This window comes from Streptomyces soli (assembly GCF_003999195.1).
Lineage (GTDB): Bacteria > Actinomycetota > Actinomycetes > Streptomycetales > Streptomycetaceae > Actinacidiphila > Actinacidiphila soli.
The window spans coordinates 1-86,374 of record NZ_RJVR01000338.1; the positions used below are offsets into that span (position 1 = coordinate 1).

Sequence of the window (86,374 nt, forward strand, 5' to 3'; positions counted from 1 at the left end):
GACGCCTGCGGGATCACCGTGGACGGCCAACTCGCCGAGCTGCGACGGCTGTTGTACTGCGGGGAGTGGATCGAGAGCCAGACCCTGCACATCTATCTCCTGCACGCCCCGGACTTCCTCGGCCGCGACAGCGCCATCGACCTCGCCCGCACCCATCGCGCCGAGGTCGAGCGAGGACTGCGGCTGAAGCAGACCGGCAACGCGCTGATGGAACTGCTCGGCGGCCGGGCCATCCACCCGGTCAACGTCCGGCTCGGCGGCTTCCACCGCACCCCCACCCGTGATGAACTCCGGCCGCTGTACGAGCGATTGAAGCAGGCCATGGACGACGCGTGGGCCACCGTGCGCTGGGTCAGCAGCTTCGACTTCCCCGATGCTCACTGCGACGAGGACTTCCTCGCCCTGGCCGAGCCCGGCCGTTACGCGATCGCCTCGGGCACGCCGACCGTGCTGCCCGGCGACAGCGGGCCACAGCGGACCTTCCCGGTGGGCGATTTCGGCGAGCATGTCGTCGAACGGCAGGTACCCCACTCCACCGCGCTGCAGGCGGAGCTCGACGGCCGCCGCCACCTGACCGGCTCGCTGGCCCGCTACGCCGTCAACAGCCCGCTGCTGTCCCGGCCGGCCCGCCAGGCCGCCCGCGAGGCCGGGCTCGGGCCGGTGTGCCGCAATCCGAACCGCAGCATCGTCGTCCGGGCGGTGGAGGTGGTGTACGCGGTCGACGAGGCCATGCGCATCATCGACGCCTACGAGCCGCCGCCCCGCCCCTCCGTCGACGTACCGCCCCGCGCAGGCACCGGCCACGGCGCCACCGAGGCACCGCGCGGCCTGCTCTACCACCGCTACACGCTCGACGCCGACGGCACAGTGACCGACGCCCGCCTCGTCCCGCCCACCGCTCAAAACCAGGGGGCGATCGAGGAGGACCTGCGCCGCCTCGTACAGGCGGCGATGGACGACGGCGACCCCGGCGACGCCGAACTGACCGCCCTGTGCGAACGGGCCATCCGCAACCACGACCCGTGCATCTCCTGCTCCACCCACTTCCTCGAACTAACCGTCGAGCGCACCTGAAGGGACCCCGCCCACGATGAAGTACCTGGAGGAGTACCGCGAACCCGCGCTGGCCCGGCGGTTGCTCGGCGAGCTGGGCCGGACGGCCACCCGAATGCTGTGCCGACGCAGTCCCCGGACCTTGGGCACGAACGACGCGGTCCTCATCCTGATGGCCGTCGGCGCCGCCGGGGCGATGGCCGGGACCCCGGAACAGGCGAACCGGCTGGCCGTCTCCTCATAAAGCCAAGGGCCGCGAATGGGCGAATGTGAAGATCGCAGACGACTTTACCCCGCCCAAAGACAGCGATCAGAAGGATGACAACGGCCACCCCGTTCCCGGCCCGATCGACGACGCCGAATCCCGCCTCGCGTATGTCGCCGTCACCCGGACCTGCACCCGCCTCGACCTTGGTGGTCTGTCCTGGATCCACCACCACCCCGACGGAAACCCGTCCATGAGATCCCCTGGTGGGAATCGCCAAACTCGGCGGCCCCTGAAGCAGACTTACCGCCCCGTGGGTCTCGCTGAAGGGTTCGGTTTCCCTGAACTCATGGGACAAAGCCCCGAACTCCTGTACCGGACCCAGTCACAGGCCACCCCTGACGCCTCCGCCACGCTGACATCCCCTTCGGCGACCACGACCGGCCGGAAGGTACAACGTGTCTTGTCGCCGCACGGGATCATGGTTCGCCGCTGTATGAGGCACCCGACCGCCCCTCGCCGTCTGCACCGTCCAGGGGCCAAGATCGTGAGACAAATGTGGCTGGCCCTTGGATGAGACAAGTCAGGAACCCGAGGTCAGGCGATTGGGATGGGCTAGGCGATATCGGAACCTACACCTGTGTCTGCCGGGGGCTGAGCCGTCCCCGAGGAGTGCTCAGTTTCTGCGCTCAGCATGGCATGCGAGGGCAGGCGCCGGAGGGTGGTTCGCCGAGCCGAGACCCGTGGCGTCGCTCACCGCCGGGCACCGCCATACTGGGAACATGGCCGTGCAGATCAACCCCAGCATCCTGTCAGCCGACTTCGCGCGCCTCGCCGAGGAAGCACGGGCGGTCGAGGGCGCCGACTGGCTCCACGTCGACGTGATGGACAACCACTTCGTCCCCAACCTCACCATCGGTGTGCCGGTCGTCGAATCGCTGAGCAGGGCGACCGAGACCCCGCTGGACTGCCACCTGATGATCGAGGACCCGGACCGCTGGGCCCCGGCCTACATCGAGGCGGGCGCCGGCTCCGTCACCTTCCACGTCGAGGCCGCCGCCGCCCCCGTACGGCTGGCGCGCGAGATCCGCGCCAAGGGCGCCAGGGCCTCGATGGCGCTGAAGCCGGCCACCCCGATCGAGCCGTACGAGGACCTGCTGCCCGAGCTGGACATGCTGCTGATCATGACCGTCGAGCCCGGTTTCGGCGGCCAGGCCTTCCTCGACATCATGCTGCCGAAGATCCGCCGGGCCCGCCGCCTCATCGACCAGCACGGCCTCCAGCTGTGGCTCCAGGTGGACGGCGGCGTCTCCGCGTCGACCATCGAGCGCTGCGCCGAGGCCGGTGCCGATGTCTTTGTCGCCGGGTCGGCCGTCTACGGCGCAGAGGACCCGGCAGAGGCCGTACGTGGCTTGCGCAAGCAGGCCGCCGCGGCCTGCGCCCACTGAGACCGGACCACACGGGCTACGTGCCCGTAACCTCTCGCGATCGTGCGAGGATGAGCGCGGAGCCGATCAGATGGGCAAACGGGAGAGCGACGTGACCACAGGCCGCACGCAGGTGCGCATGGGCCCAGGAGAGATGGTCCAGGCGGCAGCGATGGCTCGCCGCTTCTACCTGGAAGGCAAATCCAAGATCCAGATCGCCGAGGAGTTCGGCGTGAGCCGCTTCAAGGTGGCCCGGGTCCTGGAGACCGCCCTCGAGCGCGATCTCGTACGCATCGAGATCCGCGTCCCCGCCGAGCTCGACGCCGAACGCTCCGACGCGCTCCGCGCCCGCTACGGTCTGCGGCACGCCGTCGTCGTGGAGTCCCCGGCCGACGAGAGCGACGGCCCCGACCCGGAGAACCTCGGCGCCGTCGCCGCCGACCTGCTCGGCGAACTGGTCAACGAGGGCGACGTCCTCGGCCTCGCCTGGGGCCGCTCCATCATCACCATGGCCAACGCCCTCGACCGGCTGCCCCCCTGCACCGTCGTCCAGCTCACCGGTGTCTACGACGCAGGCACCGCCGACCGCGGCTCCGTCGAGGCCGTCCGCACCGCCGCCGCCGTATCCGGTGGCGAGGCACACCCCATGTACGCCCCCATGGTGCTCGGCGACGCGACGACCGCTGCCGCTCTGCGCGCGCAGAGTGGCATCGCCGCCGCCATGAGCTACTTCGACAAGGTCACCGTCGCCGTGGTCTCTGTCGGCTCCTGGGAGGCGGGCATCTCCACGGTGCATGACGCCCTGACCGACAAGGAACGCGAGCACTACGCCTCCCTCGGCGTCGCCGCCGAGATGTCCTCCCACCTCTTCGACGCCCAGGGCCGCCGCATCGGCCGCGACCTCGGCGAACGCTGCATCACCATCGAGGCGGACCGGCTGCGCCGCATCCCCGAAGTGCTCGCCATCGCGGGCGGCCGCCGAAAGGGCGGCGCCATCGACGCCGTCCTTCGGTCCGGCCTGGTCACCAGCCTCGTCACCGACACCGCGGCAGCGGATTACCTTCTGCATTCCACCGATCCGCTGTCGCGGGCCGCCCTCGACCGCGCCGACCCCGACGGGTCGTAACGGCCCTCGCCGCGGGCCCTGTGGGAGCATCGCCGCATGTCCCCACGGTCCGTGCCCGGTGCCCTGCTGGCGTGCCTGCTGCTGTTGATCGGCGGCTGCGCCGCCCAGGGCAGCGACACCGGAACCGGCCCGACGGCAGCCACGACCACCTCGGTGACCGCGACGGCGGTCGGCGAGACGCAGCTGCCCGCCGAGGCCCGCGCGACGCTGAAGCTGATCGACGCAGGCGGCCCGTTCCCGTACGCCAAGGACGGCGCGGTCTTCGGCAACTTCGAGGGGCTGTTGCCCGGCCGGAAGCGCGGCTATTACCACGAGTACACGGTGCGCACGCCGGGGGAGCGCGATCGCGGCGCCCGCCGCATGGTGACGGGCGAGGGCGGCGAGTACTACTACACCGACGACCACTACGGCTCTTTCAAGGCGGTTCTGCGATGACGAAAGCCCTGCTCGCCGTGCTCGACGGCAGCGCGCCGCCCGCCGTGCTGCCCTGGTCCGTGGCCGAGCTGTCGGCTCCGAAGGCGCAGGAGGCGGCGCGGGCGGCCGGGTGGCGTACGGACCTGCTCGACCTGACCGGGGTGCGGGACAAGCCGGGGTTCATGGACCGGTGCGCGGCGGACCTGCGGTTGCCGGACTACTTCGGGCGCAACTGGGACGCGCTGGACGAGTGCCTGGGCGACCCGAGCTGGTGGCCGGAGCAGGATGCCGCCGGGTGGCTCGTGCTCGTACGGGGGTGGCAGGAGTACGCGGCGGAGCACCCGCATGACTGGGTCATCGCCGAGCAGATCCTCGCGGACGCGGTCAGCGACGGCGCGTGCGTCGCCGTCCTCCTGGAGGAACCGGCAGGCGGCGGACAGGGATGAGCCCGGCGGCGGCCCCTCGTGACGGGGCCGCGGCCGGGCTGTTGGTCCGGGGCAGGCATGCTCCGTTCACACCGTGCCCCGGAGCTCGGATCAAGCGGGCAGGCGGGTGAAGCGCGCGGTGATGGCGAGGGTCGAGATGTCCTTCATGGTGCCGAGCTGATTCCACGTCACGCCGAAGTCCTTGCGGTTGACGAGGAGGCCGGCGGTGAGTGTGACCGCATCCGCCGTGGCCTCGGTCGCCTCTGCGGTGAAGGCGAGCGGACCGCTGGCGCCGGCCACCGTCAGTTCGCCCGCGACCTCGACGGTCCCCTTGCCGCTCGGGGCGACGCCGGTCGCGGTGAAGGTGATCGACGGGTGGTTGTCGACGTCGAAGAAGTCGGCCGAGCGCAGGTGGATGTCGCGCTTCTTGTGCTTGGTGTCCACGGAAGCGGCGTCGATCGTCAAGGTGCCGTGGGCGGAACCGCCGGGGAGCACTTCACCCTCTCCGCTGATCTTCGTGAAGGTGCCCTTGACGTTGACCAGACCCCAGATCGACTTGTGCTCGAAGGCGACTGTGGAGCCGGCCGGGTCGAGGGTCCAGCGGCCGGGAGCGACGTCGGTCAGGGGTATGGCGTGCCGGGAACCAGCGGTGGTGTCGGACATGGTCGATCGTGCCTTCCGTGACGCGGGCGAGCGGAGCAGGAGTTCGATTGAGTTTTCAATGGAAAGATATCTATTAGGTAGCTGCCGAGATAATAGCTGGCTGAGTTACCCTCGGCAAGGGCGATGACCTCGCACAAGACGACAGGACGGGAGCCAGGACATGGGGGAGCCGACGCGGCTTGAGGACGAGGCGGGGGTCTGTCCCGGGGCCGAGGAGGTCGAGGTGCTGCGCCGCTGGCGCGTCATCGACGGCGGCCTCCGGCGGATCACCGATCAGCTGCTGGCCGACGTCCACGACGAGGTCGGCCTGCCGCCGTCGGAGCTCCACGTGGTGTGCTTCCTGGCCGAGTCCCCGGAGCAGGCGGCCCCGATGCGGCAGCTCTCCGAGCTCCTCGGCTTCTCCACCGCGGGAACCACGGGAGTGGTCGACCGCCTCGCCGACGCCGGTCTGGTCGAGCGTCGCCCGTCCCGTACGGACCGCCGCGTCACCTTCGCGGCCCTGACGGAGCTGGGCCGGCGCACCGCGTCCGCCGCCGTCGGCGTGCTGGCGGAGGCAGTGCGCCGGCGGATCGCCGAACCGCTGGGCGACGACGGCTTCGCCGCTCTCGAGGCCGCCGTCGGCTCCCTCGGTGGCGGCAGCGAACCCGAGGCCGGATGCCCGCGCTCCAGCGCGTGCTGAGGGCTTACGCCTCGCGCTACGAAGCGCGGTGCCGCACCGCACGGTTGCACAACCGGCCGTCGGCGGAAGCCTGTTGCTCGACGCCGCGCGAGATGTACGCGCAGCAGAGGCCGGTGACGTCGTCCACGACGAAGGCGACGTTGGGTGCCGCGAAAGCAGAGGGTCAACGACGGGGTGCCCAAAAGACCCTGGATCAGGGGGGTTGCGGGCCGTCCGACGACGGGTTTGGCTGTCCCCATGCAGCGACCGGTTTCCGTCCCTCGGCAGCAGTTCGGCACTCTGGATCACCGCTACCGGGGCGAACATCCGGTGCGTACGCTGGGCTATCTTTTTCGGCCCGACCGGGGCCGACTGCTCCTGGCCATCGCCGCCTTCGTCGTCAAACACAGCCCCGTATGGCTGCTTCCCCTCATCACCGCCAACATCATCGACGTGGTCGTCCAGCACGGCCCGGAGTCCGGTCTCTGGTTCAACGCGATAGCGCTGCTTGTCATCCTGTTGCTCAACTACCCGCTGCATCTGCTGTACGTCCGCTGCGTGGGCAGCAGCGTCCGCCGCATGGGCACTACTCTGCGCGACGCGCTCTGCCGACGCATGCAGCAGCTCTCCATCGGCTATCACGCCCGCACCAGCGCCGGGGTGTTGCAGGCCAAGGTGATCCGGGACGTGGAGACGATCGAGCAGGGGATCCAGCAGTGCGCCGACATGGGCCTGGCCGCGGTCACCACCCTGATCGGCGGGCTCGTCGTCATCGGCATACGTGTGCCGTCCTTCCTGCCGGTCTTCCTGGTCGTCGTGCCCGTGGCCGGGGTGCTGGTGATGCGGCTGAGGGGCCGGCTGCGCAGTCACAACGAGTCCTTCCGCCAGGAGGTGGAGCGGCTCTCCTCCCGGGTCGGCGAGATGACCAGCCTGATCCCCATCACCCGGGCCCACGGCCTGGAGCGGACGGCGCTGAGCCGGGTCGACGGCTCACTGCGCCAGGTCTTCGTCGCCGGCCTGCGCCTTGATCTGGTCAACGGCCGGTTCGGCGCGCTGGCCTGGATCCTGCTCAACACGCTGGGCGTGGCCTGCCTCGCCGGATCCGCACTGGTCTCGTACCACGGCTGGCTGCCCATCACCGCGGGCGACGTCGTCATGCTCAGCGCCTTCTTCACCGTCCTCACCGGCTCGGTGACCACCCTGCTCGGCCTCACCCCCGTCATCAGCAGGGCCCTGGAATCGGTGCGTTCCGCGGGCGAGGTGCTCCAGGCGCCGGACCTGGAGAACAACGCGGGCAAGGCCCAGGTCGAGCACGTCCGGGGCCGCATCGACTTCGAGGGCGCCGGCTTCTCGTACGAGGGCACAGACGGGCCGGCCGTCGAGGACTTCAGCCTCAGCGCCCGCCCCGGCGAGACCGTCGCGCTGGTCGGCGCCTCCGGTGCGGGCAAGTCGACCGTGCTCAACCTCCTCATCGGCTTCATCCGGCCGACCTCGGGGCGCATCCGGCTCGACGGCACGGACATGGCCACCCTCGACCTGCGCAGCTACCGCCGCTTCCTGTCGGTCGTCCCGCAGGAGTCGATCCTCTTCGAGGGCTCCATCCGGGAGAACGTCACCTACGGAATGCCCGACACCGACGAGCACCGGGTGCGCGACGCGCTGCGCGACGCCAACGCCCTGGAGTTCGTCGAGCAGTTGCCTCAGGGCCTGGACACCGTCGTCGGCGAACGGGGCGCCCGCCTGTCCGGCGGCCAGAAACAGCGCCTCGCGATCGCCCGCGCCCTCATCCGCGACCCCCGGATCCTCATCCTCGACGAGGCCACCTCGGCCCTCGACACCCGCTCCGAGGCCCTGGTCCAGCAGGCCCTCGCCCGCCTTGTCCGGGGCCGCACTGTCTTCGTCGTCGCCCACCGGCTCTCCACGATCCAGGGCGCCGACCGGATCGTGGTCATGGACGCGGGACGGATCGCCGAGGTCGGCACCCACGAGGACCTGCTGCGTCGCGGGGGCGTCTACGCCGGACTGCAACCGGCCGGCAGCTCATTTGGCTGAATCGACAAGCAGCCCGCCGAGTACCTGGTGGAAGGCACACACATGGCGGCGGTGGTTCGCCAGGAGGTGGTGACATCGGCGATGATGGCGTAGGAGCCGCGGCCGGACCGGGTGCTGACTCCCCACCCGCCACCCCGTAAATTCGCAGGTGAGAGAGTTGGCATGCGTTTCCTCGATGATGTAAAGCCTCCGTACGACCTGACGTACGACGATGTCTTCATGGTCCCCAGCCGCTCCGCGGTGGGATCCCGCCAGGGCGTGGACCTCGCGTCTCCGGACGGCACAGGCACAACGATCCCGCTCGTGGTGGCGAACATGACGGCCATCGCGGGCCGCCGCATGGCGGAGACCGTCGCCCGGCGTGGCGGCCTGGTGGTGATCCCGCAGGACATCCCGATCGACGTGGTCACCGAGGTGGTCAGCTGGGTCAAGGCACGTCACCTGGTCCTCGACACCCCGATCACGCTGGCCCCGACCGCCACCGTCGCCGACGCGCTGTCGCTGCTGTTCAAGCGGGCGCATGGCGCGGGCGTCGTGGTGGAGGACGGCCGCCCGCTCGGCATCGTCACCGAGCACGACCTGACCGGCGTGGACCGCTTCACGCAGGTGTCGGAGGTCATGTCCCGGGACCTGCTCCTGCTGGACGCGGACATAGACCCGCGCGAGGCCTTCAACCGTTTCGAGGACGCCAACCGCAAGCTCGCCCCCGCCATCGGCGCGGACGGCCGGCTCGTGGGAATCCTCACCCGCAAGGCCGCGCTGCGCGCCACCCTCTACGAGCCCGCCGTCGACAAGAACGGCAAGCTGCGCATCGCCGCCGCCGTCGGTATCAACGGCGACGTGGCGGGCAAGGCAAAGCAACTCCTCGACGCGGGCGTGGACACCCTCGTCGTCGACACCGCGCACGGCCACCAGGAGTCGATGCTCTCCGCGGTGCGCGCCGTGCGTGGCCTCGACCCGCAGGTGCCGATCGTGGCCGGCAACATCGTCGCCGCCGACGGCGTACGCGACCTCATCGAGGCGGGCGCCGACATCATCAAGGTCGGCGTCGGACCTGGCGCCATGTGCACCACCCGCATGATGACCGGCGTCGGCCGCCCGCAGTTCTCCGCCGTCATGGAGTGCGCCGCCGAGGCGAAGAAGCACGGCAAGCATGTCTGGGCCGATGGCGGTGTCCGGCACCCGCGCGATGTCGCGATGGCGCTGGCCGCGGGCGCGTCCAACGTCATGATCGGCTCGTGGTTCGCGGGCACGTACGAGTCCCCGGGCGACCTGCAGCAGAGCGCCGACGGGCGGCTGTACAAGGAGAGCTTCGGCATGGCCTCGGCCCGTGCCGTGCGCAACCGCACCAGCGAGGAGTCCGCGTACGACCGGGCCCGCAAGGCGCTGTTCGAGGAGGGCATCTCCACCTCGCGGATGTTCCTGGACCCGGCCAGGCCCGGCGTCGAGGACCTGATCGACTCGATCATCGCCGGGGTGCGCAGCTCCTGCACCTACGCGGGCGCGGCCTCGCTGGCGGAGTTCGAGGAGAAGGCCGTCGTCGGCATCCAGAGCGCCGCCGGATACGCCGAGGGCAAGCCGCTGCACGCCAGCTGGTAGTGACGGTGGATCAGCAACGCGGCAGCCGTTCCATTCGGCTCGGGCCGAAGGAATGGCCGTCGCGGTCCAGTGCCTGATGCCATGGCGGGCATGACACAACGCATGCGCGAAGGCTATGCGGGCACCGGCCCCGGGGCGATCACACCGGACGGCTGCGCGGTGGAGCTGTGGGCCAGACTCACGATCGGCGACGAGCCCGAGATCATCGAGGCGGCGGTGCCCGCCGGGGCACGGATCCTCGAACTCGGCTGCGGAGTGGGCCGGATGACCCGCCCACTCTCGGAGCGGGGCTTCACCGTCACCGCCGTGGACGAGTCGCCGGAGATGCTGGAACGGGTCGTCGGGGCGGAACGCACGGTGTGCGCCGCCATCGAGGAACTGGACCTGGGCGAGCGCTTCGACGTGGTGCTGCTCGCCTCGTTCCTGGTCAACGCCGGCGACCCGGAGGTACGCCGGGGACTGCTGAGGACCTGCCGCCGCCATGTCGCGGATGGCGGGCTCGTCATCGTCCAGCGCGAGGGCGAGGACTGGCACGACCCGGGAAACATCCCCCGCGAGAGCGTGCGGGGCGACGCCGTCTTCAGGCTGGTCGCGTCGGAGCCGATCGGCCCGGACACGTACTCCAACCTCTTCGAATACGTCTTTCCGGACGTCCGCTGGGCCCACACCTTCGTCTCCGGGCGGCTGACCGAGGAGCAGTTCGCGCAGGCTCTGGCAGAGGCCGGTCTCGCCGTGGAGGCGGTGCTCACGCCGGACCGTACGTGGGTGCGTGCAGTCCCGGTGACCGAACAATGAATCGGCGCTTACCGGGGCTTTCGCGCAACGATCATCCGCAGATACGCAATAGACCCGCATTACGGGACTCGTCGGTCATCTCATAGGGTCGTGCCTCGTACGTGGAGCGGTGGCGACCCTCGGCGGTCCCCACCCTCCGGTCGCCGCCGCCTGAAGCCGACAGCGACAAAGGAGTCTCCCCCGTGGCACGAACCGGCATAGTGTCGCTGTTCTGTGGCGTGCTGGCCGCCTGCGTACCGCTGGGCGCGCTGGCCGACGCCACCAGCATCGGCACGCTCTTCGCCTTCGGGCTGGTCAACATCGCGGTGATCGTGCTGCGCAGGAAGCGGCCCGACATGCCGCGCACCTTCCGAGTGGCCTTCTCGCCGGTGACGCCGGCGATCGGCTTCGGGCTGTGCGTGTGGATGATGGGCAGCTTCGACGCCATCACCTGGGAGTACTTCCTTGGCTGGATGGCCGTCGGCCTCGTGGTCTACTTCGCTTACGGCCTCCGCCGCTCCCAACTGGCCCGCGAAGAGAAGTGATCCACCCGCTGTGCGACTGAACGATCTCGACGAACGCATCGTCCACGCCCTCGCCGAGGACGCCCGCCGCTCCTACGCCGACATCGGCGCCGAGGTCGGGCTCTCCGCCCCGGCTGTGAAACGCCGCGTCGACCGGTTGCTGGCAGCAGGCGCGATCACCGGCTTCACGGTGCGGGTGGACCCGGCGGCGCTGGGCTGGGAGACGGAAGCGGTTGTCGAGCTCTACTGCCGCCACAACACCTCGCCGGACGACATCCGGCGAGGCCTGGCGCGCTACCCCGAGGTCGCGTCCGCCTCCACCGTCACGGGGGAGGCGGACGCGATCGTCCAGGTCTTCGCGGAGGATGTGCGGCACTTCGAGCGCGTCCTGGAGCGGATCGCGGGCGAGCCCTTCGTGGAGCGTACGAAGTCCGTACTGGTGCTCTCGCCGCTGCTGCGGCGCTACACCTCGGGCTCGCCGACGTAAGCCGACGGTATCCGGCGCTATCTGGCGCAACGAATCGCCGGGTCGGGGGCGAAAGACGCAACGGATCGGTCATTGGTCCGCAATGTCCGCGTCTTGTCGGTAGGTGATCGTGAAACGTACCGTTTTGAAGGCCCCCGACCACCCGGAAGACGCGAGGTTCCATGACGCCGCTGCGCACCGCCCTGCTCCAGAGCTCCGGAGAGCTCAGCGACGTCGAGCGGAACATCGAGATCCTGGACGACGCCGCCCGCCGGGCGGCGGATGCAGGCGCCGGGCTGCTGATCGCACCGGAGATGTTCCTGACCGGGTACGCGATCGGGGACGACATCCACCGCCTCGCCGAGCCCGCCGACGGCCCGAGCGCGCTGCGGCTGGCGGAGGTCGCCCTCGCGCACGGCGTGGCGCTGGCCTACGGCTACCCCGAGCGCGGTGCCGGCGGCGAGACGTACAACGCGGTGCGGCTCATCGGCCCGGACGGACAGCGGCTGGCGAACTACCGCAAGACCCACCTCTTCGGTGGCTTCGAGCGCAAGTACTTCACCCCCGGCGACACCCCGGTGGTGCAGGCGGAGCTGCACGGCCTCAAGCTCGGCTTCCTGATCTGCTACGACGTGGAGTTCCCGGAGAACGTCCGCGCCCACGCCCTCGCCGGGACCGACCTGCTGGTGGTGCCGACGGCACAGATGCACCCGTTCGAGTTCGTCGCGGAGAGCCTCGTCCCGACGCGGGCGTGGGAGAGCCAGCTGTACGTCGCGTACGTCAACCGACACGGCGCGGAGGGCGACTTCGAGTTCGTCGGGCTGAGCTGCCTGGCCGGCCCGGACGGGATCGCGCGGGCCCGCGCCGGGCGGGGCGAGGAGCTGCTGCTCGCCGACGCCGACCCGGAGCCGCTGTGGGCGTCGCGCGCGGCGAACCCGTATCTGGCCGACCGCCGCCCCGAGCTTTACTGAGCCACTTTCTTTTCCTAGGAGCACCAGCCCGATGACGTCCGTGCCCACCGCCGTCCACGACGAGCAGCACGCCGAGGCCCAGGCCACCCCGCCCATCACCATGTTCGGACCGGACTTCCCGTACGCGTACGACGACTTCCTGGCGCACCCGGCGGGCCTCGGCTCCATACCGGCGACCGCGCACGGCACCGAGATCGCGGTCATCGGCGGCGGGCTGAGCGGAATCATCGCGGCGTACGAGCTGATGAAGATGGGCCTCAAGCCCGTCGTCTACGAGGCCGACCAGATCGGTGGCCGGCTGCGCACCGTCGGCTTCCCCGGCTGCGACGAGTCCCTGACCGCAGAGATGGGCGCGATGCGCTTCCCGCCCTCGTCCACGGCCTTCCAGCACTACATCGACCTGGCCGGGCTGGAGACCAGGCCCTTCCCGAACCCGCTGGCGCCGGAGACCCCGTCGACCGTCGTGGACCTCAAGGGCGAGACGCACTACGCGACCTCGGTCGACGACCTGCCCGAGGTCTACCACCAGGTCATGCACGCCTGGAACGCCTGCCTGGAGGACGGCGCCGACTTCTCCGACATGCAGCGGGCGATGCGGGAGCGCGACATCCCGCGCATCCGCGAGATCTGGTCCCGGCTGGTCGAGAAGCTGGACAACCAGACCTTCTACGGCTTCCTCTGCGACTCCCCGGCCTTCAAGTCCTTCCGCCACCGCGAGATCTTCGGCCAGGTCGGCTTCGGCACCGGCGGCTGGGACACCGACTTCCCCAACTCCATCCTGGAGATCCTCCGCGTCGTCTACACCGGCGCCGACGACGACCACCGCGGCATCGTCGGCGGCAGCCAGCAGCTCCCGCTGCGCCTCTGGGAGCGCGAGCCGGAGAAGATCGTCCACCACCCGTACGGCACCTCCCTGAAGTCCCTGCACGGCGGCGAGCCCCGCCCCGCCGTCACCCGGCTGCACCGCACCGCCGGCCACCGGATCACGGTCACCGACGCCTCCGGCGACATTCGTACGTACGCTGCCGCGATCTTCACGGCGCAGAGCTGGATGCTGCTGAGCAAGATCGCCTGCGACGACTCGCTCTTCCCGATCGACCACTGGACGGCGATCGAGCGCACTCACTACATGGAGTCCAGCAAGCTCTTCGTGGCCGTCGACCGGCCCTTCTGGCTGGACAAGGACGAGGAGACCGGGCGCGACGTGATGTCGATGACCCTCACCGACCGGATGACCCGGGGCACCTATCTGCTGGACGACGGCCCGGACCGGCCGGCCACCGTCTGCCTGTCGTACACCTGGTGCGACGACAGCCTGAAGTGGCTGCCGCTGAGCGCGAACGAGCGGATGGAGGTCATGCTCAAGTCGCTCGGCGAGATCTATCCCAAGGTCGACATCCGCAAGCACATCATCGGCAACCCGGTGACGGTGTCCTGGGAGAACGAGCCCTACTTCATGGGCGCCTTCAAGGCCAACCTCCCCGGCCACTACCGCTACCAGCGGCGGCTGTTCACGCACTTCATGCAGGACGCCCTGCCCGAGGACAAGCGCGGCATCTTCCTGGCTGGCGACGACATCTCCTGGACGGCGGGTTGGGCGGAGGGCGCGGTGCAGACCGCGCTCAACGTGGTGTGGGGCGTGATGCACCACTTCGGCGGCGAGACGGACGCCTCGAATCCGGGGCCGGGCGATGTGTACGACGAGATCGCCCCGGTCGCGCTCGACGAGGACTGATCACCGGTCGAGAGGCGTCAGCAGGAAGCGGCCGATCAGCCCGACGCCGGTGTCGAGCTTCTCGGTGAACTCCTCGTACACCTCCGGCATCCGCCGCAGCGACCACAGCACGCGGGACGCGGCCCAGGCGGCGTCCCGCGCGCGGTCCAGGCTCCAGGAGCCCGCGAGGTGGGTGAGGGGGTCGGCGATGTCGAGGAGGTCGGGGCCCGGCATGAGCTCCTCGCGTACGCGTTCCTCGATGGCGATCAGCAGCTCGCCGACCCGGTCGAAGTCCCGCTCCAGGGCGGGCGGTTCGACGTCCAGGGCGCGGGCGGCGTCGACCACGGCGAGCGCGAGGTCGTGGCCGACGTGGGCATTGATGCCGGCCAGGGCGAACTGAAGGGGGCGGATGCCCCGGTGGCCGCGCAGCTGGAGCAGCGGGCGCCAGCAGGCGGGTGCGTCGCGCGGCTCGGCGGTGACGGCGGCCAGATAGCGGGCGGCGAAGCGGGCGCCCAGCTCGGCGGCCGCGGTGGGGTCGGCGAAGGCCCGGGCTTCGAGCCGACGGCGCAACTCCTCGGTGACGGACAGGTAGACGCGGTTGAAGACCGCGACGCCGTCGTGCGGCGGGAGTGCCCCGTCGAGGGCGCGCATCCGGGTCAGGACCTCGTCCACGTCGGTTGCGGGGGGCTGGCGTACCGTCGTCATGCGCCCAGAGTCCCAGCCGATTTGTCGATTTGGCGGCCGCACGCCGTGGCGTCCCCGATTCGGGTGAAACGGTTACTCGGTTCTGGGGGCGTTCAGAGCGCGCCCGCGTCCCGCGCGGTCCACACCGAGGGATAGATCGGCCGGAAGCCGAGCTCGTCGCGGATCCGCAGCGTGGACACCACACCCTCCCAGGGGTCGGGCAGCTGCCGGTCCGCCATCCCCTCGGGGAGCTCAGCCTCGTTCACGGCGTGCAGCACGGCCGCGCTCGCAGGCGCGTCGTCCGCGATGTTGTACGTACGCCCGGCCACGCCCGGTGCCCGCAGCAGCCGCAGCAGGCCCTGCGCAACGTCCGCGTGGTGCACCAGCTGCATCGGTTTGTGGGCCGCCCACGAGGCCGCGAAGCGCAGCGACTGCGCGAGGTGCGGGTCGCCCTCGCCGTAGACGTAGGCCAGTCGCCCGATGCGCAGGTCGAGTCCCTGTTCGCGGTGCAGTGCCAGCAGCTCCCGTTCGGCCTCGGCCTTCGACGCCGGGTAGGCGCCCCAGGCGGGGTCCGGGTCGGGCGCGTCGTCCTCGGTGGTGGGGCGCCCGTGCCCGGGCCCGTAGACTAGATTCGTACTGACCTGTACGAACCGGTCGGCGCCGGCGTCCAGCGCGGCCCGCGCCAGATCCAGGGCCGCGTCACGGTTGACCGCCCACACCTCGTCGGCCGCCTCGCCGTGCCGGAAGGCGGCTGCGATGTTCACCACGGCGTCCGCTCCGGCGACGGCCTTGCGCACCGCCTCCAGGTCGCGCAGCTCGCCCACCGCGACCTGCGCGCCCAGCGCGGCGAAGGGCTCGCCGCGTGTCTTGTCCCGCATCAGCACCCGTACGGCGTCGCCCGGGCCGCCGCTGTGCTGCAGCAGGCGTGGCACGAAACGCCGCCCGACCTCGCCCGTCGCACCCGTCACCAGAACCAGCATGTCGTGCTCCTTCCGCCGTGGGACGTCGTCCCGTCGTGGAACGTCGTCATGGGACCAGCGTCGGTCGGCCGGGCGACGGGCGGGAGAGACCTCCCGATCAGGGGATCAGCACTCCCTGGATACCGCCGCCCGGGAGCGCGATGCTGGCTGGGTGGACCTTGACATGGACCGAGCCGAACTCGCTGACTTCCTGCGCCGCAGCCGTGCCCGCCTCGCCCCCACGGACGTGGGCCTCGCGGAGGGAGCGAGGCGCCGCACGCCGGGGCTACGCCGGGAGGAGGTCGCCCAGCTCGCCGGGATGTCGGTGGACTACTACACGCGGCTCGAGCAGGCGCGCGGCCCGCGCCCGTCGCGGCAGATCCTCACCTCGCTGGCGCGGGCGCTGCGGCTCACCGACGACGAGCGCGACCACCTCTTCCACCTCGCGGGGGAGGAGCCGCCCCGCGACCGCTACGGCACCGGCCATGTGCGGCCCGGGCTGCTGCTCGTACTGGACCGGCTCGACGACACCCCGGCCCAGGTGGTCAGCGACCACGGTGACGTGCTCGCCCAGAACCCGATGTCGGCGGCCCTCCTCGGCGACATGTCCGCCCGGCCGCCCGCCCACCGCAACATCATCCGCGGCTTCTTCCTCAACCCCGACGGCCGCGACCTCATCCCGCCCGACGACCGTCCCGGGCTCGCCCGCAGCCACGTCGCCTCCCTCCGCGCCCTCCTCGCCGCCCGCCCCGACGACCCGCGCACGGACGCCCTCGTGGCCGAACTTCGTGCCGGAAGCGAGGAGTTCAGGCAGCTGTGGGCTGCTCACGAGGTCGCGGTGCGGCGCTCGGACGTCAAGCGCTTCCGCCACCCCCTCGTCGGCGAGCTGGAGCTGGACTGCGAGGTGCTGCTCAGCTCCGACCACGACCAGCGGCTCATCCTCTTCACCGCCCGCCCCGGCAGCGAGTCGTACGAGAAGCTGCGCCTGCTGCGGGTGGTCGGGCTGCAGAACCTCACGCCGAGCCACTAGGGGGCTCCTGCGGCTTGAGGTGCGGCGGCGCGACGGCGCGCAGCAGGTGGTAGCCCGCCAGGACGACGATGGTGCCGAGGGCGATGCCGCTGAGTTTGAAGTTGTCGCTGATGTCGAGGCTGACGCCGCCGACGCCGATGACGACGCCCGCCGCGACGGGGACCAGCTTCAGCGGGTTGCGGAGGTCGACGCGGTTTTGGACCAGATCTGGGCGCCCAGCAGGCCGATCACGCCGTAGAGGATGACGGTGATGCCGCCCAGCACGGCGCCGGGCACCGCCGCGACGATCGCGCCGAACTTGGGGCAGAGGCCGAACAGCAGCGCGAAGAAGGCGGCGGCCCAGTAGGCGGCGGTGGAGTAGACGCGGGTGGCGGCCATGACGCCGATGTTCTCGGAGTAGGTCGTGGTGGCGGGGCCGCCGACGGCGGCGAGCTGGCCACCGTCCCCGCCGTTGTGGCCCTCTCCCGCAGCGCCCGCCGCGTCGTCGTCCAGAACCTCGTCATCGCCTCGGTCTTCATCACCGCCCTCGCGGTGTGCGACCTCGTCGGCCACCTTCCCCTGCCGCTCGGCGTCGCCGGGCACGAGGGCTCCACGGTCGTCGTCGGCCTCAACGGCCTACGGCTGCTCCGCGAGGCGGCCCGGCGCCGGGGCGTCTGACGGGGCGGCCGGCGCTGCGGGACGCAGGACGCCCGCACCGAGGGCCAGGCCCGCCGCCAGGGCGGTGACCAGGCCGAAGGATACCGTGAGGGACGTCGCCTGGGCGATGGAACCGATCGCCGCCGGAGCGACCAGGCCCGAGGTGTACGTGACGGTGGCGACGCCCGCGATGGCCTGACTCGGGACCGGGCCACTGTGCCCGGCCGCGGCGAAGCAGAGCGGGACCACGACGGCCACGCCGACGCCGATCAGGGCGAACCCGGCGATCGCGGCGAGCTGGGAAGCCGCCGTGACCACGAGGAGACCGCCCGCCGTGGCGAGCAGGCCGCCCGCCCGTACGGTGCGGACCGGGCCGAAGCGGCGGACCACCATGTCGCCGATGAGCCGGGCGGCGGCCATGGTGCAGGCGAAGGCGGTGTAGGAGGCGGCGGCGACGCCGTGCGAGGCGTTGGTGATGTCCCGCAGGTAGACCGCGCTCCAGTCCATGCTGGCGCCCTCCGCGAAGACCGCGCAGAAGCCGATGGCGCCGATGACCAGCGCGGACCTCGGCGGAAGCGCGAAGCGCGCCGGGGCCGCCTCCTCCGGGGCCGGCCGGATGTCGAGCACACCGCCGCAGACGTAGACGCCCAGCGCGACCAGCACCGCGGCCATCACCGACAGGTGGACCCGCGCGTCCAGGTTGGCGTGGGCGGCGACCACGCCGAACAGCGAGCCGAGCAGCGCCCCCGCGCTCCACATGCCGTGCAGCCCCGACATGACGGACCGGCCGAGCCGCTGCTCGACCTCGACGCCCTCGGCGTTCATCACCACGTCGGCCATGCCTGCGCTCGCGCCGTACAGGAACATCGCCAGGCCCAGCCACACCGCCCCGGGGGCCAGCGCGGGCAGCGCCAGCGACGCGCACCACAGGGCGAGCAGCGCGCGCAGCGCCGTACGCATGCCGAGCCGGTGGACGATCCGCGCGGCGAGCGGCATCGCCAGCGACGCGCCGAGCGCCGCGAACATCAGAGCGAGCCCGAGGCGGCCGGTGGTCAGCCCCAAGTGCTCCTGGATCCATGGGATACGGGTGGCGAAGCTGCCGGTCACAGCGCCGTGCACGGCGAACACCGTCGCGACCGCGCGATGCGCCCGCCGCACCCGGGGGTCGGCCTTCAATGTCGTCATCCTGCGGGTCCCCTCCCCGGTAACGCGTAACCTGATGCGCCCTATAAACTATCAGGCAGGTTGCCTGATAGAAACCTCTGGGAGGATCCCGCCATGACCGCCCCGCGGGCCTACTCCGGCCGTACCGCCTCACCGCGCACGGCACGTGCGATCAATGACCGGCTGGCGCTGGAATTCCTGCAGCGCGAGGGCCCGTTGACCGCGACACAGCTCAAAGGCCTCACCGGGCTGTCGCGCCCCAGCGTCGCCGACCTCGTCGAACGCCTCCAGGACGCCGGGCTGATCGCCGTCGTCGGCGAGTCCGGCGCCGACCGGCGCGGCCCCAACGCCCGCCTGTACGGCATCGTCGCCGACCTCGCCCACCTGGCGGCCGTCGACGTACGCACCCACAGCGTCGCCATAGAGGTCGCCGACCTGCTCGGCCGGACCGTCGGCAGCGCCGTGCTCCCGGTCGACCCGCAGGGCGACCCGGGACGCACCGTGAAACGGTCGGTCGCCCTGCTGGAGCGTACCGCGCACGACGCGCACGTCCCCTCCCTGCACACCATCGCCGTCGGCGCCCCCGGCCTCGTCGACCCCGCCACGGGTGAGCTCCGCGTGACCGGCCAACTGCCCGCCTGGCACTCCGCGCTCGTCGCCGAACTCCGGCGGCGGATAGGCGTACCGGTGATCCTGGAGAACGAGGTCAACCTCGCCGCCGTCGCCGAGCAGCGGCTCGGGGCGGTGCGGGACAAGGACACCTTCGTACTGCTCTGGCTCGGCCACGGCGTCGGCGCCGCCATGATGCTCGACGGCGTACTGCGGCGCGGCTCGTCGGGCGGCGCGGGCGAGATCGGCTTCCTGCCCGTCCCCGGCACCTTCCAGCTGCCCAACGCCACCGGCTGTGAGGGCGGTTTCCATACCCTGGCGGGCAGCGCCGCGGTGTGCGGGCTGGCCCGGGCCCACGGCATGACGGTCACGGGGGACGACGCGGCCGCCGCGGAGGCCGTCGTCGCGCGGGCACCGGCCGAGGGCAAGCACGGCGAGGTCTTCCTCGACGCGCTCGCCGCCCGCATCGCCATCGGCGCGGCGGCGGTCTGCGCGGTGCTCGACCCCGGCTGTGTCGTCCTGGCCGGCGAGGTCGGCCGGGCCGGCGGCGCCGCCCTCGCCATCCGCGTCGCGGACCGGCTGGCCGGCATGTCGCCGCTGCGCACCGAGGTCCGCCCGGGCGAGATCACTGGCAGCGCTGTGCTGCGCGGCGCGGTCCTGACCGCGATGGACGCCGCCCAGGACGCGCTGTTCGAGCCGGGGGCATAGGCTGCATGTGAGTCAGCCCACAGGTATCCCGATGCATACGCATCGACCTGGCGTGGCAGACTGTTGTCCGTACCAGTGACGTTCAGCGCACTCCGGGGTCGGTGAAACTCCGAACCGGCGGTTACAGTCCGCGACCCGTCCGCATCCAGCGGGCGGTTGACCAGGTGAAATTCCTGGACCGACGGTTAAAGTCCGGATGGGAGGCAGTGCGCGGCGGTCCAAGCACCGGTACGCCGCCGTCGGCGGCCGCCGTACGCACCCCGCGTATGGAGCCGTCCGCCCGACCTCGGCGTTCCCCGGTGCCCGGCGTCCGCTCATGTCTCTTTCAACGCCCCGGAGTCCGTGCCCGAAGAGGCAGGAGGACCCGGTGGCCACCGCCATGGAAGCCGACGCGATGCGCCGGGCGATCACGCTCGCCGCCCGTGGACTCGGCTCCACCAGCCCCAACCCGGTCGTCGGTTGCGTCATCCTCGACGCCGCCGGACACACCGTCGGCGAGGGCTGGCACCAGCAGGCCGGCGGCCCGCACGCCGAGATCCACGCCCTGTGCGCGGCAGGCGAAAGGGCCCGGGGCGGCACCGCCCTCGTCACCCTCGAGCCCTGCAACCACACCGGCCGGACCGGCCCCTGCTCCCGGGCGCTCGTCGAGGCCGGGATCGCCCGGGTCGTCTACGCCGTCGCCGATCCCAACCCCACGGCCACCGGCGGAGCGGTCACCTTGTCCGCCGCCGGAGTCGAGGTCGAGGGCGGCCTGCTCACCGACGAGGCCGCCCGTGGCAACGAGGCCTGGCTGACCTCCGTACGGCTCCGCCGTCCCTTCGTGCTCTGGAAGTACGCGAGCACCCTGGACGGCCGCATCGCCGCCGCCGACGGCACCAGCCGCTGGATCAGCTCCCCGCAATCCCGCGCCGACGTCCACCGGCTGCGCGCCGAGGCCGACGCGGTCGTGGTCGGCTCCGGCACCCTGCGGGCCGACGACCCGCAGCTCGCCGTCCGGGGAGTCGACGCCGACGTCACCCAGTCGCTGCGCGTCGTCGTCGACACCAACGCCACCGTCAAACCCGGCGCCCGCGTGCTGGACGACGCCGCCCCCACCCTGATCGCCGTCGCCGAGGACGCCGACACCGCGCACCTGCCCGAGGACGTCGTCGTACGGCTGCTGCGCAGCGAAGGTGGCCTGAGCGTCCACGCGCTGCTGGCCGCGCTGTACGAGCGTGACGTGCGCTCGGTCCTGCTGGAAGGCGGCCCCACGCTGGCCGGTGCCTTCGTCCGGGCCGGCGCGGTCGACAAGGTCGTCGGCTATCTCGCACCCGCTCTGCTGGGCGCCGGCCCGGCCGCGTTGCGGGACGCCGGAATCAGCACCATCGCGCAGGCGTTGCGCCTCGACGTCGCCGAAGTCGAACGAATCGGCCCCGACGTCCGTATCACCGCTTACACCCGCCGTGAGGAGACCTGAGTGTTCACCGGAATCGTCGAAGAGCTGGGCGACGTGGTCGCCATCGAGGAGCTGGGCGACGCGTCGCGCTTCCGTCTGCGCGGCCCGGTCGTCACGGACGGGGCCAAGCACGGTGACTCGATCGCCGTCAATGGCGTATGCCTGACCGTCGTCGACTTCGGCAACGGCGAGTTCACCGCCGACGTCATGGCCGAGACCCTCAACCGCTCCAGCCTCGGCGCCCTCGCCGTCGGCTCGAAGGTCAACCTGGAGCGGCCCATGGCACTCGGCGGCCGCCTCGGCGGACACCTCGTCCAGGGGCACGTCGACGGCACCGGCACCATCGTCGAGCGCAAGCCGTCCGAGCACTGGGAGATCGTGAAGATCAGCCTCCCGGCGGACCTCACCCGGTACGTGGTCGAGAAGGGCTCCATCACCGTCGACGGCATCAGCCTCACCGTCGTCGACGCCGGACTCGACTACTTCACCGTCAGCCTCATCCCGACCACCCTCGCCCTCACCACCCTCGGCGCCAAGCAGCCCGGCGACCCGGTGAACCTCGAGGTGGACGTCATCGCCAAGTACGTCGAGCGGATGCTCGGCGACGCCGACCGCACGAAGCCGGACACCCGGACGGAGGCAGCCAAGTGAGCGCCCTCGACTGGCTCAACGGCGAGGCCTTCACGGCCTTCGGCCAGCACGTCATCTGGTCCGACATGGCGGGCAACCTGCTCGGCCTCGGCGGGCTGGCGCTGGGCTGGCGGCGGTCGGTGTGGGCCTGGCCCGTGCAGCTGTTCTCCGGTGTGGTGCTGGTCGCGGCGTACTGGTCGGCGCAGCTCAGCGGCGGCGTCGGCAAGCAGCTGCTGGTGATCGGCGTCGCGGTGTGGGGCTGGTTCCAGTGGCGGCGCGGCCGCCGGGACTCCGGTTCCGGGCGGATCGAGATACGCTTCGCCACCTGGCGCGAGCGCGGCTGGCTGGTGGGCGGCACAGCCGTCGGCACGCTGGCCGTGGTCGGCCTGTTCACGCTCTATCCGTCGCTGTCCTGGAACCCGTGGCCCGACGCGTACATCTTCGTCGGCACGGTCGCAGCGATGGTCGCCATGGCCCGGGGCTGGGTCGAGTTCTGGTTCGCGTGGCTCGCCGTCGACCTGGTCGGCGTCCCGCTCGCGTTCACCAGCGGACTGCCCTTCTCCGGGCTCGTCTACGTCATCTACTTCGTCCTGGTGATCGCCGGCATGTACGCCTGGTGGCAGCAGACCCGCGTCCCCCAGCGGGGGCCCGCACTGGAAGGAGCGACGGCATGACCGCAGTGCAGAGCTGGTACGAGGACGAGGACGCGCCGGTCGTCCTCGACCCGGTCGAGCGCGCCATCGCCGACATCGCCGCCGGACGCCCCGTCGTCGTCGTGGACGACGAGAGCCGCGAGAACGAGGGCGACCTCATCGTTGCGGCCGAGCTGGCGACCCCCGAGATCGTCGCCTTCATGATGACCGAGTGCCGAGGCCTGATCTGCGTACCGCTGGAAGAGGGCGACATCCAGCGCCTCGACCTGCCGCAGATGGTCGACACGAACACCGAGGCCATGGGCACCGCCTTCACCGTCTCGGTCGACGCGAGCGCCGCCCACGGTGTCACCACCGGCATCTCCGCCGCAGACCGGGCCGCCACCATCCGGCTGCTCGCCTCCGGCGAGTCGCAGGCCGGCGACCTCGTCCGCCCCGGCCACGTCTTCCCGCTGCGCGCCCGCCCCGGCGGCGTCCTGGTCCGAGCCGGCCACACCGAGGCCGGGGCCGACCTGGCCCGGCTCGCGGGGCTGCGCCCGGCCGCCGCCATCGTGGAGATCGCCAACGAGGACGGCACCATGGCCCGCCTCCCCGAGCTGATGGTCTTCGCCCGCAAGCACGGGCTCGCCATCATCTCCATCGAGGACCTGGTCGCCTACCGCCGCTCCGCCGAGCCGACCGTCCGCCGCGAGGCCGAGACCCGGCTGCCCACCGCCTACGGCGAATTCCGCGCGTACGGCTACCGCAGCATCGTCGACGGCATCGAGCACATCGCGCTGGTCGCGGGCGAGCAGGGCGACATCGGCGACGGCGAGGACCTGCTCGTACGCGTCCACTCCGAGTGCCTGACCGGCGACATCTTCCACTCCCTGCGCTGCGACTGCGGACCGCAGTTGCAGGCGTCACTCGAAAGGGTGGCTTCCGAGGGCCGGGGCATCGTCATATACCTGCGCGGCCACGAGGGGCGCGGCATCGGGCTGCTGTCCAAGCTGCGCGCGTACGAACTCCAGGAGCGCGGCCGCGACACCCTCGACGCCAACCTCGAACTCGGCCTGCCCGCCGACGCCCGCGACTACGCCGCCGGCGCACAGATCCTCACCGACCTGGGCGTGCGGTCCGTGCGCCTGATGACCAACAACCCCGACAAGGTCGCCGCCCTCACCCGGCACGGCCTGAAGGTCACCAGCCGCGAGGCGATGCCGGTCCAGGCCGGCGAGCACAACCTGCGCTACCTGCGCACCAAGCGGGACCGCATGGGCCACGACCTGCCCTGGCTCGACGCCGGCCCCACCGGCGCCTGTGGCAATCAGTAATCACCGAAGAACCGAAGACCCGAAGAACCGAAGAACCAGAACGACCCGGAACGACCCGGAACAATCAAGGAGAGAACGCACGTGAGCGGTAAGGGCGCCCCCGAGCTGACCGTGAAGAACTGCGGCGACCTGCGCGTGGCCGTGATCGCGGCACAGTGGCACGACCAGGTGATGGACGGACTGGTCGACGGCGCACTGCGCGCCCTGCACGAGCTGGGCATCGAAGAGCCGACCCTGCTGCGCGTGCCCGGCAGCTTCGAGCTGCCGGTGGCCGCCAAGGTGCTGGCCAGCCGCGGCTACGACGCCATCGTCGCCCTCGGCGTGGTCATCCGCGGCGGCACGCCGCACTTCGAGTACGTCTGCCAGGGCGTCACCGAGGGCCTCACCAAGGTCTCCGTCGACACCGGCGTGCCGATCGGCTTCGGCGTCCTCACCTGCGACAGCGAGGAGCAGGCCCTGGACCGGGCCGGACTGCCCGGCTCCAACGAGGACAAGGGGCACGAGGCCGTGACCGCCGCGGTGGCCACCGCGACCGTCCTGCGTTCAGTATCCGAGCCGTGGCGCTGAGCCGGGGGGACTTCCGCGTAGGCTGATGACCACCATGGCCAAGAAGACATTCGAGGAGCTCTTCACCGAGCTCCAGCACAAGGCCGCCACCGGCGACCCCAGTACCTCCCGCACCGCCGAACTGGTCGGCAAGGGCGTTCATACGATCGGCAAGAAGGTGGTCGAGGAGGCCGCCGAGGTGTGGATGGCCGCCGAGTACGAAGGCGCCGACCGCACCGCCGAGGAGATCTCCCAGCTGCTGTATCACCTGCAGGTGATGATGGTCGCCCGGGGCATCTCGCTCGACGACGTATACGCTCACCTGTGACCAGAGCCGCACCAGCCGAAGCACCAGCCGAAAAGGAACCCGCTCCCATGCTGCGCATCGCCGTTCCCAACAAGGGCCAACTCTCGGGACCCGCGGCGGACATGCTCCATGAGGCCGGCTACCGGCAGCGCAAGGACAGCAAGGAACTGGTCCTCGTCGACCCCGAGAACGAGGTGGAGTTCTTCTACCTCCGCCCCCGGGACATCGCGATCTACGTCGGCTCCGGACGCCTCGACATCGGCATCACCGGCCGCGACCTGCTCCTCGACTCGGCCGCCAACGCCGAGGAGATCCTCCAGCTCGGTTTCGCCCGCTCCACCTTCCGGTACGCGACCGTGCCGGGCACGGTCACGGACGTCAAGGAGTTCGGCGGCCTGACCATCGCCACCTCCTACCCGGAGGTCGTCAAGCGGCACCTTCTCGAGAACGACGTCGACGCCTCCGTCGTCCGCCTCGACGGCGCGGTGGAGACCGCGATCCAGCTCGGCGTCGCCCAGGTCATCGCGGACGTCGTCGAGACCGGCACCTCGCTGCGCAACGCCGGCCTCGAAGTCATCGGTGAGCCGATCATGCAGTCCGAGGCACTCGTCATCCGCCGCTCCGGCGCGGACGCGAACGAACCCAAGGTGCAGCAGTTCCTGCGCCGACTGCACGGTGTCCTGGTGGCGCGCCGGTACGTGATGATGGACTACGACATCCGCGCCGAGCACGTCGACAAGGCCGTCGCTCTCACCCCCGGCCTGGAGTCCCCGACCGTCTCCCCGCTGCACCGCGAGGGCTGGGTCGCCGTGCGCGCCATGGTCCCCAGCCGCGAGGCCCAGCGGATCATGGACGAGCTCTTCGACCTCGGCGCCCGGGGCATCCTCACCACCGGCATCCACGCATGCCGGCTGTGACCGACCCCGCCGCCCCAGCGACGCCCGCGCTGCCCGTCACCTTCCGGCCCACCCGCACCCGTGCGGTGCTGCTGGTGGCGGGCACCGTGGCGCTCGGCATGTTCACGCTGGTCGCCGGCCTGCTGCCGGCCGACGGCGCCCGGCCCTGGGGGCTCGGCGACCGGCTGGCCTTCGCCTGCACCGGTGTGCTCATCGCCGCCGTACTGACCTGGCTGAGCCGCCCCAAGGTCGTCGCCGACCCGGCCGGCGTCACCGTGGTCAACCTGGTCACCCGGCGCCGCCTGGCCTGGGCCGAGATCGTACGGGTGAATCTGCGCCCCGGCGACGCCTGGGTCCAGCTCGACCTCGCCGACGGCACCAGCCTCGCCGCCATGGGCATCCAGCCGGGCATCGGCCGCGAGCAGGCGCTGCGCGACGCCCGCGCCCTGCGCGCACTGGCCGAGCAGCATGGCACGGCGGCCGGCGAACCGAGCCCGTAACACAGCAGCTCTGCCGCGCGGGCCCGGTTCTTGATTACCCTGGAACCTCCGCGACAGCGGCCCGTAACGACCCAAGGAGTGACAACCAAGTTCGATGGACGGACCGTCCGGTAGTACCTGCGCCGCCGCATTCTTCCGACATCCCGGAGCGGTGGCATGAGCACCTCGTTGCTGCTCCTCGCGGCAGCCTTTGTCCTGATCCTCGCGAACGGCTTCTTCGTCGCCGCCGAATTCGGCCTGGTGACCGTGGAGCGGCCCGCCGCGGAACGCGCCGCCGCCGAGGGCGACCGCCGGGCCCGCAGTGTGGTCGCGGCCCTGCGCAAGCTGTCCTTCCAGCTCTCCGGCACCCAGCTCGGCATCACCATCACCTCGCTGGTGGTGGGCATGCTCGCCGAGCCGGCCCTCGCCGACCTCCTCACCGGCCCCTTCACCGCGATCGGCATCCCCGAGGGCGCGGCACCCACGATCGCCGTCGTCGTCGGCATGATGCTCGCCTCGGCCGTCCAGATGGTCATCGGTGAGCTCGTCCCCAAGAACTGGGCCGTCTCCCGGCCGCTCCAGGTGGCCCGTATGGTGGCCGGCCCGCAGCGGGTCTTCTCCGCGGTCTTCCGGCCCGTCATCGAATTCCTCAACACCGCCGCCAACCGGCTGGTCCGCGCCCTCGGCGTGGAACCCGCCGACGAGCTGGGCTCGGCCCGTACACCCACCGAGCTGGTCTCGCTGGCCCGGCACTCGGCCCGGGCCGGGGTCATCGAGCAGGACACGGCCGATCTGTTCGTACGGACCCTGTCGCTCGGCGACCTCACCGCCGAGAACGTGATGACGCCGCGCGTACGGGTCAGCGCCCTGGAGGACACCGCAACGGCCGCCGACGTCCTCAACCTCACCCGGGCGACCGGGCTGTCCCGCTTCCCCGTCTACCGGGAGCGGCTCGACGACACGATAGGCATCGTCAGCCTCAAGGACGCACTGGCCGTGCCCGCGCACCTGCGGGACCGGACGCCCGCCGGGCGGATCGCGGTCGCGCCGCTGCTCGTCCCCGAGACGCTGCCGGTGCAGCAGCTCCTGGAGCGGCTGCGCAGCCAGCAGCCGATCGCCGTCGTCGTCGACGAGTACGGCGGCACGGCAGGGGTCGTCACCCTCGAGGACATCGTCGAGGAGCTCGTCGGCGAGGTCCGCGACGAGCACGACACCGCCGACATCCCCGAGCTCGCGCCCGTCCCCGACGCCCCCGGCCGCTCCGCCGCCTGGGACGCCGACGGGGCCTGCCGGGTCGACTCGCTCGCCCGGATCGGCCTGCAGGCCCCCGAGGGCCCGTACGAGACCGTCGCCGGGCTGGTCGCCGACCTGCTCGGCCGGATCCCCGCCCCCGGCGACACGGTTCGGCTGCCGGGCTGGGAGCTGCGGGTGCGGGATGTCGACCATCACCGTGCCGAAAGGGTTCGCCTGGTCCGTGCCGGGGAGGTGGCTGAGCGATGAACGTTCTTCAGTTGTTCTTCGCGGCGCTGCTGGTGCTGGCCAACGGCTTCTTCGTCGGCGCCGAGTTCGCCCTGGTCTCCGTACGCCGTAGCCAGATCGAACCGCTGGCCGTCAAGCACCGGCGGGCCCGCACGGTCCTGCACGGCCTGGAGAATCTGCCGCAGATGATGGCAGCAGCCCAGTTCGGCATCACCGTCTGCTCGCTGACGCTGGGCGCGGTCGCCGAGCCGACGGTGGCACATCTGCTGGAGCCGGTCTTCCAGACCGTCCATCTGCCGGACGAGCTGGTCCATCCGGCGGGCTATGTCATCGCCCTCGCGGTCGTGGTCTTCTTCCACCTCGTGATCGGCGAGATGGTTCCGAAGAACCTGGCGATGGCCGCGCCCGAGAAGACCGCGATGTGGCTCAGCCCGGGGCTGGTGGGCTTCGCCCGGGTCTTCCGGCCCGTCATCGCCGTGCTCGGCGCGTGCGCGAAGCTCGTGCTGCGGCTGTTCCGGGTCGAGCCCAAGGACGAGGTCGACTCGGTCTTCACCAGCGAGGAGCTGACCCTTCTGGTCGAGGACGCCCGGCAGGCCGGACTCCTCGACGACGGCGCGCAGGAACGGCTGGAGGACGCCCTTGAGCTGGGCAGTCGCCCGGTCACGGAGGTCCTGCTCCGGCCGGCCGAACTGGTCACGGTGGACGCCTCCGTCACCCCGCGCCGGGTGGAGGAGCTGACGGTGAGCACCGGTTACTCCCGCTTCCCCGTCGCCGGGGCCGACGGCGCCTACCTCGGCTACCTCCACGTCAAGGACGTCCTCGACCTCGAGGACACCGAGCGTCCCGTCCCGGCCCGGCTCTTCCGGCCCATGGCCACCCTCCGCGCCGAGCTCCCGCTCGACGACGCCCTCACCCAGATGCGGCGCGCCGCGTCCCATCTCGCGGCCGTCTCCGACGCGACCGGCCGAGTCCTCGGCCTCGTCGCCCTCGAAGACGTCCTCGAAATGCTCGTCGGCGAAGTCCGCGACCCCTCCCATCGCGTCGCGGCTGCGCCGCCGTCACCGCCCCGGGCCCTGGCGGGGTAGCCGGGTAACTTCCCCCACCCCGCCCCTTCCCGAAACCGGGGGGCTTTCCCCCAAACCTTCGTTTGGGTGGGGGTCCTCCCCCAGCCTTCGGCCGGGGGGACCCCCACCCAGCGTCCAGGCTGGGGGAGGCCGGCACAACCCGGCCACGGATCCGCACCCGACGACGCACGGCCGGGGTCCAGGGGCAGCGTCCCTGGTCAGTCCGTCGGCTCCGGCGGGGGGAGGCCGGGGCCGCGGCCTGAGAGGACTTCGCCGTAGGCCTGCATCAAATCGGGCAGGCGCAGCGTGGAGAGGTCGTCACGGCTCGGGGGACCGGCGTAGCCGGACAGCCGCAGGTCCCGGTAAGCGCAGCTCTTCTCGTACAGGGTCCGCAAAAAGCGGCCGTTCCCGAGCTCGTCGATCCAGCCCTGGTCGACGACGTGGCCGGAGATGGCCAGAAGTTCCTCGAGCGCCTCGTCGTCCCAGCGGTCGCCGTTGTCCGCGGCGAGGACGCCGCCGATGCTGGTGAGCTCCAGCGGCCGGTAGCTGGGAAAGTCGACGCGGGTGGTGAAGCGGGAGCTGAGGCCGGGGTTCGCGGCGAGGAGGCGGTCCATGCCCTCGGGGTAGCCGGCGAGGATGACGACGAGGCGGTCGCGGTTGTCCTCGGCGCGTTTCAGCAGCACCTGGAGGGCCTCGTCGCCGTACGCATCGCCCTTGCTGTAGCCGGAGTTGGAGAGCGCGTACGCCTCGTCGACGAAGAGGACGCCGCCGAGCGCGGAGTCGATCAGCTCGTTGGCCTTGACGGCGGTCTGGCCCAGGAACTCGCCGACCAGGTCGGAGCGTTGGGCCTCGACTAGGTGGTCGCCGCCGAGCAGGCCGAGGGCGTAGAAGACCCGGCCGAGGATGCGGGCCACCGTTGTCTTGCCGGTCCCGGAGGGGCCGGAGAAGACGAAGTGCCGCTTGGGCGGCTGGACGGGCAGGCCCTGGTGGGCGCGGAGCCGGGCCATCCGGAGCTGGGCGGACAGGGCGCGAACCTGGCGCTTGACAGGTTCGAGGCCGACCATGCGGTCGAGTTCGGCCAGCGCCTCGGTGAGCAGGACCGGGTCGGGGGCGGATACCGGGACGTCGGGCGCTATGGGGGTGACGGGGAGGACGGCCCGGTCGCGGACGTTGTCGTCGAAGGGGCCTGAACCGGTGAGCGGGTCGTCGAGGAACTGCCCCGGCGCCGCGGTGCCGGGCGGCGGCGGCACGGGATCAGGGTCGGCGAGGGCGTCGGGGACCAGCTGGCCGAGGCCTGCCGCGGTGACGGCGGCGAGGTCGGCACCCTCGTCGCCGAGGTCGTCGGTGTCGTTGATCGCGGCGAGCCGGGCGGCGGTGTCCATGAAGGACGCGTCGACCCGGTGGACCGCCCGGTACAGCGGCAGCGCGGCGGCCGTACGCCCGGTGCCCTCGTAGGCGCGGGCCAGCCAGTAGCGCAGCTCCTTGCGCTGCGGCTGCTCGCTGCGGCACCGCATCAGCGCGGCGGCCAGCAGCGGCTCGGCCTGCCCGCACAGCTCCATACGGACCCGGGCCATGCCGCCGAAGAGACCGGCCTCGATGCCGAGCACCGGATCGCCGAGCAGCGGCTCGGTGTGCCGGACCAACTGCTCCCAGTCCTTGACCAGATAGGCGCGGCAGGCGTGGAGGAAGCGCACCTGTGGATCGGTGTCGATGGGCGGGCACTCCGCCAACGCCCGGTCCAGCTCGGCGACATGCCGGCCGTCGAGCCAGTGCGAGGCGTGCGCGAGCAGCAGGTCCCGTTCGGTCTCCAGAACCGGCTGCACCCACCAGCCCAGCCAGAACCAGGAGTTCATGGATCGGCGGTGGCGGTTGCGCTGCTCCCCGAAACGGTCCCGGTGCCGGTACATCTGCAGCAGCGCGGTGGAGGTGTCGGCGCGCAGCGCGTGCAGGCCGAGCCAGGCATCGGCCATGCCCGGATCGTGCCGGACCGCGGTGCGGAACTCCTCCTCGGCGTGCGGATAGGCGCCGACAGTGTAGGCGTCGACCGCGCGCGACCAGGCCAGGTCGGCGGGGGAACCAGAGCGTTCCGTACCGAAGTCCATCAGGTCCCCACCAACCGTTCCCCCATGGCCGTCGCGCTGTCAGCCTGCCCCAACCAGCCCCCCGAGAGCGGGAGTTGGTGCATGGTGTGCCGTACACATATACCTGCGACCGCGCCCCGTTCGCATGGTACCCGGGCGACCGGCCGCGCCGAAGAGTGGTAGGTGCGGTGACACTGTGTAAGGAAAACAGCCCGCAAGAAGCCCATTTGTCCATCACCGGACAGAACGAAGCCCCCGGTCACGGGGGAACAACCGGGGGCTTCGCGTCAGGGGCGGCGGTCGTTTCCGACCGCGCATTCAGAACGTAAGTCCTGTACGGTCCCTGGGTCAAGCCACCTTGAAGCACCGACCTGGAGCCTCTATGGGGCCACAGCGGACCGGCTGCGGACGGTCACGCTCGGTGACGCCACAGACGTTTCAAGGCAGTCCCACCGACATCGTGTGCACCTCGTATCCGTCCGGTCGCTGCTTCACCAGCAGGTCCGCGAAAGGTCGTGACGGGTCCGTGGCGAAGTGCGCTTCCTGCGCCCGCATCCAGCCGCTCCAGAAACCGGCCAGGTCCGGGCCGTCGCGCAGTTCCCCGCGCGCCCGGGCCGTGTCCCGGGCTACGTCGAGCCAGAGCAGCCGGGCCAGCCAGGGGCGAAGTGCGCGGCGGCCCGCGCCGACGCCCTCCAACAGCACGACCGGGGCAGGGGGGATGACGGCGAGGCCGTCGAAGCGGCGGGCGGTCCAGTCGTAAACGCGGTGCCGGGCCGTGGCGCCCTCGCGCAACGGTTCCAGGACCTCGTCCCGCAGCCGGCCGGTCCAGCCGAACAGCTCGTCGTGCGTGGCGAGATCGTCCAGATGCACGACGGGCGCGCCGGCCAGGGCCCGCGACAGCGCGCCCGCGAACGTCGTCTTGCCGGCCCCCGCATGGCCGTCGACCGCCACCAGCCGCACCGGGCCGCACGAAGGCGGCAGCGCGCGCAACCGCTGCGCCAGCTCCTCCAGATCCATCGCGGCCCAGCGTACGACGCGTACGGTGAGGCTTATGACCGACTCCGACTCCGCCGCCCCGCTCTACCCCGCCGAGCGGCTCGAACTCGCCCGCAAGGCCGCCGCCGGCGCGGGCCTGGACGCCCTCCTCATCGCCCCCGGCGCCGATCTGCGCTACCTCACCGGCTACCGCGCCCACCTCACCGAGCGCCTCGTCTGCCTGGCCGTCCCGGTGCTGGGCGAGCCGTTCCTGGTGGTGCCCGAGCTGGAGAAGCCCGGGGCGGAGAGGTCGCCGCTGGGCGCGCTCGGCATCGACATCGTCGGCTGGGGCGAGACCGACGACCCGTTCGCGCTCGTCGCCGGCCGGCTTCCCGGCGGCGTGGAGCGGGTCGCCGTCGACAACCACATGTGGGCCGAGAAGGTCCTCGCCTTCCGCGCCGCCCTGCCCCGGGCCGAGCAGAGCCTGGCCGGCCAGGTGCTGCTGGAGCTGCGCATGCGCAAGACCCCCGCCGAGATCGAGGCCCTGCGCCGCGCCGGGGCCGCCATCGACCGCGTACACCGCCGCATCGGCGAGTGGGTCCGGGCCGGCCGCACTGAACGCGAGGCCGCCCGCGACATCGCCGATGCCATCATCCAGGCCGGTCACACGACCGTGGACTTCGTCATCGTCGGCTCCGGCCCCAACGGCGCCAGCCCGCACCACGAGGTCTCCGACCGGGTCATCCGCTCCGGCGACCCGGTCGTCGTCGACATCGGCGGCACGACGGACGACGGCTACTGCTCGGACTCCACGCGTACGTACGCCGTCGGCGAGCCGCCCGCCGAGTTCCGCGAGCTGTACGAGGTGCTGCAGCGCGCCCAGAGCGCCCAGATCGAGGCGATCCGCCCCGGCATCACCGCCGAGCAACTGGACGCCGTCGGCCGCGACATCATCACCGCCGCCGGATACGGCCAGCACTTCATCCACCGCACCGGGCACGGCATCGGCCTGGAGACCCACGAGGAGCCCTACATCGTCTCCGGCAGCGCCCGCCCCCTGGAGCCCGGCATGGCCTTCTCCGTCGAGCCCGGCATCTACCTCCCCAGCCGCTTCGGCGCCCGTATCGAGGACATCGCGGTCTGCACGGCGCAAGGCGGCGAGCGGCTCAACCTGACGGCGCGGGATCTGGTGGTCCTGCCGGGCTAGCCGGGCTTCGGGGCCAGGACGACCCACACCTGGCCCTGCGCGAAGCGCAGCGGTTGGCCGTTCGTCGTGGTGAAGGTCGTGCCGCCCGTGGCCGAGGGCCGCGACCAGTTGCCGTCGTACGCACGGCCGCCGCGGAGCACCACCGCGCGGCCGGAGCCCACGGTCTCGCTGTACGGCGACGAGTTGCCCCACCGGTCGTGGTACCCGGAGGCCCGTACGGTCACGTACTGGATGACGACCGTCGGCGGCCCCAACTGACCGCCTTCCGTGGCGGTCTCGGGGCGGCCGTCGAAGGACACCAGCCAGCGCGACTGCTGAGCGGACCAGTGAGAGGCGACGCGGGCCGAGGGGAAGCGCACCGTCTTGTCCGTGGTCGGCGTGCCGGAGGCCGGGGCGGGGCCGAAGCGGAAGCCGATGTCGTGGGAGGTTGAGGCGGACGGGGCGGCGGCCAGGAGCTTGGCGGGGGCGGCGTAGAGGTTGTGCGGGGCCTGGCGGGCGGAGTCGCGGGTGTACGCCTGCGGGGCGTGGGCGGGGGAGACGTCGTCGACGGCGGCGTGGGCGATGACGGGGAGCAGCTTGCTCTGGGCGCCGGAGTAGGCCAGCGCGGGGCGGCCGAACTGGCGCAGGAACTCGAGGTCGGACTCGCGGGCGCTGCGCACCGGGCCGACCCGGGGCGGGAGGTGGGAGGAGAAGACGGCGAGGATGCGGCTGAGGCCGGACTCGACCTCCTCGACGTACACCAGGTCGGCCTTGGTCAGGCCGGTGTGCGGGCGCGCGGCCGCCACATTGTCGATCTTCACCGCCAGTACCGGCGAAGGCGCCCGCTGCGGCAGCCCTGTGAAGGGCGAAGTGGCCGCCGTCGGGGAGGTGGTGCCCGAAGGGAGCGGGCTCGCGCCCCGGTCGCGGCCGCGATGGCTGACCATGAGGGCTGCCGCGATCACCACGACGGCCAGGATCGCCGCCCACCTGCTCCAGTGTCTGCCTCCGGCCATGCCAACCGTCCCAGTTGTGCATAGGTATGCGAGACTCAGAAAAAGAATTGCGCCCGGGCTCTACGCCTTCCTAGTATCCTTCACATGGAGCCGAAACCCGAGACCTCCGACCTGACCGTATATCTGGCGGCTGACAAGGTCATCGACCACGACCACCAGCTGGTCCGCGAGACCGCCGCCAAGCTACGCGCAGAGGCGCCTGAACTGCATGACTATGCCAAGGCCGCCTTCGAGTTCGTACGCGACACCATCCAGCACTCCGACGACTCCGGAGACCTGCGGGTCACCTGGCGCGCCTCCGACGTCCTGGAGCAGCGCACCGGCATCTGCTACGCCAAGGCCCACGCCCTGGCGGCCCTGCTGCGCGCGGAGGGCATCCCGACGGGCCTGTGCTACCAGTTCCTCGGGGTGGTCCACGGACTGGTGGCGATCAGGCTCCCTGGATACGACCGCTGGGCCCGGCAGGATCCGCGCGGCAACAAGCCGGGCGTGGACTCGCAGTTCTCGCTCGGCGAGGAGCGGCTGGCCTGGGTGCCGGACCCGGCCGAGGGCGAGTTCGACTTCCCGACGCTGTACGCGGCCACCCCGCCCCCCGTGCTGGAATGCCTCCAGCAGGCCACCGACCGGCCGCACTTGTGGCGGACGCTGCCCACCAAGCTCTGAGACCCGAAGGCCGTTGATGACTCCCACCCTCACCGTCGCCCGCGAAGTACGCGCCCTCGCACCTGGCTTCACCCACCTCGTGGTCGAGGCCCGCGGCCTGGTCAACGGGCCCGGCGACGCCCGCAGTTCGGCGCTCCTCGACGACGCCGCCCGTCGCCTCGCCGACCGTCTGGGCGGCCGCCGGCCGCACGAGGACCCGCACATCGCCGCCTGGCGCGAGGCGTACGCGGCCTTCGGCGCCAAGCCGTCCCGCACCCGCAACTCCGCCGAGGCGCTGGCCAGGCGGGCCCTCGCCGACGGCGGGCTGCCCCGGATCAACCTCCTGGTCGACCTCTACAACGCCATCAGCGTCGCCCACCTCGTCCCCGTCGGGGGCGAGGACACCGACTACATCCAGGGCGGCATGGAGCTCGTACGAGCCCGTGGTGTCGAGAAGTTCGAGACCGTCGCCGGCGGCGAGACGGTCATCGAGCATCCCGAGCCCGGCGAGGCCGTCTGGCAGGACGCGACCGGGGTCACCTGCCGCCGCTGGAACTGGCGGCAGGGCGTACGCACCCGGCTGACCGAGGAGTCGGCCAACGCCCTCTTCCTGCTGGAGCGGCTCAGCCCCATGCCGCTCGACACGCTGCGCGCGGCCGCCGAAGAGCTCGCGGGCGGCCTGCGCATGCTCAGCCCGGGGGCCGAGGTGACGGTGTACGAACCGGCTCAGTGAGCCGCTTCGCGGTCCCGGGCCGCCGCTACCTCCGGGGTGGGCGCGGTGCCGCCGAGGTGGGTGGGCAGCCACCAGGTGTCGTCCGGGCCGCTCGGGCGGCCGGTGTAGGCGCGCTGCGCGTCCTCCAGCAACTCCTGGACGCGCAGCCGCAGGCGGCGGGTGAGCGCGCCCGGCTTCTCGTTCTCCAGCGGGTTCATCTGCTCGCCGACCCGGATGGCGATGGGGGTGCGGCTACGGCCCAGGTTGCGCGGGTGGCCCTTCGTCCACAGCCGCTGGGTGCCCCACAGGGCCACGGGCAGCAGCGGGACACCGGCCTCCATGGCGAGGCGGGCGGCGCCGGACTTGAAGGTCTTGAGCGTGAAGGACTGGGAGATCGTGGCCTCGGGGAAGACGCCGATGATCTCACCGGAGCGCAGCGCGTCCAACGCGTGCGCGTACGCATGCATGCCCTCGGAGCGGTCGACCGGGATGTGCTTCATTCCGCGCATCAGCGGGCCCGAGATCTTGTGCCGGAAGACCGACTCCTTCGCCATGAAGCGCACCAGCCGCTTGGCGGGCAGGACGGTCAGACCGGCAAAGATGAAGTCCAGGTAACCGATGTGGTTGCTCACCAGCAGCGCGCCGCCCTTGCGCGGGACGTTCTCGGTGCCGCCGATGTCGAAGCGGAGCCCCTGCACCTTGAACATGGCGCGGGCGGCACCGATGACAGGCGGGTAAACCAGTTCGGCCATGTCGGGGTCCCTGCTCTCTCTTGGGGATGGTGCCCCGGCGGAAGAAGTTACGCGGCCGTAGATTTACAGGTCGCTGGGTGATCGTGCACCGTAAACGACTGCCGTGTCACCTGGCGTGCCCGACATTGACCGAGATTCTCATCATTTCACGTGACCCGGCTCACTCAGTTCGACGGGGTGACGCGGCGCAGCAGCAGATACATCTCGCATCCCAGGCAGTAGCCGAACGCCGCATTCAGGAAGGCGGCAGCCAGTGCCGCTCCGGTCGCCGCCATGCCCAGCCACTGCGGCCCCGCGAAGTAGCCGATCAGCCCGATCAGGGCGAAGGCCAGCCCCACGGCCTGGGCGAAGCGCGGCGGCGCCGGGTCCTCGGTTTCGGTCGGCGGGCCGAGACGGGGACGTACGACCGTGCGGTAGAGCAGGCCGTACGGTGACTTCTGGACCCCGGCGGCGGCGCCGACGGCGAAGACCAGCGCCTGCACGGCCAGCAGCCAGCCGCTGCCGGTGATCAGGACGACGGCGAGGACGACAGCGGTCAGGGTCGCGGCGAAACGCGGGCCCCGGGCATCGATGTTCATACCGGCATTCTTGCGGATGCCTGGGTAGGAAGAACCCGCGGGAATCATTGCGGTCGGATGAACGCTGCACCGGGTCGGGAGGAAGAGACGAGATGACGGGACTGTTGGTGTGCGTCGTGGTGCTCGCGGCGTCGGGGCTCTTCGGCCTGCTGCACCAGCGACGGCAGGGGAGGATCCGGGTGCGGGCCAAGGACAGCGCCGAGCGGCTGACGGCTGCGGAGATCGGTGGGCCGCTGGGGGAGCGGGCGACGCTCGTGCAGTTCTCCAGCGCCTTCTGCTCGCCGTGCCGGGCGACCCGGCGGACCCTCGGCGAGGTCGCCGAAATGGTCGACGGCGTACGGCATGTGGAGATCGACGCCGAGGCGCACCTGGACCTCGTGCGACGGCTGGCGATCCTCAAGACCCCGACCGTGCTGGTCCTCGACGGCGACGGCGCGGTCGTGCGGCGTGCGGCCGGGCAGCCGCGGAAGGCGGATGTCATCGCGGCACTGGGAGCCGCTGTATGAGGCGTATGACCGCGATCCCATATCCCGGGCCGGTCTTGACGGAGTGCGGACCGGATCGTCAGTCTGACGTTATGTCGCGAGACCCCCTTCTGTACGCACGAGCGGATGTCGACTTCGGCCGGCACGCCAGCGCGCGCTGTCCGGGCCAGTGAGCGCCCCAGACGACAGCGCGCCGCCTCCGGCACCTCCGCTCCAGAAGGACAATTCCATGACTGCCTCGACCGACATCGGCACGACCACCCTCTTCGACTCGGCCACCTTCCGGTCGGTCTTCCGGCGCCACGCCGCCGGCGTCGCCGTCATCACCGCACCGGGCGCCCGCCCGGTCGGCTTCACCGCGACCTCCCTCACCTCCGTTTCGGCGGAACCGCCGCTGCTGTCCTTCGGGATCAGCACTGGGGCCTCCGCCTGGCCCACCGTCTCCGAGGCCCCCTTCGTCGGCATCCACATCCTCGGCGAGCACCAGCAGGACGTCGCCGCGACCTTCGCCCGCAGCGGCGCCGACCGCTTCGGGCCGCAGACGGCGTGGCGTACCGGGGCGCATGGCGTGCCGCTGCTCGACGATGTCTCCGCCTGGCTGGTCGCGCGGGTCGTCGCCCGGATACCCGCCGGCGACCACCGCATCGTTGTGGCCCAGGCGATCGCGGGCGACCCGGAGGGCCCCGGCCGTCCCCTTCTGTACCACCAGGGTGGTTTCAACGCGCTGCGTCACTGAAGTGTCGCCGCGGCGCGGCGTCGGGTAGGTCACAGTTCTGCGCGCTTGCATACGGGGAAGCAACTGGGTGTACTGGCGAGTAATATATCCGTCGGGGCCCGCCACAGCGTCCCCACCGGGAGCCGCAGCCGTAGGCGCCTATGCTGCCTTTCAGAGGGCAGTCGCCGACGAAGCCGATGCAGTAGGAGTGCAGGCGTGAGCTTGAGGATCGTAGTCGCAGTGAAGTACGTGCCCGATGCCACGGGCGACCGCCACTTCGCCGAGGACCTGACCACCGACCGGGACGCGGTCGACGGCCTGCTGTCCGAGCTCGACGAGTACGCGGTCGAGCAGGCCCTGCAGATCGCCGACGCCGCGGACGACGCCGAGATCACCGTGCTGACGGTGGGTCCGGCGGACGCCAAGGACGCGCTGCGCAAGGCGCTGTCCATGGGTGCGGACAAGGCCATCCACGTCGAGGACGACGGCCTGCACGGCACCGACATCATCGGCACCTCGCTGGTGCTGGCCAAGGCGATCGAGCACGCCGGATACGACCTGGTCGTCACCGGTATGGCCTCGACCGACGGCACCGCCGGTGTCGTGCCGGCGCTGCTGGCCGAGCGCCTGGGCATCCCGCAGGTGACCCTGCTGTCCGAGGTCAAGGTCGAGGACGGCAAGGTGACCGGCCGCCGCGACGGCGACGCCGCGAGCGAGACCCTGGAGGCGTCGCTGCCGGCGCTGGTGTCGGTGACCGACCAGTCGGGCGAGGCCCGTTACCCGTCGTTCAAGGGCATCATGGCGGCCAAGAAGAAGCCGGTCGAGGCCCTGGACCTGTCCGACCTGGGCATCGACGAGGCCGAGGTCGGTCTCGAGGGCGCCTGGACCAAGGTCGAGGACGCGACGGCCCGCCCGCCGCGCACCGCCGGCACGATCGTCAAGGACGAGGGCGAGGGCGGCAAGCAGCTCGCGGAGTTCCTGGCAAGCCAGAAGTTCATCTAAGAGATGAGGGCGGGTCGGTAGCTACTCGACCCGCCCAACGGAATCGTCGTGCAGGAGATCGATTCCCGTGACTCCTCCCCAGAGGGGCTTCTCACTCGGCCGCGAGAGCGGCCTCATGACGGACAAGCCCTGCCCGTGTACCAAATGTCACGGGAAAGAGCTTAGCAGTGCAATCGCCTTTCCCGGATGGATCCGGGGAACCCAGCGCAGGAGTAGTAATGGGTGAAGTCCTCGTCTACGTCGACCACGTGGACGGTGCCGTCCGCAAGCCGACCCTTGAACTGCTGACCCTGGCCCGCCGCCTGGGCGAGCCCGTCGCCGTCCACCTCGGTCCGGGCGCCGACACCGCCGCGCCGGTGCTGGCCGAGCACGGCGCGACCCGCGTCCTGACCGCCGACGCGAGCGAGTTCGCCGACTACCTGGTCGTGCCGAAGGTCGACGCGCTCGAAGCCGCCGCCAAGGCCGTCTCGCCGATCGCGGTGCTCGTACCGTCCTCCGGTGAGGGCAAGGAGATCGCGGCCCGCCTGGCGCTGCGGCTCGGCTCCGGCATCATCACCGACGCCGTGGACGTCGAGGCCTCCGACGCGGGCCCGGTGGCCACGCAGTCGGTGTTCGCTGCCGGGTTCACCACCAAGTCCCGGATCAGCAAGGGTGTGCCGGTCATCACCGTCAAGCCCAACTCCGCCCCGGTGGAGTCCGCGCCGGCCGCCGGTGCGGTCGAGCAGCTGGCGGTCGAGTTCGGCGCGCTGGCCACCGGCACCAAGGTCACGGCCCGCACCCCGCGTGAGTCGACCGGGCGTCCGGAGCTGACCGAGGCCGCGATCGTCGTCTCCGGCGGCCGTGGCGTCAACGGCTCCGAGAACTTCCACATCATCGAGGCGCTGGCCGACTCCCTCGGCGCGGCCGTCGGCGCCTCCCGCGCCGCGGTGGACGCCGGCTGGTACCCGCACACCAACCAGGTCGGCCAGACCGGCAAGTCGGTCTCCCCGCAGCTCTACATCGCCAACGGCATCTCCGGCGCCATCCAGCACCGGGCCGGCATGCAGACCTCGAAGACCATCGTGGCGGTCAACAAGGACGCCGAGGCCCCGATCTTCGATTTGGTCGACTACGGCGTCGTCGGCGACCTCTTCCAGGTCGTCCCCCAGCTCACCGAGGAGATCAAGACCCGCAAGGGCTGATCCGGCTCCCCGTGCGACATATGAGACGTACGGCTGCGAAAGGCCTCTGCCCGCGAGGGTGGAGGCCTTTGCCCGCACAGGATCACATGTGAGGATTCGCAGGTGACGAACGAGCCTGCGGGAAGCCGCGGACGGCTGCCGCTCTACACCTGGCTGCCGCGCGCCGCCGAGGTCTGGTCGGACCCCGGCACCGGAAAATCCACCACAGCGCCGCGCTTTGTCCTTGCGATGATCCTGATCGGCGGACAGGTCCTCCTCACCGCCGCCACCCCGGTCTGGGGCGCCGCCGCCTCCCTCGTGTCCGGTGTACTCGCCCTCGCCGCCTGGCCGTTGCGGCGCCGCAGCACGCGGCCGAGCGTCGACAGCGCCTGGGTGGAGCGCGCCAAGACCGCCGTACGTCTCATACGCCCCGTCAAGGACCCGGAGGGCCCGGTCGTGGCGACCGAGGTCGCCGCTCAAGGTGGGACCGTACTCGACCCGGTGCGCTCGGCGGCCGCGCTGCGGGCGGCGGCGAACCTGCTGATGGCAGCTGGATCCGACCCCAAGGTGCTGCAACTCGTGGGCGCCGACGAGCCGGAGGACGAGGAAGACGAGGCACCGGACGAGGAGCGGGGCGAAACCTGGGTCGGGGACTGTCTGCTGGTCCACGACGACAACGCTGCCTTCGTCCTCGAACTCGACTGCTTCGACGACCCGGACGACCCCCACGACGAGGACGAGCGCGAGCGTCAGCGTGCCCTTCTCGCCCGGATCGCCGGGACCTTCGGCGTGACCCCGCCCGCTCTCCCCGGGCGGCCCGGCGCGATCCCGGACGAACTGCGCGTCACCGCCGACGACCTGCGCGCCTTCGCAGACGCCGGGCTCGCGACGGCGCAGCGCCTGGAGCAGCAGTTCGCCACGACGGCCGTGGACGGGCCCTCCGACGTCGCCCTGGACCTGGGCAGGACCCGCGCCTGGCCGTCCCGCGTCGACACGATGTCCGTCACCGCGCTGACCGGCGCCGACCCGGTCCGCATCGCCGCGGTCCTGCGCGGGGATCTGGCAGCCCAGGCTGCCCTCGACCGCGCCCGCGAGCAGCGCGACGAGGACTCCGTACCGCCCCTCACCGACGAGTGGGAGCGGCGCTGGCACCTCTACCTGGAGCGCTACGCCGCCCGGCCGGCCGCCGCTCAGGAGCCGGACGACATGCCTGCGGACCAGTCGCGCTCTCTCACCCCCACGGCCCGTGCCGCGCTGCTCCTGGCCGTCACCGCCGACGGGCCGCTGAGGACCCGTGCGGCCGGTTCGTTCGGTGTGGGAGCCGTGCCCACGACTCGGCGTATCCCCTGGCCACGGCATCGTAGGCTGGCTGTGGCAGGGGACCGGGTGCTGCTCGCGATCACGGTCTATGTCGTGCCGTTCAGCCATCTGTGGGTGGGGACGGTCCGTTGACGGCCGCCCTAGGCGGGCGCTAACTTCACTTCAACGTTTTGTTGAAGTTCTGGAGGGTGGCACATGGCGCAGGGTGACACGGTCGGCACATCGCTGGCGGACGCGATCCGGGTCGACATCGGCGCCTCGCTCGCCGGCGTGGACGCGGAACTCGCCCATCGCTACCCCGGGGACCCCGGCACCCGCCAGCCCGTGCACACCGTCTACGTACCCGCCGACGCCTTCGCCGCCGACACCGTACGCAGCTGGGGTGACCAGGCGCTGGCCGCGCTCGACGAGCACGCCCCGGACGCGGAGACCCTGGCCCGGGTCCTCGGCCTCACCGAGGAACTCGCCGGGCCGGTCCACGACCGCGTACGCGCCAAGCTGGAGCGCGAGCCGATCGAGGACCTCCGCATCGACTTCGAGGACGGCTACGGACCGCGCCCCGACGCCGAGGAGGACGCCGCGGCGCTCGCGGCCGCCCGGATCGTCTCCGCCGCCGTCGCCGACCGGAGCACGCCCCCGTTCGTCGGCATCCGTATGAAGTGCATGGAGGCGGCGGTCCGCGACCGGGGCATCCGCACGCTCGACGTCTTCCTGACCGGGCTCCTCGACGCCGGGGGCCTGCCGGACGGGCTGGTTCTGACCCTGCCGAAGGTGACCTTCCCGCAGCAGGTCAGGGCGATGGTCCGGCTCTGCGAGGAGTTCGAGAAGGCGCGCGGGCTCGCCGGCGGCCGGATCGGCTTCGAGATCCAGATCGAGACCACCCAGTCCATCCTCGGCCCCGACGGCACCGCCACCGTCGCCCGCCTCATCGACGCCGCCGACGGCCGGGCCACCGGGCTGCACTACGGCACCTTCGACTACAGCGCCTCCTGCGGCGTCAGCCCGGCCTACCAGTCCATGGACCACCCCGTCGCCGACCACGCCAAGGCCGTCATGCAGGTCGCCGCCGCCGGTACCGGCGTCCGCCTCTCGGACGGCGCCACCAACGTCCTCCCGGTCGGGCCCACTTCGCAGGTCCACGACGCCTGGCGGCTCCACTACGGACTCGTCCGGCGCTCACTCGCCCGCGCCTACTACCAGGGCTGGGACATGCACCCCGCCCACCTCCCCACCCGCTATGCCGCCGTCTACGCCTTCTACCGGGACGGCTTCGCCGTCGCCGCCGCCCGCCTCGCCGCCTACGTCACCAAGGCCGGCGGCGCCGTCATGGACGAGCCCGCCACCGCCAAGGCCCTCAGCGGCTACCTGCTGCGCGGCCTCGACTCCGGCGCCCTCGACCCCGCCGAAGTCACCGCCGCCAGCGGCCTTGCCCGCCCCGAACTGGACTCCCTGGCCGGCCGCCCGGCATCAGCCTGACGGCCCGGCGCGGTGCCGGCGCGGTGCCGGCGCAGGGGTCAGCTCAGGAGTCCTGGTCGACGCTTGACCGGCCGTGGCGGGCGGCCCTGGAGATGGCCTGGCAGTCCTACCGTGACGGAGGGATCTCCGTCGGCGCGGTGATCACCGACGGGACGGAGAACATCCTCGGTCGCGGACGCAACCAGCGCTTCGGGTCGGTGTCACCACGGGGCCTTCTCGTTCACGCCGAGGTGCAGGCGCTGGCCGTGGTTCCGCCCGTGCCGTCGCGCGGCGGCTCGGTCGCGCGGCGAGTCTTCCCGCCACCGCCGACGAGGCCGTCGAGTGGGTCTGGGATCTGCTCGCCGAGGTCAGGCGAACCGGGGGAACAGCCTGAGCGCGTTGTCGCGCTCCACGCCTCGTAGTTCGTCCTTGGTGAAGCCGTCGAAGCCGGTGAGGTTGTCGATGTTGCGGACGACCGTGGGTTCCGGGGCGGCGGGCCAGTCCGTGCCGAAGAGGATGTGATCCGAGGTGGTCACCTCGAGCGTCGGCAGCAGCGAGTTGCGGCTGCCGGCCAGGGCGGTCTCGTAGTAGAGCCCTCGCAGCACCTCGGTGACGTGTGCGGGATCGATGTCCGCGTCGTCCGGGCCACGGCCTGACGGTGTGTTCGGCGATCCGCCAGCCGAGCATGGGCAGCACCCCTCCGCAGTGCGCCAGGATCAGCCGCAGCCCCGGATGGCGCTGGAAGACGCCGGTGTAGAGGGCGTTGGTGATGGTGCGCGCGGTGTCGAAGGGGAATTCGACGATCGAGCTGGGGCGGCCGAAGCCGAGGACGTCGATGTGCGGGCAGTCCACCGGGTGTACGAAGACCGGTATCTGCCGGCGTGCCAGCTCGGCCAGGACCGGCTCAAGGGCCGGATCGCCGAAGTAGTGCCCCAGCACATTCGAGGTCAGCACCACGCCGTCGAGCCGCACGCTGCTCCTGAGCTCCTTCGCCCCCGGGCAGCAGCTCAAACTCCTCGGTTACCTGCCCACCGACGCTGACATCGAGGCGATGATGCACCATTGGCGCTACGTCGGATATCTGATGGGTGCCGAGGCGCCGTGGTACCCGGAGACCGTGACGGATGCCTTCAAGGCCCAGGTGCTGATCTCGCTCGTCGAGGTGCCCAACCCGAGCAAGGACTCCCAGTCGCTCTGCTCGTCCTTCATGGACACCCTTCCTTCCCGCGCAGGACGCCCGCGGCCTGAGTCAGGTCTACGGCAAACTGCGGTACAAGGCGCAGCTCGGCCACGCCCGCTTCTACCTGGGCGAGGACAGCTACAGCCAGACGGCCCTGCCCGACCCCGGGCTGTGGCGCTACGCCCCGCTCGCCCGTGTGATTCCCAACCTGACGCGCGAGACCCGGCGCAAGACCGTCCCCGGGGTGGCCGGGTGGATCGATCAGACCCACCGGCGCGCGCGTCACGACTTCCTCAACAAGAACCTCGAAGGCGGCGAAGCGAAGTTCAAGCCCGTCGACAAGCTGTCGCGCTGACGCGGTCACCGAGGGCATAGCCGGCGCAGCTGCCCTGCCCGTCCGATCGCCCCCGGTCCCGACCGGGGCGACCGGACGGGACCGGCATGCCGAATGGGCTCAGGCCGGGGCGAGTCCGCGCTCCCGCAGCCACAGCAGCTGTTCGTACGGCTGGGAGCCCCGGCCGCCGCCGTGGTCGCCGAACTGCCAGACGCGGATGTCCTTCTCGCCGGCGTAGCGGTTGTACGCCGCGTAGACGGTGGACGGCGGGCAGATCGGATCCATCAGGCCGACGCTGAAGAGCGCGGGGGCGGTCGCCCGGGGGGCGAAGTGGACGCCGTCGAAGTAGTTCAACGTCGAGAAGACAAGGTCCGGGTCGATGCGCTTGTGGACGCTCAGATAGGTCGCGAGCTCCGGGTACGGTCCCGTGTCCGCGGAATCCGCACCGCGCCGGAAGTGGCACAGGAAAGGCACGTCGATCAACGCGGCCGCCACCGCGTCCTTGGCGAGGGACGCCACCGAGAGGGCCAGGCCGCCGCCCTGGCTGGCCCCGGCGACGACGACGCGGGCCGGGTCGACGGCGGGGTGCTCGCGCAGCACCTCCACGGCGCGTACGCAGTCGGTCATCAGGCGGCGGTAGTAGTAGTGCTCGGGATCCTCCACCCCGCGCGTCATGAAGCCGCCGACGTACTGCGGGCCGGGCATCGGATCCGGGTCGGGGGTGTCATGGCCCTGGCCACGGCTGTCGACGATGAGATGGGCGTAGCCGGCAGCGCTCCACAGCAGGTTCTCGTGGTAGAGGCCCCGGCCGCCGCTGTAACCGATGTAGCTGACCACGGCGGGCAACGGCCCCGAGGCCCCGCGCGGCAACAGCAGCCAGGCCGCGACGGGCTGGCCGCCCCAGCCCGGGAACCGTACGTCGAAGACATCCACGGTGGTGAGCGGCGAGTCCTCGACGAGCCGGTACTCGGCCGGCCCGGCGGCCGCGTCGCGGGCGGTGGCCAGGGTCTTGGACCAGAAGCTGTCGAAGTCCTCGGGCTCGGCTATCGCGGGCCGGTACGCGCGCAGATCGTCCAGCGGCATGTCGGTCAGCGCCATGCGGTATCCCTTCTCGGTCCTTCTCGATCACAACGCATCGAATCGTCACACCCGTCCGATGTCAATGTTTGTCCTGCTGCCGTGCCCTACCCCGGCCGGTGGGGCACACCCCTCAGGCCGCGGGCGCGATCTCGCCGGAGCCGCGTGCGATGAGCCGACAGGGCAGCTCGACGCGGCTTGGGGGCCCGGCCGAGCCGTCGAGGCGCCGGAAGAGCAGGCGGGCGGCCGTACGGCCGAGTTCGCCGGGATCCTGGGCGACGACGGTGATCGCGGGGCGCAGCAGATCCGCCAGTTCGAAGTCGTCGAAGCCGACCAGTGCGACGGGGTGCGCGGGCCGGTTGGCGAGGACGCGTACCGCGGTCACCGTGATCCGGTTGTTGCCAGCGAAGAGCGCGGTCACCGGCTCCGGCCCCGACAGCATGCGCTCGAGCTCCGCCCGTACGTGCTCGGGCGTGGTCGGCCCGGACGAGATCCAGCCGTCGTGCACCGGCAGACCCGCGGCCGCCATCGCCTCGCGGTAGCCGCGCAGCCGCTGCGCGGCGGTGTGGATGTGGGGCTGGTCGGCGATGAAGCCGATGCGGCGGTGGCCGTGGGCGATGAGGTGCGCGACGCCGTCCCGCGTACCGCCCGCGTTGTCGCTGAGGACGACGTCCGCGTCGATCCCGCCGGCGGGGCGGTCCACGAAGACGGTGGCGACGCCGGCCGCGATCTCGGGCTCGAGGTAGCGGTGGTCGTCGCTGGCGGGGACGATCACCAGGCCGTCGACGCGCCGGGCGCAGAAGGCCAGCGTCAGCTCCTGCTCGCGTTCGGCGTTCTCCGCGCTTGAGCCGGTGAACAGCAGGGTCGAGTGGGCGCGGGCGAGGTCCTCGACGGCCCGGCTGAGGGGGGCGTAGAAGGGGTCGGCCAGGTCCTCGAGGACGAGCCCGATGCTGGCCGTACGGCCTTTGCGGAGCAGCCGCGCGCTGTCGTTGCGGCGGAAGCCGAGCGCGTCGATCGCGGCCTGGACTCGGGCGATGGTGTCGTCGGTGACGCCGGGTTCCTCGTTGACGACGCGCGATACGGTCTTGAGGCCGACCCCGGCCCGGGCCGCGACGTCCTTCATGGTGGGGCGGGCAGTCCGCGCGATATCGGTCACGGGCGGATCCTAGGGGCTGGACAACGTTGTCAACAAAGGGTGAGACTACCGCCATGCGCACCGAATCCACGGCCGAGACGCCTGCCGCGTCCCGGCCGTCCGCCGAGCCCGGACCCCTTATCGCCGCCCTGGACATCGGCGGCACGAAGATCGCCGGTGCGCTGGTGGACCCCGGCGGCAGGCTGCTCGTTCGGGCCCTGCGGCCGACCCCGGCCCGGGAGGACGGGGCGACCGTGATGCGGGCCGTCGGCGAGGTGGTCGCCGAACTGCGCGCCGACCCGCGGTGGGCGGCGGTCGTGGCGGTCGGCATCGGGAGCGCCGGCCCGGTGGACGCGTCCGTGGGCACCGTCAGCCCGGTGAACGTACCCGGGTGGCGCGGCTACCCGCTGGTCGGCGGGGTGACGGAGGCGGCCGGGGCGCTCCCGGTCGTCCTCACCGGCGACGGAGTGGCCATCGCCGCTGCCGAGCACTGGCTCGGCGCCGCGCGCGGCTACGACAACGCCCTGTGCATGGTCGTCTCGACCGGAGTCGGCGGCGGCCTGGTGCTCGGCGGGACCGTGCACCCCGGGCCGACAGGCAACGCGGGCCACATCGGCCACATCAGTGTGGACCTCGACGGCGACCTGTGCCCCTGCGGTTCGCGCGGCTGCGTGGAGCGGCTGGCCAGCGGGCCCAACATCGCCCGCCGCGCGCTGGATTCAGGCTGGCTGCCCGCCCCGGGCGCGGAGCCGACCGCCGCCGCCGTGGCCGACTCGGCCAGGGCCGGCGACCCGCTGGCCCTCGCGTCCTTCGACCGCGCCGCCCAGGCCCTCGCCGCCGGGATCGCCGCGACGGCGACCTTGGTGGAGCTCGGCGTGGTCGTGATCGGCGGCGGCGTGGCCGCCGGGGCGGGCCCGCTGCTCTTGGGCCCGCTGCGCGCCCACCTCGCCCGTTACGCGACGCTGTCCTTCGCCTCCGGCCTCAAGGTCGTACCGGCCGAACTCGGCACGGACGCGGGCCTGGTCGGGGCGGCCGCCGCGGCGGCGCAGGCGCTGCGGCTGGCCGCGTTCACTCCTGGGGGCTGAGCGCCGCCACCAGCTCGGGCAGTTGGCCGGTGGCCGCCGCCATCGCGAAGTGGTCGTGGTAGTCGCGCGATTCGACGATCAGCCCGTCGCGGACCCGGACCACCTGCACGTTGGAGACGCGGAAGGTCCGCCCGGTCGCGATGACCTGGCCCTCGTAGTCGAACTCGGCGATCACCACCTCCGGGTCGGTGGTCTCGTGAACGACCCTGTCGCCGACGACCTGGAGGGCGAAGAAGCCTTCGGCCGCCGCGAAGTGCTTGCGGATCGTCTCGTGCCCCTCGACGTGTTCGGGCTCCGGCTTGGCGAGCGGGATGTCGACGACGACGTCCTCGGCGTACAGCTCGTAGAGCTCTGCCCAACGGCCTTCGGAGATGCGCTGGTGGAGCTGGTCGAGGACCTCGCGGGGTGAAGGGGTTGCGGGCATGCTGGCCTCCGGGGTCCGGGATAGAATTGGAGTCATGACTCCGGTAACTAGATTCGGACTGACCACTCCGTTTGTCAAGGGTGACCGATGACCGACACCAAGCCGCTGCGCGCCGACGCCGCCCGCAACCGCGCCCGCATCCTCGACGTCGCCGACGCGGTCTTCGCCGAGCGCGGCACCTCCGCCTCGACCGAGGAGATCGCCAAGGCGGCGGGCGTCGGCATCGGCACCGTGTTCCGGCACTTCCCGACCAAGGAAGCGCTCCTGGAAGCGGTGTTCACCGCGCACCTGCGGCGCCTCGCGGAGCAGGCCGAGGCGTTGTCGGAGGCCAAGGACCCCGGTGAGGCCTTCTTCGGCTTCTTCGCCCTGATCGTCGAGCAGTCCGGCGCGAAACGTGCCTTCGCGAACGCCCTCACCGACGCCGGAGTCGACGTGGGCCGCGCCCACGCGGAGGGCGCAGCCGGGCTGGGGGAGGCGCTGGCGCTGCTGCTGCGACGGGCCCAGGAGGCGGGCGCCGTACGGGACGACATCGGGCTGCCCGAGCTGATGGCGGTGCTCATCGGCGCCTCGCTCGGGGCGGAGCAGGCGGGCGCGGACCCGCTGGTGCGGGCCCGCGCCCTGGGGGTGGTGATGGACGGCCTCAGGCCGCGCAGGTGATCTTGGCGTCCGCCCAGTCCGCGTGGTCGCTGTCGCCGCCGTCGCCGCCGTCGGTGACGACGAGCCGAAAGGTCTTGGCCCTGGTCAGGTCGGCGGTCAGGGCCTGCGCCGGTTCGGCGTTGGTGAGCACGCCGGTCGAGGCGACCAGCGCGTCGTCGGCCCAGACCTGGAAGGCGACGGTGCCGTTGGCGCCCTTCTCGTCGTCCACGCCGACCTGCGCGGAGAAGGTGTCGCAGCGGGCCCCGGCGTAGTACTCGATCGTGCTGAGCGCGTGCGCCCCGAGGCCCTTGGCGTAGACCGTGCCGCCGATGGTGATCGGGTGGCCGTCGCCTGCCGCGCTCTCGCCGACGCTGGTGTCCTTCTCGACCGGCCCCCATCCGTTCGTCGCACTCATCCAGGTCAGGTCGCTGACGTACGAGGTGCCGTCAGGAGGCGGTACGACCACGTAGGCGATGGTGGCGAGTTCGGACCGCGCCGCGTCTCCGGTGGGTGATCGGTAGGCGGCGGTGAGGGTGAGGTCGTATGCGCCGCTCGCGGTGCCGGCCGGTGCGGTGACGGTCCAGGAGGTGGTCAGCTTTCTGCCGGTGGACAGGGCGGCGGTTCTCGTGGGCGAGGTGGCCTTGACCCGCCAGCCCTGAGGGCCGCCGAGGGCGACGCTGCCGGAGATCGCCGGGGTGCGGCCCAGGTTGGTGACCGTCGTCGTCAGGGGCACCGGAGTCCCAGCCTCGACCAGGGGCGCCTCGCTGACACCGGCCTCGACGGCCGGCGGGTAGGAGGCCCAGTGGCGGTCGGCCGAGACCCGGTAGAGCACGGTGCCGTGGGCCGGGACGGTCGCGGAGACGGCGCCAGCGGTGTTGTAGTTCTTGTGTTGCCACAGGTCGCGGAGCTTGTACGCGGACCTGCCGGGCAGCCCGACGGCCGACGCGGTGGTCGCGATGTGCTGCGGCCGGCCGGTCTCGTTGAAGAGCACGACGGCACGGCTGCCGTCGGCCAGCTCCTTGCTGATCACCCAGCGGCCGTCCACGGACGACACGACTGTGCCCTGCTTGCCGAGGCTGTCCTGGTCGACCGCGATGACGTCGCGGTTGCCGATGATGTCGTACGTCGCCTGGGTGGCGCTGCGCAGGTCGGAGCCGATGAGCAGCGGGGCCGCCATGATCGACCAGAGGCTGAAGTGGCTGCGGTATTCGGTGTCCGTCATGCCGCCGTTGCCGACCTCCAGCATGTCGGGGTCGTTCCAGTGGCCGGGGCCGGCGTAGGGGGCCAGCGGGGCGTTCTGCTTGAAGATCGACAGCATGCTCGACCAGTTGTCGCTGATGTCACCGGTGGTGCGCCACAGGTTGCCGACGTCGGATGCCCAGGTCCACGGGGAGTTCGAGCCCCATTCGCAGATGCTGTAGACGATGGGGCGGCCCGTGCTTTTGGAGGCGGCGGCGAGGGCGTCGCGCATGGTGGTGTAGCGCTGAACCGCGTCCACGCCCTGGTTGTTGCAGTTGTCGTACTTGAGGTAGTCGACTCCCCAGTCCGCGAATTGCTGGGCGTCGCTGTACTCGTGCCCGAGGGCACCGGGGAAGCCTGCGTCGTTGCAGGTCTTGGTGCCGGCGCTGGTGTAGATACCCAGCTTGAGACCCTTGGCGTGGACGTAGGCGGCAACGGCCTTGATGCCGTGGGGGAATCGCACGGGGTCGGGGACCAGCTTGCCGTCGCTGTCGCGCTGCGGCAGGGCCCAGCAGTCGTCGAGGTTGACGTACTGGTAGCCGGCGGCCTTGAGACCCTTGTTGACGAAGATGTCGGCGATGCCCTCGACCATCGTCTCGTTGAACTCGGCCCGGCAGTTGGTCGAGTTCCAGTTGTTGAAGCCCATCGGCGGAGTGAGCGCGAGCCCGTTGGCGAGCTGGGGGGTCGCGTCATCGGATGTGCCGGTGGTCGTGGCGGCCGCGGCGGTCACGGGGACCGCGAGGGCCGTCGCGCAGAGCAGTGCGGCGGCCAGGATTCCGGTGACTCTTCGAGCGGCGCTTGGACTTGAGATGCGGTTATGCAGATCGCGCATGGGTTCCGGTGCCTCCGTCCTCGCAGGATTACGGAACGTCATGTCCCTGTCATACGTACGATCGCTTACGGTAGATGCTGTTGGAGGTTGTTGGAAGAGGTCGGTGGCAACTGTTCGATATCCCGCAGAACCCTTGACAACCTGCCCTGTTGAGGCTGAGAGCGCTTTGTTCGCGTTCGATTGTGTGTAGTTGGCTGTGACGGGGGTTGACCCCCTGCTGACCCCCTGAAAGGGCCGTCGCGTTTGCCGCAGGCGATGATCCGGGCAATTCGTAGGGGGCTACGGAAGAGGGGGCACCGTGATCGTCTGGCTCAACGGCACCTTCGGCGCGGGCAAGACCAGCGCGGCACGCGAACTGCTAGATCTGCTACCGGGCAGCCTGCTCTACGAGCCGGAACTCATCGGCAGCGGGCTGCGGTTGCTGCTACCGGAGAAGCGGCTCGGGGAGGTCTCGGACTACCAGGACCTGCCGTCCTGGCGGCGGCTCGTCGTCGACACGGCCGCAGCTCTGCTGAGCGAGGTCGGCGGCCCGCTCATCGTGCCGATGACGCTGCTGCGGCAGGACTACCGCGATGAGATCTTCGGCGGCCTCTCCTCCCGGCGGATACCGGTGCGGCATGTGCTGCTGCACGCTGAGGAAACGATCCTGCGCGACCGAATCGCCCAGCGCGGGGACTTCCCCGGCGACCCCGAGGCCAGCGCCTCCGTACGTAGCTGGTGTCTGGGCCACCTCGCCGCCTACACGGAGGCGCTGCCCTGGATCACCGCCGACGCGCACGTCATCGACACGGGCGCGCTCGACTCGCGGCAGACCGCAGAACGGATCGCCGAGGCGGTCCGGGCGGGGGAGGGGGCCTGCGACATCGTGCAGACCCCCGAGCCGACCGCCGAGACGCTGGCGGCCGGAGTGCTGCTCTTCGACGAGCACGACCGGGTGCTGCTCGTCGACCCGACCTACAAGCCCGGCTGGGAGTTCCCCGGCGGTGTCGTCGAGCGCGGGGAGCCCCCGGCGCGGGCCGGCATGCGTGAGGTCGCCGAGGAGCTCGGCCTCGAACTCCCCACCGTCCCCCGGCTCCTGGTCGTCGACTGGGAATCGCCCAACCCGCCCGGCTACGGCGGCCTCCGCCTGCTCTTCGACGGCGGCCGCCTGCGCGCCGCCGACGCCGAACGCCTCCTGCTGCCCGGCGCCGAGCTGCGCGGCTGGCGCTTCGCCACCGAGGACGAGGCCGCCTCGATGCTCCCCCCGGTACGGCTCTCCCGCCTCCGCTGGGCCCTGCGCGCCCGCGAGCGCGCCACCGTCCTCAACCTCGAAGCCGGCGTCCCGGTCGGCGGCTAGGGCGACGCGCCCGTCCGGGGCGCCATGTGCTGGACCGTGGACCGACCCCTGGACGTCTTTCGGCGTGGATCTGGCTCCCCGGATCGCCGACCTCGATCGGAGGGAGGGTCAGATGCCGCGGCCTCGGTCGACGCAGACGGCGTAGACGGTGATGCCACCGGTGCCGTTCGAGAACCCGACACCCATCCATCCCTGGCCGTCGGCGGTGGGGTAACTGCCCTGCACAACACCGACGGGCACCAGGACGCCGCCGCCGGTGACCCTCTTGCGGCTGGGGCACGGGGCGGTCTGCGGTGTGCCGTTGGCTGCGGTGGGGAACACCTTTGTGACGATCTGGTAGCCGCGGAGGCCTCCGTCGCCACCCCGGCCGTCGTTGCTGTCGGCAGCTTGGGCGCCGTTTGCGGCGATAGTGCCGTTGGCGGGACGCGTGTCATGCGCCTGGGCCAGGCCGTGCCAGCAACTTGGGTGAACTGCCTCGCAGTTCACCCCCTCCTGACCGCGCTCGCCTACCTCCGCCTGCCCTGATAGGGACCAGGGCAACAGGCTGCGCATGCAGCCCGCCACTTCCCGGGACGGCCAACCAGGCCGATCAGCGACTGCTAAAACACGGCTAGGCCTTGGACGCCGCGTAGTTCTGCAAGAACAGCGCCTCCGCGAGGGACAGCTTCTCCAGCTCTTCCGGGGAGACGCTCTCGTTCACGGCGTGGATCCGCGCTTCGGGCTCGCTGAGGCCGATCAGCAGGATCTCCGCCTCCGGGTAGAGCGTGGCGAGGGTGTTGCAGAGCGGGATGGAGCCGCCCTGGCCGGCGACCTGCAGGTCCGTGCCGTAGGCGGCGTGCATGGCATCGGCCATGGCGACGTAGGCGGGGCTGGAGGTGTCGGCGCGGAACGCCTGGCCGCTGCCGCGCTGGGTCACCTCGACGTGGGCACCCCAGGGGGCCGCCGCCTCGAGGTGGGCGGCGAGCAGCTTGGCGGCCTCCTGGGCGTCGACGCCCGGCGGGACGCGCAGGCTCACCAGGGCACCCGCGCGGGCCTGGACGGACGGGGTCGCGCCGACGACCGGCGGGGCGTCGATGCCGAGCACGCTGACCGCGGGCCGGGCCCACAGCCGGTCGGCGATGGTGCCGGCGCCGACCAGGCCGACGCCGTCCAGGACCCTTGCGTCGCCCCGGAAGTCGTCCTCCGGGTACTGCAGGCCCTGCCAGGCCTCGTCGGCGGCCAGCCCGTCGACCGTGGTCGCGCCGGTCTCGTCGCGCAGCGAGTCGAGGATCCGGATCAGGGCGGCGAGCGCGTCGGGGGCCGCGCCGCCGAACTGCCCGGAGTGCAGATTGCCCTCAAGCGTGCTGACCTGCACCTCGACCAGCGTCATGCCGCGCAGCGTCGCCGTGACCGTCGGCAGGCCGAGCCGGAAGTTGCCGGTGTCGCCGATGACGATCGTGTCCGCCGTGAGCAGCTCGGGGTGGCTTTCGGCGTAGCGCTCCAGACCGCCGGTGCCCTGCTCCTCCGAGCCCTCCACGATGACCTTGACGTTCACCGGCACCCCGCCCTGCGCGCGCAGCGCCCGGAGCGCGGTCAGGTGCATGATGAGGCCGCCCTTGCAGTCGGCGGCACCCCGCGCGTACCAGCGGCCGTCGCGCTCGGTCAGCTCGAAGGGAGGGGAGAGCCAGGCCGCCTCGTCCAGCGGCGGCTGCACGTCGTAGTGCGCGTACAGCAGCACCGTGGGCGCCCCCTCGGGGCCCACCAGGTACCCGTACACCGACTGCGTGCCGTCCGGGGTGTCGAGGACCGCCACGTCTTGGAAGCCCTCGGTCTCCAGCACCTCCGCGACCCAGCGGGCGGCGTCCTCGCACTCGCTCTTCGGGAACTGCCGGGGGTCCGCGACCGACCGGTACGAAACGAGCTCGGCGAGCTCGGTACGTGCCCGTGGCATCAGCGCGGCGACGGTCGCCGCGAGGGGGGCGGCGGACGGGACGGCGGACATGAGCGCTCCTTGTGGGTGCGGCCTGCGAACGCGTTGTTCGTGGTTACGGTGGGTCGTGCTCGATGGTGCCACAGGCGGACCACTCAGCAACGCGCAATAGGATGCGGCTGAGCAGGGGCGACGGCAGTCGGCGGGTCGATCGGGAGCGGACGGATACGTGAGCAGCGAGCAAGGGGCGCAGGACAGCGGTTCGGCGGACGAAGCCGGGCAGGAGGCGGTCTGGGACGTCGTCGTGGTCGGCGCGGGTCCCGCCGGGGCCTCGGCGGCCTATGCGGCGGCGACCGCGGGGCGCCGGGTACTGCTGCTGGAGAAGGCTGAGCTGCCCCGCTACAAGACCTGCGGCGGCGGCATCATCGGCCCGTCCCGGGACGCGCTGCCGCCCGGGTTCGAGCTCCCGCTGCGCGACCGGGTGCACGCGGTGACCTTCAGCCTCAACGGGAGGCTGGTCCGTACCAAGCGCTCCCGGCAGATGCTCTTCGGGCTCATCAACCGCCCGGAGTTCGACGCCGGCCTCGTGGAGGCGGCTCAGCGCGCCGGGGCCCAGCTCCGGACCGGCACGGCCGTCTCCCGGGTCGAGCAGCACGGCACGGCCGTCCCGGACCGGCGCACCGTCGCGGTGGTCCTGAGCGACGGCGAGACCGTACTCGCCCGGGCGGTGGTCGGCGCGGATGGCAGCGCCAGCCGGATAGGCGCCCACGTCGGCGTCAAGCTGGCCCAGGTCGACCTGGGCCTGGAGGCCGAGATCCCGGTGCCGCCGGAGGTGGCCGAGGACTGGGCGGGCCGGGTGCTCATCGACTGGGGCCCGCTGCCCGGCAGTTACGGCTGGGTCTTCCCCAAGGGCGACTCGCTCACGGTCGGGGTCATCTCGGCCCGGGGCGAGGGCGGCGCGACCAAGCGCTATCTGGACGACTTCATCGCCCGCCTCGGCCTCGCCGGCTTCGAGCCGAGCATCTCCTCCGGCCATCTGACCCGCTGCCGTTCCGACGACTCCCCGCTGTCCCGGGGCCGGGTGCTGGTCTGCGGTGACGCGGCGGGCCTGCTGGAGCCGTGGACCCGCGAGGGCATCTCGTACGCGCTGCGCTCCGGCCGGCTGGCGGGGGAGTGGGCGGTCCGTATCTCCGAGGCGCACGACGCGGTGGACGCCCGCCGCCAGGCGCTCAACTACGCCTTCGCGGTCAAGGCAGGACTCGGCGTGGAGATGGGCGTGGGGCGGCGGATGATGGCCCTGTTCGAGAAACGCCCGGGGCTGCTGCATGCCGTGCTCACCACCTTTCCGCCCGCGTGGAACGCTTTCGCCAAGATCGTGCGGGGTTCCAGTTCGCTCGCCGAACTGGTGCGGACCCACCCGCTGGCCCGTCGTGCGCTGTCGGCCGTGGACCGGCCGTGACCTGCTGACAGTCACCGCCAGCCGCGAGCGGCCAACCGTGACAGAGCTGTGGCAATAACCCCTCTTAGAAGGCCAGTTCGGGGGCACACACCTTCCAGGAGGTGCCGAAACCCATGCCCGTACGTAACGACGCCGGCCGGATGCCCTGGTGGGCCCGGCTCGCCGCCGGACTGCTCGTGCTCGCCGGACTGCTTGTTCTTGTCGCCAAGGCCGACCTGATCCCGGGTCTGCCCAATCCCTTTGCCGAGACGACCAAGGACCGCAGCGGCCCTGTGGTGCTCAAGTCAATCAAGGACATGAGCCGTTTCGAGGGTGCCAGTGGGAACTTCCAGGTCATCGTGGACCTGCAGAAGGACGCCACATTCCTCCCCGACGCGGTGCGCGGAAGGCGCACTCTCTACGTCGGCGCCGGCAGCGTCAATGCCTACGTTGAGTTCGGAAATCTCAGCGACAACGCGGTCAAGGTCTCCGACGACCGCACCTCCGCGACCATCAAGCTGCCGCACGCCAACCTGGAGCGCACCTCGCTCGACCCCAAGCGCTCCTACGTCGTCGCCCAACAGCGCGGCTTCTTCGACCGGATCTCCGACTTCTTCTCGTCGATTCCCGATCAGCAGCAGGAGCAGGTGCAGTCGCTCGCGGCGGACAAGATCCAGGCCGCCGCGAAGGACAGCGGGCTCGGCAGCCGCGCCGAGGCCAACACCCGCGCCATGCTCCAGCAACTGCTGACCTCGCTGGGCTTCACCAAGGTGACGGTGACCTTCAGCTGACCGCCGTGATTCGGAAGACGGGGTGCTTGGGGGCTATGGCCCTCAGCTCCTCGTCCGACGAATCGGGACCGACCCCGCCGAAGAACACGCCGACCTCCGCCTTCCAGCGCTTGAGGTAGGCCCGCAGCACCTGCACCTTGTCCTCGTCGGCTATCTCGGTCGCCGTGAACTCCTCGACTCCCTTGCCCAGCAGGAGCTGCCCGCCCCCCGCGGCCCGCATGTTGTGCGTCCACTGCACGTGGCCGCGCGGGGCGACCAGGTAACGCTCGCCGTTGAAGGTGAGCAGATTGACCGGGGTGCGTCGCCATTCGCCGCTCTTGCGGCCTCGGACGGCGAGCACGCGCGAGCCCCACACGCTGAGCCCCCTGCGGGTCAGCCAGGCGACGGTGCGGTTGAAGACATTGACCGTGAACCAGCCGGGCTTCATGACGTGATCGGACGACATGGCGTCTCCCTCGGTAAGTGTGAGCGGTGCTCTCTCCTGAGATCAGTGTTGCATCGGCCCGCCACAAAAACAAGAGCGGTGTTCTCGTTGTTGGTCGTCGCTCCGATCGATGGCACACTTGCCCCATGAGCGTCATCCGAGGAGCCAGGGAACGGGCCCGAATCGAAGTGACCGCCGCCATCAAGGAGGAGGCGCGCCGCCAGCTCCTGGCCGAAGGCCCCTCGAGACTGTCCCTGCGGGCCGTCGCCCGTGAGCTCGGCATGGTCTCCTCGGCGCTCTACCGCTACTTCGCCAGCCGGGACGACCTGCTGACCGCCCTCATCATCGACGCGTACGACTCCCTCGGTGAGGATGCGGAGCAGGCCCTCGACCGGTCCCGGAGCGAGGACCCCGTCCAGCGCTGGATAGCCGTCTGCCGCGCCGTACGGGGCTGGGCACTGGCCCATCCGCATGAATACGCCCTGATCTACGGCTCACCCGTGCCGGGCTACAGCGCACCGCTGGACACGATCGGACCCGCCTCCCGGGTCGGCCTCGCCCTGATCGCCGTCGCCGAGGACGCCCATGCCGCCGGAGCGCTGGTGCTGCCTGACGAGACCGTGACGCCGATCCCCGAAGGCGTACGCGCCGACGCATGGCGGCTCGTCAGGGACCTCGACCGCAATCTGCCGGCCGGCGCCGTGGCGGGACTGGTCGCCGCCTGGGCGCAGCTCTTCGGGCTGATCAGCTTCGAGCTCTTCGGCCAGTTCGAGCGGGTGGTCGACGCGCGCGACGAGTTCTTCGACCACACCGTCGCCGCACTCGCTCACCAGGTGGGAATCCGGCGGAGCCCCGTACTCCCGGCGGAGTAGACACGGTCACCACCACCAGCGGACGCCGAAGGCCCCGCCTCCGGTCTAGCGTGGCCGCATGACGGACGACACCCGGTTCCGGCGGCCTGCCGACGTGGGGCCGCCCTGGCTGTGGCGCGGCCCCGACCGGGGGCCGGGCCGCCGCTACCCGTGGGTCTCCTCGCTCGCCATCGCCGTGTTCCAGGTGGTCGGCACCGCAGGCGCCGATCACCGCCAGACCGGCCGCATCCACCTGGACGCCCTCGGCTACGTCCTGGTCCTGGCCGGCCCGGCCCTGCTTCTCCTGCGCCACCGCGCCCCGGTCGCCGTGGCCGCGGGCACCTCGGCGGTCACCCTGGCGTACGTCGCCCTCGGGTACCCGTACGGACCGGTCTTCGTCAGCCTCGTCACCGCCTACTTCGTCGCGCTCGCCGCGGGCCACCGCCGCGCCGTCATCGTCATCGCCGCCCTGGTCTACGCGGGCCACCTGGTGACCGGGATGTGGCTCTACCGATGGCTGCCGCCCGCCGGTGACGGCCCCGCCTCCTGGACCGAGGCCTCGGGCGCCGGTGCCTGGCTGCTCGCGATCCTCGCCGTCGGCGAACTCGTACGCGTACGCCGGGAGCAGTTCGCCCGGCAGCGGAAGGAGCGGGCCGAGGCCGAACGCAGGCGTGCCGACGAGGAGCGGCTGCGGATCGCCCGTGAGCTGCACGACGTACTGGCGCACAGCATCTCCCTCATCAACGTCCAGGCGGGCGTGGCGCTCGCCCTCATCGACGAGCGCCCGGAACAGGCCCGCGCCGCGCTCGCCACCATCAAGTCGGCCAGCAAGGAAGCCCTCGGCGAGGTCCGCCAGGTGCTGGGCGCCCTGCGGGGTCCCGGCGACGCGCCCCGCTCGCCCGCCCCCGGCCTGGACCGGCTGCCCGAACTGGCCGAACAGGCAGCGGGCGCCGGGTTGGCCGTCGAGGTCGCGGAGGAGGGGGCCCGGGTACCGCTGTCGCCCGGCGCGGACCTCGCCGCCTTCCGTATCGTGCAGGAGGCGCTCACCAACATCGTCCGGCACTCCGGCTCGCGCACCGCACGCGTACGCATCGGATACCGCCCCGGGGAGCTCACGATCGGCGTCGAGGACGACGGCCCGGCCACCACTACCGGAGACACCGGCGGCGGCAACGGCTTGGTCGGCATGCGCGAGCGCGCCGCGGCCCTCGGCGGCACCGTCGAGGCCGGCCCCGGCCAGAACGGCGGCTTCCGCGTCGTCGCCCACCTGCCCTTCGCCGAGACCGACAAGACAGAGACGGCCGTGAAGCTCAACAAGGCCGACAAGGAGAGTCGATGATCCGGGTACTGCTCGCCGACGACCAGGCGCTGGTGCGCGCCGGGTTCGCGGCGCTGCTCGACGCGCAGCCCGGCATCGAGGTCGTGGGCGAGGCCTCCGACGGCGCCGAGGCGCTGCGCCTGGTGCGCGAACTCACCCCTGACGCCGTGCTGATGGACATCCGGATGCCCGTCATGGACGGTCTGGAGGCGACCCGGCGGATCACCGCGGATCAGGAGCTGGCCAAAGTCAGGGTCGTCATCCTCACCACCTTCGAGCTCGACGAGTACGTCTTCGAGGCGATCCGCGCCGGCGCCTCCGGCTTCCTGGTCAAGGACACCGAGCCGGAGGAACTGGTGCGCGCCGTACGGGCGGTGGTGGACGGGGACGCCCTGCTCTCGCCCGGGGTGACGCGACGGCTCATCGAGGAGTTCGCAGCCCGTTCGAAGGAACCGGCCGCCGCCGCGAGCCTGGAGCACCTCACCGAGCGCGAACGCGAGGTGATGGCCCTGGTCGGGATCGGCCTGTCCAACGAGGAGATCGCCCGCCGGCTGGTGGTCAGCCCGCTCACCGCCAAGACCCATGTGAGCCGCACGATGATCAAGCTGGGCGCCCGCGACCGGGCGCAACTCGTCGTCCTCGCCTACGAGTCCGGCTTGGTACGGCCCGGCTGGCTCGGCTGACCGCCGGGCTGGCGGCCGGTCCGCTCGAAGCGGCGCAGCACGAGCCCCACCCGGCCGCAGAACACGGCGGCCGCGACGATCACCCCGATGGTGATCCAGCCGTCACCCGCCGTGCCGTGCGCCTGCCCGGCCAGCACCGGGCTGGCTATCGCGGCCAGGGCGCCGGCGGCCAGAAAAGCCCCGGTCACCGCCGCGTACATGATCTCGACGGTCACGGAGTCCCGTTCCGCCTGTGTGCGAGCCCTGCGCATCGGACCGCTCCTCCCCCTGAATTGCGGTTCCGCCAGTCTCCCACGCGGGTCCGACGCTCGCGCGGGAGTAAACCGTGGGCTCTAGGACGGGCCGTCCGGCCCCGCTCATTCCCCCGGGAGCGCGGAGCCGGACGGGGTTTGAGGCGGTGTCAGTCGGCCACGACCACGGCGTCAGCGGTGGCGTCGGCGGCAGTAGGCGCCGATTCCGTGGACGACGCGACCAGAATCCCGTACGGCTCGCGCCGACGGCGCAGCCCGGTGAGGGTGATCAGCAGGCCGCCGACGGCGACCGCGCTGACCACGACCAGGCCCGGCCGGTAGCTGTCGAGCACGGCCTGGGGCGTGCCCGCTCCCGTGCCGTGACCGGCGTTCGCCGTGACGACCGCCGTCACGATGGCGAGGAAGATGGCGCCGCCCACCTGGAACGAGGTGTTGAGCAGCCCGGAGACCATGCCCTGCTCGTCGTCCTTGACCCCGTTGGTGGCCTGGATGTTGAGCGAGGGGAAGACCAGGGCGCAGGCCGCGCCGAGCAGCAGCATCGACGGCAGGATCACGGCCGCGTACTGCGGGGTGAGGCTGATCCGCAGGAAGAGCACATAGCCGACGACGAGCGCGGCGAAGCCTGCCGCGATCACCCGTGGGGTGCCGAACCGGTCCACCAGCGGCCCGATCCGGGTCGAGGCGACGGCCACCAGGGCCCCGGCCGGCAGGAAGGCGAGCGCCGTCTGCAGCGCGGACCAGCCCAGCAGCGACTGCATGTACTGGGTGACCAGGAACTGGAAGCCGACGTACGAGCCGAAGAAGGCGGCGCCGCCGAGATTGGCGCGGATCTGGTCGGCGGAACGGAAGACGCCGAGCCGGATCAGCGGGTGGGCGCTGCGCGTCTCGATCGCGACGAAGGCGGCCAGCAACGCGGCGACCACGGCGAACGACCCCAGGGTACGAGCCGACGCCCAGCCCACCTCGGGGGCCTGTACGACGGTGAAGACCAGCAGCAGCGTCGCGCCGGTGCCGGTGAGGGCGCCGGGCAGGTCGTAGCCGCGGCCGGGGCCGTGCTCGCGGGGGCTTCGGGGGATCAGCCGGAGTCCTGCGACGAGGGCGACCAGCGCGATGGGCGCAGGCAGCAGCATCGTCCAGCGCCAGCCGACCTCGGTGAGGAGTCCGGACAGCACCAGGCCCATGGAGAAGCCGGTGGCGCCACAGGTGGTGTAGATGCTGAGCGCGCGGTTGCGGAGCGGGCCCTCGGCGAAAGAGGTGGTGATGATGGAGAGCCCGGCGGGCGCGGTGAAGGCGGCGCTCAGGCCCTTGATGAAGCGGGAGGCGATCAGTAGTTCGCCGGAGTCGACCAGGCCGCCGAGCAGGGACGCGGCGGCGAAGACGGCCAGGGCGATGAGGAAGACCCGGCGGCGGCCGAGCAGGTCGGCGGCGCGGCCGCCGAGCAGCAGCAGTCCGCCGTAGCCCAGGATGTAGCCGCTCACGATCCACTGGAGTGACGAGGTGGACAGGTCGAGGTCGTGAGCGATGGACGGCAGGGCGACGCCGACCATTGAGACGTCGAGTGCGTCGAGGAAGAGCGCGGCGCAGAGCACCAGCAAGGTGCCCCACTGGCGTGGGCTCCACCCCTGTTCGGACGCTGTACCGGCACCGGGGACGGTGGTGTGCGGAGAGGTCATGCCCACCAGATTTCCATGCGCATGCATTCAATGCAAGTGCATTTAATTCCCGTGCATTCAGCTGGCATTTTCTGGTACCGTGCACCCATGACCGGCGTGAAGAGTGAGCATGCGCTCGTGGAGCAGTGGCGGGAGGTCCTCGCCCTGCACGCCCGCACCGCGTGTGAACTCGACCGTGAGCTGCACCAGCACGGGCTGGGCGCGAGCGATTTCGAGGTCCTCGACATCCTCGCCGAGAGCAGTCCGGACGACGGAGGCTGCAGCTTCCGCGTCCAGGAGCTGGCGGACCGCGTGCACCTGAGCCAGAGCGCGCTGTCCCGGCTGGTCGGCCGCCTGGAGAAGGAAGGCCTGGTCAGCCGTGGGATCTGCGCCGAGGACCGGCGGGGCGTACGCGTCGCGCTGACCGACGCCGGCCGCGAGCGTCACGCCCAGGCCAAGCCCGTCCAGCGTGCCGTCCTCGAGCGGATGCTCAGCAGCGGCTGACGAGCCCGAGGCGGGGCAGCCTCAGCGCGAAGCCGGCTTCCGCCGTACGTAGAGCTGCTTGCGCACCTTCGCCACGACCGTGCCGTCGGCGGCGAGCACCTCGTTCTCGAACCAGACCAACGCCTTGCCGCCGTCCTCCGTGAGCCGCCGAATCTCCTCCAGCCGGTCCTCGGTCAGCTTGAACTCGGCGAAGACATCGCCCTTCCCCGGCGACACGAAGTCGATCTCGGCCGCCTTGTCCCACACCGCGTACTCCCGGCCGAGGCTGTTCGTGATCAGGAGCATCCAGAACGGGTCGCTCATCGCGAACAGCGAGCCGCCGAAATGCGTCCCGACGTAATTGCGGTTGAACCAGCGCAGCCGCAGCCGGACCCGCGCCGAACTCCAGTCGTCGGCCAGCTCCAGCACCCGCACCCCCGAGAAGAGATACGGCAGCCACCAGTTGACCATGCGACGGGTGGACCGGGGAGTGGTGGGACGACGAGCCATGGGGGCACGCTAGACGATCGCCGCCGCACGCCGCCAGAGGTCCATGATCGCCGCGTCGCCGGATATCTCCAGCCCCTCGTACGGACCCCGGTTCCACAGTGCGAGGTACAGCTCCGCCGCCCTGCCGCGCACCGTGCAGTCCGCGTCGCCCGCGCCTCCGGGCTCGGTCTGCGGCGGCTCCGGCGAGAGCGCCACCAGCCAGTCGCCACCCCGCCCGGCCGGTATGTCCACCGCCTCGACCCGCAGGGTCCGGGGCGCCTCCGTACGCACCTTGCTCTTGGCCCGGCGGTGGAAGCCGGTCAGCAACTCGTCGATCCCGTCGGCGGCGAATCCGGCTTCGATGGGGGACAGGTCCGCGCCCTGCGCGGTCTCCGCGTCCACCCGGTGCACCGTCGTCTCGTGCGCCTGCCGACGCGCCCAGAACTCCCGCGCCGACGGGGCCCGCAGGAAGTACCAGCACTCCAGGTCCGGCGGCGCGGCCACCAGCGAGTCCACGAGATACGCGTGCCCCTCGCGGAACCACGGCAGCAGCGCCTCGTCCTCGGGGGACTCACCGGCTATGGGCACCGCGCTCATCCGCCGCTCCGTCACGAAACCGGCCGCCCAGCGGTGCACGATGCCCTGGTGCCGTACGAGATCGCTCACCCGCCACCCCGGGCACGGCGGCACCTCGGCCTCGCCCCCGGCCTTCTCGGCGGCGGCCGCCAGCAGCCCGCCCTCCCGGCGCAACACCTCGATGAACCTGTCGGTCTCCATGTCGCGATTGTGCCATCAGGGTCTGACAACGCCCCTGCCGCGCCGCTCCCGGTAGTACCGCGACACCACGCCCAGCAGTACGGCGTTGATCAGCGCGGCGACCAGCATCCCGGTCACCGCGAGCACCCTTCCGCCCCAGCCGTAGACGACCTCCATCGTGCCGGCGCCGCTGATCGCGTCGAACAGGGCCCAGAGCATCGGGGCCCACGGGAGGGTGAGCAGCAGAAGCCAGATGCCCAAGAAGGATGCGTCCTGGTGGCTGATGAAGGCGGTGTCGATGAGCAGCAGGAACAGCGCGGCTGCCACCAGGCACAGGTAGACGCGTGGCGCCCGCTCGCGGTAAGTGGAGCGGGCGGTGGCGGACAGCCAGGGCGGGACACGCATGTCTCCTCCAGAGGCGATTCGCGGCGATTCGCGTAGGTCCTCATGCCTTCCCCCCTCAAGTGTCCGCCCGTACGGAGGTGTTGCGCACCACGAGGGCGATGACCGCCGACAGCAGGGCCAGCAGCGCGACTGTCGTCAGGGCCGTCGGCAGTCCCACGGCGTCGGTCAGGAAGCCGATGGCGGGCGGCCCGAGCAGGAAGCCCGCGTAGCCCAGGGTCGACGCGGTGGCCACGCCGTTCGACCCGCCGAGCGCGCCGGCCCGGCCGATGGCCACCGGGAAGATGTTGGCCAGGCCGAGCCCGGTCAGGGCGAAGCCGATGAGCACCAGCCACACGAACGGCCCGAACGCCGCCACCAGCATCCCGCCGCACGCCGTCAGCCCGCCGGCCACCAGCATCCGAGTCTGCCCCAGCTGTTCCAGCAACGCCGTGCCCGACAGCCGCCCCACGGTCATCGCCAGCGCCACCGCCGCGTAACCGGCCGCCGCGAGCCCCGGCCCGCCGCCAAGGTCCTCCTTGATGTGCAGCGGCCCCCACTCGGCCAGCGCCCCCTCGCCGTACGCCGTGCAGAGCCCGATCAGTCCGAAGACGCCCACCATCACGCCCACCCGCCGTGGGGCCGCCGCCGCTCCTGGTCCGGCTGCCGGGCCTGTGGTCGTACTCGTATGAGTCGCCGGGACCGGGCGCGGCAGCTCGTACGACATCAGCACGCGCCCCGCGAAGAACGTCCCCAGCAGCCCCAGCGGAACGAGCAGCAGCAGATGCCGGGTCGGGGTCAGATGCGGCGCCAGGATGCCGCCGAGACCCGCGCCGACCAGCGCACCCAGGCTGTACGCGGCATGAAAGCTCGGCATGACCGGGCGGTGCAGCGCGGCGACCAGGTCGACGGCGACGCTGTTCATCGCCACATTCATGCCGCCGTACGCCACGCCGAAGATGAGCAGCACCAGGCCGAGCGTGAGCGCCGACGGGGTCAGCGGAGGCAGCACGACGCTGAGCGACAACAGGACGGAGGTGCCGATGGTGACCTCGCGGGTGCCGAAGATCCGGCAGAGCCGTCCGGTCACGAGCATCGTGGCGACCGCGCCCGCCGATACGCCGAGCAGCGCGAGGCCGAGGGCACTCGCGGACGCGCCGACCTGCTCCTTGATGGCGGGGATACGCACCACCCAGCCCGCGAAGATGAAGCCGTCGAGGGCGAAGAAGAGCGTCAGCGCGGCTCTGAGCCGCCTGAGCGGAAGGTCGGTCGGACTGGACGGCCTGCGGCACGGTCCGGCGAATGCCCTCCGTATTTTGTTTAGGGTCGGCACAAAGTCAGAATAGGAGGGTGACCCAGACTCGGACAAGGTTGGAGAGGGGCCGCGGCGCTCTCGGCCCCGCGCTCGCCCTCGTGCACACCGGGCGCGCGCCGACGCGCGCCGTCCTGACCGCCGAACTCGGCGTGACCCGTGCGACGGCGGGCGCCGTCGCCGCCGAGCTCGAGGCACTCCGGCTGATTCGGGTCGACACCCGCCCCGGCGGCCCGGCCGGCGCCCAGGGCCGGCCCTCGCACCGCCTCGAGGTCGACCCCGAAGGCCCCGTTGTTCTCGCTGCCCAGGTGCACTCCGACGGCTTCCGCGCCGCCCTCGTCGGCCTCGGCGGGCACGTCGTGGCCACCGCCCCCGGCTGCATGACTGTGCCCGCCGACCCGGCGCACGTCCTCGGAGCGGTCGTCGACGCCGGGGCGGGACTGCTGCGCGACACGGGGCGGACCTGCGTCGGCGCCGGCCTCGCCGTGCCCTCCGCCGTCGCCCAGCCCGAGGGCACCGCCCTCAATCCGCTGCACCTCGCCTGGCCGGCCGGCGCGCCGGTCCTGGACATCTTCACCGAGCAGATCGCCCGGGCCGGCATCACCGGGCCCACCGGCGCCCCCGTCACCTGCTTCGTCGGCAACGACATCAACCTCGGCGCCCTCGCCGAGCATCGCCACGGCGCCGGCCAGTGCGCCCAGGATCTGCTGGTCGTCGCCACCGGGCACCGCGGCGTCGGCGGCGCCCTCGTCCTGGACGGCCGGCTCCACACCGGCAGCTCCGGACTCGCCCTGGAAGTCGGCCACTTCACCGTCAACCCCGAAGGCCGCCCTTGCCACTGCGGCGGCCGCGGCTGCCTCGACGTCGAGGTCGACCCGCTCGCCTTCCTCGAAGAGGCCGGCCGCACCCCCGGCCCGGCGGGCTCCCTCATCGAACAGGCCACCGCCCTACTCCGCGAGGAGTACGCCGACCCCTCCGTACGTGCCGCTGCCCGTGCCCTCATCGACCGCCTCGGCCTCGGACTGGCCGGCCTCGTCAACGTCCTCAACCCCGACCGCATCCTCCTCGGCGGCCTCCACCGTGACCTGCTGGAGGCCGACCCCGACCGCCTGCGCGCCGTCGTCGCCGACCGCAGCCTGTGGGGCCGCAGCGGCAGCGTCCCGCTGCTGGGCTGCGCCCTGGACCACAACAGCCTCGTCGGCGCTGCTGAGTTGGCGTGGCAGCCGGTCCTGGACGACCCGCTCGGGGTGCTGGTCGGGTGACGCGGCTGACTAGATCAGCTCGTCCAGCTTGTCGAGACTCCGAGCCCAGCCTTCGTGGTGAGGAGCGTGGGGCGGCTCAGCGGCGAAGTCGCCCTGGGTGAGGACCAGTTCGGTCGATGTACCGCCGATATCGCGCGAGTTCCTGCGGCTCGGTCAAGCTCCAGAAAACGGCCTGGCTCGGTGCGCGGAAGACCCGCCGCACTTCGAAGAAGACATCGAGATCGACCACCGCACCTATTCCGTAGCTCGCGATCTCGCTGGTCAGGGGCGCGTTTCCCGCCCGGCCTGAAGGCCGGGATTCCCACGCAAGGAGAGAGATGGACCAGGGCGGCTGGGATCTCCACGCGCCCCTCGAAGGGCGCTCCATCGGGCGGGTCGTCGACTCCCGAGCCCCGGAACTGGCGGTCGGGTAGCTGGACTTCCACCGCCACGCCTGGCGTACGCATGCCGTCGTCACTGCCGCCGATGCCCGCGTCCTGACCCAGTACGCGGACGTACCGCTCAGCGCCCACCTCGGCATCCTCGGCGGTACCGGACTCTCCGCGTACGTCGGGCTGACCCGGGTGGCGCGGCTGCAGCCCGGTGAGGACATCTTCGTGTCGGCGGCGGCAGGGGCGGTCGGCAGCGCGGTCGGCCGGATGGCCCGGTTGCTCGGCGCGGGCCGGGTGATCGGCAGCGCCGGATCGGCGGCGAAGGTGAAGCACCTCACGGAGGAGCTCGGCTTCGATGCCGCCTTCGACTACCGGTCCGGCCCGGTGAGCGAACTGCTGGCCCAGGCCGCCCCGGAGGGCATCGACGTCTACTTCGACAACGTCGGCGGCGACCACCTCGAGGCGGCGATCGGATCGCTGCGCGAATACGGCCGGATCGCCTGGTGCGGCGCCGTCGCGCAGTACAACAGCCTGGACGCGCCACCCGCCGCCCCGCGCAAACTCTGTGACGTCGTCGGCAAGAGCCTGCGCCTCGAAGGCTGCCTGGTCGCCAACCACGGCGACGCACGGGAGGAGTTGGAGCGGTTCGTCGTGCCGCACATCCAGTCCGGGCGAGTGGTGTCGGACGAGACCGTGGTGGACGGCTTCGAGCACACCGTCGAGGCCTTCCTGGGCATGCTCAGGGGCGAGAACACCGGGAAGATGCTCGTCCGTCCCGCCCCCTGGCGAGCGCCGCCCCTCAGAACAGCGGCTCGGCGGAGTCGGCTGGCGGTTGCAACGGCCGGGCCGGCGCCACGTGCTGGCCGGGCGTGGGACGGGTCAGCGCCCAGCCCGAGGCGAGGTGGGCGTCGAGCAGCACGGTGCCCTCGGCGGTGTCCACGTACAGGTCGCTGCCCGCAGCCGCCCGCAGCACGCCGTCGACCGCCGTCCCGGGGGCCAGCTCCGTCACCAGGGCCGCCGGTCGCGGCGGATCCGGCGCCAGCCCGAAGACGGCGGCTTGGTCGATGACTTCGTACGGAAGCGGGCTCAGCGTTTCCCGCCAGGCGGGTACGGCCGCCGCCGCGTCGTACACCGCACGCAGCTCCGCCGCCCGGGTCGCCGAGGGCGGCAGGGCCATGCGCGCCGCCCGCTTCGCCGGGGCCGATACGCGGTCCGGGATGCCCAGCGCCGTACCCAGGACGGATTCCGCGCGCCGGGCGGCCATCAGGGGGCCCCGGCCGAGGAAGGTGAAGCAGACGGCGGCCTGTTCGAGCAGCCGGGCGTGGCCGCGCGCGGCGCCCGTGATGCCGACCTTGCACAGGCCCGGCCCGAACCAGGCCAGGTAGACGGCATACGGTCGCGGGTCGTCCAGCTTGGTGTCGGCCGCCACGGACTGCGACCGGTCCAGCGCCGCGCACGCCTCGCACTGGTCCCGCCGCCCCGCCCCCGGCACCGCCGCCGAGCGCGGACACGCCGTCCACCGCCCCGAACGCCACACCCCCACGCATCTGCGCACCTCCCCCTCCGGCACCGCCAGCGCCACCGCCCCGCCCAGCCGCAGCGGACTGCTCCGCTCACCCTGGCGCGGGTGCCACCACGTCCACGCCGGACCGCCCTCCGCCCACCGCAGACCTGTGCATCGCCACATGATCGCAAGGCTAGGGGGAGGCAGTGACAAGCGGCCTTCTTCGTGGCCGGGGTCGCTGCAGGCGTGCCCCACTTCCTCTTTTTTGTGGGCTCGGTTCGCCCGGGGCGTACCCCCTGCGGAGTAGGCGCGGTGTCGCTTGCCGTACGACGACTTGTGAGACCTCGGAGACCACGCTCGGTGATGTCGGAAATTGCACATCACTACACGCATCACCGGAGGAGACGAGTACTCATGGACGCCATCGCAATGACCACGCTCGCCGACCATTGGGACGGACCCGGGCCATGGATTCTGTTCTTCCCGCTTGTATGGGCGGCCGTCGTCGTGGGCATCGGCTTCTTCCTGCGCCGCACTGTGTGGCGGGGCCGGGGCCCGTGGCAGCATCGGGCCGCGCATGGCGAGCATTCGCCGATCGCGGTGCTGGGACGCCGGTTCGCGGCGGGGGAGATCGACGAGGACGAGTACTGGCGCAGGCTGTCGGTGCTGGACGAGCAGTTCGGGCGCTATGCGAAGGGCGTGGAACGATGACGGCGGCCGCGCGCGTCGTGGATGCCGTGAAGGTGTACGGCGGTGGGGATGCCGAGGTCCGGGCGCTGGACGGGGTCACGGCGGAGTTTCCGGCCGGGCGGTTCACGGCGATCATGGGGCCGTCGGGGTCGGGGAAGTCCACGCTGATGCACTGCGCCGCAGGGCTGGACACGCTCAGCTCGGGGTCGGCGTTCATCGGCGGTACGGAGTTGGGGGCGCTCGGGGACCGGCAGTTGACGCTGTTGCGCCGGGAGCGGATCGGCTTTGTGTTCCAGGCCTTCAATCTGCTGCCGACGCTCACCGTCGCCGAGAACATCACGCTTCCGCAGGACCTGGCCGGCACCCGCGCCGACGACGACTGGGTGGACGCCCTCATCGACGTCGTAGGGCTGCGCGACCGGCTTCTGCACCGCCCGAGTGAGCTGTCCGGCGGCCAGCAGCAGCGGGTGGCGGTGGCACGGGCGTTGGCGGGGCGGCCGGAGGTCGTCTTCGCCGACGAGCCGACCGGGAACCTCGACTCGCGTTCCGGCGCGGAGGTGCTGGAGTTGCTGGGCAGGGCGGTGCACGGGATGGGCCGCACGGTCGTCATGGTCACGCATGATCCGGTTGCGGCCGCGCATGCCGACGAGGTGGTCTTTCTCGCCGACGGGCGGCTGGTGGACCGGATGGCGGATCCGACCGCCGAGAAGGTGCTCGACCGGCTGAAGGCCTTCGACGGCGCCGCCGGTGCGAAGGAGGTCGTGTCATGAGAGCCGTCGGCACCTCTCTGAGGCTCAGCCGCTCCTCCCTGCGTGCTCACAAGCGGCGGTTCGCCGGGACCTTTCTGGCGGTCTTTCTCGGGGTGTCGTTCCTGGCCGGGACGATGGTCATGGGGGACACCCTGCGGGCGAGCTTCGACACGTTGTTCACCAACGCCTACAGCGGTACCGATGTCGTCGTCCGCAGCGCCGACGTCATCACCGTCTCCGGTCAGGGGCAGGGCACCCGCGAGCCGGTGAGCACCGAACTGCTCGGCAAGCTGGAGGCCGTCCCCGGTGTTGCCGCCGTCGCGCCGGACGTCCAGGGCGCGGGGCAGCTCATCGGCAGCGACGGCAAGCCGGTCGGCGGTCAGGGGCCGCCCACGCTCGCGGGCAACTGGATCGCGGACGCCGGGCTCAATCCGTACGCACTCGCCGAAGGCCACGTGCCCGCCGCGCACGGCCAGGCGGTCATCAACCGTGGCGCTGCCAAGAAGGGCGGGCTGCACATCGGCGACACGACCACCCTGCGCACGCCGGACCCGGTCCGGGTCACCGTTGTCGGCATCGCGACGTTCGGCGGGGAGGACGGCATGGGTCAGACGACCTTCACCGGCCTGACCCGCGCCGACGCGGAGCGGTATCTCACGCCGAAGGCGGGGGAGGCCTCGACCATCCTCGTACGGGCCGGGCCGGGGGTGAGTCAGCGGCAACTCGCCGACCGGGTCGGCCAGGTGCTTCCGAAGGGGATTGAGGCGATCACCGGGCAGCAGGCCACGAACGAGAACCTGGACATGGTCTCCGGCCGTTTCCTGACACTCTTCACCACCCTGCTCACGGTCTTCGCCGGAATCGCCCTCCTGGTGGCGACCTTCAGCATCCACAACACCTTCGCCATCGTCGTCGCCCAGCGCACCCGCGAGAACGCGCTGCTCAGGGCGCTCGGCGCGTCCCGCCGTCAGGTCCTCGGCCAGACCCTCGCCGAGGCGGTCGCGGTCGCCCTCGTGGCCTCGGTCGCGGGTCTGTTGGGCGGAATCGGCATCGCCGCCGGCCTCCAGGCGCTCTTCCCGGCCGTCGGCTTCCCCTTCCCCGCCGGTTCTCTCGTCCTCGGCGCGACCGCTCTGGCGGTGCCACTCGCGGTCGGCCTGGTCGTGTGCGTCGGCTCCGCGCTGCTGCCCGCCGTACGGGCCGGGCGCACTGCGCCGCTCGCCGCGCTGCGGGAGACGGCCGTGGACCACTCCGGCGCGTCGCGGTCCCGGGCCGTGCTCGGCGGTGCGGCCTTGGCGGCCGGTGTCGCGCTGACCGTCGCCGGGGCGGGCGGCGGCCGGAACGTCTGGCTGGCGGCCTCGGGGGCGGTGCTGACCGTCGCCGCGTTCGTCGTGCTCGGGCCGGTGGCGTCCTCGTACGCCGTACGGGCCCTGGGCTCGCCGCTCGTAAGGCTGCGCGGGGTCACCGGGGCACTGGCCAGGCGCAATGCGCTGCGCAGCCCGAAGCGGACAGCGGCAACCGCCACCGCCCTGATGATCGGGGTGACCGTGGTGTCGCTCTTCACGGTCTTCGGTGCCTCGCTCAAGGCGACCATGGACCAGACCGTGTCCCGTTCCTTCGCCGGCGATGTCGCGATCAGCGCCCCCGTGCGCGGCGCGGGCGGCACCGGGCTCAGCCCCAAGCTGGCGCCTGCCGTGGCGAAGCTGCCCGAGGTGCGGACCGCCGTCGGGCTCGGCGGGGGTGTGGCGACGGTCGACGGCGGCGGCCGTCAACTCACCGTCACCGACCCGGCGGCGCTGTCGCGGGTGCTGGACCTGGGGACGGTCGACGGATCACTCGCGGCGCTCGGCGGCGACGGCATCGTGGTCTCGCGCACCGAGGCCGACAAGCACGGCTGGCACCCCGGCAGCAGCATCCCGCTGGCCTTCGCGGACGGTGACCGGCGGACCTTCACGGTCAGGGCGGTCTACGGGGAATCCGGCCTGGCGGGAAGCTACGTCATCACCCGCGCCGCCTGGGCCCCGCACCGCGTTCAGGACTCCGACACCCTCGTCGCGGTCTCCTTCCGCGCCGGCGTCGGCACGGACCGGGGCAAGGCGGCGGTCGAGCAGGTGGCCAGGTCGTACGGCAATCCGGATGTGCAGACCCGCAGCGAGTACGCGGCGTCGTCGGCGGCCGGGGTCGACATGTTCCTGACGCTCATCTACGCGCTGCTCGCGCTGGCCGTGGTGATCGCCCTGCTCGGCATCGCCAACACGCTGACCCTCGCCGTCCACGAACGCACCCGCGAGCTGGGACTGCTGCGTGCCGTGGGCCAGACCCGGGCGCAGCTGCGGGCGATGGTGCGCTGGGAGTCGGTGCTCGTCGCGGCCTTCGGTACGGTCGGCGGGCTCGGGCTCGGCGGCTTCCTCGGCTGGGCGCTGGTCAGGGCCTCCGACAGTGCCGGTACGGGTGCCTTCGCGGTGCCGCTGGTGCAACTGGCGGTGGTGCTGCTGGTCGGGCTGGTCGCCGGGGTGCTGGCCGGGTGGCGCCCGGCGCGGCGCGCGGCGGGCCTGGACGTGCTGAGGGCCATCGCCGCGGAGTGAGGTCCGCGTTGATGGCCCGTCAGCGGAGGTGGCTCAGGTGCCAGGCGCTCGCGCGCTCAGACCAGGGCCACCTCAGGCACCCGGGCCGGCTTGCGAGCCGGTGCCGGGGCGGATGCGATGGCGACCGCCGGCCGCAGGACGGTTTTGCGCACGGCAGCGGACAGCGGTTCGGCCAGCGACCGGCGCGGGGCGGGAGCCTCGGCGCGCAGCGTGAACCACACCACCTTGCCGCCGTGGGGCACCGCTTCGGTACCCCAGCTGTCGCTCATCGACACGACCATGGCGAGCCCCCGGCCGCAGGTGGCGAGCGGTTCGAAGTCGCGCACCCTCGGCAGGCGCGGATCGCTGTCGGCGACCGCGACGGTCAGCCACCCCGAGATGTAGGTCAGCTCGACCTGACACTTCTTGTCCGGCCGGGCGTGCCGGTGGACATTGGCGAGCAGTTCGGTGATACCCAGCAGCGTGTTGTCGATGAGCGGTTCGAGCCGCCAGTAACGCAACTGCGCGGCGACGATCCGTCGTACCTGCTGGATCCGGGACGGCAGTGCCTCCAACTCAAGGGCGCACTGTCGGGTGGTGGCTTCGGTGATCACGGCTGCGACTCCCTCCGCGGTGGGGGCGCTTCCCTGAAATCGGGGACGTCCCCGCCCGCATGGAATGGGAACACCTTTTTGCGGGATTGCTCAGAGCGACTGCTGCAGTACTCCGTGATGCCTCTCCAGGGTCACCCCGATGGCGGTGAACCGCAACTCACCGAAATTGATCAGCGACTCTCAGTGTTGTACTACCTGCTGCCGGGCCCGGTCCAGGGCTTCCAGGAAGCGCGAGACCGAAGCGGCGCCCTGGCGGCGCAGGGTCAGCAGGTAGCCGGTGCCGTTGACGGTCGCGAGGGCGCGGCGACGCAAGGAGAAAGGCGTACGGATCGCGTGTACGTCCTCCACCGGGGCGCTGTCGATCTCCCGCCCCCGGCTGGTCAGCAACACCAGCCTGCCGTCACGGATCAGGACCTGTCCCGCCCGGGTCAGCGAGCTGAGCCGCCGCCCGATTCGTACCCCTGTCGCACTGAACTCCGGCTCAGCCATGGTCCACCCCCACCTCCGTGTCAGACCAGTCTGCCGTGTTCGCGCCGCCTTCCACCAGCCTGCCTATGATCGGGACCATGCAGCAGACAGACATCGGCGACTGTACGGCGACCATCGATGTGAACCGGGCCGACCCCGGCTACCGCGCCTGGCTCAAGGAAGCGGTCCGCAAGGTTCAGGCCGACGCCAACCGCTCCGCCGACACGCACCTGCTGCGCTTCCCGCTCCCCGAGGCATGGGGCGTCGACCTCTACCTCAAGGACGAATCGACCCACCCGACCGGCAGCCTCAAGCACCGGCTCGCCCGCTCGCTCTTCCTGTACGGCCTCTGCAACGGCTGGGTCCGCCCTGGAAAGCCGGTCATCGAGGCGTCCAGCGGCTCGACGGCCGTCTCCGAGGCGTACTTCGCGCAGCTCATCGGCGTGCCCTTCATCGCGGTGATGCCGCGCACGACCAGCCCCGAGAAGCAGCGCCTCATCGAGTTCCAGGGCGGACGCTGCCACCTCGTCGACGACCCGCGCACCGTGTACGACGTCTCCGCCCGCCTCGCCGAGGAGACCGGCGGCCATTACATGGACCAGTTCACGTACGCCGAGCGGGCCACCGACTGGCGCGGCAACAACAACATCGCCGAGTCGATCTACCAGCAGCTGAGCAAGGAACGGCACCCCTGCCCCGCCTGGATCGTCGCCACCGCCGGGACGGGCGGCACCTCGGCGACCATCGCCCGCTATGTCCACTACATGCAGCACGACACCCTCGTCTGCGTGCCCGACCCGGAGAACTCCTGCTTCTTCGAGGGCTGGGTGAGCGGTGACGCCGACGTCTCCTGCGACCGCGGCTCACGTATCGAAGGCATCGGCCGGCCGCGCATGGAGCCCAGCTTCGTGCCCGGCGCCATCGACCGCATGATGAAGGTGCCCGACGCCGCCTCCATCGCCGCCGTGCGAGCCCTCGACCGGGCGATGGGGCGCAAGGCGGGGGCCTCGACCGGGACCGGGCTGTGGAGCAGCTTCAAGATCATCGCGGAGATGCTGGAGACCGGGCGGACCGGCAGCATCGTCACGCTCATCTGCGACCCCGGCGAGCGCTACCTCGACAAGTACTACTCCGACGTCTGGCTCGCCGGACAGGGCCTGGACATCGCGCCGTACGCGACCGCGATCGACGGCTTCCTCGCGACCGGGACCTGGCCGGCCTGACCGCCTTTCGGTTCTTTTCCGTGTCTCGTTCCGTGTCTCGTTCCGTTCTGTTACAGCGCGGCTACCTGGAAGCCGCCGGATCACCACCCTCCGGTCCACGTGCGCTCCTAACGTCCACACATGACGATGTCCCAGGTCGCGCCTTCGGCAGTCGCACCGGAAGCCGAGCGGCAACAGCCCGCGGCTGCGCCGCCCCCGGCCCGGGCGCCGAGACCGGCCCGGCGCCATCGGCTCACGCCGCCCGCACGGCTCGCCGTCGAGACCGCTGCCGCCCTGCTGGCCCTGGCCGCCCTCTGCGTCGGCGCGATCCTGGGCGCGGTGTCCGTACGCGCCGACACGGCCGACCTCCGTGTCGGCGTGGCCCAGCGCGCCTCCGTCGCCGCCGAACTGCGCTTCGCCCTCGCCGACCTGGACGCCCAGCGCGCCGACCAGCTCGTCCCCGGCCACGCCGCCGCCGACCCCGACGTGCTCGTCGGCAACCGTCTGCTCGCCCTCATCACCGCCCAGCAGCGCCGCCGCGAGATCAGCGCCCTGCTCCGCGAACTCGGCTCCGACACCTCCCAGGCGGAGCGCGTACGCGGCCTCCTCGACGCCCTCGGCCGCTACGACGACGCCTCGGGCCGGGCCGGTTACGCCGACGAGCAGCAGCCCGACCGTGCCGCGGGCCACCCGCCCGCCGTGGCCGTCGCCCTCTCCGCCGAGGCCGGCGACATCATGCGCACCGACCTGCTGCCGACGGCCGAGGCGTTGACCCGCACCTACAACGCCCAAGCCGTACGCCTTGAAGGCACCGCCCACGCCGCTGCCGTGCGCGCCGCGATCACCGTGGGCTGCCTCGGCGTCCTCGCCCTGGTCGTCCTCGTGTGGTGGCAGCGGCAACTCGGCCGCCGGTACCACCGCGTGGTCAACCTGGCGCTGCTGGTCGCCACTTGTGCCGTCCTCGCGGTCACCCTCACCGGAGTCGTCTCGTTCGTCTCCGCCGCCACCGACCTGGAAACCGCCGCGAGCCAGGGGCTCCAACCCTGGTCGCGCCTTGCCGAAGCCCGCGCCGTGGCCGCCGATGCCGCCGCCAGCGAGAGCCGCTGGCTGGTCGACGACAGCGGCTCGGCCGCCCAGCAGCGCGCCCGCTTCGCCGCCCTCACGGGCCGCCTCGACACGCTCCTCGCCCCGGCCGCGTACGGCGACGTGCGCGCCCGCTACCAGCACTTCCGCGCCGACGACCGCGAGCTCCAACGCCTGCTGGCCGCAGGCCGTCTCGACTCCGCCGCCGCGCTCCTCACCAACGTCTCCCGCGGCAACGTCGCCTTCGACTTCTGGGACTTCGCCACTTCCCTCGACCGCTTCGCCGCCCAGCAGGAGTCCGTGGCCCTGGACCACATCTCCGCCGCCCGCTCGGGTCTCGACGCCTGGCCCGCCGTCCCGGCGGCCGCGCTCGGCCTGGCGGCGGCGCTGGTTCTGGCGGGTGTCCGGCCCAGGTTCGCCGAGTACCGGTGAGGTTTGTGTGCCTTGTGGGGAACTTGCGTTCCGTGTACAAAGATTTCAATTTCGATCACTTTCCCTGAGAGACCGGCCATGACCACGACGCCCCCGCCCTCGGACGATCAGCCGTCCATACCCGACGATGTCTGGGACCAGTTCGTCCGCGACACCGAGTCCGACATCCGTGCCTCCGCCCCCAAGGAGCCCTCCGCACGGGCCCGCATGGTCACCGAACGGCTGAGGCAGCAGGACGCGCAGGAAGCGCGAGAGGCCAAAGGGCGTAAGGCCAAACAGGCCAAGCAGGCCAAGTCCGCAGCTGAGCCCCCAGGCTGGCGCACGGGGCCCGCCTGGCAGGAGGCGGACGACCGCGCCGCCCGTAAGCGCCGCCGGCTCGGTCTCCTCGGCGTGCTGCTGACGGTCGGGTTGCTCGTGATCGTCCTCAACCCGTCCCGCGCGCTGTCCCTGCTGCCCGGCCGCTCCAGTACCTCGTCCGAGGGCGGGACCGCCACTCTTCCCCCGGAGACGGCGCAGCCCAGCACCGCCCCCTCCGAGGAGGCGTTCCCCGACACCCCGACCCTCAAGGAGCCCTTCCTCGGTTCCCCGGCGGTGCAGTACGCCGACGGCGCTGCCGGCATCGAGCTGCCGAAGGCCAAACCGGTCGGCCAAATGACGCTGGACCAGGTCGACTTCGCGCTGCGCAAGACCAAGGAGTTCCTGGTCGACTCCAACCTGAACCCCGCCACCCTCCGGGGCGCCCGGCCCGAGACCGCCCTCAGCCTCATCGACCCCCGTCAGGCCGACTGGCTTCGCGGCGTCGACGCCGCCTTCAAGAAGCCCGGTAAGAAGCAGGACCCCCTCTGGTACGCCACCCGCTACAACCCCACCGAACTCAAGCTCGTCGGCGACATCGTCAAGACCCGCGGCCGCATGACCTTCAAGGAAGGCAAATACGGCTCCGTCGCCGTCCACGCCGACTACACGTTCGTCTATCCCTTCACCAAGGCCGCCGCGGGCTCCACCGAGGTCTCTCGCACCATCGTCCGCCGCGTCCTCGACGTCGAGGTGATCGACCCCGTCCGCTACAAGGTCACCGCGGGCAAGCTGACGATGGTCTCCTACAACCAGGACACCGGTAACACCGCCTGCGACGTCTACGACGGCTATCTGCACCCCGCCTTCGCGTCCGACGCCGCCACTGGCTCGCCCGCGACCGGCCCGACCACGGACCCGTACGACCGCAGCAAGGACATAACGACCCAGAGCGACGGGAAGTGCGGGACGGTCTCCCGGAGTTGAGTCACCGCGAGCCGGCCAGCCACCGGTCCAGCCGGCGGGCCGCCGTGCGGAAGGTGTGTCCCACGCCGGGGCGCGCCAGGCGCAGGGCGGTCCGGAAGGCGGGGGAGCCGTCGGCGGCGAAGGTCCACTGGAGGCGGGTGCCGGAGGAGGGCGGAGGAGAGGGCCCACTCCTCCAGGAGGGCTCGCAGGCCGGGGGCGTTGGTGGCGTCGGCGAGCGGACGAAGTCCGGGCTGACCGGGAGCGCGGGGCGAAGTGGGCGGCCATGCCCACAAACCGTACCTGACGGCTAGTCAGATGTGGTGGTCTCGCCGGCGACGATGAGCTCCGAGAGGTGCTCGGCGATCTCCGCCCGCAGCACCTCGGGAATGCCGGCGTCCGTGACGAGGGTGTCGACGTCCTCCAGAGCGGCGAAGGAACTCAGGCCCACCGTGCCCCACTTGGTGTGGTCGGCGATGACGATGACACGGCGCGCGGAGCGGACGAACTGGCGGTTGGTCTCCGCCTCGGCGAGATTCGGGGTCGACAGACCCGCCTCGACCGAGATGCCGTGGACGCCCAGGAAGAGCAGGTCGAAGTGGAGGGAGCCGATCGCGCGGTCCGCGACCGGGCCGACCAGGGAGTCCGACGGAGTGCGTACGCCGCCGGTCAGGACGACCGTGGCGGCGCCCTCCCGCGCTCCCGGGCGGCGCGAGGCGGTGTGGAAGACGTCGGCGACCCGGACCGAGTTGGTGACGACGGTCAGATCGGGGACGTCCAGCAGCCGGTGCGCCAGGGCGTAGGTGGTCGTGCCGCCTGAGAGGGCGATGGCGCTGCCGGGCGTGACCAGCCGGGCCGCGGCGCGCGCGATGGCCTCTTTGGCGCCGAGTTCGAGGCTGGACTTCACCTCGAAGCCGGGCTCGTGGCTGCTGGCCTCGACGACGGGGACGGCGCCGCCGTGCACCTTCTCGACGACGCCCTGACGTGCCAGGGCGTCCAGGTCGCGGCGGACGGTCATGTCCGAGACGCTGAGCTTGCGGGTCAGCTCGTTGACACGGACACCGCCGCGCCGCCGGACCTCGTCCAGGATCAGCGCGCGGCGCTGCTCCGCGAGCAGGTTCTGGTTGTCGCTCACCCGAGGTCCCGTCCCATCCGCTGGTCGTCTGATGCGCTGTCGGCTGCCGAGCCGCTGCCATCCTTCCATGGCCGGGCGGCCCCGGCGGAGGCCGGGGGCGCCCGGTATGGTCTGTCCCACATGCCACGGGGGCATCACGATTCTGTGCGCCTTCTGCAAGGGGGCGATCACACCGCGCTACGGATGGGAATGCTGACCGTACGGGGGAAGGCGGTCGGGATGCGGTCGGACACCAACACGGACACCGGTACGGGCACGGCACCCGGCGGAAGCGAGCCGCTCGCGCTGGAGCTGCTCGTCCACGGCGTCGGCGGCACCACCCCGCAGGCCATGCTGAACGACCCCCGGATCACCCGGGTCTCCGGGGACGACACGGCGGGTATCTACCGCCGCACCGAGGACGCGGACGCGGAACGCCGCCCGGCCGCCTACCGGGGCAAGCCGGTGCCGGACGCCTACTCCTGGTGCAATCTCACCTCCGGCGACGGCAGCCGGGCGCTGTGGCTGCTTCTGCTGCCCTTCATGGTGGCCAACCTCGCCCACTGGATGCGGCCTCCGTCCAACAGCGCCGGGCTCCGGCGGACGTACGAGATGCTGCTGCGGCTGGTGTCGCTCAGCCTCACGGTGCTGCTGGTCGCCGGGGCGTGCGAGGTCGCGATGGATCTGGTGGCCTGGCAGTGCGCCGGGGTGCCGGTGTGCGCGAGCAGCAAGAGCTGGCTGGGCTTCCTGCCGGCGGGCGAGCCCGGGCTGCGGCTGGTGATCGGGGCGGTCGTGCCGGTGGGACTGACCGGGCTGCTGTGGTGGCTTTCGCGGCGCACCTGGTACGCGTACGAGTCCCAGAAACCGCTCCCCACCGGCGCGCCGGAGCCGCGGCAAGTCGACCCGGCCTCGCCGCTGGCGCTGCCCGGCTTCTGGTACGGCCGGCGGCTGGTCGCCCGGCTGCGGGCCGCCCACACCGCCGCCGGGCTGCTGACGGTGGCGGCCGCGCTGCTCGTGCCGCCGCTGCGCCGCGACACACAGGCCGCCGTGGGCTGGACGCTGGCCGGGGCGGTGATCGCGGTCGCGCTGGTCACGGTCGCGGTGGCGGCGGTCGCAGGCCGCAGTGAGAGCCATATCGACGAGGTGATCGACCACCTGCCGTCCCGCCTGCTGTACATCGGCTCGCAGGCGGTGCTGGTCGCCTCGGCAGCGTACGCCGGATGGCACCGCACCGGCTGGCACTCCAGCGGGCGGCTCCCGGCGGCGGCGGCTTTCGGCGGGCTGACGCTGCTCCAGGGGGTGCTGCTCCTCGGGCTCGCCGTGACCGCCTGGCTGATGTGCGCGCCCGAGAAGGGCACCGCCCTGCGCGGGCTCGGCGGACCGGCGGTGGCATTGCTGGCCTGCGCCCTGGCCGGAGTGCTGACCGGCGGGGTGGCGCAGCGGGTGGCGGACTGGCTCGACAAGGGGGCGACGCCGGGGATGCAGGGGAGCCCCATCGCTGGGCCGCCGGTGCTGCTGTCGTGGCAGGCGTCGATCATTCCGGTGCTGATCGTCGTGGTGGCCCTGGTGGCGGCCGTGGAGGCCCGGCGGCTGTGGCGGGTGACCCGGGACCTGACGCCCGAGATCGAGGCGGACTACCCGGGCGAGCCCCACGACAGCGCCCGCACCCGGCAGATCGCCCGGGCACGGGCCATGGCGGGCCTCACCGACCGTACGCCGCTCCTGGTCGGGGTGATCGCGGCCATGTCCTTCGTGCTCGGCGCCGCCACCCTCGCCGGCGCGTGGGTGAGCGACGCGGTGCCGGGCCAAGCCACCCTGACCTGGCCATGGATCTGCCACCCGCTCGCCGAGTCGGCGCAGGCCGTCGGCTCCTGGCTGGTCGGCGCGGGCGTGGTCGCCCTGGTCACCCTGGGCCGCCGCGCCTACCGGGACGCCGGGGCACGCCGCACCATCGGCATCCTCTGGGACGTCGGCACCTTCTGGCCGCGCGCGGCCCACCCCTTCGCGCCGCCCTGCTACGCCGAGCGGGCGGTGCCCGACCTGACCTGGCGGATGACCACCTGGACCGAGACCTACGCTGGCCGCATCATCCTCTCCGGGCACTCCCAGGGCAGCGTCCTCGCCGCCGCGGCCGCCTGGCAGCTCGACCCGCGGACCCGGGGCCGGGTCGCCCTGCTGACCTACGGCTCGCCGCTGCACCGGCTCTACGGCCGCTGGTTCCCGGTGTACTTCGGCCGCGAGGCCCTGGACTCGCTCCACGACGACCTGCACGCCTGGCGGAACCTGTGGCGGCGTACGGATCCGATAGGCGGCCCGGTCGGCGTACGCGACGTCGACAGGGAACCGCTCCTCGACCCGGCGGCGTACGGCCGGGACGTCGACCACCCGCTGCCGACCCCGCTCCTGGCGCACTCCGACTACCAGGTCGACCCGGCCTTCGCCGCCGAACGCACCATGCTGCTCGTGCGGTTGCCGATTCAGGACAGCGCCGGGATGTCCTCCGGGTAGAGCAACTGCAGCTCCTCATGGCTCGGCTCGGCGACATGCGCGAGCCGTCCGGCGTGGCGTTCGACCATCGCCTCGAAGGTCTGCCGGGCGGTGCGGCCGTTGCCGAAGGCGGGGCCCTTGGGGATGGCCATGAAGTACTTCAGCAGGGCCTCGCCCGCGTCGTCGGCCAGCTGGTACTGGTGCTCCTCGGCCTGCGAGCGGACGATCCGCAGCAGCTCCTCGGGCGAGTAGTCGCCGAAGGTGATGGTGCGCGAGAAGCGCGACGCGACACCGGGGTTGGAGGCGAGGAACCGTTCCATCTCGGCGGTGTAGCCGGCCACGATGACGACGACCGCATCGCGGTGGTCCTCCATCAGCTTCACCAGCGTGTCGATCGCCTCGCGCCCGAAGTCACGGCCCGAGTCCTCAGGCGCCAGCGCATAAGCCTCGTCGATGAACAGCACCCCGCCGCGCGCCCGGTCGAAGGCCTCCTGCGTACGGATCGCGGTGGACCCGATGTGCTCGCCGACCAGGTCGACACGGGCGACCTCGACCAGGTGGCCGCGCTCCAGCACGCCGAGCGAGGCCAGGATCTCGCCGTAGAGCCGGGCCACGGTGGTCTTGCCGGTGCCGGGGGAGCCGGTGAAGACCAGGTGGCGGCGGAGCCCCGGCGCCTTGAGGCCGGCCTCCTGGCGGCGGCGGCCGACGGCGATCAGGTCGATGAGGGTGCGCACCTCACGCTTGACGCTCTCCAGGCCGACCAGCGCGTCGAGTTCGGCCAGCACGTCGTCCGACTCCCGGGCCGGCTCTGGCGCGGGCTCGGCGGCGCGCTGCTCGGGCACCCCGCCCAGCAGGCCGTACGACTGGGCCGCGGGCTGCCGTTCGGGCGCCGGGACGGGTGGCAGGGCGATCTGGACGGTGGTCTCGCCGCTGTGGTCCCCGGAGCAGTCCTCCGTCACCGGGCCGGGCTCGGCGAACTCGTAGCCGCCTCGCGCACAGCGCTCCGTACGGCACCGGGTCAGGGTGGAGCGGCAGCCGTCGATGATGTGGAAACCGTAGCTGCGGCTGCCCGTGACCCGGCAGCCGGTGAAGGTGCCGCGGCCGCCCGCCGAGACGTAGAAGCCGGCCTCGCCGGCGTTGGTGACCGTACAGCGCTCGACGGTCGGGTCGGCGCCCTTGGTGACGATGACGCCGGTCTGGACGTCGTCGATGGTGCAGGCTGCCAGCGTGCCGCCGCTGCCGTGGTCCCGGAACCAGGCGCCGGTGGCGGCCTCGCGGATCCGGCAGTCGTCCAGCTGGACGACGGCGCCGTCGCTGACGGACACGGCGGTGTTGCGGACCTGGGAGATGTCGGTGTCGACGACATCGGCGCGCGAGCCCCGGTCCAGCACGAACAGGGCGTCGGGGACGTCGCGGACGCGGCAGCTGTCCAGTATCGCGGCGGCGCCGTCGCTCACCCAGACCGCCGGGTAGTCGCCCTGGCTCTCGTGGATCTCGCACTGGTTGGCGTCCGCGCGGGTGCCCGGGTCCCACACCGACAGGCCGTTGCGGCCGAAGCGGCGGACGGTGCTGCGGGTCAGCGTCAGCACGGACCGGGACCGCAGGTCGATGGCGTTCTCGGGGATGTCGTGGATGTCGCAGTCGGAGAGGGTCAGTACCGCGTCCGTATCGAGTGTGATGCCGTCGCCGGTCGTGCGGTGCACCTGGCAGTCGGTGAGGTGCCCGGCCGCGCGCGAGGCGACCTGCACTCCGGTGCCCTTGACCTCGTAAACCTCACAGCCGACGGCCTCGGCGGCCGTGCCCTCGCCGGTCAGCGACAGGCCGGCGCCGTTGGCGTTGTGGATCCGGCAGCGCTCCAGGCGGGGCGAGGCACCGCCGCGTACGGAGAAGCCGGTCTGGCCCGCCGCCACCACCTCGACGTCCTCGAACAGCCCGCCGGAGGACTCGAGAACGCTGATGCCGAGCCCCGCCGGATTGTCCACGGTGCAGTGCCGCACGGTCGGCCGGGCGCTGTCCCGCACCTCTATGCCGACCGCCGAACGGGTGACGACCCGCAGGCCCGACAGCTCGGGGGCCGAGCCCTCGATGAGCAGGGCGGCGGCGGAGGTGTCCTGGCCCTCGATGGACAGGTCCTGCACGGTCGCCGAGGCACGTACGGTCAGGGCGACCCCGCCCGCCGGGGCGATCCGTACCGAGCCGGGGCCCTCGGCCCCGCGCAGCGTTATGGCCCGCTGGACGACCAGGTTCTCCCGGTAGGTGCCCGGGTTGATCGAGAGCACGTCCCCGTCGCCGGCGGCCTCCAGGGCCGCGGCCAGGGTCTCGTACTCTCCCGTGCGGCGGCGCCACCGCGAAGAGCTGGTGTGCGTCACCTGAACCACGCCCTGTGCCATTGGGATGCTTTGCCCCACCCTCTTGCTTGCGTTGCGCTGTTGACCGGGGGACCGGGGCAACCACCGTAGCGTGCGCGGAGCGTGCGCCAGCACCGAGCCGGGCATGGATCACCTGATGGGTGCGGTCCGGAGCGGGGCAGCACGGGCCCTAGGCTCTGCCCGCGCGGCCCCAGTCCTGGCCTGCCGCCTCCCACTCGCGCTCCCACTCCGCGAGCCGCCGTCGCATCAATTGCCACAGCAGCATCTGCCGTGCCACCAGTAGCAGCACGGTCGCGACCACGAAGGCCCCCATACCAGCGAGCGCAGCATGGGTCGCCGCGGCCGCCGGGTCCAGGGGAGCGGGCATCGCGCGGCCCTGGCGGTCGATCCAGATGCGGACCGTGTCGCCCTTGCCCTTGTTGACCGGGATATGGACCGGGCCGGTGATTTTCGTGCCGTCGGGGGCGGTCCAGCGTGCGACGGCGTTGCGCCGCTCCTGCCGTACCTGCCCGGAGTCAGGATCCGTCAGGGCGATCTCGCGCGGCCCGGCCTTGAGCACCAGCGCCGGCACAACGCTGCGCTCGCTGCGCTGCGCCCGTACGGTGTGCTGCAACGCGCCGTTCACCAGCGAACCCGTCGCCCAGCCGGCCGCGGGGGCGCCCAGAACGATGACGATCGCGGCGATCAGGCCGGCCCAGGTCTCGAGCACGTCCGAACGCCGACGCAGGGGATTGCGCCGCCACTTCCACAACCGCACCCTCGTACCCACGGGCTGCACCCCCTTCACCGTCCAAGTACCGCATACGGCGGGGCTCATACGCCTCGAAGGCCGGTCGTACGAGGGCGAAATCACGCCCGTGACGACAGGCCGGCCGTGGCACGGCCTTGGGACGCCTTCAGTCCATAACGAACAACGCGTCACCGACCCGAAGTGTTCCGGGGTGCTCCGGAATCAGATTCTGTCCGAACACCAGTTGCCCACCGACGCGGCGGTGCCGGGCCAGCGTGCGCAGCGGCTCCCTGCCGCGCTCGCCGGTCCGCTGGTCGGTCGTGGTGATGACGCAGCGCCCGCAGGGCTTGACCACGCGGAAGGCGACCTCGCCGATCCGGATCCGGCGCCAGCCGTCCTCGGCCCAGGGCGCGGTCCCGTCGATCACCGCGTTCGGCCGGAACCTGTCCATCGGCAGCGGGCCCTCGGCGGACCGGTCACCGCGGGCGATCAGCGAGTTGAGGGCGTCGAGCGAACCCGTGGTGGTGAGCAGAAGCGGAAATCCGTCCGCGAAGTTCACCGAGTCGCCGGGCAGCGCGAACTCCGGATCGACCGGACGGCGCCGTGCCGGGTCGTCCAGATACACCAGCGCCGCCTCGGTCCCCAGATACGCGCTCAGCCAGGCGGCGGCCGCATCCCCCGCGGGAACGGCCTCCACCTTGTCGCCCCACACCGTGACCGGCACGGTCGCACCGGAAAGCGGCGCCGTCACCGGCACGGGCACCGTCAGCACCTCGCGCCCCGGGCCGCCGAGCCGCAGACCCCCGTCCTGCGTCGGCTCGGCGTCCACCAGCGCCAGCTCCGGCCGTTCCCGCTGCGTGACGAACCGCCCCATGGCGTCGACCACCATCCACCGCCGGTCCCCGGCGAGCCCCCACGGCTCGACGCCCACCTCCTTGGGTGCCCGTCCGCGGAACGATTTCACGGGGTAGATGTGCAGTGCACTCAGGCGCGGTGTCGTCATGACGTCATCGTGCCAGCGGCCGGTCGGCCACCTCAGCCCTGGTAGTAGCCCTGGCCGAGATTGCGCCGCTGGTACGGCTGCTGCTCCTCATAGCCGCCGGGCTGCGCCGGGCGCGGAGGCTGCGGGCGGGGCGCCGCCGGGCGCGCCGCCTCGTAGCCCGCCGGGCCCTGGTACTGGCCCTGCGGCTGCTGCTGGTACCCGCCGTTGTACGGAGCCCGCTGGGCCGTGGCCTGCTGCGGGATGTACGGGGCGGGCGCCTGCTGCAGCGGCGGCTGCTGCTGGTATCCGGGCTGGGAGAACCCGTTGTAGGTGCCCTGCGGCGGCGTCTGGTACGACGACGGTCCGGCGGGCAGGGCCGGAAGCGCCGACGGCAGCGCCGGCAGGTTGCTTCCGCTGTCGTAGGCAGACGGAACTCGGATCGGTGCGATCTGAGGGGTGCCCCGCTCAGCGACGAGGCTGTCGTAGATGGGGGTGTCCGGGAAGAACGGTGACGTGTAGTAGCCACCGCCGTAAGAGCCGCGGGGGGAGGTCATAGCCCATAAGTTAAGCCCACGATGTGCTGGTTGGGGAGAGTGATTAGTAGGTCATTTCATGAGCGGCGAGTGACGGCTGATCCTCAATCTGAGCGAATCAACTAAAAACGGTCGTCACGAGTGGTTTCGATCGCGTAAAAGCCTCCTCATCCGGCGACTTACCCCGTGGCGCGACCCCCCGAGGTGGCCTTGTGTCAACCCGGCGCCACCTCGGTCACCACGAATCCACACGACCACGACGTCACCCTCACGAGTGGCACGGAAACTCCCGAACGCCCCTTACGTGCCGTATTCGTGTGCAACAGTTGCCCATGCGCGTAGCCATGCTGTTCGGCCCCGCAGGTCCCCGGCGCCCGGAGGACTGGCTCAAGGCCGCCGGCACCGTCGCGGACGTGGTCGGCATCGCCTCCGTACCGGAGCTGTCCCTGCCCCCCGTTCCCGGCCTGCCGTACGTAGGCCGTGACCCCGAGCTGCCCCACCGGTACGAGGTGGTGACCGGTGTCGGCCGGCACCTCACCGCGCGCCGCGTCATGGCCCTGCTCCGGATGGAGGCCGCCGAATGCGGCCGCCTCCACGTGCTGCACGCCCATGCGCCCTGCAGCGACGTGCCGGTGCCGTGGCTGGCCGGGGCCGCCCGGATCCCGTACGTCCTCAGCACCGGCGGCCCGCCGCTCACGGGCCGCCTCGCCAGGCGCCGAGCCGGCCGCCTCCACGAGTCGGCGGCCGCTGTGCTCGCCCTGCCGCACCCCGTCGACGCCGAGGCACTGCCGCGGGTGCCGGCGCGGGCCCGGATCCGCCAGGACCCCGTACGGGTCGCGGTGACCGGTGGAACCGAGGACTGGGACGCCCTGGTGCACGCCTTCGCCGAGGCCCACGCGAAGGACGTCCGGCTGCAGCTCCACGTCATCGGCGAACTCCCGGGACCGCGCGGCCGCGCGGCCCTGCTCCACGACCTCGCCCACGCCGACCTGTTCGCCACCGCCCGGGCCTGGGACCTCACCGCCCTCGACGCGCTCTGCTGCGGCACCCCCGTCGTCGGGGCCGACGCCCCCGCCCTCGTCCAGGCCGCCGCGGCCCTCCCGTACCACCGGCCCGACGCCCTCGCCGCCGAGGCCCGGCGCCGCTTCGGCACAGCGGCGGTCGGCGCGCGCCTCGCGGCGGCCTATGCCGAGGCCTGCGCCGGGGCCTAT

Annotated in this window: 86 protein-coding genes, 6 pseudogenes and 1 riboswitch; of the genes and pseudogenes, 58 read left to right on the top strand and 34 right to left on the bottom strand. The window is 71.7% G+C overall.

The genetic code is table 11. The annotated features are described in order from the left end of the window. The 7 genes and pseudogenes from EFK10_RS40905 to EFK10_RS40930 form a co-directional block, all read left to right on the top strand. Positions 1-1,074, top strand: a 1,074-nt coding sequence (locus EFK10_RS40905; protein ID WP_127360721.1) for a Ni/Fe hydrogenase subunit alpha, incomplete at its 5' end; no start/stop codon positions are given. Positions 1,075-1,090: 16 nt separating this feature from the next. After that, positions 1,091-1,297 (top strand): hypothetical protein, encoded by a 207-nt coding sequence (locus tag EFK10_RS53635; RefSeq protein ID WP_407647242.1) that lies wholly within the window; start codon positions 1,091-1,093, stop codon positions 1,295-1,297. Further along, positions 1,293-1,508, top strand: a pseudogene (locus EFK10_RS40910) (DNA helicase); the annotation flags it as partial. The gene EFK10_RS53635 and the pseudogene EFK10_RS40910, both read left to right, overlap by 5 nt. A 532-nt stretch (positions 1,509-2,040) precedes the next feature. Continuing rightward, positions 2,041-2,706: a ribulose-phosphate 3-epimerase gene (gene rpe / locus EFK10_RS40915; RefSeq protein ID WP_127360722.1), complete on the top strand. Its 666-nt coding sequence runs from the start codon at positions 2,041-2,043 to the stop codon at positions 2,704-2,706. Between the two features lie 70 nt (positions 2,707-2,776). Next, positions 2,777-3,811, top strand: a complete 1,035-nt coding sequence (locus tag EFK10_RS40920) for a sugar-binding transcriptional regulator (RefSeq protein WP_407647243.1) — start codon at positions 2,777-2,779, stop codon at positions 3,809-3,811. 36 nt (positions 3,812-3,847) lie between these two features. Then, positions 3,848-4,246, top strand: a complete 399-nt coding sequence (locus EFK10_RS40925; RefSeq protein ID WP_127360724.1) for a ribonuclease domain-containing protein — start codon at positions 3,848-3,850, stop codon at positions 4,244-4,246. Further along, positions 4,243-4,671, top strand: a complete 429-nt coding sequence (locus tag EFK10_RS40930; protein ID WP_127360725.1) for a barstar family protein — start codon at positions 4,243-4,245, stop codon at positions 4,669-4,671. Before EFK10_RS40925 ends, EFK10_RS40930 begins: the two co-directional genes overlap by 4 nt. 90 nt (positions 4,672-4,761) lie before the next feature. Here the strand turns inward: EFK10_RS40930 and EFK10_RS40935 are convergent, their stop codons facing one another. Continuing rightward, entirely contained in the window at positions 4,762-5,313 is a 552-nt protein-coding gene (locus tag EFK10_RS40935; RefSeq protein WP_127360726.1) for a YceI family protein, read from the bottom strand. A gap of 160 nt (positions 5,314-5,473) precedes the next feature. Here EFK10_RS40935 and EFK10_RS40940 point away from each other — a divergent pair, with 160 nt between their 5' ends. The 8 genes and pseudogenes from EFK10_RS40940 to EFK10_RS40975 all read left to right on the top strand — a co-directional run bounded on the left by EFK10_RS40940 (position 5,474) and on the right by EFK10_RS40975 (position 14,092). Next, complete coding sequence (locus EFK10_RS40940) at positions 5,474-5,992, top strand: MarR family winged helix-turn-helix transcriptional regulator (protein ID WP_127360727.1); 519 nt, start codon at positions 5,474-5,476, stop codon at positions 5,990-5,992. Positions 5,993-6,229: 237 nt separating this feature from the next. Continuing rightward, positions 6,230-8,023, top strand: a complete 1,794-nt coding sequence (locus tag EFK10_RS40945) for an ABC transporter ATP-binding protein (RefSeq protein WP_127360728.1) — start codon at positions 6,230-6,232, stop codon at positions 8,021-8,023. Between the two features lie 162 nt (positions 8,024-8,185). Beyond that, complete coding sequence (locus EFK10_RS40950; protein WP_127360729.1) at positions 8,186-9,622, top strand: GuaB1 family IMP dehydrogenase-related protein; 1,437 nt, start codon at positions 8,186-8,188, stop codon at positions 9,620-9,622. A gap of 90 nt (positions 9,623-9,712) precedes the next feature. Continuing rightward, positions 9,713-10,417, top strand: coding sequence for a class I SAM-dependent methyltransferase (locus EFK10_RS40955; protein ID WP_127360730.1), 705 nt, complete (start codon positions 9,713-9,715; stop codon positions 10,415-10,417). Between the two features lie 176 nt (positions 10,418-10,593). Then, a pseudogene (locus EFK10_RS40960) lies at positions 10,594-10,941 on the top strand (amino acid permease C-terminal domain-containing protein); the annotation flags it as partial. A 10-nt stretch (positions 10,942-10,951) separates the two neighbouring features. Further along, on the top strand, positions 10,952-11,407 hold the full coding sequence (locus EFK10_RS40965; protein WP_127360731.1) for an Lrp/AsnC family transcriptional regulator: 456 nt from the start codon (positions 10,952-10,954) through the stop codon (positions 11,405-11,407). Between the two features lie 161 nt (positions 11,408-11,568). Beyond that, on the top strand, positions 11,569-12,357 hold the full coding sequence (locus tag EFK10_RS40970; RefSeq protein WP_127360732.1) for a carbon-nitrogen hydrolase family protein: 789 nt from the start codon (positions 11,569-11,571) through the stop codon (positions 12,355-12,357). 31 nt (positions 12,358-12,388) lie between these two features. Next, on the top strand, positions 12,389-14,092 hold the full coding sequence (locus EFK10_RS40975; protein WP_127360733.1) for a flavin monoamine oxidase family protein: 1,704 nt from the start codon (positions 12,389-12,391) through the stop codon (positions 14,090-14,092). Here the strand turns inward: EFK10_RS40975 and EFK10_RS40980 are convergent, their stop codons facing one another. Both EFK10_RS40980 and EFK10_RS40985 read right to left on the bottom strand, forming a co-directional pair. Continuing rightward, a complete protein-coding gene (locus EFK10_RS40980) occupies positions 14,093-14,776 on the bottom strand; it encodes a DUF5995 family protein (protein WP_127360734.1) in 684 nt (227 codons plus the stop codon). It lies immediately after the preceding gene. Positions 14,777-14,868: 92 nt separating this feature from the next. After that, complete coding sequence (locus EFK10_RS40985) at positions 14,869-15,735, bottom strand: NAD-dependent epimerase/dehydratase family protein (protein ID WP_127360735.1); 867 nt, start codon at positions 15,733-15,735, stop codon at positions 14,869-14,871. A 163-nt stretch (positions 15,736-15,898) separates the two neighbouring features. On the opposite strand from EFK10_RS40985, the gene EFK10_RS40990 reads away from it, so the two are divergent. After that, on the top strand, positions 15,899-16,744 hold the full coding sequence (locus tag EFK10_RS40990; protein ID WP_127360798.1) for a helix-turn-helix transcriptional regulator: 846 nt from the start codon (positions 15,899-15,901) through the stop codon (positions 16,742-16,744). On the opposite strand, the pseudogene EFK10_RS40995 reads toward EFK10_RS40990, so the two are convergent. Continuing rightward, positions 16,728-17,260 (bottom strand): annotated as a pseudogene (locus EFK10_RS40995) (solute carrier family 23 protein); the annotation flags it as partial. The gene EFK10_RS40990 and the pseudogene EFK10_RS40995 sit on opposite strands and share 17 nt — an antisense overlap. On the opposite strand from EFK10_RS40995, the pseudogene EFK10_RS41000 reads away from it, so the two are divergent. After that, positions 17,174-17,401, top strand: a pseudogene (locus EFK10_RS41000) (heavy metal translocating P-type ATPase); the annotation flags it as partial. The pseudogenes EFK10_RS40995 and EFK10_RS41000 sit on opposite strands and share 87 nt — an antisense overlap. Here EFK10_RS41000 and EFK10_RS41005 read toward each other — a convergent pair. Further along, positions 17,360-18,565 carry an MFS transporter gene (locus EFK10_RS41005; RefSeq protein ID WP_127360736.1) on the bottom strand — a complete coding sequence of 402 codons (1,206 nt, stop codon included), beginning with the start codon at positions 18,563-18,565 and terminating at the stop codon, positions 17,360-17,362. The pseudogene EFK10_RS41000 and the gene EFK10_RS41005 sit on opposite strands and share 42 nt — an antisense overlap. Positions 18,566-18,658: 93 nt before the next feature. Between EFK10_RS41005 and EFK10_RS41010 the strand changes: the two genes are divergently transcribed. From EFK10_RS41010 to EFK10_RS41060, 11 genes are all read left to right on the top strand, one after another. Next, positions 18,659-19,861 carry an ROK family transcriptional regulator gene (locus EFK10_RS41010; RefSeq protein ID WP_127360737.1) on the top strand — a complete coding sequence of 401 codons (1,203 nt, stop codon included), beginning with the start codon at positions 18,659-18,661 and terminating at the stop codon, positions 19,859-19,861. A gap of 83 nt (positions 19,862-19,944) precedes the next feature. After that, positions 19,945-20,075, top strand: a riboswitch (FMN riboswitch). Positions 20,076-20,228: 153 nt separating this feature from the next. Beyond that, complete coding sequence (gene ribD / locus EFK10_RS41015) at positions 20,229-21,317, top strand: bifunctional diaminohydroxyphosphoribosylaminopyrimidine deaminase/5-amino-6-(5-phosphoribosylamino)uracil reductase RibD (protein WP_127360738.1); 1,089 nt, start codon at positions 20,229-20,231, stop codon at positions 21,315-21,317. Beyond that, positions 21,318-21,947, top strand: coding sequence for a riboflavin synthase (locus EFK10_RS41020; protein WP_127360739.1), 630 nt, complete (start codon positions 21,318-21,320; stop codon positions 21,945-21,947). Continuing rightward, positions 21,944-22,600, top strand: a complete 657-nt coding sequence (locus tag EFK10_RS41025) for a nicotinamide mononucleotide transporter family protein (RefSeq protein ID WP_127360740.1) — start codon at positions 21,944-21,946, stop codon at positions 22,598-22,600. Before EFK10_RS41020 ends, EFK10_RS41025 begins: the two co-directional genes overlap by 4 nt. Further along, positions 22,597-23,892, top strand: a complete 1,296-nt coding sequence (locus EFK10_RS41030) for a bifunctional 3,4-dihydroxy-2-butanone-4-phosphate synthase/GTP cyclohydrolase II (protein WP_127360741.1) — start codon at positions 22,597-22,599, stop codon at positions 23,890-23,892. The genes EFK10_RS41025 and EFK10_RS41030 overlap by 4 nt, the downstream gene beginning before the upstream one ends. Positions 23,893-23,973: 81 nt before the next feature. Next, positions 23,974-24,459, top strand: a complete 486-nt coding sequence (gene ribH, locus EFK10_RS41035) for a 6,7-dimethyl-8-ribityllumazine synthase (protein WP_127360742.1) — start codon at positions 23,974-23,976, stop codon at positions 24,457-24,459. A 34-nt stretch (positions 24,460-24,493) separates the two neighbouring features. Then, positions 24,494-24,766: a phosphoribosyl-ATP diphosphatase gene (locus tag EFK10_RS41040; protein ID WP_127360743.1), complete on the top strand. Its 273-nt coding sequence runs from the start codon at positions 24,494-24,496 to the stop codon at positions 24,764-24,766. A gap of 47 nt (positions 24,767-24,813) precedes the next feature. Beyond that, entirely contained in the window at positions 24,814-25,662 is an 849-nt protein-coding gene (hisG, locus tag EFK10_RS41045; protein WP_127360744.1) for an ATP phosphoribosyltransferase, read from the top strand. Further along, positions 25,650-26,141 (top strand): PH domain-containing protein, encoded by a 492-nt coding sequence (locus EFK10_RS41050; RefSeq protein ID WP_127360745.1) that lies wholly within the window; start codon positions 25,650-25,652, stop codon positions 26,139-26,141. The genes hisG and EFK10_RS41050 overlap by 13 nt, the downstream gene beginning before the upstream one ends. A gap of 156 nt (positions 26,142-26,297) precedes the next feature. Then, positions 26,298-27,620 (top strand): hemolysin family protein, encoded by a 1,323-nt coding sequence (locus tag EFK10_RS41055; RefSeq protein WP_127360746.1) that lies wholly within the window; start codon positions 26,298-26,300, stop codon positions 27,618-27,620. Further along, entirely contained in the window at positions 27,617-28,684 is a 1,068-nt protein-coding gene (locus tag EFK10_RS41060; protein ID WP_127360747.1) for a hemolysin family protein, read from the top strand. Before EFK10_RS41055 ends, EFK10_RS41060 begins: the two co-directional genes overlap by 4 nt. A 197-nt stretch (positions 28,685-28,881) precedes the next feature. Here the strand turns inward: EFK10_RS41060 and EFK10_RS41065 are convergent, their stop codons facing one another. Continuing rightward, complete coding sequence (locus EFK10_RS41065; RefSeq protein WP_127360748.1) at positions 28,882-30,765, bottom strand: AAA family ATPase; 1,884 nt, start codon at positions 30,763-30,765, stop codon at positions 28,882-28,884. A 417-nt stretch (positions 30,766-31,182) separates the two neighbouring features. After that, complete coding sequence (locus EFK10_RS41070) at positions 31,183-31,761, bottom strand: uridine kinase family protein (RefSeq protein ID WP_127360749.1); 579 nt, start codon at positions 31,759-31,761, stop codon at positions 31,183-31,185. A gap of 34 nt (positions 31,762-31,795) precedes the next feature. Between EFK10_RS41070 and EFK10_RS41075 the strand changes: the two genes are divergently transcribed. Next, on the top strand, positions 31,796-32,926 hold the full coding sequence (locus tag EFK10_RS41075; protein WP_206305796.1) for a M24 family metallopeptidase: 1,131 nt from the start codon (positions 31,796-31,798) through the stop codon (positions 32,924-32,926). Here the strand turns inward: EFK10_RS41075 and EFK10_RS41080 are convergent. Then, positions 32,923-33,918 (bottom strand): DUF3048 domain-containing protein, encoded by a 996-nt coding sequence (locus tag EFK10_RS41080; RefSeq protein ID WP_127360751.1) that lies wholly within the window; start codon positions 33,916-33,918, stop codon positions 32,923-32,925. The two genes, EFK10_RS41075 and EFK10_RS41080, sit on opposite strands and share 4 nt — an antisense overlap. 84 nt (positions 33,919-34,002) lie before the next feature. Between EFK10_RS41080 and EFK10_RS41085 the strand changes: the two genes are divergently transcribed. Both EFK10_RS41085 and EFK10_RS41090 read left to right on the top strand, forming a co-directional pair. After that, positions 34,003-34,581 carry a transglutaminase-like domain-containing protein gene (locus EFK10_RS41085; protein ID WP_127360752.1) on the top strand — a complete coding sequence of 193 codons (579 nt, stop codon included), beginning with the start codon at positions 34,003-34,005 and terminating at the stop codon, positions 34,579-34,581. Between the two features lie 16 nt (positions 34,582-34,597). Further along, positions 34,598-35,293: a B3/B4 domain-containing protein gene (locus EFK10_RS41090; RefSeq protein WP_127360753.1), complete on the top strand. Its 696-nt coding sequence runs from the start codon at positions 34,598-34,600 to the stop codon at positions 35,291-35,293. On the opposite strand, the gene EFK10_RS41095 is transcribed toward EFK10_RS41090, so the two are convergent. Both EFK10_RS41095 and EFK10_RS41100 read right to left on the bottom strand, forming a co-directional pair. Then, positions 35,287-36,024 carry a lysophospholipid acyltransferase family protein gene (locus EFK10_RS41095; RefSeq protein ID WP_127360754.1) on the bottom strand — a complete coding sequence of 246 codons (738 nt, stop codon included), beginning with the start codon at positions 36,022-36,024 and terminating at the stop codon, positions 35,287-35,289. The two genes, EFK10_RS41090 and EFK10_RS41095, sit on opposite strands and share 7 nt — an antisense overlap. Positions 36,025-36,188: 164 nt before the next feature. Beyond that, positions 36,189-36,602 (bottom strand): DUF4395 domain-containing protein, encoded by a 414-nt coding sequence (locus EFK10_RS41100; RefSeq protein ID WP_127360755.1) that lies wholly within the window; start codon positions 36,600-36,602, stop codon positions 36,189-36,191. A gap of 92 nt (positions 36,603-36,694) precedes the next feature. On the opposite strand from EFK10_RS41100, the gene EFK10_RS41105 reads away from it, so the two are divergent. The 7 genes from EFK10_RS41105 to EFK10_RS53640 all read left to right on the top strand — a co-directional run bounded on the left by EFK10_RS41105 (position 36,695) and on the right by EFK10_RS53640 (position 43,161). After that, positions 36,695-37,108: a thioredoxin family protein gene (locus tag EFK10_RS41105; RefSeq protein ID WP_127360756.1), complete on the top strand. Its 414-nt coding sequence runs from the start codon at positions 36,695-36,697 to the stop codon at positions 37,106-37,108. A gap of 208 nt (positions 37,109-37,316) precedes the next feature. After that, a complete protein-coding gene (locus EFK10_RS41110) occupies positions 37,317-37,823 on the top strand; it encodes a flavin reductase family protein (protein WP_127360757.1) in 507 nt (168 codons plus the stop codon). A 195-nt stretch (positions 37,824-38,018) separates the two neighbouring features. Beyond that, positions 38,019-38,804: an electron transfer flavoprotein subunit beta/FixA family protein gene (locus tag EFK10_RS41115; RefSeq protein ID WP_127360758.1), complete on the top strand. Its 786-nt coding sequence runs from the start codon at positions 38,019-38,021 to the stop codon at positions 38,802-38,804. Positions 38,805-39,022: 218 nt separating this feature from the next. After that, on the top strand, positions 39,023-39,985 hold the full coding sequence (locus EFK10_RS41120) for an electron transfer flavoprotein subunit alpha/FixB family protein (protein WP_127360759.1): 963 nt from the start codon (positions 39,023-39,025) through the stop codon (positions 39,983-39,985). Positions 39,986-40,087: 102 nt separating this feature from the next. After that, positions 40,088-41,416: a hypothetical protein gene (locus EFK10_RS41125; RefSeq protein ID WP_127360760.1), complete on the top strand. Its 1,329-nt coding sequence runs from the start codon at positions 40,088-40,090 to the stop codon at positions 41,414-41,416. Between the two features lie 63 nt (positions 41,417-41,479). Continuing rightward, positions 41,480-42,760: a DUF6986 family protein gene (locus EFK10_RS41130; protein ID WP_127360761.1), complete on the top strand. Its 1,281-nt coding sequence runs from the start codon at positions 41,480-41,482 to the stop codon at positions 42,758-42,760. A 23-nt stretch (positions 42,761-42,783) separates the two neighbouring features. Beyond that, positions 42,784-43,161, top strand: coding sequence for a cytidine/deoxycytidylate deaminase family protein (locus EFK10_RS53640; RefSeq protein ID WP_206305797.1), 378 nt, complete (start codon positions 42,784-42,786; stop codon positions 43,159-43,161). Here the strand turns inward: EFK10_RS53640 and EFK10_RS52410 are convergent. From EFK10_RS52410 to EFK10_RS51455, 3 genes and pseudogenes are all read right to left on the bottom strand, one after another. Beyond that, positions 43,108-43,344 (bottom strand): amidohydrolase family protein, encoded by a 237-nt coding sequence (locus EFK10_RS52410; RefSeq protein WP_206305798.1) that lies wholly within the window; start codon positions 43,342-43,344, stop codon positions 43,108-43,110. The two genes, EFK10_RS53640 and EFK10_RS52410, sit on opposite strands and share 54 nt — an antisense overlap. 55 nt (positions 43,345-43,399) lie before the next feature. Next, positions 43,400-43,750, bottom strand: a pseudogene (locus EFK10_RS53645) (amidohydrolase family protein); the annotation flags it as partial. 57 nt (positions 43,751-43,807) lie between these two features. Continuing rightward, positions 43,808-43,948: a hypothetical protein gene (locus EFK10_RS51455; RefSeq protein ID WP_240677786.1), complete on the bottom strand. Its 141-nt coding sequence runs from the start codon at positions 43,946-43,948 to the stop codon at positions 43,808-43,810. Between the two features lie 167 nt (positions 43,949-44,115). Between EFK10_RS51455 and EFK10_RS51460 the strand changes: the two genes are divergently transcribed. After that, a complete protein-coding gene (locus EFK10_RS51460) occupies positions 44,116-44,274 on the top strand; it encodes a hypothetical protein (RefSeq protein WP_240677787.1) in 159 nt (52 codons plus the stop codon). Between the two features lie 99 nt (positions 44,275-44,373). On the opposite strand, the gene EFK10_RS41150 is transcribed toward EFK10_RS51460, so the two are convergent. Both EFK10_RS41150 and EFK10_RS41155 read right to left on the bottom strand, forming a co-directional pair. After that, on the bottom strand, positions 44,374-45,351 hold the full coding sequence (locus EFK10_RS41150) for an acetylxylan esterase (RefSeq protein WP_127360763.1): 978 nt from the start codon (positions 45,349-45,351) through the stop codon (positions 44,374-44,376). Between the two features lie 112 nt (positions 45,352-45,463). Then, positions 45,464-46,453, bottom strand: coding sequence for a LacI family DNA-binding transcriptional regulator (locus EFK10_RS41155; RefSeq protein ID WP_127360800.1), 990 nt, complete (start codon positions 46,451-46,453; stop codon positions 45,464-45,466). 86 nt (positions 46,454-46,539) lie between these two features. Between EFK10_RS41155 and EFK10_RS41160 the strand changes: the two genes are divergently transcribed. Further along, a complete protein-coding gene (locus EFK10_RS41160; protein ID WP_127360764.1) occupies positions 46,540-47,550 on the top strand; it encodes an ROK family protein in 1,011 nt (336 codons plus the stop codon). On the opposite strand, the gene EFK10_RS41165 is transcribed toward EFK10_RS41160, so the two are convergent. Further along, entirely contained in the window at positions 47,534-47,974 is a 441-nt protein-coding gene (locus EFK10_RS41165; RefSeq protein ID WP_164836357.1) for a nuclear transport factor 2 family protein, read from the bottom strand. The genes EFK10_RS41160 and EFK10_RS41165 overlap by 17 nt on opposite strands. Before the next feature lie 87 nt (positions 47,975-48,061). On the opposite strand from EFK10_RS41165, the gene EFK10_RS41170 reads away from it, so the two are divergent. After that, positions 48,062-48,631: a TetR/AcrR family transcriptional regulator gene (locus EFK10_RS41170; protein WP_127360766.1), complete on the top strand. Its 570-nt coding sequence runs from the start codon at positions 48,062-48,064 to the stop codon at positions 48,629-48,631. Here EFK10_RS41170 and EFK10_RS41175 read toward each other — a convergent pair. Next, positions 48,615-50,681 (bottom strand): NPCBM/NEW2 domain-containing protein, encoded by a 2,067-nt coding sequence (locus EFK10_RS41175; protein WP_127360767.1) that lies wholly within the window; start codon positions 50,679-50,681, stop codon positions 48,615-48,617. The two genes, EFK10_RS41170 and EFK10_RS41175, sit on opposite strands and share 17 nt — an antisense overlap. 298 nt (positions 50,682-50,979) lie before the next feature. On the opposite strand from EFK10_RS41175, the gene EFK10_RS41180 reads away from it, so the two are divergent. Next, a complete protein-coding gene (locus tag EFK10_RS41180) occupies positions 50,980-52,017 on the top strand; it encodes an NUDIX hydrolase (protein WP_127360768.1) in 1,038 nt (345 codons plus the stop codon). Between the two features lie 108 nt (positions 52,018-52,125). On the opposite strand, the gene EFK10_RS41185 is transcribed toward EFK10_RS41180, so the two are convergent. Together EFK10_RS41185 and EFK10_RS41190 are read right to left on the bottom strand one after the other, a co-directional pair. Then, entirely contained in the window at positions 52,126-52,503 is a 378-nt protein-coding gene (locus EFK10_RS41185; protein ID WP_127360769.1) for a hypothetical protein, read from the bottom strand. A 124-nt stretch (positions 52,504-52,627) separates the two neighbouring features. After that, positions 52,628-53,998, bottom strand: coding sequence for a dipeptidase (locus EFK10_RS41190; protein ID WP_127360770.1), 1,371 nt, complete (start codon positions 53,996-53,998; stop codon positions 52,628-52,630). A gap of 157 nt (positions 53,999-54,155) precedes the next feature. On the opposite strand from EFK10_RS41190, the gene EFK10_RS41195 reads away from it, so the two are divergent. Both EFK10_RS41195 and EFK10_RS41200 read left to right on the top strand, forming a co-directional pair. Then, positions 54,156-55,385 (top strand): geranylgeranyl reductase family protein, encoded by a 1,230-nt coding sequence (locus tag EFK10_RS41195; RefSeq protein WP_127360771.1) that lies wholly within the window; start codon positions 54,156-54,158, stop codon positions 55,383-55,385. A 113-nt stretch (positions 55,386-55,498) separates the two neighbouring features. Continuing rightward, entirely contained in the window at positions 55,499-56,155 is a 657-nt protein-coding gene (locus EFK10_RS41200; RefSeq protein ID WP_127360772.1) for a DUF4230 domain-containing protein, read from the top strand. Here the strand turns inward: EFK10_RS41200 and EFK10_RS41205 are convergent. Next, positions 56,148-56,600, bottom strand: a complete 453-nt coding sequence (locus tag EFK10_RS41205; protein WP_127360773.1) for a nitroreductase family deazaflavin-dependent oxidoreductase — start codon at positions 56,598-56,600, stop codon at positions 56,148-56,150. The two genes, EFK10_RS41200 and EFK10_RS41205, sit on opposite strands and share 8 nt — an antisense overlap. 125 nt (positions 56,601-56,725) lie before the next feature. Between EFK10_RS41205 and EFK10_RS41210 the strand changes: the two genes are divergently transcribed. From EFK10_RS41210 to EFK10_RS41220, 3 genes are read left to right on the top strand one after another with little or no spacing between them, the layout of a single operon-like run. After that, entirely contained in the window at positions 56,726-57,451 is a 726-nt protein-coding gene (locus EFK10_RS41210; protein ID WP_127360774.1) for a TetR/AcrR family transcriptional regulator, read from the top strand. Between the two features lie 58 nt (positions 57,452-57,509). Next, a complete protein-coding gene (locus EFK10_RS41215; protein WP_127360775.1) occupies positions 57,510-58,769 on the top strand; it encodes a sensor histidine kinase in 1,260 nt (419 codons plus the stop codon). Beyond that, entirely contained in the window at positions 58,766-59,431 is a 666-nt protein-coding gene (locus EFK10_RS41220) for a response regulator transcription factor (protein WP_127360776.1), read from the top strand. The genes EFK10_RS41215 and EFK10_RS41220 overlap by 4 nt, the downstream gene beginning before the upstream one ends. On the opposite strand, the gene EFK10_RS41225 is transcribed toward EFK10_RS41220, so the two are convergent. Both EFK10_RS41225 and EFK10_RS41230 read right to left on the bottom strand, forming a co-directional pair. Continuing rightward, complete coding sequence (locus EFK10_RS41225; RefSeq protein WP_127360777.1) at positions 59,392-59,682, bottom strand: DUF6332 family protein; 291 nt, start codon at positions 59,680-59,682, stop codon at positions 59,392-59,394. The genes EFK10_RS41220 and EFK10_RS41225 overlap by 40 nt on opposite strands. 149 nt (positions 59,683-59,831) lie before the next feature. Further along, on the bottom strand, positions 59,832-61,355 hold the full coding sequence (locus EFK10_RS41230) for an MFS transporter (RefSeq protein ID WP_127360778.1): 1,524 nt from the start codon (positions 61,353-61,355) through the stop codon (positions 59,832-59,834). An 87-nt stretch (positions 61,356-61,442) separates the two neighbouring features. On the opposite strand from EFK10_RS41230, the gene EFK10_RS41235 reads away from it, so the two are divergent. Continuing rightward, positions 61,443-61,838, top strand: coding sequence for a MarR family winged helix-turn-helix transcriptional regulator (locus EFK10_RS41235; protein WP_127360779.1), 396 nt, complete (start codon positions 61,443-61,445; stop codon positions 61,836-61,838). Between the two features lie 21 nt (positions 61,839-61,859). Here the strand turns inward: EFK10_RS41235 and EFK10_RS41240 are convergent, their stop codons facing one another. Genes EFK10_RS41240 through EFK10_RS41255 form a run of 4 tightly spaced genes read right to left on the bottom strand, consistent with a single transcriptional unit; the run spans position 61,860 to position 64,776 of the window. After that, complete coding sequence (locus EFK10_RS41240) at positions 61,860-62,327, bottom strand: DUF4442 domain-containing protein (RefSeq protein WP_127360780.1); 468 nt, start codon at positions 62,325-62,327, stop codon at positions 61,860-61,862. Between the two features lie 9 nt (positions 62,328-62,336). Further along, entirely contained in the window at positions 62,337-63,083 is a 747-nt protein-coding gene (locus EFK10_RS41245; RefSeq protein ID WP_127360781.1) for a maleylpyruvate isomerase family mycothiol-dependent enzyme, read from the bottom strand. Between the two features lie 15 nt (positions 63,084-63,098). Continuing rightward, positions 63,099-63,467: an SCO4225 family membrane protein gene (locus EFK10_RS41250; RefSeq protein WP_127360782.1), complete on the bottom strand. Its 369-nt coding sequence runs from the start codon at positions 63,465-63,467 to the stop codon at positions 63,099-63,101. 55 nt (positions 63,468-63,522) lie between these two features. Then, positions 63,523-64,776: an MFS transporter gene (locus tag EFK10_RS41255; RefSeq protein WP_127360783.1), complete on the bottom strand. Its 1,254-nt coding sequence runs from the start codon at positions 64,774-64,776 to the stop codon at positions 63,523-63,525. Positions 64,777-64,793: 17 nt separating this feature from the next. On the opposite strand from EFK10_RS41255, the gene EFK10_RS41260 reads away from it, so the two are divergent. Continuing rightward, positions 64,794-66,017, top strand: coding sequence for an ROK family protein (locus tag EFK10_RS41260; RefSeq protein ID WP_127360784.1), 1,224 nt, complete (start codon positions 64,794-64,796; stop codon positions 66,015-66,017). Positions 66,018-66,313: 296 nt separating this feature from the next. Then, positions 66,314-67,168 (top strand): annotated as a pseudogene (locus EFK10_RS41265) (zinc-binding dehydrogenase); the annotation flags it as partial. 19 nt (positions 67,169-67,187) lie between these two features. Here the strand turns inward: EFK10_RS41265 and EFK10_RS41270 are convergent. Then, entirely contained in the window at positions 67,188-68,075 is an 888-nt protein-coding gene (locus tag EFK10_RS41270; protein ID WP_127360785.1) for a DUF2797 domain-containing protein, read from the bottom strand. Positions 68,076-68,321: 246 nt separating this feature from the next. On the opposite strand from EFK10_RS41270, the gene EFK10_RS41275 reads away from it, so the two are divergent. Genes EFK10_RS41275 through EFK10_RS41285 form a run of 3 tightly spaced genes read left to right on the top strand, consistent with a single transcriptional unit; the run spans position 68,322 to position 71,913 of the window. Beyond that, on the top strand, positions 68,322-68,603 hold the full coding sequence (locus tag EFK10_RS41275) for an SHOCT domain-containing protein (protein WP_127360801.1): 282 nt from the start codon (positions 68,322-68,324) through the stop codon (positions 68,601-68,603). Beyond that, positions 68,600-69,352: an ABC transporter ATP-binding protein gene (locus EFK10_RS41280; protein ID WP_127360786.1), complete on the top strand. Its 753-nt coding sequence runs from the start codon at positions 68,600-68,602 to the stop codon at positions 69,350-69,352. The genes EFK10_RS41275 and EFK10_RS41280 overlap by 4 nt, the downstream gene beginning before the upstream one ends. Next, positions 69,349-71,913 carry an ABC transporter permease gene (locus tag EFK10_RS41285; protein WP_127360787.1) on the top strand — a complete coding sequence of 855 codons (2,565 nt, stop codon included), beginning with the start codon at positions 69,349-69,351 and terminating at the stop codon, positions 71,911-71,913. Before EFK10_RS41280 ends, EFK10_RS41285 begins: the two co-directional genes overlap by 4 nt. Before the next feature lie 56 nt (positions 71,914-71,969). Here EFK10_RS41285 and EFK10_RS41290 read toward each other — a convergent pair whose 3' ends face one another. Together EFK10_RS41290 and EFK10_RS41295 are read right to left on the bottom strand one after the other, a co-directional pair. Then, positions 71,970-72,506, bottom strand: coding sequence for an ATP-binding protein (locus EFK10_RS41290; RefSeq protein ID WP_127360788.1), 537 nt, complete (start codon positions 72,504-72,506; stop codon positions 71,970-71,972). Between the two features lie 180 nt (positions 72,507-72,686). Then, positions 72,687-72,995 (bottom strand): hypothetical protein, encoded by a 309-nt coding sequence (locus tag EFK10_RS41295; protein ID WP_127360789.1) that lies wholly within the window; start codon positions 72,993-72,995, stop codon positions 72,687-72,689. A gap of 77 nt (positions 72,996-73,072) precedes the next feature. Here EFK10_RS41295 and EFK10_RS41300 point away from each other — a divergent pair, with 77 nt between their 5' ends. From EFK10_RS41300 to EFK10_RS41310, 3 genes are all read left to right on the top strand, one after another. Further along, complete coding sequence (locus EFK10_RS41300) at positions 73,073-74,197, top strand: PLP-dependent cysteine synthase family protein (protein ID WP_127360790.1); 1,125 nt, start codon at positions 73,073-73,075, stop codon at positions 74,195-74,197. Positions 74,198-74,317: 120 nt separating this feature from the next. Next, the gene (locus EFK10_RS41305; protein WP_127360791.1) at positions 74,318-75,691 is read left to right on the top strand and encodes a hypothetical protein; all 1,374 of its coding nucleotides are present in this window, start codon (positions 74,318-74,320) and stop codon (positions 75,689-75,691) included. Between the two features lie 78 nt (positions 75,692-75,769). Continuing rightward, positions 75,770-76,972 (top strand): hypothetical protein, encoded by a 1,203-nt coding sequence (locus EFK10_RS41310; protein ID WP_127360792.1) that lies wholly within the window; start codon positions 75,770-75,772, stop codon positions 76,970-76,972. Between the two features lie 286 nt (positions 76,973-77,258). Here EFK10_RS41310 and EFK10_RS41320 read toward each other — a convergent pair whose 3' ends face one another. Next, the gene (locus tag EFK10_RS41320) at positions 77,259-78,083 is read right to left on the bottom strand and encodes a DeoR/GlpR family DNA-binding transcription regulator (protein WP_127360793.1); all 825 of its coding nucleotides are present in this window, start codon (positions 78,081-78,083) and stop codon (positions 77,259-77,261) included. Positions 78,084-78,302: 219 nt separating this feature from the next. On the opposite strand from EFK10_RS41320, the gene EFK10_RS41325 reads away from it, so the two are divergent. Next, complete coding sequence (locus EFK10_RS41325; protein ID WP_127360802.1) at positions 78,303-80,570, top strand: hypothetical protein; 2,268 nt, start codon at positions 78,303-78,305, stop codon at positions 80,568-80,570. On the opposite strand, the gene EFK10_RS41330 is transcribed toward EFK10_RS41325, so the two are convergent. From EFK10_RS41330 to EFK10_RS41345, 4 genes are all read right to left on the bottom strand, one after another. Then, a complete protein-coding gene (locus EFK10_RS41330; RefSeq protein WP_127360794.1) occupies positions 80,540-82,939 on the bottom strand; it encodes a right-handed parallel beta-helix repeat-containing protein in 2,400 nt (799 codons plus the stop codon). The two genes, EFK10_RS41325 and EFK10_RS41330, sit on opposite strands and share 31 nt — an antisense overlap. A 148-nt stretch (positions 82,940-83,087) precedes the next feature. Beyond that, positions 83,088-83,687 (bottom strand): Rv1733c family protein, encoded by a 600-nt coding sequence (locus EFK10_RS41335; RefSeq protein WP_127360795.1) that lies wholly within the window; start codon positions 83,685-83,687, stop codon positions 83,088-83,090. Positions 83,688-83,814: 127 nt separating this feature from the next. Then, positions 83,815-84,651, bottom strand: coding sequence for an MOSC domain-containing protein (locus tag EFK10_RS41340; RefSeq protein WP_127360796.1), 837 nt, complete (start codon positions 84,649-84,651; stop codon positions 83,815-83,817). A 32-nt stretch (positions 84,652-84,683) separates the two neighbouring features. Next, positions 84,684-85,184, bottom strand: coding sequence for a DUF6643 family protein (locus EFK10_RS41345; protein WP_127360797.1), 501 nt, complete (start codon positions 85,182-85,184; stop codon positions 84,684-84,686). A gap of 311 nt (positions 85,185-85,495) precedes the next feature. On the opposite strand from EFK10_RS41345, the gene EFK10_RS41350 reads away from it, so the two are divergent. After that, positions 85,496-86,374: glycosyltransferase family protein (locus EFK10_RS41350; RefSeq protein ID WP_407647244.1), on the top strand; the 879-nt coding region annotated here is incomplete at its 3' end.

Excerpts from the sequence above, each read along its gene's own strand:
- EFK10_RS53635 (WP_407647242.1), top strand. The coding sequence starts at position 1,091 with ATGAAGTACCTGGAGGAGTACCGCGAACCCGCGCTGGCCCGGCGGTTG.
- rpe (WP_127360722.1), top strand. The coding sequence starts at position 2,041 with ATGGCCGTGCAGATCAACCCCAGCATCCTGTCAGCCGACTTCGCGCGC.
- EFK10_RS40920 (WP_407647243.1), top strand. The coding sequence starts at position 2,777 with ATGGGCAAACGGGAGAGCGACGTGACCACAGGCCGCACGCAGGTGCGC.
- EFK10_RS40925 (WP_127360724.1), top strand. The coding sequence starts at position 3,848 with ATGTCCCCACGGTCCGTGCCCGGTGCCCTGCTGGCGTGCCTGCTGCTG.
- EFK10_RS40930 (WP_127360725.1), top strand. The coding sequence starts at position 4,243 with ATGACGAAAGCCCTGCTCGCCGTGCTCGACGGCAGCGCGCCGCCCGCC.
- EFK10_RS40935 (WP_127360726.1), bottom strand. The coding sequence starts at position 5,313 with ATGTCCGACACCACCGCTGGTTCCCGGCACGCCATACCCCTGACCGAC.
- EFK10_RS40940 (WP_127360727.1), top strand. The coding sequence starts at position 5,474 with ATGGGGGAGCCGACGCGGCTTGAGGACGAGGCGGGGGTCTGTCCCGGG.
- EFK10_RS40945 (WP_127360728.1), top strand. The coding sequence starts at position 6,230 with ATGCAGCGACCGGTTTCCGTCCCTCGGCAGCAGTTCGGCACTCTGGAT.
- EFK10_RS40950 (WP_127360729.1), top strand. The coding sequence starts at position 8,186 with ATGCGTTTCCTCGATGATGTAAAGCCTCCGTACGACCTGACGTACGAC.
- EFK10_RS40955 (WP_127360730.1), top strand. The coding sequence starts at position 9,713 with ATGACACAACGCATGCGCGAAGGCTATGCGGGCACCGGCCCCGGGGCG.
- EFK10_RS40970 (WP_127360732.1), top strand. The coding sequence starts at position 11,569 with ATGACGCCGCTGCGCACCGCCCTGCTCCAGAGCTCCGGAGAGCTCAGC.
- EFK10_RS40975 (WP_127360733.1), top strand. The coding sequence starts at position 12,389 with ATGACGTCCGTGCCCACCGCCGTCCACGACGAGCAGCACGCCGAGGCC.
- EFK10_RS40980 (WP_127360734.1), bottom strand. The coding sequence starts at position 14,776 with ATGACGACGGTACGCCAGCCCCCCGCAACCGACGTGGACGAGGTCCTG.
- EFK10_RS40985 (WP_127360735.1), bottom strand. The coding sequence starts at position 15,735 with ATGCTGGTTCTGGTGACGGGTGCGACGGGCGAGGTCGGGCGGCGTTTC.
- EFK10_RS40990 (WP_127360798.1), top strand. The coding sequence starts at position 15,899 with ATGGACCGAGCCGAACTCGCTGACTTCCTGCGCCGCAGCCGTGCCCGC.
- EFK10_RS41005 (WP_127360736.1), bottom strand. The coding sequence starts at position 18,565 with ATGACGACATTGAAGGCCGACCCCCGGGTGCGGCGGGCGCATCGCGCG.
- EFK10_RS41010 (WP_127360737.1), top strand. The coding sequence starts at position 18,659 with ATGACCGCCCCGCGGGCCTACTCCGGCCGTACCGCCTCACCGCGCACG.
- EFK10_RS41030 (WP_127360741.1), top strand. The coding sequence starts at position 22,597 with ATGACCGCAGTGCAGAGCTGGTACGAGGACGAGGACGCGCCGGTCGTC.
- EFK10_RS41040 (WP_127360743.1), top strand. The coding sequence starts at position 24,494 with ATGGCCAAGAAGACATTCGAGGAGCTCTTCACCGAGCTCCAGCACAAG.
- hisG (WP_127360744.1), top strand. The coding sequence starts at position 24,814 with ATGCTGCGCATCGCCGTTCCCAACAAGGGCCAACTCTCGGGACCCGCG.
- EFK10_RS41050 (WP_127360745.1), top strand. The coding sequence starts at position 25,650 with ATGCCGGCTGTGACCGACCCCGCCGCCCCAGCGACGCCCGCGCTGCCC.
- EFK10_RS41055 (WP_127360746.1), top strand. The coding sequence starts at position 26,298 with ATGAGCACCTCGTTGCTGCTCCTCGCGGCAGCCTTTGTCCTGATCCTC.
- EFK10_RS41060 (WP_127360747.1), top strand. The coding sequence starts at position 27,617 with ATGAACGTTCTTCAGTTGTTCTTCGCGGCGCTGCTGGTGCTGGCCAAC.
- EFK10_RS41065 (WP_127360748.1), bottom strand. The coding sequence starts at position 30,765 with ATGGACTTCGGTACGGAACGCTCTGGTTCCCCCGCCGACCTGGCCTGG.
- EFK10_RS41070 (WP_127360749.1), bottom strand. The coding sequence starts at position 31,761 with ATGGATCTGGAGGAGCTGGCGCAGCGGTTGCGCGCGCTGCCGCCTTCG.
- EFK10_RS41075 (WP_206305796.1), top strand. The coding sequence starts at position 31,796 with ATGACCGACTCCGACTCCGCCGCCCCGCTCTACCCCGCCGAGCGGCTC.
- EFK10_RS41080 (WP_127360751.1), bottom strand. The coding sequence starts at position 33,918 with ATGGCCGGAGGCAGACACTGGAGCAGGTGGGCGGCGATCCTGGCCGTC.
- EFK10_RS41085 (WP_127360752.1), top strand. The coding sequence starts at position 34,003 with ATGGAGCCGAAACCCGAGACCTCCGACCTGACCGTATATCTGGCGGCT.
- EFK10_RS41090 (WP_127360753.1), top strand. The coding sequence starts at position 34,598 with ATGACTCCCACCCTCACCGTCGCCCGCGAAGTACGCGCCCTCGCACCT.
- EFK10_RS41095 (WP_127360754.1), bottom strand. The coding sequence starts at position 36,024 with ATGGCCGAACTGGTTTACCCGCCTGTCATCGGTGCCGCCCGCGCCATG.
- EFK10_RS41100 (WP_127360755.1), bottom strand. The coding sequence starts at position 36,602 with ATGAACATCGATGCCCGGGGCCCGCGTTTCGCCGCGACCCTGACCGCT.
- EFK10_RS41105 (WP_127360756.1), top strand. The coding sequence starts at position 36,695 with ATGACGGGACTGTTGGTGTGCGTCGTGGTGCTCGCGGCGTCGGGGCTC.
- EFK10_RS41110 (WP_127360757.1), top strand. The coding sequence starts at position 37,317 with ATGACTGCCTCGACCGACATCGGCACGACCACCCTCTTCGACTCGGCC.
- EFK10_RS41120 (WP_127360759.1), top strand. The coding sequence starts at position 39,023 with ATGGGTGAAGTCCTCGTCTACGTCGACCACGTGGACGGTGCCGTCCGC.
- EFK10_RS41130 (WP_127360761.1), top strand. The coding sequence starts at position 41,480 with ATGGCGCAGGGTGACACGGTCGGCACATCGCTGGCGGACGCGATCCGG.
- EFK10_RS51455 (WP_240677786.1), bottom strand. The coding sequence starts at position 43,948 with ATGAAGGACGAGCAGAGCGACTGGGAGTCCTTGCTCGGGTTGGGCACC.
- EFK10_RS41150 (WP_127360763.1), bottom strand. The coding sequence starts at position 45,351 with ATGGCGCTGACCGACATGCCGCTGGACGATCTGCGCGCGTACCGGCCC.
- EFK10_RS41155 (WP_127360800.1), bottom strand. The coding sequence starts at position 46,453 with ATGAAGGACGTCGCGGCCCGGGCCGGGGTCGGCCTCAAGACCGTATCG.
- EFK10_RS41160 (WP_127360764.1), top strand. The coding sequence starts at position 46,540 with ATGCGCACCGAATCCACGGCCGAGACGCCTGCCGCGTCCCGGCCGTCC.
- EFK10_RS41165 (WP_164836357.1), bottom strand. The coding sequence starts at position 47,974 with ATGCCCGCAACCCCTTCACCCCGCGAGGTCCTCGACCAGCTCCACCAG.
- EFK10_RS41170 (WP_127360766.1), top strand. The coding sequence starts at position 48,062 with ATGACCGACACCAAGCCGCTGCGCGCCGACGCCGCCCGCAACCGCGCC.
- EFK10_RS41175 (WP_127360767.1), bottom strand. The coding sequence starts at position 50,681 with ATGCGCGATCTGCATAACCGCATCTCAAGTCCAAGCGCCGCTCGAAGA.
- EFK10_RS41190 (WP_127360770.1), bottom strand. The coding sequence starts at position 53,998 with ATGTCCGCCGTCCCGTCCGCCGCCCCCCTCGCGGCGACCGTCGCCGCG.
- EFK10_RS41200 (WP_127360772.1), top strand. The coding sequence starts at position 55,499 with ATGCCCGTACGTAACGACGCCGGCCGGATGCCCTGGTGGGCCCGGCTC.
- EFK10_RS41205 (WP_127360773.1), bottom strand. The coding sequence starts at position 56,600 with ATGTCGTCCGATCACGTCATGAAGCCCGGCTGGTTCACGGTCAATGTC.
- EFK10_RS41210 (WP_127360774.1), top strand. The coding sequence starts at position 56,726 with ATGAGCGTCATCCGAGGAGCCAGGGAACGGGCCCGAATCGAAGTGACC.
- EFK10_RS41215 (WP_127360775.1), top strand. The coding sequence starts at position 57,510 with ATGACGGACGACACCCGGTTCCGGCGGCCTGCCGACGTGGGGCCGCCC.
- EFK10_RS41220 (WP_127360776.1), top strand. The coding sequence starts at position 58,766 with ATGATCCGGGTACTGCTCGCCGACGACCAGGCGCTGGTGCGCGCCGGG.
- EFK10_RS41225 (WP_127360777.1), bottom strand. The coding sequence starts at position 59,682 with ATGCGCAGGGCTCGCACACAGGCGGAACGGGACTCCGTGACCGTCGAG.
- EFK10_RS41230 (WP_127360778.1), bottom strand. The coding sequence starts at position 61,355 with ATGACCTCTCCGCACACCACCGTCCCCGGTGCCGGTACAGCGTCCGAA.
- EFK10_RS41235 (WP_127360779.1), top strand. The coding sequence starts at position 61,443 with ATGACCGGCGTGAAGAGTGAGCATGCGCTCGTGGAGCAGTGGCGGGAG.
- EFK10_RS41240 (WP_127360780.1), bottom strand. The coding sequence starts at position 62,327 with ATGGCTCGTCGTCCCACCACTCCCCGGTCCACCCGTCGCATGGTCAAC.
- EFK10_RS41245 (WP_127360781.1), bottom strand. The coding sequence starts at position 63,083 with ATGGAGACCGACAGGTTCATCGAGGTGTTGCGCCGGGAGGGCGGGCTG.
- EFK10_RS41250 (WP_127360782.1), bottom strand. The coding sequence starts at position 63,467 with ATGCGTGTCCCGCCCTGGCTGTCCGCCACCGCCCGCTCCACTTACCGC.
- EFK10_RS41270 (WP_127360785.1), bottom strand. The coding sequence starts at position 68,075 with ATGTGGCGATGCACAGGTCTGCGGTGGGCGGAGGGCGGTCCGGCGTGG.
- EFK10_RS41275 (WP_127360801.1), top strand. The coding sequence starts at position 68,322 with ATGACCACGCTCGCCGACCATTGGGACGGACCCGGGCCATGGATTCTG.
- EFK10_RS41280 (WP_127360786.1), top strand. The coding sequence starts at position 68,600 with ATGACGGCGGCCGCGCGCGTCGTGGATGCCGTGAAGGTGTACGGCGGT.
- EFK10_RS41285 (WP_127360787.1), top strand. The coding sequence starts at position 69,349 with ATGAGAGCCGTCGGCACCTCTCTGAGGCTCAGCCGCTCCTCCCTGCGT.
- EFK10_RS41295 (WP_127360789.1), bottom strand. The coding sequence starts at position 72,995 with ATGGCTGAGCCGGAGTTCAGTGCGACAGGGGTACGAATCGGGCGGCGG.
- EFK10_RS41300 (WP_127360790.1), top strand. The coding sequence starts at position 73,073 with ATGCAGCAGACAGACATCGGCGACTGTACGGCGACCATCGATGTGAAC.
- EFK10_RS41305 (WP_127360791.1), top strand. The coding sequence starts at position 74,318 with ATGACGATGTCCCAGGTCGCGCCTTCGGCAGTCGCACCGGAAGCCGAG.
- EFK10_RS41310 (WP_127360792.1), top strand. The coding sequence starts at position 75,770 with ATGACCACGACGCCCCCGCCCTCGGACGATCAGCCGTCCATACCCGAC.
- EFK10_RS41325 (WP_127360802.1), top strand. The coding sequence starts at position 78,303 with ATGCGGTCGGACACCAACACGGACACCGGTACGGGCACGGCACCCGGC.
- EFK10_RS41330 (WP_127360794.1), bottom strand. The coding sequence starts at position 82,939 with ATGGCACAGGGCGTGGTTCAGGTGACGCACACCAGCTCTTCGCGGTGG.
- EFK10_RS41340 (WP_127360796.1), bottom strand. The coding sequence starts at position 84,651 with ATGACGACACCGCGCCTGAGTGCACTGCACATCTACCCCGTGAAATCG.
- EFK10_RS41345 (WP_127360797.1), bottom strand. The coding sequence starts at position 85,184 with ATGACCTCCCCCCGCGGCTCTTACGGCGGTGGCTACTACACGTCACCG.